Origin of the sequence: Corynebacterium epidermidicanis (genome assembly GCF_001021025.1) — a bacterium.
GTDB lineage: Bacteria > Actinomycetota > Actinomycetes > Mycobacteriales > Mycobacteriaceae > Corynebacterium > Corynebacterium epidermidicanis.
On the sequence record NZ_CP011541.1, the window covers coordinates 632083 to 747425 of the forward strand.

Annotated in this window: 100 protein-coding genes, 2 tRNA genes, 3 rRNA genes, 1 other RNA gene, 1 pseudogene and 1 riboswitch (2 of these 108 only partly in view); of the genes and pseudogenes, 71 read left to right on the forward strand and 36 right to left on the reverse strand. The window is 58.0% G+C overall.

Going from position 1 to position 115343, the window contains the following annotated elements:
* Together cybH and CEPID_RS02995 are read left to right on the forward strand one after the other, a co-directional pair.
* Positions 1-168, forward strand: the 3' portion of a protein-coding gene (gene cybH, locus CEPID_RS02990) for a Ni/Fe-hydrogenase, b-type cytochrome subunit (protein ID WP_047239702.1). Its footprint begins 1011 nt before the window's first position; the window shows 168 of its 1179 coding nt (coding positions 1012-1179); the start codon falls outside the window, past its left edge; it ends in the stop codon at positions 166-168.
* A 32-nt stretch (positions 169-200) separates the two neighbouring features.
* The gene (locus tag CEPID_RS02995) at positions 201-635 is read left to right on the forward strand and encodes a hydrogenase maturation protease (protein ID WP_047239703.1); all 435 of its coding nucleotides are present in this window, start codon (positions 201-203) and stop codon (positions 633-635) included.
* Here CEPID_RS02995 and CEPID_RS03000 read toward each other — a convergent pair.
* Complete coding sequence (locus tag CEPID_RS03000; protein ID WP_047239704.1) at positions 608-952, reverse strand: hydrogenase maturation nickel metallochaperone HypA/HybF; 345 nt, start codon at positions 950-952, stop codon at positions 608-610. The two genes, CEPID_RS02995 and CEPID_RS03000, sit on opposite strands and share 28 nt — an antisense overlap.
* Here CEPID_RS03000 and CEPID_RS03005 point away from each other — a divergent pair.
* Both CEPID_RS03005 and CEPID_RS03010 read left to right on the forward strand, forming a co-directional pair.
* Complete coding sequence (locus CEPID_RS03005; protein WP_236684281.1) at positions 947-2092, forward strand: nickel-dependent hydrogenase large subunit; 1146 nt, start codon at positions 947-949, stop codon at positions 2090-2092. The two genes, CEPID_RS03000 and CEPID_RS03005, sit on opposite strands and share 6 nt — an antisense overlap.
* A 2-nt stretch (positions 2093-2094) precedes the next feature.
* Positions 2095-2346 carry a HypC/HybG/HupF family hydrogenase formation chaperone gene (locus CEPID_RS03010; protein WP_047239705.1) on the forward strand — a complete coding sequence of 84 codons (252 nt, stop codon included), beginning with the start codon at positions 2095-2097 and terminating at the stop codon, positions 2344-2346.
* Here the strand turns inward: CEPID_RS03010 and CEPID_RS03015 are convergent.
* From CEPID_RS03015 to CEPID_RS03040, 6 genes are all read right to left on the reverse strand, one after another.
* Positions 2312-2491, reverse strand: a complete 180-nt coding sequence (locus CEPID_RS03015) for a hypothetical protein (RefSeq protein ID WP_047239706.1) — start codon at positions 2489-2491, stop codon at positions 2312-2314. The two genes, CEPID_RS03010 and CEPID_RS03015, sit on opposite strands and share 35 nt — an antisense overlap.
* A gap of 13 nt (positions 2492-2504) precedes the next feature.
* Entirely contained in the window at positions 2505-3326 is an 822-nt protein-coding gene (locus CEPID_RS03020; RefSeq protein WP_047239707.1) for a carbohydrate ABC transporter permease, read from the reverse strand.
* The gene (locus tag CEPID_RS03025) at positions 3323-4252 is read right to left on the reverse strand and encodes a carbohydrate ABC transporter permease (protein WP_083984354.1); all 930 of its coding nucleotides are present in this window, start codon (positions 4250-4252) and stop codon (positions 3323-3325) included. The genes CEPID_RS03020 and CEPID_RS03025 overlap by 4 nt, the downstream gene beginning before the upstream one ends.
* A gap of 107 nt (positions 4253-4359) precedes the next feature.
* Positions 4360-5619, reverse strand: coding sequence for an ABC transporter substrate-binding protein (locus tag CEPID_RS03030; protein WP_047239708.1), 1260 nt, complete (start codon positions 5617-5619; stop codon positions 4360-4362).
* A gap of 517 nt (positions 5620-6136) precedes the next feature.
* A complete protein-coding gene (locus CEPID_RS03035) occupies positions 6137-6781 on the reverse strand; it encodes a TIGR03089 family protein (protein ID WP_047239709.1) in 645 nt (214 codons plus the stop codon).
* A 13-nt stretch (positions 6782-6794) separates the two neighbouring features.
* Entirely contained in the window at positions 6795-8372 is a 1578-nt protein-coding gene (locus CEPID_RS03040) for an LCP family protein (RefSeq protein ID WP_047239710.1), read from the reverse strand.
* Positions 8373-8562: 190 nt separating this feature from the next.
* Between CEPID_RS03040 and CEPID_RS03045 the strand changes: the two genes are divergently transcribed.
* From CEPID_RS03045 to CEPID_RS03055, 3 genes are all read left to right on the forward strand, one after another.
* Positions 8563-9447 carry a glycosyltransferase family 2 protein gene (locus tag CEPID_RS03045; protein WP_158408016.1) on the forward strand — a complete coding sequence of 295 codons (885 nt, stop codon included), beginning with the start codon at positions 8563-8565 and terminating at the stop codon, positions 9445-9447.
* Between the two features lie 63 nt (positions 9448-9510).
* The gene (manB, locus tag CEPID_RS03050) at positions 9511-10602 is read left to right on the forward strand and encodes a mannose-1-phosphate guanylyltransferase (RefSeq protein ID WP_047239712.1); all 1092 of its coding nucleotides are present in this window, start codon (positions 9511-9513) and stop codon (positions 10600-10602) included.
* Positions 10603-10855: 253 nt separating this feature from the next.
* A complete protein-coding gene (locus CEPID_RS03055) occupies positions 10856-11170 on the forward strand; it encodes a WhiB family transcriptional regulator (RefSeq protein ID WP_047239713.1) in 315 nt (104 codons plus the stop codon).
* Between the two features lie 9 nt (positions 11171-11179).
* Here CEPID_RS03055 and CEPID_RS03060 read toward each other — a convergent pair whose 3' ends face one another.
* Positions 11180-11635 (reverse strand): metallopeptidase family protein, encoded by a 456-nt coding sequence (locus tag CEPID_RS03060; protein ID WP_047239714.1) that lies wholly within the window; start codon positions 11633-11635, stop codon positions 11180-11182.
* A gap of 98 nt (positions 11636-11733) precedes the next feature.
* On the opposite strand from CEPID_RS03060, the gene CEPID_RS03065 reads away from it, so the two are divergent.
* From CEPID_RS03065 to secA, 13 genes are all read left to right on the forward strand, one after another.
* Complete coding sequence (locus CEPID_RS03065) at positions 11734-12165, forward strand: DUF3499 domain-containing protein (RefSeq protein WP_047239715.1); 432 nt, start codon at positions 11734-11736, stop codon at positions 12163-12165.
* 57 nt (positions 12166-12222) lie between these two features.
* Positions 12223-13614 carry a phosphomannomutase/phosphoglucomutase gene (locus CEPID_RS03070; RefSeq protein ID WP_047239716.1) on the forward strand — a complete coding sequence of 464 codons (1392 nt, stop codon included), beginning with the start codon at positions 12223-12225 and terminating at the stop codon, positions 13612-13614.
* Between the two features lie 8 nt (positions 13615-13622).
* A complete protein-coding gene (locus CEPID_RS03075) occupies positions 13623-14558 on the forward strand; it encodes a hypothetical protein (RefSeq protein WP_052843334.1) in 936 nt (311 codons plus the stop codon).
* A 15-nt stretch (positions 14559-14573) separates the two neighbouring features.
* Positions 14574-15770, forward strand: a complete 1197-nt coding sequence (gene manA, locus CEPID_RS03080) for a mannose-6-phosphate isomerase, class I (protein ID WP_047239717.1) — start codon at positions 14574-14576, stop codon at positions 15768-15770.
* Positions 15771-16302: 532 nt separating this feature from the next.
* Entirely contained in the window at positions 16303-16638 is a 336-nt protein-coding gene (locus CEPID_RS03090) for a hypothetical protein (RefSeq protein WP_047239719.1), read from the forward strand.
* 244 nt (positions 16639-16882) lie between these two features.
* On the forward strand, positions 16883-17236 hold the full coding sequence (locus CEPID_RS03095; protein WP_047239720.1) for a DUF4259 domain-containing protein: 354 nt from the start codon (positions 16883-16885) through the stop codon (positions 17234-17236).
* Between the two features lie 3 nt (positions 17237-17239).
* Positions 17240-17869 (forward strand): dTMP kinase, encoded by a 630-nt coding sequence (locus CEPID_RS03100; RefSeq protein ID WP_047239721.1) that lies wholly within the window; start codon positions 17240-17242, stop codon positions 17867-17869.
* Between the two features lie 110 nt (positions 17870-17979).
* Positions 17980-18663 (forward strand): MtrAB system response regulator MtrA, encoded by a 684-nt coding sequence (gene mtrA / locus CEPID_RS03105; RefSeq protein WP_047239722.1) that lies wholly within the window; start codon positions 17980-17982, stop codon positions 18661-18663.
* A 12-nt stretch (positions 18664-18675) separates the two neighbouring features.
* Positions 18676-20304: an MtrAB system histidine kinase MtrB gene (mtrB, locus tag CEPID_RS03110; protein ID WP_052843336.1), complete on the forward strand. Its 1629-nt coding sequence runs from the start codon at positions 18676-18678 to the stop codon at positions 20302-20304.
* Positions 20305-22029 (forward strand): MtrAB system accessory lipoprotein LpqB, encoded by a 1725-nt coding sequence (gene lpqB, locus CEPID_RS03115; RefSeq protein WP_236684282.1) that lies wholly within the window; start codon positions 20305-20307, stop codon positions 22027-22029. It abuts the gene before it with no gap.
* On the forward strand, positions 22029-22637 hold the full coding sequence (locus CEPID_RS03120; RefSeq protein ID WP_083984488.1) for a ComF family protein: 609 nt from the start codon (positions 22029-22031) through the stop codon (positions 22635-22637). Before lpqB ends, CEPID_RS03120 begins: the two co-directional genes overlap by 1 nt.
* A 145-nt stretch (positions 22638-22782) precedes the next feature.
* Positions 22783-23448, forward strand: coding sequence for a ribosome hibernation-promoting factor, HPF/YfiA family (gene hpf / locus CEPID_RS03125; RefSeq protein WP_047239724.1), 666 nt, complete (start codon positions 22783-22785; stop codon positions 23446-23448).
* A gap of 511 nt (positions 23449-23959) precedes the next feature.
* The gene (gene secA, locus CEPID_RS03130) at positions 23960-26596 is read left to right on the forward strand and encodes a preprotein translocase subunit SecA (RefSeq protein WP_047239725.1); all 2637 of its coding nucleotides are present in this window, start codon (positions 23960-23962) and stop codon (positions 26594-26596) included.
* Here the strand turns inward: secA and CEPID_RS03135 are convergent.
* Entirely contained in the window at positions 26593-27036 is a 444-nt protein-coding gene (locus tag CEPID_RS03135) for a hypothetical protein (RefSeq protein ID WP_144413430.1), read from the reverse strand. The genes secA and CEPID_RS03135 overlap by 4 nt on opposite strands.
* 177 nt (positions 27037-27213) lie before the next feature.
* Between CEPID_RS03135 and CEPID_RS03140 the strand changes: the two genes are divergently transcribed.
* The 4 genes from CEPID_RS03140 (at position 27214) to CEPID_RS03155 (ending at position 31292) form a co-directional block, all read left to right on the forward strand.
* The gene (locus CEPID_RS03140; RefSeq protein ID WP_047241307.1) at positions 27214-27624 is read left to right on the forward strand and encodes an HAD-IA family hydrolase; all 411 of its coding nucleotides are present in this window, start codon (positions 27214-27216) and stop codon (positions 27622-27624) included.
* Positions 27625-28128, forward strand: coding sequence for a DUF6912 family protein (locus CEPID_RS03145; RefSeq protein ID WP_047239727.1), 504 nt, complete (start codon positions 27625-27627; stop codon positions 28126-28128).
* A gap of 796 nt (positions 28129-28924) precedes the next feature.
* Positions 28925-29965 carry a ferredoxin reductase gene (locus CEPID_RS03150; protein ID WP_236684283.1) on the forward strand — a complete coding sequence of 347 codons (1041 nt, stop codon included), beginning with the start codon at positions 28925-28927 and terminating at the stop codon, positions 29963-29965.
* A gap of 10 nt (positions 29966-29975) precedes the next feature.
* On the forward strand, positions 29976-31292 hold the full coding sequence (locus CEPID_RS03155; protein ID WP_047239729.1) for a fatty acid desaturase family protein: 1317 nt from the start codon (positions 29976-29978) through the stop codon (positions 31290-31292).
* Here CEPID_RS03155 and CEPID_RS03160 read toward each other — a convergent pair.
* From CEPID_RS03160 to aroA, 3 genes are read right to left on the reverse strand one after another with little or no spacing between them, the layout of a single operon-like run.
* Complete coding sequence (locus CEPID_RS03160; RefSeq protein ID WP_047241308.1) at positions 31247-32542, reverse strand: chloride channel protein; 1296 nt, start codon at positions 32540-32542, stop codon at positions 31247-31249. The genes CEPID_RS03155 and CEPID_RS03160 overlap by 46 nt on opposite strands.
* Before the next feature lie 8 nt (positions 32543-32550).
* Positions 32551-33558 carry a ribosome small subunit-dependent GTPase A gene (gene rsgA, locus CEPID_RS03165; protein WP_083984356.1) on the reverse strand — a complete coding sequence of 336 codons (1008 nt, stop codon included), beginning with the start codon at positions 33556-33558 and terminating at the stop codon, positions 32551-32553.
* Positions 33551-34891, reverse strand: coding sequence for a 3-phosphoshikimate 1-carboxyvinyltransferase (gene aroA / locus CEPID_RS03170; RefSeq protein WP_083984489.1), 1341 nt, complete (start codon positions 34889-34891; stop codon positions 33551-33553). Before aroA ends, rsgA begins: the two co-directional genes overlap by 8 nt.
* A 19-nt stretch (positions 34892-34910) precedes the next feature.
* Here aroA and CEPID_RS03175 point away from each other — a divergent pair, with 19 nt between their 5' ends.
* Positions 34911-35573 carry an SOS response-associated peptidase gene (locus CEPID_RS03175; protein WP_047239731.1) on the forward strand — a complete coding sequence of 221 codons (663 nt, stop codon included), beginning with the start codon at positions 34911-34913 and terminating at the stop codon, positions 35571-35573.
* Here the strand turns inward: CEPID_RS03175 and ybaK are convergent.
* The gene (ybaK, locus tag CEPID_RS03180) at positions 35559-36071 is read right to left on the reverse strand and encodes a Cys-tRNA(Pro) deacylase (RefSeq protein WP_047239732.1); all 513 of its coding nucleotides are present in this window, start codon (positions 36069-36071) and stop codon (positions 35559-35561) included. The two genes, CEPID_RS03175 and ybaK, sit on opposite strands and share 15 nt — an antisense overlap.
* Positions 36072-36096: 25 nt before the next feature.
* Between ybaK and CEPID_RS03185 the strand changes: the two genes are divergently transcribed.
* Both CEPID_RS03185 and CEPID_RS03190 read left to right on the forward strand, forming a co-directional pair.
* On the forward strand, positions 36097-36705 hold the full coding sequence (locus tag CEPID_RS03185; RefSeq protein ID WP_407921613.1) for a sigma-70 family RNA polymerase sigma factor: 609 nt from the start codon (positions 36097-36099) through the stop codon (positions 36703-36705).
* Between the two features lie 17 nt (positions 36706-36722).
* Entirely contained in the window at positions 36723-36977 is a 255-nt protein-coding gene (locus CEPID_RS03190; RefSeq protein WP_047239734.1) for a hypothetical protein, read from the forward strand.
* Between the two features lie 647 nt (positions 36978-37624).
* On the opposite strand, the gene CEPID_RS13715 is transcribed toward CEPID_RS03190, so the two are convergent.
* The 3 genes from CEPID_RS13715 to CEPID_RS03200 all read right to left on the reverse strand — a co-directional run bounded on the left by CEPID_RS13715 (position 37625) and on the right by CEPID_RS03200 (position 39346).
* Positions 37625-37699 (reverse strand): 50S ribosomal protein bL37, encoded by a 75-nt coding sequence (locus CEPID_RS13715; RefSeq protein ID WP_407921614.1) that lies wholly within the window; start codon positions 37697-37699, stop codon positions 37625-37627.
* 77 nt (positions 37700-37776) lie between these two features.
* A complete protein-coding gene (locus CEPID_RS03195; RefSeq protein WP_047239735.1) occupies positions 37777-38037 on the reverse strand; it encodes a WhiB family transcriptional regulator in 261 nt (86 codons plus the stop codon).
* Between the two features lie 313 nt (positions 38038-38350).
* Positions 38351-39346: a diacylglycerol/lipid kinase family protein gene (locus tag CEPID_RS03200; RefSeq protein ID WP_052843338.1), complete on the reverse strand. Its 996-nt coding sequence runs from the start codon at positions 39344-39346 to the stop codon at positions 38351-38353.
* Positions 39347-39394: 48 nt separating this feature from the next.
* Here CEPID_RS03200 and CEPID_RS03205 point away from each other — a divergent pair, with 48 nt between their 5' ends.
* Positions 39395-39835 (forward strand): hypothetical protein, encoded by a 441-nt coding sequence (locus tag CEPID_RS03205; protein WP_052843340.1) that lies wholly within the window; start codon positions 39395-39397, stop codon positions 39833-39835.
* Between the two features lie 73 nt (positions 39836-39908).
* Here CEPID_RS03205 and CEPID_RS03210 read toward each other — a convergent pair whose 3' ends face one another.
* Both CEPID_RS03210 and CEPID_RS03215 read right to left on the reverse strand, forming a co-directional pair.
* Entirely contained in the window at positions 39909-41177 is a 1269-nt protein-coding gene (locus CEPID_RS03210) for an Rv3212 family protein (RefSeq protein WP_047239736.1), read from the reverse strand.
* Entirely contained in the window at positions 41177-42493 is a 1317-nt protein-coding gene (locus CEPID_RS03215; RefSeq protein ID WP_236684285.1) for a DEAD/DEAH box helicase, read from the reverse strand. Before CEPID_RS03215 ends, CEPID_RS03210 begins: the two co-directional genes overlap by 1 nt.
* 174 nt (positions 42494-42667) lie before the next feature.
* Here CEPID_RS03215 and CEPID_RS03220 point away from each other — a divergent pair, with 174 nt between their 5' ends.
* The 8 genes from CEPID_RS03220 to CEPID_RS03255 all read left to right on the forward strand — a co-directional run bounded on the left by CEPID_RS03220 (position 42668) and on the right by CEPID_RS03255 (position 55229).
* Positions 42668-42892 (forward strand): DUF3107 domain-containing protein, encoded by a 225-nt coding sequence (locus tag CEPID_RS03220; protein WP_047239738.1) that lies wholly within the window; start codon positions 42668-42670, stop codon positions 42890-42892.
* Between the two features lie 39 nt (positions 42893-42931).
* On the forward strand, positions 42932-43819 hold the full coding sequence (locus CEPID_RS03225) for a DUF3152 domain-containing protein (protein WP_047239739.1): 888 nt from the start codon (positions 42932-42934) through the stop codon (positions 43817-43819).
* Between the two features lie 14 nt (positions 43820-43833).
* Positions 43834-44685, forward strand: coding sequence for a TIGR02569 family protein (locus tag CEPID_RS03230; protein ID WP_047239740.1), 852 nt, complete (start codon positions 43834-43836; stop codon positions 44683-44685).
* A gap of 70 nt (positions 44686-44755) precedes the next feature.
* Positions 44756-47968, forward strand: a complete 3213-nt coding sequence (locus CEPID_RS03235; RefSeq protein WP_047241312.1) for an ATP-dependent DNA helicase — start codon at positions 44756-44758, stop codon at positions 47966-47968.
* Position 47969: 1 nt separating this feature from the next.
* The gene (locus CEPID_RS03240; RefSeq protein WP_047241313.1) at positions 47970-51338 is read left to right on the forward strand and encodes a UvrD-helicase domain-containing protein; all 3369 of its coding nucleotides are present in this window, start codon (positions 47970-47972) and stop codon (positions 51336-51338) included.
* 44 nt (positions 51339-51382) lie between these two features.
* Positions 51383-52441, forward strand: a complete 1059-nt coding sequence (locus CEPID_RS03245; RefSeq protein ID WP_047239741.1) for a potassium channel family protein — start codon at positions 51383-51385, stop codon at positions 52439-52441.
* A 3-nt stretch (positions 52442-52444) separates the two neighbouring features.
* Positions 52445-53182 (forward strand): NAD(+) diphosphatase, encoded by a 738-nt coding sequence (locus tag CEPID_RS03250; RefSeq protein WP_052843342.1) that lies wholly within the window; start codon positions 52445-52447, stop codon positions 53180-53182.
* Positions 53175-55229 (forward strand): ATP-dependent DNA helicase UvrD2, encoded by a 2055-nt coding sequence (locus tag CEPID_RS03255; protein ID WP_047239742.1) that lies wholly within the window; start codon positions 53175-53177, stop codon positions 55227-55229. The genes CEPID_RS03250 and CEPID_RS03255 overlap by 8 nt, the downstream gene beginning before the upstream one ends.
* Here the strand turns inward: CEPID_RS03255 and CEPID_RS13090 are convergent.
* A complete protein-coding gene (locus CEPID_RS13090) occupies positions 55146-56060 on the reverse strand; it encodes a hypothetical protein (RefSeq protein WP_144413432.1) in 915 nt (304 codons plus the stop codon). The two genes, CEPID_RS03255 and CEPID_RS13090, sit on opposite strands and share 84 nt — an antisense overlap.
* Positions 56061-56080: 20 nt before the next feature.
* Between CEPID_RS13090 and CEPID_RS03265 the strand changes: the two genes are divergently transcribed.
* On the forward strand, positions 56081-56596 hold the full coding sequence (locus CEPID_RS03265) for a M48 metallopeptidase family protein (protein WP_047239744.1): 516 nt from the start codon (positions 56081-56083) through the stop codon (positions 56594-56596).
* Here CEPID_RS03265 and CEPID_RS03270 read toward each other — a convergent pair.
* Entirely contained in the window at positions 56593-57945 is a 1353-nt protein-coding gene (locus CEPID_RS03270) for a zinc-dependent metalloprotease (RefSeq protein ID WP_047239745.1), read from the reverse strand. The genes CEPID_RS03265 and CEPID_RS03270 overlap by 4 nt on opposite strands.
* A 152-nt stretch (positions 57946-58097) precedes the next feature.
* On the opposite strand from CEPID_RS03270, the gene CEPID_RS03275 reads away from it, so the two are divergent.
* Positions 58098-59114, forward strand: coding sequence for a YlbL family protein (locus CEPID_RS03275; RefSeq protein WP_047241315.1), 1017 nt, complete (start codon positions 58098-58100; stop codon positions 59112-59114).
* 18 nt (positions 59115-59132) lie between these two features.
* On the opposite strand, the gene CEPID_RS03280 is transcribed toward CEPID_RS03275, so the two are convergent.
* Together CEPID_RS03280 and CEPID_RS03290 are read right to left on the reverse strand one after the other, a co-directional pair.
* Positions 59133-59765, reverse strand: a complete 633-nt coding sequence (locus CEPID_RS03280; protein WP_236684286.1) for a hypothetical protein — start codon at positions 59763-59765, stop codon at positions 59133-59135.
* A 452-nt stretch (positions 59766-60217) separates the two neighbouring features.
* A complete protein-coding gene (locus CEPID_RS03290; RefSeq protein WP_047239747.1) occupies positions 60218-60706 on the reverse strand; it encodes a PPA1309 family protein in 489 nt (162 codons plus the stop codon).
* Positions 60707-60835: 129 nt separating this feature from the next.
* Here CEPID_RS03290 and CEPID_RS03295 point away from each other — a divergent pair, with 129 nt between their 5' ends.
* From CEPID_RS03295 to CEPID_RS03345, 12 genes are all read left to right on the forward strand, one after another.
* Positions 60836-63799 (forward strand): UPF0182 family protein, encoded by a 2964-nt coding sequence (locus tag CEPID_RS03295; protein WP_144413434.1) that lies wholly within the window; start codon positions 60836-60838, stop codon positions 63797-63799.
* 375 nt (positions 63800-64174) lie between these two features.
* On the forward strand, positions 64175-64702 hold the full coding sequence (locus CEPID_RS12840; RefSeq protein ID WP_236684287.1) for a DUF3558 family protein: 528 nt from the start codon (positions 64175-64177) through the stop codon (positions 64700-64702).
* Positions 64683-66422, forward strand: coding sequence for a hypothetical protein (locus tag CEPID_RS03305; protein WP_047239750.1), 1740 nt, complete (start codon positions 64683-64685; stop codon positions 66420-66422). The genes CEPID_RS12840 and CEPID_RS03305 overlap by 20 nt, the downstream gene beginning before the upstream one ends.
* 125 nt (positions 66423-66547) lie before the next feature.
* Positions 66548-66621: transfer RNA gene (locus CEPID_RS03310), tRNA-Met, on the forward strand.
* Positions 66622-67196: 575 nt separating this feature from the next.
* Positions 67197-67469: a FeoA family protein gene (locus tag CEPID_RS03315; RefSeq protein WP_083984490.1), complete on the forward strand. Its 273-nt coding sequence runs from the start codon at positions 67197-67199 to the stop codon at positions 67467-67469.
* 74 nt (positions 67470-67543) lie between these two features.
* Entirely contained in the window at positions 67544-69406 is a 1863-nt protein-coding gene (feoB, locus tag CEPID_RS03320) for a ferrous iron transport protein B (protein ID WP_083984358.1), read from the forward strand.
* Positions 69407-69495: 89 nt separating this feature from the next.
* Entirely contained in the window at positions 69496-69666 is a 171-nt protein-coding gene (locus CEPID_RS13720; protein WP_407921615.1) for a hypothetical protein, read from the forward strand.
* Positions 69667-69932: 266 nt separating this feature from the next.
* Positions 69933-71429, forward strand: a complete 1497-nt coding sequence (locus CEPID_RS03325; protein ID WP_047239752.1) for a methylmalonyl-CoA carboxytransferase subunit 5S — start codon at positions 69933-69935, stop codon at positions 71427-71429.
* A 17-nt stretch (positions 71430-71446) separates the two neighbouring features.
* Positions 71447-73006 carry an acyl-CoA carboxylase subunit beta gene (locus tag CEPID_RS03330; protein ID WP_047239753.1) on the forward strand — a complete coding sequence of 520 codons (1560 nt, stop codon included), beginning with the start codon at positions 71447-71449 and terminating at the stop codon, positions 73004-73006.
* Between the two features lie 16 nt (positions 73007-73022).
* On the forward strand, positions 73023-73286 hold the full coding sequence (locus tag CEPID_RS03335; RefSeq protein ID WP_047239754.1) for a hypothetical protein: 264 nt from the start codon (positions 73023-73025) through the stop codon (positions 73284-73286).
* 26 nt (positions 73287-73312) lie between these two features.
* Positions 73313-73672, forward strand: coding sequence for a biotin/lipoyl-containing protein (locus CEPID_RS03340; RefSeq protein ID WP_047239755.1), 360 nt, complete (start codon positions 73313-73315; stop codon positions 73670-73672).
* A gap of 195 nt (positions 73673-73867) precedes the next feature.
* Positions 73868-74737: a S1 family peptidase gene (locus CEPID_RS03345; RefSeq protein ID WP_236684288.1), complete on the forward strand. Its 870-nt coding sequence runs from the start codon at positions 73868-73870 to the stop codon at positions 74735-74737.
* A 67-nt stretch (positions 74738-74804) separates the two neighbouring features.
* On the opposite strand, the gene hisN is transcribed toward CEPID_RS03345, so the two are convergent.
* Positions 74805-75581: a histidinol-phosphatase gene (gene hisN / locus CEPID_RS03350; RefSeq protein ID WP_144413435.1), complete on the reverse strand. Its 777-nt coding sequence runs from the start codon at positions 75579-75581 to the stop codon at positions 74805-74807.
* Between the two features lie 10 nt (positions 75582-75591).
* Positions 75592-76422: an inositol monophosphatase family protein gene (locus CEPID_RS03355; protein ID WP_047239758.1), complete on the reverse strand. Its 831-nt coding sequence runs from the start codon at positions 76420-76422 to the stop codon at positions 75592-75594.
* A 236-nt stretch (positions 76423-76658) separates the two neighbouring features.
* Here CEPID_RS03355 and prfB point away from each other — a divergent pair, with 236 nt between their 5' ends.
* The 5 genes from prfB (at position 76659) to ssrA (ending at position 80406) form a co-directional block, all read left to right on the forward strand.
* Complete coding sequence (prfB, locus tag CEPID_RS03360; protein WP_047239759.1) at positions 76659-77765, forward strand: peptide chain release factor 2; 1107 nt, start codon at positions 76659-76661, stop codon at positions 77763-77765.
* A gap of 70 nt (positions 77766-77835) precedes the next feature.
* Positions 77836-78525, forward strand: a complete 690-nt coding sequence (ftsE, locus tag CEPID_RS03365) for a cell division ATP-binding protein FtsE (RefSeq protein WP_047239760.1) — start codon at positions 77836-77838, stop codon at positions 78523-78525.
* A gap of 2 nt (positions 78526-78527) precedes the next feature.
* A complete protein-coding gene (gene ftsX / locus CEPID_RS03370) occupies positions 78528-79430 on the forward strand; it encodes a permease-like cell division protein FtsX (protein ID WP_047239761.1) in 903 nt (300 codons plus the stop codon).
* Between the two features lie 23 nt (positions 79431-79453).
* Complete coding sequence (gene smpB / locus CEPID_RS03375; RefSeq protein WP_047239762.1) at positions 79454-79942, forward strand: SsrA-binding protein SmpB; 489 nt, start codon at positions 79454-79456, stop codon at positions 79940-79942.
* Positions 79943-80029: 87 nt separating this feature from the next.
* Positions 80030-80406: a transfer-messenger RNA gene (gene ssrA / locus CEPID_RS12625) on the forward strand.
* 48 nt (positions 80407-80454) lie between these two features.
* On the opposite strand, the gene CEPID_RS03380 is transcribed toward ssrA, so the two are convergent.
* Together CEPID_RS03380 and relB are read right to left on the reverse strand one after the other, a co-directional pair.
* On the reverse strand, positions 80455-80730 hold the full coding sequence (locus CEPID_RS03380; protein ID WP_083984360.1) for a type II toxin-antitoxin system RelE family toxin: 276 nt from the start codon (positions 80728-80730) through the stop codon (positions 80455-80457).
* A gap of 7 nt (positions 80731-80737) precedes the next feature.
* Positions 80738-80947, reverse strand: coding sequence for a type II toxin-antitoxin system RelB family antitoxin (gene relB / locus CEPID_RS03385; protein WP_047239764.1), 210 nt, complete (start codon positions 80945-80947; stop codon positions 80738-80740).
* Between the two features lie 432 nt (positions 80948-81379).
* Here relB and CEPID_RS03390 point away from each other — a divergent pair, with 432 nt between their 5' ends.
* The 11 genes and pseudogenes from CEPID_RS03390 (at position 81380) to CEPID_RS03445 (ending at position 99244) form a co-directional block, all read left to right on the forward strand.
* Complete coding sequence (locus CEPID_RS03390) at positions 81380-85042, forward strand: phosphoribosylformylglycinamidine synthase (RefSeq protein WP_047239765.1); 3663 nt, start codon at positions 81380-81382, stop codon at positions 85040-85042.
* 199 nt (positions 85043-85241) lie between these two features.
* Positions 85242-86475: pseudogene (locus tag CEPID_RS12850) on the forward strand (IS3 family transposase); the annotation flags it as partial.
* Positions 86476-86623: 148 nt separating this feature from the next.
* On the forward strand, positions 86624-89332 hold the full coding sequence (locus CEPID_RS12410; RefSeq protein WP_083984361.1) for an exo-alpha-sialidase: 2709 nt from the start codon (positions 86624-86626) through the stop codon (positions 89330-89332).
* Positions 89333-89619: 287 nt separating this feature from the next.
* Positions 89620-90621, forward strand: coding sequence for a siderophore ABC transporter substrate-binding protein (locus CEPID_RS03410; RefSeq protein ID WP_047239766.1), 1002 nt, complete (start codon positions 89620-89622; stop codon positions 90619-90621).
* Between the two features lie 128 nt (positions 90622-90749).
* Positions 90750-91766 carry an ABC transporter permease gene (locus CEPID_RS03415; protein WP_047239767.1) on the forward strand — a complete coding sequence of 339 codons (1017 nt, stop codon included), beginning with the start codon at positions 90750-90752 and terminating at the stop codon, positions 91764-91766.
* Positions 91767-91779: 13 nt separating this feature from the next.
* The gene (locus CEPID_RS03420) at positions 91780-92790 is read left to right on the forward strand and encodes an iron chelate uptake ABC transporter family permease subunit (RefSeq protein ID WP_047239768.1); all 1011 of its coding nucleotides are present in this window, start codon (positions 91780-91782) and stop codon (positions 92788-92790) included.
* The gene (locus CEPID_RS03425) at positions 92787-93542 is read left to right on the forward strand and encodes an iron ABC transporter ATP-binding protein (protein ID WP_047239769.1); all 756 of its coding nucleotides are present in this window, start codon (positions 92787-92789) and stop codon (positions 93540-93542) included. Before CEPID_RS03420 ends, CEPID_RS03425 begins: the two co-directional genes overlap by 4 nt.
* 422 nt (positions 93543-93964) lie before the next feature.
* Positions 93965-95485: ribosomal RNA gene (locus CEPID_RS03430) — 16S ribosomal RNA — on the forward strand.
* 325 nt (positions 95486-95810) lie between these two features.
* A 23S ribosomal RNA gene (locus CEPID_RS03435) occupies positions 95811-98887 on the forward strand.
* Positions 98888-98977: 90 nt separating this feature from the next.
* A 5S ribosomal RNA gene (gene rrf, locus CEPID_RS03440) occupies positions 98978-99094 on the forward strand.
* Together the 16S, 23S and 5S rRNA genes with 1 tRNA gene alongside form the textbook arrangement of a ribosomal RNA operon.
* 77 nt (positions 99095-99171) lie before the next feature.
* Positions 99172-99244: transfer RNA gene (locus CEPID_RS03445), tRNA-Ala, on the forward strand.
* Between the two features lie 555 nt (positions 99245-99799).
* Here CEPID_RS03445 and CEPID_RS03450 read toward each other — a convergent pair.
* The 3 genes from CEPID_RS03450 to CEPID_RS03460 all read right to left on the reverse strand — a co-directional run bounded on the left by CEPID_RS03450 (position 99800) and on the right by CEPID_RS03460 (position 104370).
* Complete coding sequence (locus CEPID_RS03450) at positions 99800-100438, reverse strand: DUF3239 domain-containing protein (protein ID WP_047239770.1); 639 nt, start codon at positions 100436-100438, stop codon at positions 99800-99802.
* A 9-nt stretch (positions 100439-100447) separates the two neighbouring features.
* Positions 100448-102088 carry a DNA repair helicase XPB gene (locus tag CEPID_RS03455; RefSeq protein WP_047239771.1) on the reverse strand — a complete coding sequence of 547 codons (1641 nt, stop codon included), beginning with the start codon at positions 102086-102088 and terminating at the stop codon, positions 100448-100450.
* 62 nt (positions 102089-102150) lie between these two features.
* The gene (locus CEPID_RS03460; protein WP_047239772.1) at positions 102151-104370 is read right to left on the reverse strand and encodes a helicase-associated domain-containing protein; all 2220 of its coding nucleotides are present in this window, start codon (positions 104368-104370) and stop codon (positions 102151-102153) included.
* Positions 104371-104434: 64 nt separating this feature from the next.
* Here CEPID_RS03460 and CEPID_RS03465 point away from each other — a divergent pair, with 64 nt between their 5' ends.
* Positions 104435-104626, forward strand: a complete 192-nt coding sequence (locus tag CEPID_RS03465) for a hypothetical protein (RefSeq protein WP_047239773.1) — start codon at positions 104435-104437, stop codon at positions 104624-104626.
* A 344-nt stretch (positions 104627-104970) separates the two neighbouring features.
* Here the strand turns inward: CEPID_RS03465 and CEPID_RS03470 are convergent, their stop codons facing one another.
* Together CEPID_RS03470 and CEPID_RS03475 are read right to left on the reverse strand one after the other, a co-directional pair.
* A complete protein-coding gene (locus tag CEPID_RS03470) occupies positions 104971-106587 on the reverse strand; it encodes a solute symporter family protein (RefSeq protein ID WP_047239774.1) in 1617 nt (538 codons plus the stop codon).
* Between the two features lie 3 nt (positions 106588-106590).
* Positions 106591-106953 carry a DUF485 domain-containing protein gene (locus CEPID_RS03475; protein ID WP_047239775.1) on the reverse strand — a complete coding sequence of 121 codons (363 nt, stop codon included), beginning with the start codon at positions 106951-106953 and terminating at the stop codon, positions 106591-106593.
* Positions 106954-107340: 387 nt separating this feature from the next.
* Between CEPID_RS03475 and CEPID_RS13105 the strand changes: the two genes are divergently transcribed.
* Positions 107341-107625, forward strand: a complete 285-nt coding sequence (locus tag CEPID_RS13105; RefSeq protein WP_144413437.1) for a hypothetical protein — start codon at positions 107341-107343, stop codon at positions 107623-107625.
* A gap of 823 nt (positions 107626-108448) precedes the next feature.
* Here the strand turns inward: CEPID_RS13105 and CEPID_RS03480 are convergent.
* Positions 108449-109057: a transglycosylase family protein gene (locus tag CEPID_RS03480; RefSeq protein ID WP_047239776.1), complete on the reverse strand. Its 609-nt coding sequence runs from the start codon at positions 109055-109057 to the stop codon at positions 108449-108451.
* A gap of 11 nt (positions 109058-109068) precedes the next feature.
* Positions 109069-109224, reverse strand: a riboswitch (cyclic di-AMP (ydaO/yuaA leader).
* A 480-nt stretch (positions 109225-109704) separates the two neighbouring features.
* On the opposite strand from CEPID_RS03480, the gene CEPID_RS03485 reads away from it, so the two are divergent.
* Complete coding sequence (locus CEPID_RS03485) at positions 109705-110088, forward strand: cold-shock protein (protein ID WP_047239777.1); 384 nt, start codon at positions 109705-109707, stop codon at positions 110086-110088.
* A 23-nt stretch (positions 110089-110111) separates the two neighbouring features.
* Here the strand turns inward: CEPID_RS03485 and CEPID_RS03490 are convergent, their stop codons facing one another.
* Complete coding sequence (locus tag CEPID_RS03490; RefSeq protein WP_047239778.1) at positions 110112-110612, reverse strand: DUF2771 domain-containing protein; 501 nt, start codon at positions 110610-110612, stop codon at positions 110112-110114.
* Positions 110613-110631: 19 nt separating this feature from the next.
* On the reverse strand, positions 110632-111447 hold the full coding sequence (locus CEPID_RS03495; protein WP_047239779.1) for a glutaminyl-peptide cyclotransferase: 816 nt from the start codon (positions 111445-111447) through the stop codon (positions 110632-110634).
* 37 nt (positions 111448-111484) lie between these two features.
* On the opposite strand from CEPID_RS03495, the gene CEPID_RS03500 reads away from it, so the two are divergent.
* Positions 111485-112162, forward strand: a complete 678-nt coding sequence (locus CEPID_RS03500; RefSeq protein ID WP_047239780.1) for a DUF3027 domain-containing protein — start codon at positions 111485-111487, stop codon at positions 112160-112162.
* Between the two features lie 13 nt (positions 112163-112175).
* Here the strand turns inward: CEPID_RS03500 and CEPID_RS03505 are convergent, their stop codons facing one another.
* Positions 112176-112760 carry an aminotransferase class IV gene (locus tag CEPID_RS03505; protein ID WP_047239781.1) on the reverse strand — a complete coding sequence of 195 codons (585 nt, stop codon included), beginning with the start codon at positions 112758-112760 and terminating at the stop codon, positions 112176-112178.
* A gap of 7 nt (positions 112761-112767) precedes the next feature.
* Entirely contained in the window at positions 112768-114567 is a 1800-nt protein-coding gene (locus tag CEPID_RS03510) for a chorismate-binding protein (RefSeq protein WP_052843347.1), read from the reverse strand.
* Positions 114568-114748: 181 nt separating this feature from the next.
* Here CEPID_RS03510 and CEPID_RS03515 point away from each other — a divergent pair, with 181 nt between their 5' ends.
* Positions 114749-115343, forward strand: the 5' end (the start) of a protein-coding gene (locus tag CEPID_RS03515; protein ID WP_047239782.1) for an NCS2 family permease. Its footprint extends 860 nt past the window's final position; 595 of the gene's 1455 nt are visible here — the first part of the coding sequence; its start codon is at positions 114749-114751; the stop codon falls past the right edge of the window.

The window sequence follows — 115343 nt, forward strand, 5'->3', positions numbered from 1 at the left end:
TTCATCTTGTGGGCGTTTGTAGTGATCCACGTCTATCTGGCCGTGCGTGCCGACACTCAGGAAACCCACGGTGGCGTCTCCGCCATGATCAACGGCGGGGTCTGGGTCAAACGCGACTCACAGCCTCTCGACGCACACCGCATCGGCACCCGGGGACTGCGACTGTGAAAGTTACCGTCCTAGGCGTAGGTAACCCAATCATGGGCGACGATGCCGTCGGCTTGGAACTACTAGCCCGGGTACACAAAGAGTTCGGGGCCGCCGAAGGCATTAAATTTGTCGACGGTGGCACCGCCGGACTCGAAAACCTCACCGTGGTTCAGGACGCCGAAGGCCTGTTGCTTCTCGACGCCCTAGCGGGTCCCGGAGCACCCGGTTCCGTGGTGACACTCGAAGGAGACCAAATCCCGAGGCTGTTGCAATCGAAACTATCGCCCCACCAAGTGGGGTTGTTGGATTTGCTTTCCGCGGCACGCTTACTCGGCACGGAACCTGCCCGAGTCGGGGTTGTGGGCGTTGTGGTCGCAGACACGCAGCTTCACGTTGGTATGACAGAGGTAGTCACTAATGCGCTGCCCGCGGCCACCGCTGCAGCTGTTACGCTTATTCAGTCTTGGGTGTCCACGTCCACATAAGCAATCTCAAATTCTTTACCATGGCGCAAGTCCGCGGTCGGGGTGTCGCAGACCGGGCAGGTCAAGGCGAAGAACTCATCGATGGGCTGCTCCTGTTCGCAAGACGGGCACCACACCGCTGCGGGGACTTCGGTGATCACGAGGTTGGCCTCCTGGCAGGCAGTCTCTGCCCGAGCGATCGGCCAGGAAGCCTCCAAAGCTTCCGCAACCACGCCAGACCGGGCGCCTACCCGCAACCCCACCTCTTTGATCTTTCTGCCGGCGGCCGCTGCTACTACGGTGGAAACTACAGAGGTCAACATCCCTAACTCATGCACAAACTCGATTATGGACCCGGAGCACCAACGATGGCGAAAATCACCCTCAACCTAGACCAATTGGTGGAACCTTTCGAAGCCAGGGTGGTGGTGCGCAAGAACGCTTCCGGGGAGATCATCGACGCCCACTTTGACCTTTCAGGGCTGCCCAGGCTCGATCCAGTTCTCGTGGGCAAACCGGTGGCTGAGGTGCCGGACATCGTCAAACGGCTCTGTGGCCTTTGCCCGGTGGCCCATCACCTGGCGGGCATACGAGCGCTTGACTCCTACTATGGCATCGCCGAGATTCCCGAAACAGCCCAATTAGTGCGGGCCCTGCTGTTACATGGCGCGATCATCGAGCAAGTCGCTTGGAAGTTTGTGGATATCGATAGGGATACCGCCATCGCTACGCGTCGATACGGCAAGGCTGTATTAGCGATGGCCGGCTGCCCAGGGCACTTCCCCGATGTCGCCATCCCCGGCGGGGTTCGCAATGCGGCTGAGATGGCAGAGCTCGACGATGTCGCTAAGCGGGTGGCAGCATTGCCGGTACAGACCCACACCGAGGACGACTTCGCCGGGCTAGACGTGGCCGTCTGCACTAGAGACGGAAACCTCAACCCATTGGGGGACTTCATTCGTGCCGGGGAAAAGATCGTCCCTGCACAGGAGTTTTATGACCACGTTATCGAGACCCGCCCCGGTGATCCCGCACCGCGCCCGACTTTCGACGGCCAAAAGTTCCGGGTCGGCCCCGTGGCACAGGCCCGCCTGTTGGGTGAATCGACCTCGCCGTTGGCCGCGCAAAAGGCGCTTTTGCAGCGCAGCCTCACAGCAGTAGCGGAGATCCTCACCCAACAGGCTGTTCATGGGGGACTATTGCATGCTGAGAAGCAATCGCCACGCACCGGTGGGGTAGGCGTGGTGGACGGGCCACGAGGCTTGCTCATCCACCGCTACGACAGCGATGGGGAAGGCAACCTGGTCAGCTGCAACATCCTCACGCCCACTGCCCAAAATGAGTGGTGGCTTTCAGACATGCTGGCGAGTTCCCTAGCCGCAGAGCGGATTGAAGCTGCCATCCGTGCCGCCGACCCCTGCTTGCCGATTAGTTCAGCACCAGCAGGAGCAGTCAATGTGAAAGTGGAGGAAGCCTAAAAATGTGCATTGGAATTCCCGCGCGGATCACCGACATCGTGCCCGGATTTTTGCCCATCGCCACCGTTGATGTGGCGGGACAGATCCGTCAGTGCAGCCTCGCCTACGTTCCCGACGCCACACTGGGGGACTATGTGCTGATCCAGAACGGGTACGCGATGGATGTGCTCAGCGAAGCAGACGCTCGGCAATCACTCGAAGTCATTGCCGAGCACAACATTATTTCCGAGGGGCTTTCCAGGCCAGGACAGTAGCCACTACCAGCACCAGCGCCAACACGGCCGGCCAGATTTCAGGCTCAGGCCGCATCACGTTGATTGCTGCTTGAATCACCGATAACGCTGCGAAGAATCCCAAGAACCCCACCAGCGAATCATTGCGCAGCTGCTTGCGGGACATCTTTAGCCTTCGCTTAAGCCTTCACGCCGCCGGCGGTCAGGCCGGCAACAATACGACGCTGGAAAATCAGCACCATGATGACCAAAGGCACCGTCACGAGCGCGCCAGCGGCCATCACCGAGGCATACGGATACTCGAAGGAGTTTGGCCCGGAAAACCGAGCGATAGCCACGGTCACAGGTTCGGTGGCGTTGGTGGAGAGCTGCTGCGCCAGCATGAATTCGTTCCAGGTAGCGATAAACGCCAAGATCGCGGTGGTAAACAGCGCCGGGGCGGCCAGCGGTAGAAGTACGAGGCGGAAGGCTTGGCCGCGGGTGGCGCCGTCGATAAGCGCAGCTTCCTCGAGCTCCCACGGTAGCTGCCGGAAGAACGACACCAGGGTGTAGATGGTTAGCGGGAGTGCGAAGGAGATATTTGGGATGATCAACGCTCGGTAGGTGCCGATCCACTCGAGGTCACCAAAGAGCTGGAACAGTGGCGTGACCAGCGCAATACCAGGGAACATCGATGCGGCGAGGATGATGCCGGTGACGATCCCTTTGCCGGGGAATTCGAGGCGCGCGAGCGCATAGGCTGTAAACACGCCCACGGTCACTGCCAGGATGGTAGTCACCGCGCCTACGAGTAGAGAATTGCCAATAGCCCCCAGGAAATCATTGCCTTTGTCGGTAGCAAGCGCCTCTCGGAAATTTTCGAGGGTTACATGTGTTGGCCACGGCGTGGTGTCAAAGGTATGCGACTTATCGCGAAAGGCGGTGACGAGCATCCAATAAAACGGGGCCAGACCCCAAATCAAAATGAGCACTACGCCCAGGTAGTTACGGAAAGCCTTCACTTTTTTCCCCTTCCAGAAATGTCAGCGCCGAGGAAGCGAATCATCACAAAAGCGACGAAGAAAATCAGCAAGAATACCAAGGTGGATAGCGCGGAGGCCGAATTGAAGTGCCCTTGGCGCATGTCTTCGACCACCAGTTGAGAAATGGTGGCGGTGGGAGAGTTGGAAGAGGAGCTGATCAAGATCACCGGCAGGTCGTACATACGCAAGGCATCAAGGGTGCGGAACAGTATCGCAACCATCAGTGCTGGTTTGACCAGCGGAAGGGTGATTTTGGTGAAGATCTGCCACTTCGACGCGCCGTCGACGCGCGCGGCTTCGTAGACATCCTGGGGGATCATCTGCAGGCCCGCGAGGATGAGCAGTGCCATGAATGGGGTGGTCTTCCAGACGTCGGCGATGATCACGGCAGTGCGGGCAGCCCATGGGTCGGTGGTCCATCCGATGTTCGTGCCCAAAAGCGAGTTAATGATGCCATGGTCGGCGAAAATGAACTGCCAGAGCTTCGCTGTGACAGCTGTGGGAATCGCCCACGGCACGAGGACTGCGGCACGCAGTAGGCCACGTCCTTTGAAGTCGCGGTTCATCACCGTGGCCATCCACATGCCAAGAACCGTTTCAACCGCCACGGTGACCAAGGCGAAGAAGATGGTAATCCGCAGTGAGGGCCAAAAATCGGTGGCGATGACCCCGGGCGGGCAGGTCATGTCCCCACATTGCTGAGTCAACCAGTACAGGTAGTGCTGCACTCCGGCGAAGCCACCCTCAACGAACACGCCGGTGGCGGGATCTAAGTGTTTATCCGATTGAAACGACAACCAGATAGCCCGAACGATCGGGTAGCCGATGACCACCGCTAATACCGCAAGCGAAGGTGCAATAAGCACCAGCGCGCTTGTCGACGTCTTCCTCTTCCTCGCACTCAAGGTGGTGAGGTCCTTCCCACTTTTTAGCCAGCTTGTGACTTAGAGTATTGCAGAATAGCGAAAGAAGGGAAGCACAAAGGCTTCCCTTCCTGAGACAAATTCGCGATTTACTTGGCGGCGTTTTGGATAGCAGCCTTCATGTCGCGCGTGGCGTCGTCAACGCTCTTGCCCGCAGTCAGAGCTGCGTAGGAGTTGTCCTGAACCGCCTTAGAGATGGCTGGGTAGAACGGCGAAACTGGGCGTGGGGATGCAGCCTCAAGTGACTTCTTCAAAGCTGGCAGGTAAGGGTATTTCTCCACCAATTGCTGGTCATCGTAGATGGATGCCAGCACTGGTGGGAAGGAGTTATCAGCGAAAGACTTTTGGTTCTCCTCGCTAATGATGAATTCGATGAAGTCGCGGGCCGTGGCCTTGTGCTTGGAGTTGATGTTGATGCCGTTGTTGTAGCCACCCAGGGTGGACACGCCGACACCGTCCTTACCGACGAGTGGCTGCACCTCGAACTTGCCCTTCAGCGCACCCTTTTCAGCATTGGAATACATGTATGGCCAGTTGATTGCATAGGCCGTCTTGCCTTCAGTGAAGGCCAGGTTGGTTTCTTCCTCAGTTGCGGAGATGGAGGACTTGGCAATCGTGCCGTCCTTGTAGGCATCTACCAGCGCCTGCAGACCGGCCTTAGATTGCTCGGAATCAACCTTTGGCGTCTTCCCGTCGGTGTCAACAACCTTGCCACCCCAGCCTTCCATGAAGCCAACAGTGTTCACCGTCAAGCCCTCGTACTGCTTGAGCTGCAGGGTGAGGCAGTCTTGGCCGGAGAGCTGGGCGCATGAGGCTTTGATGTCATCGAATTTTTGTGGGGCCTGTGTTGCGAGCTCGGTATTACGGTACAGCAGCTGGCCATTGGTGTTTTGTGGCACCGCGTAGAGCTTGCCGTTGTACGTTGCAGATTCGACGGTGGATTTGAGCAGCTTGGAGGTGTCAACCTTGAGGTCGCCTTCCAGTGGAGCTAGCCACTGGTGAGCTGCGAAGTCGGCGGTCCAGATGACATCGAGAGCCATCACATCGTAGTCGGACTTCTTGGCCTGGAGCGACTGAACAAGGGTGTCGCGCTGCGCGTCAGCCTCGCCGGCGAGTTCTTTTAGCTCGACCTTTTCGTTGGGATGCGCGGCGTTCCACTTCTCGATGATCGGCTTAACTTTGTCCGTATCATTCTTGCCCATGGCAAAAGTGATGTTGCCACGAGCGGAGTTGCTGGCCGAGTCAGTCTTGCTTTCGGATTTTCCAGAATCGGATGAGCAGCCAGTGAGGGCAGCAGCGATCAGGCCGGTGGCTGCCAGGACGCCTACTGAGCGACGTGCAAAATTCATGAGTAAGTTACCTTCCGTTTCAGGGGACTACACCTGAACTTAGCGACGCAGAACGCATTCATGGGCGGTTTGTGATGTTTCGCCGTATTTCGGGGGTAGATGCGGGGGCGCTCTCAGTGTACGGACCGGAGCGTGGCGTTGGTGGGTGCTGTTGGTTATGGGCTATTTGAGGGGGGCATCGGGATGCTCCGGTGGCTGGAGGTATGGGGCATTGGGGTGCTCCGGTGGCTGGAGGTGTGGGGCATTGGGGTGCTCTGGTAGCTGCAAGCAGATTAGGCTGCACACCTGCTATGTCGTCCCCTCGCGGTAGTCGGACTACGCAGATGTCCCATTTTTCGACGTTTTTGGCCGTTTTAGATAGTCTGACGACCACGAGGGGACGATGTAGCGCTTTTGAAGCCTCCTGGCTAGCCACGCCAGCTAGCCACGCCAGCCGGCCGGCCCCTTCGTTAGCCACGCCAGCCGGCCACGCCAGCCGGCCGGCCCCTTCGCTAGCCACGCCAGCCGGCCACGCCAGCTAGAGGATAACGTCGACTTTTTCAACGTCCGCGATGTGACTCAGCCGGTTGACGTCGCTCATTCCCACGACGACGACTGCGGAGCCACCGGCAGCGAGCGGGCTGAGTACGGAGGAAACGAGTTTGGGCCAGGTCGAGATGGACGTCGACAGTACTCGGGCTGCGGTTTCTGCCGGGGGGATAACCTCGGGGAGGGCAGGAGAGTCGCCGATGTATTGGTCGCCATAGAAGCGGACCGTTGGTCCGAAATCTACGGATCCAGCGGGAAGTTCAAGGCCGAGCTCGGCTACTCCGCGTCCGAAGGGATCGTCCGTGACCACTACAGTATCTGCCGGGGCGTCCTCGGCAATTGCGTCTACGCCGCAAAATAGGATGTCAACTGCGGTGGAATCCACATGGATGTTCATTCGGGCGGCGAGTGCTCCCAAGATGATGGCTACTGACTGCCAGGACGTCGGCAAGCTTACGCCGATGTCGGCACCGGCCTGCAGGTCAAACTCCTGCTCAAGCATGTTGGCGACTTTCGCGGCCCAGTTGTCGAGGGTTGTAGCTGAAAAGTCCAACCGGGACCCAGTGCTTTCGTTGTAAAACGTCAACCGGGGTCGGGAGGGGTCTTCGTTAAGGAGATGGCGCAGCAGTTCCATGCGAACCAGGGTACTAGTTCACACAGCGCGGGCCGTCGCCACCGGCATCGAGCTTGGGGGAGACGTCGATTTGCTGGCCGAAGTCCCCGCCGGGCTGCCCCACTACCTTAGCTTCGGGAGCTTGGGTGGCTTGGGGCTCAGTGGAGCGTGGGCCGGCGTAGTCCTCCGCCACCACGACGACCAGCGAATCGCTATCCAAAGACTGTGAGGCGGTCACCGGCACGCCACCCAACTTCGTGGCGAGTTCAATAGCCTTAGGGTTGTTCGGGTCAGCGGCCACCACTTGGGACTGGGAATACAATCCCTGTGGCGCATTACCAACTTCCGCGACGCGGTAACCTGCGTCCTTGAGTGGTGCGGCCACGGAAGCGCCGAAACCGGTGGTGGGAGTCGCGTTGAGGATGTGCAGGCTGACACCAGCAACGTTGCTCGGCGAGGCCGACGTTCCGGCTGACACCGTTGGGCTAGCCGATGCCGTGGATTTCGACCCCAGCAAAGTGTCAAAGAATGCTCGAACTTGGACCGGGTCCACGGTGACAACCGATTCGCCGTAATCTCCTGTGCCATCGATCGAGGTCACCGGGATGGTGTCGAACTTGACGTTGCCACCAGCCAGGTTTTGCAATTGGGTAGCGAAACCCATGACGTCCCAATCCTGGTCGATCACCACGGATCGTCGCACTGCATTGGCCAAGCTGTTGAGCTTCGCAGGATTCGTGAGCGTACCGGTTGCCAGGACTCTATTGACTAGCGAAGCCATAAAGGCCTGCTGTCGCACGATGCGGTCCAGGTCTCCGCGTGGCAGCCCGTGACGTTGGCGCACGAAGGAAAGTGCATCGGGGCCCTCGAGCGTTTGTCGACCCTTCTTGAAGTTCGCCCCGGAGTATTCATCCTGGGTGTCTTCGTTGAGACAGACTTCCACGCCACCAACTGCATTGGTAAATAGCACAAATCCCAGCAAACCGATTTCGGCGTAGTGGTCAACGGTGATCCCCGTGAGTTTGGCGACCGCATCAAGCAGAGCCTTTCGCCCGGCCTCGGTAGCCTGCTGATCCAATTTCTGGGTGTTGGTCAGCCCACCCTGAGAAAGCTCAGTTCGACGGGCATCCTTGTACGCGCGGTAGACACCGTTGATCTTCATGTTACCCATGGTGTCGTCGTGGATGTAAGTGTCTCGCGGGATGGAAATGGCGGTAGCTGAGGAACCGTCATTGGGGATGCGGATCACCATAATGGTGTCGGTATTGTCGTTTTCTTCGTCACCGGCACGAAGCATTCCGATTTCTTCTGGAGAGAGGGGGTTGCCCTGTGCATCGGAACGCGAATCCGAACCCACTAGCAATATGTCGGTGGCGCCATCTTTGGCATCTTTGGTGCCTTTGCTTCCTCCGCCCAATGACAGCCCGCCGGCAGATGCGACATCGTTACCCAATCGTCCAACCGAGGCGTAGCCTGCGCCGGAAATAATCAGGACGAGCGCAGACAGCAGTGCGAGGACGACCCGGGCCGGCGTAGATCCAGCTTGAGTAACCGTAGTGTTCAAGAGCGGGGCTGCCTGCAGTTTGCGGGCTTGTCGACGCTTATCAGTCATGGGGAACAACAGCACTTTTCTTTATAACGACTTTAAGGGAATGCAGCTTTACTTCTATTGACTTTAGGTTAGTGGTGAGTCAGATCAGTAACTATGGCAGCGGGTCTTGTGATTTTCGGAGCAAAATACCTACACATTAACGGTGGGGCAGCAAAACATTGTCACTTTGAGTCGGTAGACTCTGGCAGTTGTGAATGCCCCCATCGCAGTTGTTACCGTGACCTATTCTCCGGGTAAGTATCTCACTGACTTTCTTGAGTCGGTGCAGGCTGCCACCGCGGATTCTGCCATCGTAATTATGGCCGATAATGGCTCAACCGATGGCGCCCCGGAGGCGGCGGCGGAGCGGTATCCATGGGCGGATTTTCTGCCTACCGGCGGCAATCTTGGCTATGGCACCGCGGTCAACGTGGCGGTTCGGGAGCTCATCGCGCGTCGAGAAGCGGGCGAAATCAACGATGAGTTCTTTGTGGTCTCCAACCCAGATGTCGTATTTGAGCCTGGGTCCATTGATGCGATGCTCGCTTGCGCACGTCGCTGGCCACGCGCGGGGGCGATTGGGCCTTTTATTCGGGAATCGGACGGTTCTCCTTACCCTTCGGCCCGGGCGGTTCCGACCTTGGCGAATGGTATCGGACATGCGATCTTTTCGGCCGTGTGGCCACAAAATCCGTGGTCCAAAGCCTATCGTCACAGTGCGGACATGGATGTGGAACGTCCCGCTGGTTGGCTGAGTGGATCGTGTATTCTGCTTCGCTGGGATGCATTCTTGCAAGTTGACGGGTTTGACGAGAACTACTTCATGTACATGGAAGACGTTGACTTAGGCGACCGGCTGGGTAAAGCAGGTTGGCTGAATGTGTTTTGTCCTTCGTCAGTAATCACCCATGCCCAAGGGCACGTCGCTGGGGAAGTCCCGGAGCTGATGCTGCCGGTACATCATCAAAGCGCCTATCGATTCCAAGCTGATCGGCATGCCGACTGGTGGCAGGCCCCGATTAGAGCACTGCTGTGGTTGGGGTTGAAGGCTCGTTCCGAATTAGTGGTCGCCTGCGCTCGTCGTCGACGTCGGTAAATGATTCAAGTTTTCGGGTGTCGTGAGCGGGGAAACATGTCGAACAACCGTAAATTTGGGACTATGACTGAAGAGAATTCCCTCGGGCAGCACACTGATGCTGTGATCCTCGTGGGCGGCAAGGGAACGCGCTTGCGGCCGTTGACGCTTGCTACTCCAAAGCCGATGTTGCCGACGGCCGGCGTGCCGTTCCTGCAACACCTCTTGGCCCGGATCAAGGCAGCTGGTATTACCCATGTGGTCATGGGAACGTCCTACAAGGCCGAAGTGTTCGAAGACTACTTTGGCAACGGTGCTGACCTCGGGCTGGAAATTGAGTATGTGGTGGAGGAAACCGCGCTGGGCACCGGTGGTGGGATCCGAAACGTGTACGACAGACTCCGCAATGACACTGTGATGGTGTTTAACGGAGACGTATTGGGTGGCACTGACCTTTCTCAGGTACTGCATACGCATCATTCCAAAGATGCGGACCTCACCATGCACCTGGTTCGGGTGGCTGACCCGCGCGCTTTCGGCTGTGTGCCAACCGACGCTGATGGTCGTGTTCTCGAATTTTTGGAAAAGACGGAAGATCCTCCTACGGATCAGATCAACGCCGGCATTTACGTGTTCAAGCGTGAGTTGATTGAGACGATTCCTGCCGGGCGCCCAGTTTCCGTGGAGAGGGAGACGTTCCCGCGCTTGCTTGAAGATGGTCTGCGCGTCTTTGGTCACGTGGATCAATCGTATTGGCGCGATATGGGCACCCCGAATGATTTCGTGCGCGGTTCCTCAGACCTCGTTCGTGGCATCGCTCCGTCTCCGGTGATTGCTGGACGAACGGGCGAGAGCCTTGTTGACGAGTCTGCCGGCGTTCATGATGGTGCCTTGCTGCTCGGTGGCACGGTGATCGGTCGAGGCTCGGAGATTGGCGCCGGGGCGCGTCTGGATGCAACCGTGGTCTTTGACGGGGTGCGGATTGAGCCCGGAGTGATTATTGAAAACTCGATCATTGGCGCCGGTGTGACCATCGGTGCGAACGCGCGAATTAGCGACTGTGTCATTGGCGACGGTGCGCGAATCGGTGCGCGTTGTGAGCTTAAAGGTGGCATGCGCGTGTGGCCGGGTGTCGAGATCCCGGACAATGGCGTTCGTTTCTCGCCGGACGCTTAATTCCTTGTCTTGCTGCACAGGTAGAGCCACTACATGTAGTACCCCTGCACGATACCCCCTCCCCGCGCCCGATGTTTCATATGTTACTGATGTGAAAACTGACGTGGGGAAAGGTGGGTTCGGCTGTAAAAACTTGGCGATCGGGTTGACGATATCTAGTGATGCGTGTGTAATCACAAATGTGTAAGTCAAGGCCCAACAGCCTATAAATTAGTTTTCTGTAACCACTACCGACGGTGAAGGAGGAGCGTCCATGGAATTTGTTGCGAACGACGCTACTTCCCGTGGCGTGAGCACAGGCCTAGATTTAGGCGCGGATCTTCCCTTTGACGCTCTCTTTGGCGCGGTTGAACAAGAATGGCAAGATCAAGCGCTTTGCGCACAGACAGACCCGGAAGCTTTCTTCCCGGAAAAAGGTGGTTCCACTCGGGAAGCCAAGCGGATCTGTCAGGCGTGTTCTGTGCGCGATGAGTGCCTGGAATTTGCTCTTGAGCACGATGAACGATTCGGAATCTGGGGTGGACTTTCTGAACGTGAGCGCCGACGCCTAAAGAAGCAGATCGGCTAGTTAGTTCATTTACCACTGGAAATCTGGGTCGATGTCCAGTGGATCAATATTGAGGTGGTTAGCCACCAGCGCAGTGAGCACCGTTTTGAGGATCTCAGTACGCTCGCTCACGCTGACGTATCGCTGTTCGATGGGTTTGCGGAAAATCACAATCCGTGGCCGCGTAGGGCGTCCGCGACGATCCACTCCAGCCGGGATTACTCTTCCCAGTGGAACTGGTCCGTCGGCGACAATCTCATCTGGAAGCACCGTGGTGTCGGCGCTCAATCGCATGCGGGGAACGGTGTCTACCGCAACGTCTAAGTTGTGGAGCTGTTGCTGAAACCTCGCGGCGAGAGGGGCGTAGGCGTCGAGAACCGCCGCGTCAAATTTCTGGCTGCGAGTGCGGTACCGGGGAGTGGCTTGGGGTACAAAAGGTCCACGCATGCCTCTGCCATGACGATCCCGGGTTACGCTAAGTTCCATAGTTTCTTACCTTAAGCTGCGGGAAGAGCATTGCTTGGCAAGGCACGCCGAGGCGAGATCGCTTCCAAAGTTTCAATGTAAGGTCTAGACTTGTCCGGGTGAGCAATTTTCGACGATGCAGCCGCCCGGGTTGTGGCAAACCCGCTGTCGCTACCTTGACGTATGCCTACGCCGAGTCCACCGCAGTCATCGGCCCGCTTGCTCCAAATAGCGAACCGCACAGCTGGGATCTTTGTCTCGAGCACGCAGAGAAAATTACCGCCCCTTTGGGCTGGGAGCTAGTCCGCGTTGGGTCTGACCTGGACGACGCCGACTGGGACGACGATGACCTGACTGCGCTTGCAGAAGCGGTCCGCGAGGCGGGCACCAAGACTTCCGGACTGATCATGGATCCGCCGCCGCCAGGGACCGCTCAACCTCATCACATCGATAATCGCAACCACCCCGTTAATCGGGTGCAACACAAAGCAGCCGAACGGGGACGTCGGCGTGCGCACTTGTACGTGGTCACAGATGAGTCTAAAGACTAACACCAGTACAATCGGACAGGTATTTTCTTCCACTCCCTAAGGAGAGCTAGCTAACCCATGCCCACAGCACAACCTCGTTCCCGTGAATCCGTCGAAGCGGTCATCAAAGCCTACGACGTGCGTGGCATCGTCGGAGACGGCATAGACGCCGATTTCATGTACGACATTGGTGCAGCATTTGGACGTCTGATGCGCGAGGACGGCAGCACCGTCGTGGCCGTTGGTCACGACATGCGTGATTCGTCTCCCGAGCTTTCCACGGCGTTTGCCAAGGGCGTGAACTCCCAGGGGGTCAACGTTACCTACCTTGGCCTGACCTCCACGGATGAGCTTTACTATGCCTCTGGAGTCCTGGAATGCCCAGGAGCGATGTTTACGGCCTCGCACAATCCCGCGGCCTACAACGGCATCAAGCTATGTCGCTCGGGTGCTCGCCCGGTCGGCCAGGATTCAGGCTTGGCTCGCATTATCGACGAGCTCGTGGCCGGAATCGAGCCTTTCGACGGACCGGCTGGCACGATCGAGCAGAAAGATGTGCTCGAAGGCTACGGCCAGTACCTGCGCGAATTAGTGGATTTGCGTGGAATTCGACCGCTGAAGGTGGCCGTCGATGCCGCGAACGGCATGGGTGGACATACCGTTCCTGCGGTCCTTGCTGGCTTGCCGCTGGAGATCTTCCCACTCTATTTCGAGCTCGATGGTAGCTTCCCTAATCACGAGGCTAACCCGTTGGATCCCAAGAACTTGGTGGATTTGCAGAAATTTGTCGTCGAAACCGGCGCCGATATCGGCCTGGCTTTCGATGGTGACGCAGACCGTTGTTTTGTGGTCGATGAGAAGGGCCAGCCGGTAAGCCCGTCGGCAATTTGCGCGATCGTCGCAGAGCGCTACCTGGCGCAGAAGCCGGGAGCCACCATCATTCATAACCTGATTACTTCGAAGTCTGTGCCCGAGATCATTGCGGAAAATGGTGGTCGTGCGGTGCGGACTCGAGTTGGACACTCGTTCATTAAGAAGACAATGGCCGATGAGGGAGCCGTGTTCGGCGGTGAGCATTCCGCGCATTACTACTTCACGGAGTTCTTTAATGCGGACTCGGGGATGCTGGCCGCGATGCATGTGCTGGCGGCCCTGGGCGGGCAAGAAAAGCCACTCAGCGAGATGATGGCGGAATACAATCGCTACGAAGCCTCCGGCGAGATCAACTCGACGCTTGCTTCCAAACAGGCCCAAGAAGACCGAACTGAAGCAGTGCTGGCGCACTTCGCTGACCGTATTGAATCGGTGGATCGGCTGGATGGAGTCACCGTTGAGCTTCGGGGTACTAAGGCGTGGTTTAATGTTCGGGCCTCTAATACCGAGCCTCTGCTGCGCCTTAATGTCGAGGCGCCGACCGCAGCAGAAGTAGACGATCTGACAGCAGAAATTCTCGCCGTAATCCGAGCTTAGGAGCAGCGATGTATGATCCAGCCGCAGTTCAGTTCTATGACATCGCACATTCTGGGGCGCATCTGCGCAGCATCGCTAACTTTCTGCGCTCTGCTGACTGTGCTGAGCTGGAACATTTTCAACTAAGAAGCTTCGTTGTTCTTGCCCCCGATGACGAAGCGCGCAGCGCGGCTGAGCTGGCGCTGGCTGAGCTCGGGGTTCTCGATTTCCCGATTGTGGTGGCGACACAGCTGCCGACCTACGTGGGTCCGCTCGACGTCGTCCTCGTCGTGTCGCAGCGGGGTACAGACTTAGAACTTGAGCACGCCTTGTCGTCGGCAAGCGGGCGGGGCGCGACGACTTTGCTCATCGCGCCTTCTGGCGCCCCGCTCATCGATGATGCCTCAGACCGGGTAACAATCATCCCTGGTCTGCCGAACTCGCCGGAGGTCGCAATCTCGCAGGTGTGTGCGGCGGTGCTTGGGGTGAGCTGGCTGGTCCAGCTGGGGGTGCGGTGCGCTAGTGAGCAGCTCGACGAGCTTGCCGACGCGGTCGATGACGAACTTACTCGAGTAGCTCCCGACCGTGATCCTTCAGTGAATCTGGCCCAGCAACTGCGGGAGTCACTCGACGGGCACCGAATCCTCCACACCGGACACGGTGCTTTAGCGCGGCTCTTGGCTACGTATTGGACCGCGCATGGTTTGTTGAGCGCGGCACTGTCTATCTCGGATTTGCCCCAGGCCCTACCGCGCCTGCAGCAGGCTGCGCCAGACGTTTTCTATGACCCGTTCGAGGACGGACCAGCAGAAGTGTTACCCTTGAGAGTCGTTGTTTGGGGAGCGCATGCCCAAGCCTCGTCTCAGGCTATTGTGCAGGAATGCACCCCACCGGCAGCTAGCCGCCACGAAGAAGTGTTTCGACTCTTGGTCCGAGGCCTGGCGGTCACTGCTTTGACTGATTGACCAGAAAGGTACGACATGGAGCTGCTTACGGGTAGCGTTCGTCATTACTCTTGGGGTTCAAGGGAACTGATTGCGACGCTTCGAGGTGAAGCAGTCCCGACACAACGCCCTGAAGCTGAGGTGTGGTTCGGGGCGCACCCTGCCGGTTCTGCTCTGATTGGGGAGCAGCCGTTGGTGGATATCATCGCAGCTGACCCTGAAAGCCAGCTCGGTGCGGATGTCCGCGCCCGTTTCGGTGATCGACTGCCATTCCTGCTGAAACTACTTGCCGCGGCGGAACCGCTCTCACTCCAAGCCCATCCCTCACTTGAGCAGGCCCGCGAAGGATTCGCCCGGGAAGATGCCGAAGGCATTGCTATCGGCGCTGATCAACGCAACTACAAGGACGACAACCACAAGCCCGAACTGATCGTCGCTTTGACTGAGTTCGAAGCGATGGCGGGCTTTCGGCCACTTGCCAAGACGTTGGAACTGCTGCACCTGCTGAACTGTGCTGAGCTGGAACGCTACTTGTCCATGCTCGGTGGCGAAGGCAGCCGAGAAGAAGATGACCTCCGGGCGCTTTTTACCACCTGGATCACCATCCCTACGATGGCTCGTGAGCAGCTCATTTCCGAAATTTTGGTAGCAATCAATGCTGCACTTTCTCGGAAATTGGAGCCCTGGCAAACGGAAGCCCTCGAAAATATCGTTCAGCTTCACGAGCGTTACCCCTTTGACGTTGGCGTTCTCGGCGCGCTGTTGTTGAACAAATTCACCCTGCAGCCTGGTGAGGCCATATTCTTGGATGCGGGGCAGTTGCATGCGTATGTGAATGGACTCGGTGTGGAAATCATGGCCAATTCTGACAATGTCCTTCGTGGCGGTTTGACCCCGAAGCATGTCGACGTACCAGAACTAGTGCGCATCCTGAAATTTAGTTCCCTGGAATCTCCCCAGGTCGAAGCAGATAAAGTCGCGGGTTGGTCACGGTATGCCACCCCGGTGGACGAGTTTCAGCTAAGGTCCGCGACGAACACTGAATCTTTCCTCGTCGACGCGCACGGCCCAGCAATCCTCTTGGTGGTTGCCGGGAAAGTGGAGGCCAAATGTGGCGACGCCACGGTTGTGCTGTCGCCTGGGGATGCAGCGTGGATTGCAGCCCAAGATCCGGAGGTCACGGCCACTCCGCTTGGCGGACAAGCCACCGTTTTCCTCGCTGAAGTGGGGTAAGAAAGCGCGTTAAGAAAGCGGAGTAGGTTCAGCGGGCACTCTCGCCGCGGTGGTTGGTGTGGTCGTAGCAACGCTGGTCGATGGTGTGGCAGGCATCGGCTCTTGGACAGTTGTTGGAACTTCTGCGCTGGTTTGCGGTTGCGCCAACGTAGGAGCCAGAACTGTTGGAGTTGGTGCTATCGGGCTTGGCTCAACTGAGGTAACCACTGTAGTTGGATCATTGTTGTCAGTGGTGCTGCCTGGGAGCGCTGAGGTCGTCTCCGTCGGCGGTTCCAAGCTTGGTGGCTGCGGTTGAGTCGACGGGCGCGATGTGTTCGGCTCGGTGAGCGCTTCTGGCGCGGTGGCGAACGGAGACGTAGTAGTCGTTGGCCGTGGTGAAGTGCTGGCAGGCACGCTAGTGGTCGGGGATTGTGATGGTACCGCTCCCGCTGTCGTCGACGTGCGCGGGGTGAACACACGGGTTGGAGTGGCACGCTGAGAAAGCCCCGAAGGCGGCAGGTATGCGTTGGGGGCGAGCAGGGGATCATTAGCTATGAGATCCAAGCTCTGGGATCCCGGCTCCGAAGGTTCTGAAGGCGTGGTAGTTGTGGACTGGTCGACTGCGCTGGTTGCATCAGCTTGTCTGATGCTTGAGCTCTGGTTCGATGTAGCGGTGCTCGCAGATGGTTCGATGTGCTCGGGTGCGGAGGCTTTCCACACTCCCCACCCGATTGCGCCCGCGGCGAGGCAGCCAGTAGCAACAAAGGCTACGAAACTGCGGGCGTTAGTGCTCACTGATGAGGCTCCTCAAGTGATTTATTCGACAAATAATTGTTACATCGTCTGCGGGTTCAATGAAGTTACTAGCACATTTGCGCTCATTGGGTAACAACTCTATAACGAACTCGACGATAGCACGGCCCCAACAATTAGAAAAGACATGTTTCAAAGGTTTTTGCAAATTTTTTGATTGCTTTCTGCTAAGCATTGCAATCAGTGCCGAGGTGGGATTGCACACTGTAATCTGATGTCCCTCGCAACGTCGTGGGAAAACACGCTAATATCGCGGGCGAAGGAATAGCGCGCTAAGAAATCTCTAGTGGGCGCACAACTCAAGTTGAGGCAGGAGAACAATGGGAGCCTGGGACGTCGCCATTTTTACCGACGAACTTAATTCCGATTTCTTGGACGATCTCACCGCGCTGGATGCGGAGGATATCGTCGAGGCAGTTGAAGACGCGGTTAACCTCGTCGCCAAGCAAGATCATGTGAGCGACGAAGAAAAGGCCAATGGCCTCTTGGCTGCGACGATCGCAGCGATTTGGGCGGGGGCTCCGTTTACGGCTGGGGAGATTGCGGAAAATTATCCTTTTGTTCGCGAACTCATCGGGGAGGGCTCCGCGGGGCTGCGGGAGACCGCTGCTACTGTGCTTGAGGATGCCGATACCGAAGAAGACCTTGAGGTTTACCTCGAAGCGTTGGCATAGTCGATGATCATCGCTATTGAAGGGATCGACGGAGCCGGAAAGAACACCTTGACCACCGCCGTCGTCGAGGTGCTGCGAAAATCTGGCCAAGAGGTGCAAACCCTTGCCTTTCCGCAGTATGAATCGTCGATTCCTGCGCAGCTAGCCTCCCGAGCGCTTTACGGTCAGATGGGGGATCTCACTGACAGTGCGTATGCCATGGCCACACTGTTCGCTTTAGATCGCCACGCTGCGTTGGAGAAATTGCAGCGCGCTGCCACGAGCTCCGAGGTGTTGCTCCTCGACCGCTATGTGGCATCCAATGCTGCGTACTCGGTAGCCCGTACCCAGGAACCGGACATGGCCGATTGGATCGCCGAGCTGGAATTTTCCTTGCTTGGCCTGCCACGGCCGGATTTGCAGGTCCTATTAGATACTCCCGTGGAGGTAGCTGCTGACCGGGCCCAGCGTCGAGAAGCGCTAGATAGTAGCCGCACCCGGGATGTCTACGAAAGTGACGCTGACTTGCAGGCGCGCACGGCTGAGGCTTATCGACGCCTGGCGCAATCCCACTGGCAGGGGCGATGGTTCTCCGTGGTGCCGGGACAACAACCCGACGCCGTAGCCGCTGATATCTTGCGTGTGCTGAGTTAAAAGAGTTATCAAGTCTGAAACGCAAGACACTCGTGCCTTTATACGGCATAGTGAAAATGTAGAACGAGTTTTAGTTAGCTTTCCACTTATTTAGGAATTGGTTGATCAGCATGACGAACGCGAAGATTTTGGTGGTTGATGACGACCCGGCTATCTCAGAGATGCTCACCATCGTCTTGCAAGCAGAGGGATTTGACACTGTTGCGGTGATGGACGGTGGCGAGGCGGTCGCTACGTTTGAACGCGAACAGCCTGATCTTGTACTGCTTGACTTGATGCTGCCGGGGATGAACGGCGTGGACATTTGCAAAGCTATCCGCCAGGAATCAATGGTGCCGATAGTGATGTTGACTGCCAAGACCGACACAGTGGATGTGGTCCTTGGCCTGGAATCTGGCGCAGATGATTACGTCAACAAGCCTTTTAAGCCTAAGGAGCTCGTCGCGCGGATCCGGGCCCGCCTGCGCCGTACCGACGACGAACCGAGCGAGTACTTGGAAGTGGGCGACCTTTCTATCGACGTCCCTGGTCATCTGGTGCGTCGCAATGGCGAAGAGATCCCATTGACGCCACTGGAGTTTGATCTGCTGTTGGAGATGGCGCGCAAGCCACGCCAGGTCTTTTCTCGTGAAGAGTTGCTAGAAAAGGTCTGGGGCTACCGGCATGCCTCGGATACTCGCCTGGTGAACGTGCACGTGCAGCGGCTGCGCGCCAAGATCGAGAAGGATCCCGAAAATCCGCAGATCGTGCTGACGGTCCGTGGTGTCGGCTACAAAACTGGCTTTGGAGAATAAGCCTCCATAGATATGGATTTCGTCCAGAAGACAGCCCAACAACTAGCCGAAAAATGGCGGACTTCGCTGCAGGTCCGCGTGATCGGCTCTATCTTGGTGTCTTCCACACTTGTGGTGCTTATCCTCGGGTTGACACTCATCAGTATCGTGGCTCAGCGGCTGGTGGACAGCAAGCTGGAAACCGCGAGCAATGAGATTGATCGGGCGCGGGCGGTCGTCGAGAGGCAAATCGCGACCTCCGCGCCGTCGAACTCCCTGCAGTCGCGACTGAACTCTGCGCGAGCCTCGTTGACGAATTACACCACCTCGGGAAATACTGAGACGATTTACGAACCGGTGCTCGTGGTGGAGAACCCAGATGGGCAAGTCACCAGTTCACCCGAAGGGTACGAGATCCCAGCGCGGCTCCGATTCTTCGTTTCCCAAGGGCAAGTTTCTTATCAGTTTGCCACGTTTAATAAGCCAGACGGTGGGGCGTACAAAGCGCTGGTCATTGGTAGTCCCACCAACGCTGACATCTCCGGGCTGCAAATCTATCTGGTGATGCCCCTGGTGAGCGAAGAATCCACCCTAGCGCTGATCCGAGGACTTTTCGCCGCTGGTGGCGTGGTGTTGTTGGTCCTCATCGTAGGCATTGCTTGGTTGTTGACTCAGCAGGTCACGGCCCCTGTGCGTTCCGCGAGCCGCATTGCAGAGCGGTTTGCTGCTGGACACCGGCGCGAACGAATGGTGGTGGAAGGCTCAGACGAAATGGCGCGTCTGGCCTTAAGTTTTAACGCCATGGCGGAATCGCTCTCCAAGCAGATTGATCAACTTGAGGAATACGGCGACCTGCAGCGCCAGTTCACCTCGGATGTCTCGCATGAGCTGCGCACCCCACTGACCACGGTCCGGATGGCTGCAGATATGATCGCCGACAATGCGGACGAACTCGACCCTTACACCAAGCGTGCTTCCGAATTGATGGTGCGCGAGCTCGATCGATTCGAGGCTCTCTTGGCGGACTTGCTGGAAATCTCGCGCCACGATGCCGGGGTGGCCGACCTTTCCGAAGAGCAAGTCGACATTCGAGCGTGTATCACCGCTGCGTGGCAGCAAGTCCAGCACCTCGCCGAAAAACTCAATGTGGACGTCAAGTTCGAGCTGCCAGAGCAGCCGGTCAACGTGGTTATTGATTCCCGCAGGATCGAGCGCATTCTGCGTAACCTCATTGCCAACGCCATTGACCACTCTGAGGGAAAGCCAATTAACGTGCAGCTGGCAACTAGTGATGATGCCGTCGCGATTGCCGTCACCGACCATGGTGTTGGATTGAAGCCTGGTCAGGAAGAATTGGTGTTCAACCGCTTCTGGCGCGCCGATCCTTCCCGCAAGCGCCATTCGGGCGGTACAGGGCTTGGGTTGGCAATTAGTTCCGAGGACGCAAGCTTGCACGGTGGCGCACTAGAAGCCTCAGGTGAGCTGGGAATTGGGTCTCGATTCCGGCTAACTTTGCCAGTTCGTCCAGGTCAGCCATATCAGGAAAGCCCAATTCCGTTGATTCATCCCGATGTGGTCGCCATCGAAACCGCGGAGGACGAAGGCATGATCCTCATCCCGGTTTCGCACCATCACGACGTCGATAAGGCGAAGGAGGACTAAGTGGCACCCCGAATTTGGCAACGGCTTTGTGCGCCTGCATGTGTGGCCAGCCTCGTGCTCGCAAGTTGCACCTCCTTGCCGTCCGACTCCGCGCCACAGGCATTGCGAACCTATGTGCCCGCGAGCCCGACAGAAGACAACATCAAGCCAGCAGCGGGCCAGGAACCAGATCTGTTGCTGCGAGACTTCTTCACCGCGTCGGTAAAACCCACCCAACGACACCAACAAGCACGAACCTTTCTCACGGCTGAGATGGCCAAAAATTGGGATTCGCAGGCCAACACGCTGATTCTGGATCGCATCGACATCAATTCTGCCGGGGTTGCCGAAAAGGACAAACGCAGCTTTAATGTGCGCGGAACCGTGGTGGGCTCCCTTGGTCCCGGTGGGGTGTACTCGCCGGAAAATGGAGCCTACGAAGCGACAATAACCATGGAGCGTATCGACGGCGAGTGGCGCATCAGCGGCCTTCCCCCGGGAGTAGCGATTGAGCGTTCCGAGCTGCGCAACAACTACCAGCCGTACAACCTCTATTTCCTCGATAGTCTGGACAAGACCCTAGTAGGGGACCGCCGATGGGTATACAACGGCAACGTCTCCGTCGATACTGCGCTGCTGTCGTTGTTGCTCGAAGGACCGCAAAAGCAACTCGCTGGCGGTGTCAAGACCTACCTGCCCGCCGGGGCAACGTTCTCCGGAGTCCGTCAAGGGGTCTATAGCTTTTCAGGATTCGGTGACCTTGGTGAGGAAGGTCGTTACCGCTTCGCTGCCCAAGTGGCGTGGACCTTGGCCCGCGCGGGCGTTCCTGGTCCTTACAACGTTCAGGTGGATGGCACTCCCATTCTTGAAAATACGCGGCGCCTAGACCTTGAAGATGTGGCAGAGTTCAACCCCGGGGCTTCCGCGGGCGCCGGTTCGCCACTGCATGGCCTGGGCAATGGTGCGATGGTCAAAGTGGACGCGAGTGGCACAGTTCCCGTCGCCGGTGAACTGGGGCTCGCCCGTGACATCGAATCCGCGGATCTGGAAGCCCGTTCGAATTTGGTTGCTGCAGTGCGCACTACGGGGGAAAACGACGAAAAGCGCTCAAAGTTGCTCGTTGGCGAGTTGGGCGGAGCGATGAAGGAGTCAGTAGAAGCGAAAACGCTCAGCCGCCCATCCTTCGAGCCAGCCGGGGCTGGTGTCTGGACAGTACTGGATGGTCGAAAAATTGCCCGCATTGCGAGGTCTTCCTCGACCGGTGAGTTGTCGCAGACTGAGGTGGATTCCAACGGATTCGCAGGGATCGAAGGACTGATCTCCGTTTTGCGACTGTCCTACACCGGCGTTCGCGTGGCGGTGATCATCAACGGTCGCGTGTATCTGGGTGTCGTCGAGCATCCGTCACCCGGCCAATACAAGGTGGCTAATGTTCGTGAGCTCGCACCGACGATTGGCGGCACCGCCCTCACCTTGGACTGGCAGATCGATGGGTCCTTGGTTGTCGGGACCTCGGATCGCGAGACTCCGGTCTGGCACCTACAGTCCGACGGCTCTGCACTCACGGCCCTCCCATCAAGCAATATCGCAGCTCCGGTCGTTGCAATCTCCGCTAGCTCTACGGCGATATATGCCACCGACTCTCGATCGGTGCTGCAACTTCCCGTCAATGCCACGAGCAATGCTTTCTGGCGAGAAGTCCCTGGCCTGCAAGGGCAACGACTAGCCCCCGTGGTAGCCAAGTGATCGAGCTGCTTCTGCCCAAGCATTGCGCCGGCTGCCGCGCGCCGGGCGAAGCATTATGCCCCGCTTGTCGACGCCACCTGGCAAGGCCCCCGCAACGTATTTTCACCCGCGTGGACCCACACATTCCAGTGTGGTCATTTGGCCCCTATGCCGGTGTTCATCGAGCGCTGGTATTGGGAATGAAAGAGCGGGGACGTCGCGACGTACCAGCTTTCCTCGGCCCTGTGTTGGCGGCAGGGGTGGAATTCTTAGCGGCCCGGGGAGAGTTGCCAGAGCCAGCAGAATTAGATCTGGTGCCGGCGCCGACGCGACGTCGATCGGCGCGCCTGCGGGGCGGAGACCCGGTGACTTTAGTGGCGAGGGCATCGGGCCTTGCTGTGTGTGCCGCGGTAGTGCACGGAAGTCAGGTTCGCGATTCGGTCGGATTGGATGCGACGGCTCGTCGAAAAAACTTGAGTGGTGGGGTCAAGTTGGAGCGGATCCCGGTGCGAAAGGTGCTCATCGTGGATGATGTTGTGACCACTGGCGCCACCATTGCTGCGACGGCCGCGGTGCTTATGGCGGCGAATGTGCAGGTGGTTGGTGCTTTAGCGATTTCGCATGCTTAGCGTGCCTAACGGATAAGCGGGGGCTTATGGCGCAAAGGTTATGACCAGGAGTATTCTTAGAGATGTAGTTGATGAACGTCATCGTGGACGCTGTGAGTAATCCCGCTCACAATGTGCGATGACTCAATACCCCGGGAGGTACACCGTGACTACCCCTGCTGACAACAACATCCTGAGCCCTGACGCCCAGGTCAGCATCACCGGACGTAACGTCGAAGTGCCGGAGCATTTTGCTGAGCGAGTAAAGTCCAAGCTGGCAAAGATCGAGCGCCTCGACCCAACTCTCACGTTCTTCCACGTCGAACTGCAGCATGAGCCAAACCCTCGTCGAGAAGCTCATGCAGATCGTATCCAGATCACTGCCACCGGTAAGGGCCACATTGCCCGCGCCGAGGCGAAGGAAGATAGCTTCTACGCTGCGCTGGAAACCGCTTTGGGCAAGATGGAGCGTTCCCTGCGCAAGGTGAAGGAACGTCGCAGCATTTCCCGCTCCGGCCACCGTGCACCGCTGGGCGCTGGTGAGGTAGCAGCGGAAATGGTCGCGGAAGCCAACAAGGCGCAGGATCAGGTTGGCGAATTTGATGTGGATCCATACGAGAACCTCGTTAAGGATGTCACCCCTGGTCAGATCGTCCGCACTAAGGAGCACGCTGCTGTTCCAATGACTGTTGACGATGCGTTGTCTGAGATGGAGCTGGTCGGACACGATTTCTACCTCTTTATTAATGAGGAGAATGGACGACCATCCGTGGTGTACCGCCGTCACGCTTTCGACTACGGTCTGATCTCCTTGACTGAAGAAAAGAAGTAGCCCCTAACAGGTGAAAACCGAAGCCACTGTCGTTGACGACGGTGGCTTTTTCGGGGTTAAGTAAAGAAATGAGTGTCTCGGTTGGTGTGTCGTCGGCTGTCGGGATCTGCTGCACGAATGTTATGGAGTACTTCCGTGATAGTACTCCTAAGTAGATGAGCGTTTTTTGATGAATAAGAGCCGACAGAGGTAGTACTCCTACTTCGGAGGCACTAGCTATCACCTGTGTAGCTCCAGGAAGATCCATCCGCAAGAACCTAAAAGGCCCGGCCCGCGACACATCGACCGAGAGACGGTTTTCTCTAGTTAACCCTTCTTCCCATGACGGGACGAGTGGAGCCCGTGTGGCTCAATCGAGATGGTTGGTTGCAAGCGGTGCGTTTGTAGTCGCAAAAATCCCAGGAGAACCCCGGTTGAGTTGATCAATTGACTCGCCCCGGTAGCCGTGCGCGTAGAATAGGCAGAGATTAACTGTAAGTCACCCCAAAGTACCTGTAAGGACTACGTGCCCGTGTTCGGATTTTCAAAGATTCTTCGCCTCGGTGAAGGCCGTGCTATTAAAAACCTCCAAAGTATTGCAGATAAGGTCATCGCCTTGGAGGACGAGTACGCCGCATTGAGCGATGAGCAGCTCAAGGGCAAGACCACGGAGTTTAAGGAGCGCATTGAAAACGGCGCCAAGCTCGACGATTTGCTGCTGGAGGCCTTCGCCACAGCTCGCGAAGCTTCGTGGCGTGTCTTGGGGCAGAAGCACTACCAGGTTCAGATTATGGGCGGTGCTGCCTTGCACTTCGGTAACGTCGCTGAGATGCGCACCGGTGAAGGCAAAACCCTGACCTGTGTGCTTCCGGCCTACCTCAATGCCTTGGAAGGTAAGGGCGTGCACGTGGTCACGGTCAACGATTACCTGGCTAAGCGCGACGCTGAGTGGATGGGGCGTGTGCACCGATTCCTCGGCCTCAAGACGGATGTGATTCTGTCGAATATGACTCCGCCACAGCGTCGAGAAGCTTACAGCGCGGACATCACGTACGGTACGAACAACGAGCTGGGCTTCGACTACTTGCGTGACAACATGGCGCACTCCCTCGATGAGTTGGTGCAGCGGGGCCACCATTACGCCATCGTCGACGAGGTCGACTCGATTCTCATCGATGAAGCGCGTACTCCGCTGATTATCTCCGGCCCAGCCGGTGGTTCCACCGAGTGGTACAACGCCTTCTCGACGATTGTGCCGCGCATGTCGCGCGACATCCACTACGAAGTGGATGAGCGCAAGCGCACCGTCGGCATCCGGGAAGAGGGTGTCGAGTTCGTCGAAGATCAGCTTGGCATTTCTAACCTGTATGCCCCGGAGCACTCTCAGCTGGTGTCCTTCCTGACCAACGCCATCAAGGCGAAAGAGCTGTTCACCCGCGATAAGGACTACATCGTCCGCAACGGCGAAGTTTTGATCGTGGATGAATTCACCGGCCGCGTGCTCGATGGTCGACGCTACAACGAAGGCATGCACCAGGCGATCGAAGCGAAGGAAGGGGTGGAGATCAAGAATGAGAATCAGACCCTAGCGACGATCACCCTGCAAAACTATTTCCGTCTGTACGACAAGCTCGCTGGCATGACGGGTACTGCGGAGACGGAAGCCTCCGAGCTGCACCAGATCTACAAGCTCAACGTGATGCCGATTCCAACCAATCGCCCTAACCAGCGCGAGGACCTAAATGACCTGATCTACAAGACTCAGGAAGCCAAGTTCGCTGCCGTGGTTGATGACATCGCGGAGCGGGTCGAAAAAGGCCAGCCAGTGCTGGTCGGTACCGCATCTGTCGAGCGTTCGGAGTACCTCTCCCAGCTGCTGCAGCGCCGAGGTATCAAGCACAATGTGCTCAACGCGAAGCACCATGAAAAGGAAGCGGAGATCGTCGCACAGGCTGGTCTGCCGGGTGCCGTGACCGTTGCCACCAACATGGCCGGTCGTGGTACCGACATCGTGCTCGGCGGTAACCCAGATATTTTGGCTGATATCTACCTGCGCGAACGCGGCCTGGACCCAGTGGAGACCCCGGAAGAATACGAGGCTGCCTGGGATGGCGAGATCGAGCGCGTCAAGAAGCGATCCACCGAACTCGCAGAGCAGGTACGTGAGGCTGGTGGCCTTTACGTTCTGGGTACCGAGCGCCACGATTCGCGTCGTATCGACAACCAGCTGCGCGGCCGTTCCGGCCGTCAGGGCGACCCTGGTACGACGCGTTTCTACCTCTCGATGCGCGACGACCTGATGCTGCGCTTCGTGGGCCCGATGCTGGAAAACATGATGAACCGCCTGGACATCCCAGACAATCAGCCCATCGACGCGAAGATGGTCACCAACTCCGTGCGCTCCGCGCAAACCCAGGTGGAGTCCCAGAACTTCGAGATGCGCAAGAACGTGCTCAAGTACGACGAAGTCATGAACGAGCAGCGCAAGGTTATCTACGCTGAGCGTCGCTCTGTGCTCGAAGGCGCAGACGTCTCGGCACAGGTGCAGTCCATGATCGAAGACACGATCACCGACTACGTCAACGGTGCCACGGCAACCGGCTACGTTGAGGACTGGGATCTGGATAAGCTCTGGAACGCACTGGAGGCGCTCTACGGCCCGTCGATGTCGGCTAAGTCGCTTATCGACGGCACCCAGTACGGAGCTGCCGGTGAGCTTTCCGCGAAGGACCTCCGTACCGCACTCATCGAGGACGCAAAGGCGATCTACGCCAACATTGAGTCCAAGGTGGCGGAAGTTGCTGGCGACGAACAAATGCGCAACATCGAACGCGTTGCCATCATGAACGTCGTGGACCAGAAGTGGCGCGAGCACCTCTACGAGATGGACTACCTCAAGGAGGGCATCGGCCTGCGTGCCATGGCACAGCGCGATCCGCTGGTCGAGTACCAGCGCGAGGGTGGCGACATGTTCAACGCCATGAAAGACGGCATTAAGGAAGAAACCGTCCGCCAGCTGTTCTTGCTGCGCCAACAGTTCCTGCCAAAGGTTGAGGAAGCCGGATCTGTAGACATCAACGGCGATGGCAAGTTGGACGCAGCTGACTTGGGTGCGCCAACTGGCCCACGCCCAGACCAACTGCGTACCTCTGGACCAGAAGAAGCCTAAAAAACTCGTAGGCTGACCAACACCCACTGACGTTTGCCCTCCGACATCTCGAGTCGGCCGGCAAACGTCTTTTGGTTTTTCTCGCCCACGATAGCGGCACCGTGCACTTCCATTGCCGCAATCACGCGGATAGCGAGCGGATCGGCGAACCGGGGCTTGGGGCACTGCGCACCTTGGTGGGCGATCCGCTGCAGCCGAACCGGGCCGCGCGGGGCGCCCGAGCGCAGGAAGGCGGTGATTTGGGTACGCAATCTCTGTGCGAAACGGTTCTTGGGCAAACTAGTGACATCTCGCATCCCAAAGGCAGCCTCGAGTGCCACCTGGACGATTCCTAGGATAGTTCGGGTCAGTTCGGGGGGCGCCTCCGGGGCGAGTGGTGGCTCCGGGGGCGGGGTTAAGGTCATTAATAGGGTGTAGCCCGGAATTGGTGAATAAGACATTTGCTACATTCTTGGTTCACAAGCCATACCTAACGAGCAATTTGTCTGTCTGTCACACCCGCCCCAAGGAAGAATTGTGGAAGAATGTGGAAGCGAGTATGCATGCAGCGCAGTTAATTGTGTCATGGATGTGAGAAGAATGCCTGAGAAAATGTGCAAAAGTGGGAGTTTAAGAGCGTGCGTGGATTAATCGTTGATTATGTCGGAGTTCTGGACGGCACCGATGAGGACCGGCGCAGGTGGCGCAACCTTTTGGCGGCCGCCAAAAGCAATGGGGTAGCAACTGCCGTCCTCTCCAATGATCCGGGTGGTCCCGGAGCTGAGCACATCCGTGAACTGGAATACCGGGGCATTGTCGACGCCGTCTTGCTGTCGGGCGAGATTGGCGCAGAAAAGCCTGCTGAGGCCGCGTTTCAGGCAGCGGCTGACGCGATCGAGTTGCCGATGCGCGACTGTGTCATGGTCGATGATTCAATCTTGAATGTTCGTGGCGCAGTGGAGGCTGGACTCGTCGGAGTGTTCTACCAGCAGTTCGATCGTGCAGTGGTGGAAATTACCGGGCTATTCGGGATTGAAGGCGAGTTCTAGATGCGCGTCTATGTGCCGGCAACCTTTGAGATCTTGAGAGAGCTCAATGAAAATGGGGTCTTTACTGCGCGTTCCGGGTGGGGTTTTGCGGTAACTCCTACGTTGATCGAGTCTTTCGAATCAGGAGACGAAGAAGAAATCGCCCACTTTGCCTTTATTGATGCAGCCCGGGCGTCTTTGAGATTGCTGGGAATGGGAGTGTCACAGCATCCGCATCGACGCGTGGTAATTACTGCCGATCTTCCCGATGAGCAGGTCACTCTTGCTGATGACCAGGGGGATACCGTGGTGAAGATCCAGCCTGCCCACATCGCTCTTTCTGAAGTTGCGGCGCTCCACGTGGATATTGAGTCCTCGGAAGAGGCCACTGCGAAGGCTATTGACGCGATCCATGCTGCGGATCTGGGGGACGAAGACGCGGAACTGGCAGTTGGAGACGCCGATGACAACTTCATGGCCTGGTATGACCCAGTTGAGCTGCCATTCTTGATTGAACTGAGCTAAATCTTTAGGTTCTCTATGAGTGAAGCGACCCGCGTTGGTGGGTCGTTTTTTTCGGGGTTGAGTGAAGAGGTATATCCGGTCGGCGCATCGCCGGCGGCGCGATTTTGCTGCACGAGTGCTAGGTTGTACCTCCGCGGTAGTACTCCTACCTAGATCAACGATTTTTAACGAAAAAACGCCCACCGGGGTAGTACTCCTACTTCGGAAGTACTGACTAGCACTTGTGCAGCCTCCAGGAAGAGTCAGGAAAATCTGTAAGAATCATCCGGAACCTGGGATACCTAAAGAAACCTGCGCCTGGTCGGAAGAGTGCAGCTACAAGCGAGCTGGTCGGCCAGTATCTTGGCCGGACCTGTTTCCTGCGGTTGAGTTAAACGGCTTCTTATGTGAGTGCGTCGCGGACACAGCCTTTGACTGGTGACGTTTGTACTTGCTTCAATCGACGCGAGTCTCATTGCTACGCCGCACTTCTTCCAGTGTCTGCCCAGCGCGTACTGGGCAAGAGGGACGGTTTTCTGCACCGACCCACCCCGCCACGAGCAGCGACCGCAAAACACGCGATAGTACATTTGTCGGGGTCGGTTAGAGCACTAGAGGAACGGTAGAACCCGGATTTAGTGTGCTTGAACTGGGGGGAATCACGACACCGGTACACACTTTTCTATATCAAACCTCTTTTTCGGCGCCCTTGCAATCTAACCTACGCTACCGTAAGCTACGGAAGCGTACCAATTTTGATAGCAAAAGGATCGAAGGTGTGATGGTGGTAAGAACCACGAGCGACAGCCTCAAACACGTGCGAAGAATTCTCAAGAATTGGACCACGCCACTACTGCCCGATGATTATTCGGCGCTGATCAACCCATTGTGGAGCACCCGGGAACTGCGTGGAGTCATCCGTCAGATCACTCCGGCGGCCGAAGGAAGCATCCTGATCGACATCGAACCAGGCTGGGGAGTGCCGGTCCACTTTGAAGCCGGTCAGTACATCGGCATTGGGGTCTCAGTGGAGGGGCGCTATGTGTGGCGGAGCTATTCGATAGTCACAGCACCCACCCGAAGGGCGAAGAACTTTCAGATTTGCGTCCGCGCCGTCGCAGATGGGCAACTTTCCAACCACCTGCAAGACAACGCTCGCCCAGGGGAAGCAATCCGGCTTGCCGCGCCCGCCGGTGACTTTTACCTCACTGATCCGATTCCCCACAAACTGCTGTTTGTTACTGCCGGTTCTGGATTGACCCCAGTGATCTCGATGCTGCGCATGCTCGACGATCGCCGCCAGCTTAGCGACGCCGTCCTGATCCACTCCGTGCGCGCGAAGGAAGAACTGATTTTCGCGGAAGAACTTGACCGCCTACAAGAAGCCAATCCTGGGCTACGGGTGGACATCCGTGTCACCTCGGTGGACGGTCGGATAACGATCCCTCAGCTGGAGGAGATGGTTCCAGACTTCGCCGATCGGGCACCATATGCCTGCGGTCCTGCGCAGCTACTTAATGAGCTCAGCGCATGGTGGGCGACGGGCGTCGATAAGCCTTATGCGCTGCGTACGGAACACTTCACCCTGGATCGAGCAAGTGATGCGCGGGGTGGCACGGTGACTTTTGGCAACCGAGGCAGCGTTATCGCGGATGGCGCTACCACGATTCTGGAGGCAGCCGAGTCGGCCGGAATTCGTTTGCCGAGCGGATGCCGGATGGGTATCTGCCAGACCTGCGTGCAGTCTCTCAAAGAAGGCCACGCGCACAACCTTCGCACCGGGGAAACCCATGAACCAGGCAGTCGCGTTCGCGTGTGCTGCACCGTTGCCAACGGCGACGTGACCCTCGACATTTAGGAGCATCGACATGGCAATCGCAAACATCAAGGCTTATTCGCACCTCACGGACGCAGATATTGAAGAAATTGGGCGTCGGCTGGACGCCATCAAAGCCGACGTGGAAAGCACCCTCGGCGAACGCGACGTTCGTTATATCAAATCGATGATTCGCACGCAACGAATCCTGGAACTCAGCGGCCGGGCCACATTGCTGCTCTCGCACCGCAAGCCAGCATTCTGGGCGGGAACTGGCATGCTGGCATTGGCGAAAATCCTAGAGAATATGGAGATCGGCCACAACGTCATCCACGGCCAGTGGGACTGGATGAACGACCCGACGATCCACTCCACCACCTGGGAATGGGACATGAACTGCCCATCTAAGCAGTGGATGCACACCCACAATCACGTCCACCACACGTACACCAACATCCTCGGGATGGATCACGACGTCGGATACGGCGTCCTGAGGGTAACCCGCGATAGGAAATGGGCGCCTCAGCACGCATTCCAGCCGGTGACCAACGCAGTGTTGGCATCCTTCTTTCAATGGGCCATCGCGTTTTACGACGTTGAGCTGGGGCGACTGTTCGCAGGAAAACAGACCTGGGAGGAAACCGCACCGAAGTTCTGGGAAACTGTGGCGAAGGTTCGCAACCAGGTGCTCAAGGACTACCTGCTCTACCCACTGCTCACCGGCCCCAACTTCAAGCACACCGTCCGGGCCAACCTGATTGCCAACCTGGTGCGTAACTGGTGGTCGTACGCAGTGATCTTCTGTGGGCACTTCCCGGACGAGGCGGAAACCTTCACCAAAGAACAATGGGAAAACGAAACCAAGGGTGAGTGGTACCTGCGCCAGATGCTGGGTAGCGCGAACTTCAAGGGCGGCGCAGCGTTGACCATCTTGTCCGGAAATCTCAATTATCAGATCGAACATCACCTGTTCCCGGACATGCCGTCTAATCGGTTGGCGGCCGTCGGTAAGCAAGTGCAGGCTTTGGCTGAAGAGTTTGATCTGCCGTACCACACCGGGTCTTTCCCGGCGCAGTTCGGCAAGGTGCAGCGCACCCTGCTCAAGCTTTCTTTGCCGAATAGCTTCCTGGCTGCCTCCCCGGACAATGCCCCGGAAGTACGCTCGAACCAGGCGTTTACCCCAGACATCGAAGCAAACCTGCAGGTTGGTGCCGATGAAGCTGGCCGACGTCGTGGCCTCAAGCCAGGATTGCAGCTGCTAGCTAAGGCTCGCCCGAGTGCTAAAGAAGCTCTGCGTTACGCCCTGATGCGGCCGGTACGACGTCAGTCGCGAGTCCACAAGGCCGAAGTAAATGGCACCATCGGCTGATCCCGATGGACAGCCACCGACCACAGGCGCACACCGATCGCAGCGCTAGCTACTGCGACAAAGACGGGTAGGTAACCCTCCGCTGCGAGATCGGTAAATTCTACCGCTGCGATCAGTCCGAAAAGCGGGGCTGCCATCGCAGTGGATAGAAAAGCGGCCGCCCCAAGCAGAGCGAAAACGCCTACCGGTACCCCGGGGAATAGTGGTGCTAAGGCCACGCCGAGCAAAGCCCCTACGATTGCTCCCAAACCAAACGCCGGGGTCAAGGTGCCTCCCACCACACCAACGCGTAGGCACAACAGGGTCGCGCCGAAGCGCAGCAACGCAACCGCGAGCAAGGCAGCCGCGGGCATGCCGTTGGTGAGCATCGTATCGGCCATAGAACGGGCGTTGGAGCTGGTGCCAGGAACAAAGTAAGCCACAGCACCGATCACCACGAACGCAGCCGGCAATTGCCACAAAATGCGCCCATCTTGCGGGCTGGCAGCAACAGCCTTGCGGGCCAGCACTCCGAACCAGTGGCCGATCACACCAGCTACCAGCCCCACGAGGATGGCGACACCAAGGGTGGGCCAATCCTCGCTGGCAGGCACCGAGGAATAGACCGGGTGCGGCTTCACGAAGACCCCAGTGACGGCTACTGCTGTGGCTGAGGCGAGCATAGTGACCACCACCGAGCGCGTGCTCATTTCCACCAGCAGCAGCTCCAGGGCAAACAGGGCGCCGGCCAGGGGGAGATGAAAGGTGGCACCCAAGCCAGCACCCGCGGCCGCTGCCACCAAGAGCCGGCGGGCATGAATATCGAGGCCGAGCTTGGTGGAAATCCACGAGCCAGCGAGTCCACCGGCGAGACGCGGGGCGTTTTCCCGGCCCACCGGGGCACCCGCGGCGACCGAAGCGACCTGCAGGAACGCGGAAAGGAGCGTTTCAAGCACCGGCATCGGACGGCCGTTCATGGCGTTTGGCACGCCCACCTGTTTGCGTCCGAGCCGTCGTAAGCCGTACCACGCCCAACTCAGCACCACGCCCAAGCAAACGAGAGTGAGACTGACTCGTAACCTACTAACCTGCGAAGTGGGATCCGGGTTGTGGAGATGATCCACGTCATAGACCAGCCGCTCCACGCCGATGACCGTCCAGTTGAGCCCGGCCACCAGCAAGCCGGTCACCGCGCCCGTGAGGACAGCCAAGCCTGCCAGCCGGTTGAGCGGAGTGGCATCGATTGGGGTGCGCTCGATGGGGGAGGGCAGCTGCACGGTTAGTCCCTTTCGATGCCGAGTTCCCAGTCTTCGTTGCTGCGTAGAGCAACCAACAGCTTGCGCACGGCCAGCGCCCGTCGCAAAGAGCTTCCGGTGAGCTGATCGAGGGCGCATTCTGGGTCGGCAGGTGGGCCCATATGAGTACACCCACGCGGGCAGTTTTCCGCTGCTAACGCGAGATCTTCGAAGACGCCCACGACTGTGTCCGCGTCCACATGCGCAAGCCCGAACGAGCGAATTCCCGGGGTATCTATAATCCACCCGCCGTCCGGCAGCCGCAGCGCAACCGATTGCGTGGAAGTGTGCCGTCCTTTACCGACGCCCGATACCGCACCTGTGGCGCGATCAGCTTCCGGAACTAAGCGGTTGACCAGCGTGGACTTACCGACGCCCGAATGGCCGATCAGCGCGGTGACGTGATCGGTCACGATGTGTTGCACCTCGGCGAGGTCGTCGTTAATGCCTGCGGTGACCACGGGAACGTTGAGATCTGCGAACTGGGAGGCGAACTCTTCTGGGTCAGCAAGATCCGATTTAGTCAGGCAGAGAATAGGTGAGAGATTACCCACGAACGCGGCCACCAGGGCGCGCTCGACGAAACCGGCCCGGGGAGGTGGGTCGGCTACCGCGGAGACGATAAGCAGTTGGTCGGCGTTACCCACCACGATCCGTTCGTAGGGGTCGGTGTCATCGGCGGTGCGACGCAGCACCGAGGTGCGATCTTCAAGTCGGACGATGCGGGCGAGTGTGCCGGGTTGGCCGCTGGTGTCGCCCACCACGGCCACGCGATCACCCACGACGATGTTGGTTCGGCCGAGCTCTCGGGCGCGCATGCAGGCGACGGCCTGGTCGCTGCCGTCGAGAACTACGCCCCAACGGCCACGATCTTTCGACACCACCATGCCGAATTGCGCATCGTCGTGCTTGGGGCGATCTTTGGTGCGGGGTCGTGAACCGCGGCCGGGACGGATACGGACGTCAGACTCGTCGAATTGTCTTCTAGCCACTCGTTACACCCGATTCTGGTTCGGCGGCGTGGTGGACCATGTCTTCCCACATCGTCGCAAAGCCGGGCAGCGTCTTTGCGGTGGTGGCGATGTTTTCCACTTTGATGGGAGTGAGCAGACCAAGGATCGCTCCGGCGGTCGCCATGCGGTGGTCGGCGTAGCTGCGCCACTTTCCGGCTCGCAAGGGGCGGGGCCGGATGGCGAGCCCGTCGGGAAGTTCACGACAATCGACTCCGACATTGTTGAGTTCGGCCGTCAATGCTGCCAGGCGGTCGGTTTCGTGGCCTCTAAGGTGCGCGATGCCGTGCAATTCGGATGGGGAGTTTGCCACGGCGGCTAGGGCCGCAAGGGTGGGCGTGAGTTCACCGATATCGGAGAGATCCAGATCGAGTCCGCGCAGCTCACCGGGGTGCGGGCCGTGAATTTCCAAGGCGTGACCATCGCCGACGGCGATGAATTCCACCTCGCACCCCATGTCCATAAGAATGTCGCGGATGGCATCACCCGGTTGGGCAGTTTTCATTGGCCAATCGTGAATGCGTACCCGGCCGCCCGTGACGGCGGCAGCAGCTAAGAACGGGGTGGCATTGGACAGGTCCGGTTCGATTCGCCAGATGCAGGCGCGGGGCACACCAGGTGCGACGTGCCATTGGTTGGGGGCCGTCCGAGTCACGCTGATTCCCGCATGCTGCAACATGTCCACGGTGAGTTCGATGTGGGGAAGGCTAGGCAGCTTGTTGCCGGTGTGCGTAATGGTCAGACCGTCGCGGAACCGGCAACCGGCGAGCATCAGCCCGGAGACAAACTGGGAGGAGGCACTCGCGTCGATGCTGACTTCGCCTCCTGTGACTGCTCCGGTTCCGACGATCGTAAACGGCAAGCTGTCGCCGGTGACCGCCACGCCGAGATCGCGCAGAGCCTCCAGGGTGGTGCTCATCGGGCGTACGCGGGCTTCTGGGTCACCGTCGAAGAACACGGTGCCGTCGGCAAGCGCCGCCACAGGTGGGAGGAAGCGCATGATGGTGCCCGCAAGGCCCGTGTGGACCGATCCGCCCGTGAACCGGCCCGGCTCAACCTTGATGGTGGTTGACGGGGTGCCATGGGAGGTGGCGGTTCGGGTGATTTTCGTGCCGAGCTGTTCCAGGGCTTGCATCATCAGTTCGGTGTCTCGGCTGATGAGGGCATCGTGGATGACCGATGGCCCGTCGGCCAGCGCTGCGAGTACGAGCGCCCGGTTCGTCATCGATTTCGAGCCCGGTATCCGCAACTCCCAATCGATCGGACCCGCTGCCGGCGGGGCTTGCCACCATTGATCCTGCACTTTTTCTGCCATGACGTCCATAATAGATGGCATGTGCGGACGCTTTGTGCTCTTTACCACCGAGGAGAAGCTGCTTGCAGCGGCCACCTCGCTTATCGACGCCCCCGAGGCCACCATTCAGGCACCCGAAGGCACACCCCCGCCGCGGTACAACGTCGCACCGACTCAGATGATCGCCATGATGCGACTAGCCTCCCCGAGCGAAGCTCTCCTCGAACCTGCGCGGTGGGGGCTGCTTCCGCATTGGAAGAAAGACATCAGTGGTCCGCCGTTGTTCAATGCGCGGGCGGAGACCGTGCAAGAAAAGCCATCTTTCCGTGACGCATTCAAGACCCAGCGCTGCGTCATCCCGCTAGATGGATACTACGAATGGAAAGACAAAAAGCCGTACTTCGTGCGTCGCGTAGATGGCGAACTGCTCTGGGCTGCTGGGCTGTGGTCGACCGGGCTAGGCCAGCTTTCCGCCACGATGATTACCACCGATGCCCCGGAACCGATGCAGGATCTTCACCACCGCCTACCTCGGTTCCTACAGGCCGAGGAGGCGCGACAATGGCTTATCGACGACACCACGACCGCAGCACAGCTGTTGCACCCATCTGGGCAAGAGTTGGTGGCGCAGTTGCGGATTTCCCCTGCCGACCCCGCGGTAGGGGCAGTGAAAAACGACTACCCCGAGTTAATCGGCCACTAAGTCAGCGAAGCTCGCCCCGGTTACCTCACGGAGAGTGTCCGGGGATAATTCGATGTCCAGGCCCCGCTTCCCGCCGGAGACAAAGATAACGTCGAAGAGCTGGGCAGTTTCATCAATAACCGTAGGAAGCGGGTGCTTTTGGCCGATGGGAGAGATCCCGCCGACGACGTAGCCCGAACTACGCTCGGCATCTTTGGGGTCCGCCATGGTAGCCTTGCTCGCGCCGTGAGCTGTGGCCGCCTTCTTCAAGCCGAGTTGCTCGGTAACGGGGATGCAGCAAACGGCCAGTTGGCGCTTGGGGCCTTTGCCTGCGCTTAAATCCACTAGGAGCGTTTTGAAGACCTGCTCGGCGGCGATTCCGAGCCGAGTGCTGAGCTCCGCCGCGGCTTCGGCGCCGTAGTGGTGGGACTGGGTGTCGAATTGGTGGACGGTGTGGGGGAGGGCGGCGTCGACAAGCGCTTGGAGTGCTGCAGTACCGGTGGAATTCTTCTTGGCCATAACATCGCAGATTCTACGCCGTATGATGAAGGGATACGTCGAACAGACGAGGATAGACAGGAGAGGCATGGCCCCGACCGCGACACTTGCGCAACGCTTTGAGACTGAAGCGTTGCCATTGCTCGACCAACTTTATGGCGGTGCGCTGCGCATGACGCGCAACCCAGCCGATGCTGAAGACTTGGTGCAAGAAACGTATATGAAGGCGTTCCAGGCTTTCGAGAGCTTCAAGCCGGGAACGAACCTCAAGGCATGGCTGTATCGCATCATGACGAACCTGTACATCAACAGTTATCGCAAGGCGCAGCGGCAACCATCACAACTACCCACCGAAGAAATTACGGACTATCAGATCTATTCCAGCGCCTCTCACCACTTCACCGGCTTGGAATCAGCGGAGGTGGAAGCACTGAAAACGATCCCTGATGACGAAGTGTCGGCAGCGTTGAATGGTTTGTCCGAGGAGTACCGAATGGTGGTGTACTACGCCGATGTGGAGGGCCTCGCGTACAAGGAAATCGCCGAAATCCTCGACATTCCGTTGGGAACGGTGATGTCCAGGCTTCACCGGGGAAGAAAACAGCTCCGCGGTGCGTTAAAAGAAGTGGCAGCCGGATATGGGATCGGAACGTAAAGGAAGCGAAAAGCATCATGAGCAATAACAACTGCGAGTGCAACTGCACCGACGCCTATGACATGCTGCGTCGAATCCTCGACGACGACACCTGCTGCGAACGAACGCGAGCCCAACTTCGCCGACAAATCCAAAGCTGCCCAGAGTGCTTTGCTGCCCTCGGCGTCGAAGAAGAAGTGAGGGCACTCCTCAAGCGGTGCTGCGAAACTACCGCGCCGACGACTCTCTATGAACGCATCTCCATTTCGATCCAGGTGCAGCGAGGACGCTAGTCCGCACGGAGTAGGTTGTGCGACTAAAAAGGTAGTTGGATCCAGTGTTTCCGGCGAAACTCCTAGATCTGATATACCCCGAAAACAATGCCGACGACGCAACCTCGTCGGTGGCTCTTATGAATTTTCGGCATTCGGGCTTCACAGGTGCTAGTCAGTGCTCCCGAGGTAGTACTCCTACCTAGAAGGCGGAAAATTGGTCGAAAAACGAGCTGCTGCGTAGGAGTGCTACTTCGGAAGTACGACCTAGCAGGTGTGCAGCCGCACTCCTAGTGAAAGAAAGCCAGCTGGCGAAACGTCGGCCAGACACACTTTTCAGGTTTAGTAAAAGAGTGTTTCTCCGATTCGTGATTTCCGCAACGTTGTGGCCCTCAAGCCAGTATTTATTGTTGTCTGTGTGCTTTCGACCGCTCTATGTCGTCCCTTCGGTGTAGTCGGACTACCGCTGTGGGATTTTATTCATTAAAAAAACGCTGTTCTACGTAGTCGGACTACGCCGAAGCGACGACATAGCACTTGTGCAGCAAGTCCGCACGGTTGGCGACACGTCGGCCCGATATACATTTCATTACTTAACCCAGAAAAAGGTCGTCTTCCCCTCGGTGAGAGGAAGACGACCTAATTTATGATTGGCGCAGAAACTCTTCTTAAGAGTTTGGACGACGGCCGTGGTTAGCCTTGTTCTTGCGACGGTCCTTGCGCTTGCGGCCACGCTTGCTCATGGCTGCCTCCTTGAGATTGTAATTAGGCGATTGATAGACGCACTTATGTTAAACGAGTGTGCTGTCGAATGGTTAATTTAGACGGTTGCGCGGGTACGGCCGCGACCACGGTTCTTGCGACGCTTCAGGGCGCGACGCTCGTCTTCGCTCATGCCGCCCCAGACGCCGGCATCCTGGCCGGATTCCAATGCCCAAGCGAGGCATTGGGAGGTGACTGGGCAGCGGTTGCAAACAACCTTTGCTGCAGCGATCTGTGCGAGGGCAGGTCCGGAATTGCCGACTGGGAAGAAGAGCTCTGGGTCTTCGTCGCGGCAAACAGCTTCGTGGCGCCAATCCATGATGGAATCTCCTAGTAATTCAAAGTGTGTGTGGTGGCTAGGTTCCTTCCGTCGGCACAAGGCCAGTGGCACCTTAAGTTATCGAACTGGTTGGGATATCAGATGGACGGCATGCGAAATGCAGCCGGATATCTAAACCGGTTGGCGATAATGGTGAGGTTTTGGGTGAGTAGTTAACCCGTACTTAACCTGAAGTACTGCTAGTGTTCGACTTTGGTTTTACAACCTGTCGTTTTCGCTACCGGAGAATCATGACACGTCAGCACAATTTTGGCTAGGGATAACGGGCAAAAAGTAACGAAGCTCACAAAAATCAGGCGGTTTTGGGGCTGATAACGTCGATGGCTTGCGGGGAAAAGGAGATGCTCACTTCGGTGTTTTCGCCGACGTATTCCCCGTCTACCTGCCACTTTAGTGGATGTGGGTTGGTGAGTGTGATCTGTTCGATGCCGTCAATTCGCGTTTCACGAAAATCAATCAAGTCACGCGCCACATTGCGGACGGGCAAACCCAACATTCGAGAAAGCGTCAAGAAGCCCACCGGGCCCGTCATGTCGTTGACTGCGTACAAGGCTAGGCCGTTGTCAAAGTCATGATCTGGGTTGGGCGCAAGCGGGATTGGGCCGGCATAACTCCACGGATTGGTATTGGACACGATCACGAAGGCTGCGGTGCCACGATAGTTTTCGCCGTCGGTGCATCGCGCGTGAAATCGGATCTCCAGTGTGGCTTTGCGCAGCTTGCGCCACACATTGAGTGCGACCACAGAGTATCGCCACGGGGTGGCCAAGCCTCCGCTGGCACGAATCTTTTCCATTCGGCCAATCACTTCGGCATCCAGGCCGAACCCGGCGTTGACGCAAAACCACCGGCCATTGATGAGGCCGACCGGAAGGCGTCGATAAGCCTGCGCATGCAGTAGTTCCGCCAACACGACGGCTGTCCGACCTGGATCATTGGGGAAACCCAGCGCACGGGCGAAAACATTCGCCGAACCAGTCGGAATGATGCCCAAGGCGGGCAACTCCGCGGCCGAGGGACGTACGGCCGGGTCATCGCCCAATAGTCCGGCCAGCACTTCGTTCACGGTGCCGTCGCCACCAATAGCAATAATGGCGTCGTAATCTGTACGGCGCAGCCCGGCACAGAGCTCGCGCGCGTGCCCGGGATACTCGGTGTAGACCGCTCGCAGCTCAGACACCTGAGCCAGGGGCGGAATAATCGCCTGGAATAGCTCATGAGTGTGACTGGTCGAGTTCGGATTCGAAAGCACGAGGCATCGCATAGAAGACGAGACTACGTTGATCATGTACACCCTGCACAATGAAAACGCCTGGCTCTAGTAGGCTAATAAGCCGTGACTGCAACCTCGAAAGACCCAACTCTCAAAGTCCCCGCAACGGTTCGCTACGCTGGCTGGCTGGCGATGGCTCAATCGGCCCTGGGGTTGGGGTATGCCGCGTTGCTGATCTACCGCGAATTCACGGGCCACGGTGCCGACGGCGTAGTGAAGGCCGATGGTGGTTCCGTGGGACTCGTGGGGATGGGAACAGCGGTGTATTTCATCATTATTTTCGGCGTTGTCTTGGCGGCTGCGATCAGCATGAACAAGGGGCACCGATGGGGACGAGGGCCAGTTGCCATGCTGGAAATGTTCCTGCTGGCAATGGCCTACTACATGTGGTCCGCTGACCAAATGGTGTGGGCCGCGCTCGCAGCAGCCTCTGGCGTGCTTGGCCTAGGTCTGCTGTTCAACTCGGCTGCACTGAGCTGGGCAACCGCGCGCCACAATTCCTAAGTTGCGCTGCTTGGCGGAGCCCAGCTGCGCTCAAAACTGCGCCGAGGAATTTGGGGGCCGTTAGCCAGCTAACCTAGCCCCGCAGCGCGACGATGCTGTCACCGCGCTTTTCCACCAATGCGGAGCCCGCGACTGCTACCGACACAGGGCCGGTGTATCCGCCCCGGTCGACGGGGACAGTTCGCTCAATCTGTCCGGTTTCCCAGTTGCCAACAGCAAGCCCGCCGACCACGGGGAACACCACGCGTTGCCCGACGGCAACACCAGTGCCGAGTGCGCCTTCAAAAATTGCTTCAGCCGCCAAGTTTGCGGGGTTGAGGAGGTACAAACGCTCGCCGTCGAACCACGACATGTGGTGTGGCAGATCGGCGGTCTGCGGGTAGAAAGCCTTGTTCGTTTCCGTCATGGCCCGGTCGATTTCTGAGCTGGGCTTGACGTCATTGCGGGCGACTTCTTTGCCCTTGTCGTCATAGGCGATCAGCCGTGGCACTGCGCCGGGAACATAGACAGATGCCGTGGTTTGCCCGATTGCCACCAGCTGCGCGCCTGTCCCTGGGACGGCGACATCGGCCTTTATCTTGGGCTTTCGGGAGTCCTCGGGGGTGGCTGCTTGAAGTCGAAGCATGGTGTTGTTCGGCTGGTCGGGGCACGTTTCGGCGACAGCGAACAGCTCTTTTCGGGTCAGTGCAGAATTGATAGTGCAGTCTTCATGTGGCTGTTGATCCGGTTCCTGCCGGGCATCTTTATCGCCGTATTCGACGGTCCGCACCAGGTCGCTGCGCCACAGCTCCGCGCGTTCCGGGGACACCGTGCCTACCCGGTCGTTGGAGGAAATCGGTACTACATCGTCAGGGGCGGTGGCGCTGCGGGTCGCGCGGTAGGTGCCGGTCTTGGTGGCGATCTGCGTGACATCGCCACAGCCTGCCGACGTCCGATAGGTGGCCACCACACTGCTAAAACCAACGCTCAGTGAGCACAGTTGTTTATCGCGCTCATATTTCCACACTGTCTGTCCGTTGTCGGGGTTGAGTGCGGTGACGGTGGTGTCGTTACCGGTGATGACCAAGCCATCTGCCACGAGGGGTTTGGTCATACTTGGCGTGGACTTGGAGGTGCTTTCCCAGGCTGGTTTAAGCGTGGCCGGCAGGTCGGCCAAGTTTGCCGTGCTTGCAAATTCTGCCGCAGCTGGGGTTAAGTCGGAGTGGCGGACTGGAGCGTTGGCGTAGACAACGCCGATGGCCAGCGCGCTTACAGCAGTGATGGTTCCCACCGCGATGAAGTCCTTCTTCGTGCGTCGCAGAACCGCTGCACCGCGCTTGGGGGACTGTGATGGTGAATTCACTAGCTGTTGGCCTTTCGGGACGGACGTGTGGTGGCACCTTTGTGGCCACGGAGACGCTCGGTAGAGCTGAATCCGCCGAAGACTCGCTTTGCAGGGCCAACGCTGTCTTGGGCGTCTGGTGGGATATTCAACGCCGTGAACAGCTCTGGTGAGGTTGAGAACCACCGGGGAGGTTCTGGGGTAGCGAGGCCGAGTTCGGAATTGATGCTCTGCCATTTGTGTAGTTCATCGTATCCTACGAGCGTGATGGCTACTCCAGTATTGCCGGCTCGCCCGGTGCGGCCGATGCGGTGCACGTACGTCATCGGGTCTTCTGGGGTTTGGAAGTTGATGACGTGGGTGACGTCGTCGATGTCGATACCGCGGGCGGCTACGTCGGTGGCTACCAAAATGTCGATGGTGCCGTTGCGGAATGCGGTGAGGGATTTCTCGCGTGCATCCTGGTTGAGGTTGCCATGCACTGCGCCGACGGTAAAGCCAGCCTGGGCTAGATCCTGTGCGGTTTCTGCGGCTGAGCGTTTGGTGCGGGTGAAGATGATCGTTCGCCCACGTCCGTGAGCTTGTAGCGCTCGGACCATGATCGCGACCTTGTCCATCCGGTGTGCCTGGAGCACGACTTGTTTCGTGGTGGCATGCGTCTGGGACTCAGTTTCCGTCTCGGCCCGGATATGGATGGGTTTGTGTAGGAATGAACGCGCCATCGTGATGATCGGGCCGGGCATAGTGGCTGAAAACAGCATGGTTTGGTGCTTGTGCGTTAACGCCTGGAGAATCTTCTCGATAGCTGGGAGGAACCCGAGGTCAAGCATTTCGTCGGCTTCGTCGAGGACGAGGATGGCTACTTGATCAAGTTGAAGGGCGTGTTTTTGGTAAAGATCCAAGATTCGTCCCGGCGTCCCGACGACGACATCCACGCCGTCGCTAAGCGTGGCTATTTGCTCTTCGTAGGGGCGTCCGCCATAGACCGTCGTCACTCGCACGGGGGTGTGCTTGGCTGCCTGAGTGAGGTCCGCGGATACCTGAACTGCCAACTCGCGGGTCGGCGTGATCACGAGTGCGCGGGGTGTGCCGTCGAGTTCTGCGACGTCCGCGGAATCAAAAACCCGGTCGATCAGGGGCACCCCGAAACCCAGGGTTTTCCCCATGCCGGTGCGCGCTTGACCGATGATGTCGGAACCGTCGAGTGCGATCGGAAGGGTGAGCTCCTGGATAGCGAAGGTATTGACGATTCCCCGTTCCGCAAGCGCGGTACAGATTTCGTGGGCAACGCCCAATTTGGCAAACGTGGGGCTGGGGGCAGGACCTGTGGAAGACACGCCTAACATATTAACGTTCCTTCCGGCTGGTTGGATAAGTCTAAACGTAATTTCGGGGTGGGGCAGCGCTATGCTAGATGACACGCCGCGGGCTCGTCCTGCGCGTAAATTGTTATGGTCAAATCAGGGCTTTGCAAGTTCCTGTCCCGAATATGAGCGCAAAGGAAGTTTTTGATGGACATCAAGATTGGCTTTACTGACAGCCCCCGAGAGTTGACCATCGCCACCGACGCCTCCCAGGATGAGGTGCGGGCAAAGGTTGCTGCCGCACTCGAGGCCGAATCCGGCGTGCTGGAGCTTTCCGACGACCGTGGCCGCCAGTACCTAGTGCGCAACAGCCGGATCGCTTACGTAGAAATCGGCGCAGCCAACGCACGTACTGTTGGCTTCATTGGTTAGCAGACTCGCTATCGTTTTATCTGCGGTTTTAAGGCAAGCATGAAGAAATCATCTGATCCAATGCTGGTGCGCTTCGCACGGGAATACGGCTGGCGCGCATACGCCATCCCAGTCCTAGCAGTGATAACTGTCTGGATCCTGGTCGATGTTTTCTTCGGCGGCCCAGTTACCCATAATTCCGATCCTGCAGGGCAGGCAAACTCTACTGCGGGCCAAACAGCAGAGCAGGGTGCTCGCTCCGCTGGTCCGCAACCTGCTGCTCAAGAGCAGCTGCGGTTGCCGACGGGCGAATTGCCACCTGGTGGAGCTTTCACCGCCAAAGGCGATGGGACCTTCCGGGTGGTTGGTTCCCCAGGGCCCAAGGTTGGGCAAGGACAAGAAAAGGTGTTTAACTACGTCATTGAGATTGAAAATGGCGTCAATACCGCGCTTTACGGTGGCGATGATGCCGTGGCTGCGATGGTAGATGCGACGTTAAACAACCCCAAGGGCTGGACAGTGGACCCAAAGTTCGCTTTTCAGCATGTCGCGCCCGATCAGAACCCGGAATACCGCATTCAACTCACCTCGCTGGATACCACCCACGAACACTGTGGCCATGACCTGGCTATGGAGACAAGCTGTTTCACCCCGGTGGGTAACCGCGTCATTCTTAACGAGTCCAGGTGGGTCCGGGGCGCCACTACCGCGCAGGGGGACCTCGGGCTGTATCGCCAATATCTGATTAACCATGAGGTTGGCCATGGCCTGGGATTTGCCGCGCATCAAGCGTGTGGCGAGGGCGGTGCGCTGGCGCCGATCATGATGCAGCAAACACTCAGCCTGAATAACTCGGAGCTGTTTCGGATCGACCCGAACGAGGTGTATCAAGACGATAACAAGACGTGCTCTTTTAACCCCTGGCCTTACCCGTATGGCCGACTGTAGCAGGGGGGAGGCAAATGGATACCCTTCCTGATCATGTTCGGGCCGCTTTCCATGTCCCGACAGGTGAAGTGGTAAATCTCGGGCGGGCCTGGGACAACGGCTGGCGCGTGGGCAATACTGTTTTGATGCCTGCTCAGCAGCCGGACGTCGCTAGCTTTGCTGCCAAGTTGCGGGAGCAGCTTAAACCTTCCCATGTCCGTTTGGCGCGCCCGGTCCGCGCAACAGACGGTCGCTACGTGGTTTCAGGCTGGCGCGCGAGCATCTTCGAGCCCGGCCAGCTGCAAGCTGGGCGTGTCGACGAAACCGTAGTGGCAGCCCTCCGTCTGGCAGATGCTTTGGCGGGGGAGAAGATCCCTTCTTTTGTACAGTCGGCAATTTCAAAAGCCTGGGAGGAACATCAGGTTTTCGCCGTGGCCGACCGCGCAGCCTGGTCGAATGACCCGGAGCAGATCCTTTCTCTGGGACTAGACGGAACCCAGGTGGCGTCGCCCGCGGTGGAAAGCGCGTTGAAACTGGCTGCGCGCTTGTTGCCTTTGGTTCCCCCGATTTCGGCGCCGGATCAATTAAGTCATGCGGACATGTTGGCGACGACGATCTATGTTGGCTCGCAAGATCCGGTAGTTACGGAATTGGCGCCAGTCGCTCATCCGCATGGTTATACGGCCGCGTTAACGATGGTGGACGGGTTGCTTGCCGACGCCGTAGATGGTGGAATCATCAATCGATTTGGACACATCCCAGACTTGATGGGATTGCTGCTCCGCGCCCTGCTTTATCGAACATTTGTTCACTGCTTGCTTAAGGAAGCAAACCCGGAAATGAGCTCTCGCTTACAGTCTGTTTCCGATTTGATCATCCGCGGTTAGCATTGGATTATTTGTTCGAAAATGGAGGCGATAGGCCTAGGTGTCGCCAGGAGATGTCACAATGGTTGACATGACTGACTTGGATCCCCAACGCGATACCGGTTTTGCGCCGCATGCTCGGTTCGCTCCGAAAGAAAAACTCCAAGTTTCTTTGGTTTCCACCGATTCCCGGTGGCGGCCGCGCAACTGGAGCGGTGTGGCTGCTGAGTTCTTGGACCAGCTAGCCGACCCTTCGCGCAAACCAGGTAAGTTTCGCATCATTGGCAGCGCTGGGACGGGGGTGTCCTCTCTGGTAGTGGATGCAGTTCTCGCACGTTTGCGAGCGGGGGTAGATCCTGCTTCCATCGTTGTGCTTGCCGCGTCCAAAGAATCCGGATCCCTATTACGCCGGGAGATCACCGCAGCGCTGCCCAGCTTGGGATACGTCTCGGATGGACCCATGGTGCGCTCAGTGCATTCTTTTGCCTTCGCACTCGTTCGGCTAGCTGAATTGCAGGATAGCGCTCCGAGGCTTATTACTGGCGCCGAACATGACTTGGTGGTGCGCGAGCTGCTGCACATCCACAGTGAAATTGGTGCCCCGATCTGGCCGGATAATGTTAAAGCCGCCTTGCCAATGGTAGGGTTTGCCCGCCAGCTCCGCGACTTCATTTTGCGCGCACAGGAGCGCGGACTCGGTTCGACGGACCTCATCAAGCTTGGCACTGAGCATGGTCGACCAATGTGGGTGGCTGCGGGGGAATTCCTTGCGGAATACCAAGAACTCCAAGCCCTTTCGGGGGCACAGCTATACAACGCCTCGGAATTGGTCACATCCGCACTCAAAATATTGGGCACGGATACCGATTTTCTCGTTAGCCAGCAACGCCGTATTAATACCATTGTGGTCGACGATGCACAGCACCTGGATCCGCAGGCTGCACGGCTAGTCGAGTTGTTTGCAGACAGCGCGGAGTGTGCCGTGGTCGCAGGAAACCCGCACCAGTCTGTCTTTCATTTCCGTGGCGCCACTCCAGCTTCGCTGCTCAATTTCGCGGCGACAACCACTTTGGAGCTACGGGAACGGCTACGGGCCAACCCCCAGATTGATGTCGTCTGTTGTGATACGCCGGCCGTCGAGATGCTGCAGGTAGCAGATGTTTTGCGTCGCAAGAATCTCCTGGAGGGGATTCCGTGGAAGGACATGGCCGTCATCGTGAGATCTAGCGCTGCCGTGGCACATGTGCGTCGCTCGATGTTGAGCGCAGGGGTCCCGGTGCGCATCCAGCCTACGGATGTGGTGCTCTCGCAACAGCGTCTGGTGGCGAATATCTTGTTGGCTTGTCGGGCTATTACTGAACCGCTGGCCAGCTACGAGTTTGAGGACCTGATCCTCGGTCCCGTCGGTGGAGCTGACACCGTCACCTTGCGACGACTGCTGCGTGGGCTGCGACGAGCCGAACTTCAGCGGGGTGGCTCTCGACGCGCGATGGAGGCCTTCCGGGAACTTGCGTGCGCCGAGCAAGCGCCGACAGAGTCAGACCTGGAGTTTCTGACTGAACGTGAGCGTGACATCCTCACCAGGATTCGCACTGTACTCAGGGCAGGAATTGACTCCTACCGGGCCGGTAATTCCGTGGAACTGATTTTGTGGGATATTTGGCATGCCACCGGGCTTTCGGATCGGCTGATGAACGCCTCTTTGCGCGGAGGGGCGCTGGGGTCCAGCGCAGACCTTGACTTGGATGCCATGATGACGCTTTTCGACGCCGCCGGCGACTTCGTCGAACGCCAACCCACCGCAAACATTGCCCGTTTTGTCGACCACATCATTCAGCAAGAATTGCCGTCGGGGGCCCGCGATCGGCGCGGGGTTACTCGTGATGCTGTCAGCATTCTCACCGCCCACGCCACCGCTGGTCAAGAGTGGAAGGTAGTCGCCGTCGCTGGGGTACAAGAAGGACAGTGGCCTTCCCTTGGCATTACCGGCAGCCTGTTCGGGCAAGAGGAGCTGGTTGACCTCATTGATCACGGCATCGACCCAAACATCATTATCGCGCGCACGGGTGAGCGGGTGGCGGAAGAACGCCGACTTTTTAATCTGGCCGTTAGTCGGGCGAGTCAGTATTTGCACGTCAGCGCGGTTTTTGATGCCGAATCGGATGAGGTTGATGAGCCGTCGCGTTTTCTGAAAGACTTCGCCCAGGAGCAGCACTGCCAGATCAGGATCGTGGGGCAGGATGAAATGGCACAGGATTCCGCCTTGTCCGCGGAATCACTTGGATATGCTCCGCAACAGGAGGAATACCCACGCCTTCTGTCCGCACCGAGCATCATTGCCGAATTGCGACGCGTGGTGGAAAACCCTAATGCGGTATCAAAGCAGAAAGAACTAGCTGCCTTTGAACTCGGCCGACTTAGCGACGCCGGGATCTATGGGGCCCACCCCGATCAGTGGTGGGGATTGCAGTCGCCATCAACCATGTCGCCCGTGGTTTCCGCCGAGGCGTCAGGAAGGGTCTCGCCGTCGAAAATTGAAGCTGGGCTCGCCTGCCCGCTGCGTGCCGTGCTGGCTGGGGTGGCGGAAAAAGATGAGACTCAGATTCACCTCGTGAAGGGGACGTTGGTGCATGCGGCTGCGGAAGCTCGGGCGCATAAAGTGCCTCGCGCTACCATCGAGAAGCTGGTCGGGGAGGCGTTTGCGGCGGTGTCGGACGTGCCTAAGTGGCGTCAGGAGTCTTACCTCGCTGAGTGGGACGAATTGATCGCTCGCACCCTTAACTACGTTGAAGCTCATGATGCCGTCGGGGTAGAAGTTCCAGTGCGAGTGCAGGTGGGTGCGCGGGCAGATGGCACCCCCATCGTCATTGCCGGCCGAATGGATCGCTTGGAGAAGAACGCCGACGGCGAGTATGTGATCGTCGATCTAAAGACAGGTTCCTCAGCTGCTACCGTCAAGGAGACTCAGGATCATCCGCAGCTGCTGGCCTACCAACTCGCACTTCATCACGGCACCTTGCACGAAGGTCACGTGAATACAGCGCACCCGAACGAAGAAACTCTAGCCGTGGGCAGTGCCCACCTGGTGTATCCCGGGGTAAAAACCACCAAGCTCACGATCCGCCAACAGGCACCCAAAACAGCGGAGCAGCTTGAAGAATTTGCCGCGAAACTACCTCCGCTACTCGACGCGCTCGCGGGCCCCATTCTAGAAGCGCGCGTAAACGAAAGCTGTGATTCCTGCCCGCTGCTGACCATGTGCCCTGCCCATCAGGAAGGACGGCCGCTAACCGATGTTCAATGAGATCATTAGTCCCACAAAGCTCTCGGCAATCTTGGGACAAAAACACGCTCCTACCTCCCAACAAGCTGAGGTTATCGGCGCGGCACCTGGTCCGTTGTTGGTGGTTGCTGGGGCAGGGGCGGGGAAAACCGAAACCATGGCCAATCGCGTTGTGTGGCTTGTGGCCAATGGATATGCCGCCCCCGACCAAGTACTAGGGCTGACTTTTACTCGTAAGGCCGCTCAGCAGCTAGCGCAGCGGATCCGAGCCCGCCTATCGACGTTTGCTGCTACCCCGGTAGCGCGCCGGCAGGATCCCAGCGGTGAGCTGGAAAAACAATTAGAGTCGATAAACCCCACGGTGTCCACGTATGACTCTTATGCCGGTCGCCTTGTGCAGGAGTATGGGCTGCTGCTTCCGGTGGAACCCACGGCCAGGCTGATTACTGATACTGAGTTGTTTCATATTGCTCGGCAGGTCGTGGCGGAGTACCCACACAAACTTAGCGCCACGCAATCTGTAGCAACAGTGGTGAAAAACCTGCTTGCGCTATCTGCCGAACTGGATAACCATATGGTTAGCCACGATGACGTGCTGGGAGAAAGCACGTCGTTTGTGCAGCGTTTCGAAGAAATTGATCGGGGCAGGAGCTCCGAGAATTTCAACACAACGATCTCCGGTTGGATCGACACCCAGCAACTACGGCTGGAATATCTGCCGTTGGTGACAGCGCTCAAGGCGGAACTCAGCAAGCGTCAAGTGATCACGTTCGGGGAACAAATGACGCTGGCGGCACGCCTCGCTGAGAGCTTTCCGGAAGTAGGGGAGAAAGAGCGCCGAAAGTTCCGCGTTGTCATGCTGGACGAATACCAAGACACCTCCCACTCACAACGGGTCCTGTTGCGCTCTCTGTTCGGTAGCAAGGACCCCGACCTAACAGTGACCGCGGTCGGGGACCCGATGCAATCCATCTATGGTTGGCGCGGTGCAACGGCCGCGAATCTCGAACGCTTCACCACTGATTTCGCCACAGCTAGCGGACCCGACGGAGAGCGCACACCTGCCGAAAAGAAGCAGCTGACGGTCTCTTTCCGAAACCCCAGCCAGGTACTTTCCGGTGCCAATGCCGTATCTGGAGCCGTGTTTGACCGCTACAACCAAGGAAAAAGAACGGTAGAAGCTCTCACCGCCCTACCGGGCAAAGACAACGGTGCCGTACAACTCGGCTGGTTTCAGACCCCGGAGCAAGAACAAAACTGGGTGGCTGACTATTTCACGCAGACCTATCATAGCCTCGAACCGGGGGAACCATTCACTGCTGCCATTTTGGTGCGCAAGAAGTCTCATATTGAGGGCTATGCCTCCGCATTAGCCGAGCGAGGTGTGCCGTACGAGGTGGTTGGACTCTCCGGCCTGCTCCTCATCCCGGAAGTAGCTGACCTCGTCGCCATTGCTACCATGCTCATTGACCCCACCGATAACGCAGCAGCCTTAAGGGTCCTCACCGGACCCTTGGTGCAGCTGGGAGCTAGTGACCTGCTTGGTCTCCAGCAACGAGCAGCTAACCTGGCAGGTAGAGCACGCCGAAAGCCCACTCAGCCTGCTGACGAAGACTCTCCCAATCCGCTGGAAAAACTGGAAGTCATTATCGCGGAGAATGTCGCTACCGATGAAGACACTTCCATCGGGCTGGTCGATGCCGTAGCTGACCTTGGGGAACCGGATTTCTACACTGAGGTTGGCTACTACCGTTTGCGCGAACTCGCAGCGATGTTGAGGCACCTGCGCACCTACAGTCTCGGGCGAAACCTTACCGATCTGTTCGCTGATATCGAGGAGGTCTTCGGCATCCGCACCGAAGTACTTTCCCGGCAAGACCCGCATGCCGATGGTGCCTCCGGCACAATCCACCTGGATAGCTTCGCCGCGGAGGTAGCGTCGTTCGAAGCTATCCCAGGGGCAAGTTTGCGCAGCTTGTTGGACTACTTTGCCCTTGCTTTGGAACATGAAGACGGGCTGGAGCCAGGAGAAGTGAAAGTACGGAGCAACCGCGTGCAGATCCTTACCGTACATAAATCCAAAGGTTTGGAATGGCAGCATGTCGCCGTTGTACGAGCGGATAACAGTACCTATCTGGACGAACATTCCAACCTCCAGGGCCAGAAATTAAGCACCTGGGTCACCGACGTCACCAAAGTACCCTCCACGCTGCGGGGAGACGTTGCCGAAGGAGAGGAGCTAAGTGGTATTCCAGAATTTGAAGCCGCCGAAGCAGAGGTCCGCAGCGATCTAGAAAAGGCAGTGAAGGCGCATATCGAGGAGTTCCGCGACACCTTTCGCCAAGAAGCCGCTCGATTGTTCTACGTGGCAATTACTCGGAGCGAGCACAATGTGCTGGTCACCGGTTCTGCGAACACCGGCGGCTCCAAAGTTCGAAAACCCTACGTCTATTTCGACCTGTTGCGAAGTACTCAGCCCGAAAATGTCGTGCACTGGGAAGACGGCGCCTCCGCAGAAGAGGAAAACCCTGCACAGACAGAAACACTTAGCGCAGTGTTCCCGACCGACCCGTTAGGAAAGCGTCGTCCCCACGTGGAGGCCGCGGCCGAAAGGGTACGCCACATGTTAGCAAACGTGCTGCACACCGACGAAGAACCAGAGCTCACCCAACTTGGCGAGCAGGGGCAACAATGGCACCGCGATGTCACTGCCCTCATCGAGGAACATCGCCGACTCTCATCGACAAAAATTGAAGTACCTCTTGGCCAAGAACTCACCGCTACCGACCTCGTCGCCCTCGAACGAGATCCCGTCTTCTTTGCCCAACGCACCTTACGGCCGGTTCCATTCAAACCGAACGCATATGCCAAACGTGGCACAGCATTCCACGAATGGCTGGAACGTCGCTTTGGGTCTGCTACCTTGCTCGACGACGAAGAACTGATGCTCGACGCTCAAGACACAACTGAAGTCATGGACAACGCGGATCAACTCGCTGAGCTGCAGGAGAAGTTCCTGGCCTCGGAATGGGCGGAGCGACAGCCCGCTCAGGTCGAAGCGCCATTCGAAGTGGCTATTGGCAATACGATTGTTCGCGGTCGGATCGATGCCATTTTCCACGAAGGCGAAGATCCCGCCAACGGCTGGCTCGTGGTTGACTGGAAGACCGGCCGCAAACCACGGGGGTCGGAACTTGCGGCCGCTGCCATCCAGCTCGCGGTTTATCGATATGCCTGGGCGCAGCTTGTGAGCAAACAACATGGCATCGAAGTTGACCCCGAGAGCATTAAGGCTGCCTTCTACTACGTTGCCGAGGGAGAGACTTATGCGCCGGGTAAACTACCAACCGCAGCTAACTTGGCAAAACTAGTCGGAAGCGACGAGGCCTAGGCCACACAATCAGTGGTCGCGACCTTGAGGAGAATGAACAGCGAATGCGAAATCGGATCGGAGACCGCCTCCGTGGCGATACCGAACTCAATGACTTGCCGGCACATGCCCTGCTCAATATCATCAACGTGCCAGGTAAGGCATTTGCATCGCCATGGCAGCTGATTCTCCGTCGTTTCTTGTACGCGATGATCCTGCTGGCCATCGTGTCCGTGCTGGCGTACGTCGATAAGGACGGATACACCGAGCATCTGACCTTTATCGACGCCGTCTACTACGCCGCGGTGTCGATGTCGACAACCGGTTACGGCGATATCACCCCGGTCACGCAGCAAGCCCGGCTAATTAATATCATTATCATCACACCGCTGCGAATCGCCTTCCTGATCCTTCTGGTCGGCACCACTTTGTCCGTTCTCACCGAAGAATCCCGCCGAACCCTTCAAATCCAACGATGGAGGAAGTCCTTGCGTAACCACACTGTTGTCATCGGATATGGCACCAAGGGACGCTCCGCCGTCGCGGCGCTGCTTGCCGACGGCACCCCGGCCAGCCAAATCGTCGTCGTAGACTCGGACCCACGCGCCCTGGAGATGGCCTCCAACCAAGGGTTGGCGACAGTCCACGGCACCGCCACCAAGTCCGATGTCCTCAAGCTCGCAGGTGTGACTCGCGCCCGTGCCGTGGTCGTCGCCCCCAACCTCGATGACACTGCCGTTCTGGTGACGCTTTCCGTGCGCGAAATTGCGCCGAGCGCGATGATCGTGGCGAGTGTGCGCGAGTCGGAAAATATGCACTTGCTGCGCCAATCCGGGGCCGACTCAGTGGTGATCTCCTCGGAGACCGCAGGGCGACTGCTTGGGCTTGCCACCGTCACCCCATCGGTGGTGGAAATGATGGAAGATCTGCTGTCCCCGGACGAAGGCTTCTCCATTGCGGAGCGCATCGTTGGAGAAGACGAAGTCGGAGCCAACCCCCGCCACCTCGCCGACATTGTCCTCGGAGTGGTGCGGTCTGGAGAGCTCTACCGCATCGATGCCCCAGAGGCAGAAATCGTCGAGCCCGGAGACCGGTTGCTGTATGTCCGACGGGTATTCGGCTAACCCGTGCAAGTACTAGTTATTACTCCGGATAACCGCACGCTGGTGACCGACAAGGGCGCCCCGCTGTGGTTTGATGGGGCGGCTATCGACGTCGCGAAGCAGGAATGCCCCGACGGGCTTGAAGGCGCAGTGCGTCGTGACGTTACAACAGCACAGCAGCTAGCCACGCGGTTTGGCGCGCAACTTAAATCTATCCGTGCGTTGAGCGATGACCCACGTGTTGCCCGGGCCGCCCACCTGCTTCGGTTTCGGGAATCTCACCGCTTTCACCCCCACAGCGGTAAGCTACTCACCCACCAGGCTGACCAAGCACGAGATCCTCATGGTGTTGCAGTTTTCCCACGCATCGACCCCTGCGTCATCGGGATAGTGGAGCTGGAAGGCCACGATCGCATTTTGCTCGGTCGAAATGCCCAGAGGCCACAGTTCTTTTCCCTGGTCGCGGGATACGTGTGCCCCGGCGAAACCCTCGAGCAGTGCTTTGCCCGGGAGGTGTTGGAAGAAACCGGTCGCAGCGTCCACCAAATGACATACCAGGGTTCGCAGCCGTGGCCGATGTCCGGATCGTTGATGATGGCGTTTCACGCTTTCACCACCGATGTGCATCCTCGACAAACACCCGACGGGGAGCTCATTGAAATTCGCTGGGCCAGCCGAGAACAGTTGGCAACACTGCCGCTGGCCGCGCCGGGATCGATAGCCCGAAAACTCATCGATGACTGGAGCCATACTTGTGATTAACCTCGATGAACTTGACGATGACCAACGAATCGCAGCCACCGCACCCCGCGGACCGGTGTGTATTTTGGCCGGTGCTGGGACCGGTAAGACCCGAACGATCACTTACCGGATTGCGCACCTGATTGACCAAGGAATGGTCAGCCAAAACCGCGTCCTCGCTGTGACTTTCACCAATCGGGCTGCTAGCGAAATGCGACATCGTCTGCAGCTGATGGGGATCGGGGGAGTGCAAGCCCGGACGTTTCACGCTGCTGCGATGCGCCAACTCAGGTACTTTTGGCCCCAGGTCGCAGGAGATTTGAAGTGGAAACTGCACCAAAACAAGTTTCCGCTAGTGGGAGCCGCGGCGCGAAGCGTTGGGCTAGATACCAACAAGGACACCGTACGTGACTTGCTTAGCGAGATCGAATGGGCGAAGGCCTCGCTCGTCTCTGCTGAGCAGTACGCGGAGGCCGTCGATAAGGCGCGCCGGACGCCCCCTGCGGATGCGGCGAAAGTGGCCGAGGTGTATCGGCGCTACGAGCAGTCGAAAATTACTGATGCCGGGTTGCTGCTGGATTTCGACGATTTGCTGCTGCACACCGCCGGGGCGCTTGAGAATTCGCCAGCGGTCGCGGAGGAATTTCGCGAACAGTACCGCAGCTTCGTCGTCGATGAATACCAGGACGTCACTCCGCTGCAGCAGCGGGTCCTTAATGCTTGGTTGGGTGATCGCGATGACCTCACGGTCGTTGGGGACGCCAACCAGACCATTTATTCCTTCACGGGTGCCACCCCAGATTATTTGTTGAACTTTTCGCGAACCTATCCGCACGCTACCGTCGCCCGGCTGCAACGCGACTACCGCTCGACTCCGCAGATCACCACGCTCGCCAACCACATCATCGGCGAGGCGAAAGGACGCGTGGCCGGTACCCGTCTTGAGTTGATCGGCATGCGACCCAAAGGCCCGGAACCCACCTTTAGCTGCTACGACGACGAAGTGACCGAAGCACGCGAGGTAGCTCGGAAAATCGCCAAGCTTATCGACGACGGCGTCGCGCCCGCAGAGATCGCCGTGCTCTATCGCATCAACGCCCAGTCGGCGGTGTTCGAACAGGAACTTGCCGACGCCGGGATCGTCTACCAAGTGCGAGGCGGCGAAGGATTCTTCCAACGGCCCGAGATCACCCAGGCCATCAGCCAACTCGTGCGCACCGCGCAACGCGATGACCTCCCTGAACAAGCAGTTGGCCCGCAACTTCACCGCTTGGTGCGGGCTGCGCTGGCACCGCTTGGGCTTACTCCCACAGAGCCGGAAGGCGCTCAGGCCCGGGAACGGTGGCAGTCGCTGAACGCGCTCGTCGAACTCATCGAGGAGCTCGGGAATGCGACCCCGGACCTTGACCTGATCGGCGCCCTGCACGAGCTCAAGAACCGTGCCGATGCTAAGAACCCGCCCAACATGCAAGGGGTAACCTTAGCTTCCCTGCACGCGGCCAAGGGTCTCGAATGGGATGCGGTGTTTTTGGTCGGTTTGGTGGAAAACACCCTGCCGATTTCTTATGCCATCAAGGCCGGGGACGCGCAGATCGAAGAGGAACGTCGCTTGTTTTACGTCGGTATCACCCGTGCGCGCGAGCACCTGCACTGCTCCTGGGCGTTGGCCAGGCAGGAAGGGGGCAGGAAGTCTCGCAAACGTACCCGTTTCCTGGATGGGGCAGTGGCGGACACACCAGATGTACCAGCGCGGAAAGTCCGCCCCAAACGGTGCTCGGTGTGTGGTGCGACGCTTTCCACTCCGCAAGCGAAAGTGCTTGGCCGCTGTGAAAGCTGCCCGTCGGATGTTGACGATTCCCTGTGGTCCGCCTTGCGCCAGTGGCGAGCAAGTGTCGCTAAGGAATGGAAAGTCCCCGCATTCGTCGTCTTTTCTGATGCCACTTTGTTGGCGGTCGCCGAGGCACAACCGACAAACGAGGAGGAGCTACTCGACATCTCCGGCGTGGGCCCAGTCAAGATCGAAAGATATGGAGCTTCGCTGCTGGAGGTTCTGCGCGCTGAAGCATAACGGGCAGCGCGGATGAGAAGGCAGCACGGAGTGCTCCGCGACCCCAAACGGGTCTTGCCGCCACAGCCATCCCGGAATAACCTCCAGCCCGGAAGTCTGTGGCGCAGGCTCCGCCAGACCCAATAGTGACAGCACTACCGCGGTGGCTTGGACGCTACATAACGCTACCGACAACGGATCCACAGCGGAGGAAGCCGGCAGCTGGGCGGCCACCTGGCTGAAATCCGGGTCATGGCGCACCCGGTACAGGTCAACACACATCGGACATGCGCCGAACCCTTGAACGACAACCGGCCCCACCACCGCGGTGCCATCGACGACGGAGATAGGCACATAGTCTGCAAAACCACGCCGATGTACAAGGGGCGCAATCATACGGCCAGCGGCATAGCGATCCGATACCACCAGCGGAATCCGCGGGTCGGTATGCCGGAGGAAACTCTTATCGGTTTCGCCCCGCAATGGTCGACGCACCGCGCAGCCCGACTTCAGCAACAGATCTTCGGTAGCAGCTGCCAGGGCATTGCGGCCAACAATGGCCACCTCAGGTGCGACGGCGGGCTGGTGCACCAGGATTCGGTAATCTATGAGCTCCTCGATGAGGAGGTTCGCGGCGTCGTCGACAAGCCCTGCTTTGTTGAGCACCCGGGTGATGTCGGCACGCGGGCGTGCGGTGCGCAGTGAAGAAAACGCACTGGCCAGGGCGCCGATCGTTGGCGGTGGCAGCTGGGCGATGACGCCGCACGTGCGTCCGTCGATACCGAATTGCAGCGCAGGTCCCGGGCGCACCACAATGCGAGCCGCCCGTGAAAGACGAAGTAATCCCCCCATGTGGCATAGAATAGCCCGTCGTGACGCATGAGGTAGAGGTTGTAAGGTCCGCTCGACGCAAGAAGACCGTAAATGCACAGCTTGTCGACGGAAAAATCCGTGTCCTCATCCCCGCCCGGCTCAGCAAGAAAGAGGAGGAGAGGATTGTTGCCGAGCTGGTCGCCAAGATGGAGGCGAAGCTGAGTGTCAGTGCGAAAAGTGATGAGCAATTAGCTGCGCGCGCCGAGCAGCTCAATAAGAGAGTGTTGGATTCTCGAGCCACCATTGGAAGTATCCGGTGGGTTACCAATCAGCGGCGGCGCTGGGGGTCCTGTTCGCCGTTAACCAACGACATCCGGATTTCTCATCTGTTGCAGCAAGTTCCTGATTATGTGCTTGATGCCGTTATCGTGCATGAACTCACCCACACGTTCATCCACTCCGGGCACTCCGCTGAATTTTGGCAGTGGGCTGACCGGGTGCCGCAGGCCGAGCGGGCAAAAGGATATTTGGAAGCCTACTCCCGCTTTGTGGGCGGGAGTTTCGACGAAGCCTAGTACTCAGTGCCGTCCTGGTCACCAGGATCTTTGCCGTCGTCTTCCCGGCGCTGTGGTGGGTTCTTCTTGAGTTCCTCCTCCAGCGCGTTAATCTCCGCGATCGGGTCGAAGTCGGCGGAATCGGCATCATCAAGCAAGGTGTCGATGAATCCAGCGGAATTGCCCAAATCCTCCGCAGAAGGGAGGAAATCTGGGTGATCCCACACGGCATCTCGACGCTCTACCCCGACGGCGTTTTCCACTCGACGCCATAGTTCCTGCGCCTCGGCAACCTTCGGCGCCGCGAATTCAATGCCCACGACCTTGGCAAATGCCTTTTCTGCGGAACCGCCCGTTGCCCGGCGACGTCGCCATGCTTCATTCATTTGGGCGGTCGACGGGATGCGCTCTCCCATTGCTTGGGTTACCACCAATTCCACCCAGCCTTCGACAAGGGCGAGTAGCGTCTCCAAGCGAGCGACGGCACCGGCGTTGCGCGAGGTGATGCGAGGGGATAGGTCCATGCCTTGAAGTCGTTGCATCGCTTCCTGAATCTGGGCCGGGTCGCCCGACTCGAGGCCGAGCTCGCGGGTGGCCTCCTCGATATGGGAAGTATCGATCACCAGCCCGGCCGCGTATTCCTCCACGGAAGAAACCAGGCGCTCCACCAGCCATGGAACATGCTTGAATAGGCGCTGACGAGCTACTTCTCGTGCACAGACATATACCAGCGCTTCTTGCTCGGCCACGCTTAAATCCTTAGACATGGCGCGCAAATGCTGTGGTAGGACAGCCGTGATACCCGAGGGAGCGATGGGGAGGCCAAAATCCGAACCGGTAAGAGTTTGCTTGGCGAGGTCTCCTAGGGCATGTCCGAGCTGCATGCCGAAATTCATCCCAGACATGGAATTCATGATCTGAAGCATCGGGCCAACCATCTCGCGGGCTTCCTCTGGGAGCTGCTCTAGCTGCGCTTCATTCATGCGCTCAGCAACCGGGGTAACGAAGCGCTTCCATGTCGGCAGGGTTGCGCTAAGCCACTGTTCTGCGCTCCAAGCTTCTACCTTGCCACTGGCGGTGGGTAACACGGTGGCGTCGTCAAGCCACATGTCTGCTAAGCGAGTTGCTTCCTGCACCGCTGTTTGATCGGAGTCCGTCACTTTGGTGTCAGACCCGATCTGCTGGCGGGCGATACGCTCGGCTAATTCATAGTTGACGGGCCCGCTATTTTGCTGGGCGCCGCCACCGAACATAGCGCTGAGCTGGTTAAAGATCTCGCCAAAACCGCCGGGGCCATTATTGTCACCGCCACCGGGGTTGCTGCCGAAGCCGAAGTTGCCGCCGAAGAAGAAGTTGTTGTTGTTGTTCATGTCTCCAAACTACCGCAGCACCACGGCAAAACTTCCCGAGCGCCCTACGCTGTTAGCGAACACAAAGGGAGCAGGTAAGGTATCAAAGCGTGAAACTTCGCTCGCAAGCCCGTTCCCGGACCATTCTGTGGGGAGCTATCCCCGTCTTGGCAATGACGTACCTGGCGACAGCCCCGACGGTTCCCTTCACGTCCATTCCCCTCACGGTTCCGTACGCTGCGGAAAGCCCAGGCCCTACCTTTAATACCCTGGCGGAATTCGAGGGAAAACCAATCGTTGCAGTAACGGGGACCGAAACGGACCCTACCAGTGGCAACCTCAACATGACCACGGTCTCGGTGTATTCGCAGCTGACATTCGCGCAGGCATTGAGCCGGTGGCTCGTGCATGATGACACCCTGGTGCCCATCGAGCAGATCTTCCCACCGAACTTGAGTCAGACCGAAGTTGATCATCAAAACAAGGTGCAGTTTTCGCAATCAGAATCAGCTGCCACCTTGGCTGCTCTGGAGTATTTGGAGCGTCCGACCGCGGTCGAGGTTGTGGACATTGTGCCCGATTCCGCCGCCCAGTCAATTCTCATGCCTGGCGACCGCATCGTTGCCTTCGCAGGCCAACCCATTACCGAACCGAGCCAGGTACGCGAGAAAGTTCTGGCAGGGCAACCTGGAGACACCGTGGAGCTTTCCGTCGTGGGTGCGCAGGCCACACCGGAGACGCAGCCAGAGACGAAGACACTCACCTTGGGGAAGAACCCGGACACCGGCAATGCGTTCTTGGGAATCACCATGGGGGCGGTGGCTGCGGATGGCACGAAGGTTGAGTACAACCTCAAAGACATTGGTGGGCCTAGTGCCGGCATGATGTTTAGCCTTGCGGTCGTCGACAAGCTCAGCCCTGGTGAGCTGACCGGTGGGAAGTTCGTGGCAGGAACCGGAACGATCGAGGAAAACGGCACCGTGGGCCCCATCGGTGGCATCAAGCATAAGGTGCAAGCGGCTGCCGACGCCGGCGCGGAAGTATTCTTAGCGCCCAGCGCAAACTGCGCGGAGGCGATGAGCAAGACGCATGAGGGATTGACGGTATTGAAGGTCGACACGTTAGCGCAGGCGATTGACCAGCTCAATGCCTACAATTCGGGCGGTGAGGTCGTGCGCTGCGAGAAGTAGCCGTCTGCGGAGATGGTACTAGCTGGAGCTGGATGGCGTGGTGGCCGTTGGGGTAGCTTCGGGAGTTTCGGAAGGCGCGGTAGTGCTGCGCTTTTCGGTAGCTAACCCGAGTTCTTCGATCCGCTTGCGTGGATCTTGTTTGTCCGAGGATACCATCTGTTGCATGGTCAAGCCCCTCTTATTATCGACCACTGTGATGACCGCGGTGGTCCCCAAAGTCGACCAACCGACGATGCGATCACCAGAATCCTCTACCACGCGGGAACTGCGAAGCTCGGTGAGCAGCTGGGTAGTGGAAGCCGCTTTGGCATCACCGCTAAAGAACTGAAATTGCCCCACCTCGGGGCCGGTGCACGCGTAGGAATCGGGGATCCCGTTGGAATCACAGCTGGTAAACAGCTCAAAGAACTCTGACGGAGCCAAGGACCCGAAGTTCTCCCGCACCTTCGCCAGCTCCCGCGAACCTGGGTCCAGCGAAAACGTGGAGAAAGTCTCCACGGTTCGAGCCGTGGTGGCCGTCGCGCTGCCAGGGCTTGTCGACGTCTCTGTGGCAGTTGCGACCGTGTTGTCCGGGTTGGGTTCGTCTTTTTTTGCCCCTCCGCACGCGACCAAAAGTACTGCCGCGAGCGGTACAGCCAGGGCAGTTGTCAATGTTTTGCAGCGCGATAGCACGAGTTCCACCTTAACCTATCGATGGATGTCCAGGGGACTTGGCTAATCGGTTTTATCAAGATTGAGCTTGGGTGGGGTGGGCTTGGGTTGTTTGGGCAGTTTGGGCTTGGGTTGTTTGGGCTGTTTGGGCTTGGGTTGTTTGGGCTTGGGTTGTTTGGGCTGTTTGGGCTGCAAACTTCCTATGTCGTCCCTTCGCGGTAGTCGGACTACACAGACGCCCTAATTTCGGGGATTTTTCGATGCTTTAGGTAGTCGGACTACCGCGAAGGGACGACATAGCGCTTCTGAAGCCCCGGCTAGACACCCGACCCAAGCCACGAGCCCGCCACCAGCTACGGGCGTCTAACCGAGTTCCGGGCTGTGAGTATTCGACTCAGCTACAAAAGCCCACCCCACCGTGAACCGTGAAATGCACCACCAGGATTGCCGGGCTATTCCTCATCCATTTCTTGGGCATCTAAAGTAAACCGCAGTGCTTCGATCACTTCGGGTGCGATGTTGGTGCCCCCGCGGAGCTCGACCTTGTCGTCTGCGAAGGGAGCTGCGAGTTCTTCTTCGGTGGGGCGTAGTTGTAGCAAGGTGAGCTGAGAATTGTCGCGAAGCACACCGGAGTAGAGGCGGGCTGGGCGGGCATCAGTTTCGCCCTGCTCGCGGAACATGATTTCTTGGGCCAGAATTACGCCTTCGACTTCTGCGGGCCACGCCAACTGGGGGAGTAGATCCTCCACGGCACCTTGTAGTTCGTCTTGGACAACTAGGGCAAGCGGGCCTTCCTCCTCCGGTAGTCCCAGAAGCTCAACCGGAACTAGCGCGAACAGGGTGGGGTTGGCATCCCAGCCTTCAGCATGGATGAAATCCACCGCTTCCAGCATTGCTTTGTTCAATGATGGGTTGGAGCTGGCCTGTTCTGGGGTTGTCATGGGGGTGAATTTTCCTTGTTGCTACGAATTGAGGTGGAACTTTTGTGGCTAGCGGTGAGTTTGCCTAGAGAGGAAAACCCGTAAAGTGTAGGGGACTGCCAAAGCTAGATAGTGAAAAGGAGTTGGGAATTGGCCACGAGCCTTGGATCCCGATCAAAACGACCACCGCGGACACTGTCGATTGTCTTGACGATACTCACCTTGTTCATAGTACTGGCACCAGTAGCGGTGAGATATTTCACGGACTGGATGTGGTTCGGTGAGGTCGACTTCCGTGGTGTGTTCACCCAGGTCCTTTTCACCCGGATCGCCCTGTTCGCTATTTTCGGCGCAGTTGCGGCATTCATCGTTTGGTTGGCCGGGTTCATGGCGTTTCGCTATCGGCCTGACACCTTGGATGTCTTGGAACTGGATAGCCCGGTACACGGCTACCGGCGTCTGATTGAGCAAAGCCTGCGCAAACTTCTCCTAGGAATCCCGCTCTTCGTGGGCGTTATCGCAGGTATTGCTGGCCAAAGCGCCTGGCGAACGGTGTCGCTGTTCCTAAATCGGGAGAGCTTCGGCAAGCAGGATCCGCAGTTCGGCATGGACTACGGTTTCTATGCCTTCTCACTCCCGATGTTTCACCTCGTGGTGGATTCGCTGTCGGTGTTGCTGGCGCTGGCTTTCTTCGTTGCTGTGATTGGCCATTACTTGCTTGGCAGCATTCGTGCTGGTAGCCCAACGCGAAAGGGCTTTGTTTCGAGCGCGGCTCGGGTGCAGCTCGCGATCACGGCGGGTCTGTGGATGTTGGTTAAGGTCGCAGATTACTGGTTGGAGCGTTATGACCTCCTGGGCGTCCAGCACACCACCTTCACTGGTGGCTCCTACACAGATTTGCATGCTTACCTTCCAGCGAAAATCGTGCTTATGGTTATTGCGGCGTTGGTAGCAGTGGCTTTCTTCTCGACGATCGTGTTGCACGACATGCGCATCCCCGCGCTGGCCACGGTGCTCATGCTGTTGTCCGCGGGCGTTATCGGCGTGGCTTGGCCTCTCATGATGGAACAGTTCTCGGTAGCGCCGAACCGCGCGCAAAAGGAAGCGGAATCCATCCGTCGAAACATCGAGGCCACCCGATTTGCCTACGGCCTTACCGACGACAAGGTGACCTACCAGCGCGACTGGGGCTCAAAGTCCGCAGACAAGAAGTCTGCGGAAGCAGTGGCGGCGGATGAAGCGACCGTTTCTAACATCCGATTGCTGGATCCGGAGGTCCTCTCCGATACGTTCACGCAGCAACAGCAGCTGAAGAACTTCTATGGTTTCCCAGAGACTCTGTCCATTGACCGCTATGAAACCGACGGCCAGCTGCGGGACTATGTGGTGGCAGCTCGCGAGATGGATCCGAACGCGTTGTCCGGCAACCAGAACGACTGGATCAATAAGCACACGGTATACACGCACGGCAATGGCTTCATTGCGGCTCCCGCTAATCAGGTCGATGAAGTTGCCCGGGATGTTGGCTCCACCCGCGGTGGCTATCCGATGTACTCGGTTGCAGACCTGCAAGCTCAGGAGCGCAATGCAAAGAATCCGATGGGGTTGGAAGTTGTCCAGCCGCGGTTGTACTACGGCCCGGTAATTTCGGATACGCCACGAAATGTGGACTACGCGATCGTCGGCACGCAAGGCACCCCGGTGGAATACGACGCTGACGGGGTGAACTTCACCTACGACGGCAAGGGCGGCGTGGACATTTCGAACATGTTTAACCGCACGATGTTTGCTGCTCGCTACCAGGAGCTGAACCTGTTGCTGTCGGACCGAATCGGTGAGGGGTCAAAGATCATCTACGAGCGTGACCCTCGCGGTCGCGTGCAGAAGGTCGCACCGTGGCTGACCACTGACTCCGCCACGTACCCTGCAATTATCGACGGCCGGGTGAAGTGGATTGTCGATGGTTACACCACTTTGAATAATCTGCCTTACTCGCAGCGCACTTCGCTGACCGAAGCTACGGAAGATGCCCTCAACCCGGACGGCACGAATCAGGCGTTGATTAACGAGCGGACCAGCTACATTCGTAACTCGGTAAAAGCCACCGTGGATGCTTACGACGGCACGGTGGAGCTGTACGAATTCGATACGGAAGACCCCGTGCTGAAGGCGTGGAAGGGCGTGTTCCCGAACACGGTGAAGCCGAAGTCGTCGATTTCTGACGAGCTGAATAAGCACCTGCGCTACCCGGAAGACATGTTCAAGGTGCAGCGTGAGCTGATCGCGAAGTACCACGTTGACGACCCAGGCGTGTTCTTCACCAACGACGCGTTCTGGTCGGTGCCGAGTGATCCGACTGCGGTTGAGCAAAACCGTAAGGATAAGGCACAGCCTCCATACCACGTCGTGGCGGCAGATCCGGAGACCGGAAAACCATCCTTCCAGCTCATCACCCCGTTCCGTGGCTTGAACCGTGACTTCCTGGCGGCGCACATGACGGCGTCTTCGGACCCCGAAAACTACGGCAAGATCACTGTGCGCGTGTTGCCAACGAACACTCAGACCCAGGGGCCGAAGCAGGCGCAGGACACGATGATGTCCTCTGACCAGATCGCTCGGGACCGTGCGCTGTGGGAGCAGACCAACAAGCTTTCCAACGGTAATCTGCTGACGCTGCCGGTCGGCGACGGGGAGATCCTCTACGTCGAACCGATTTACACTCAGCGCAAGGATCAAAAGTCCGCGTTCCCGAAGCTGCTGCGTGTCTTGGTTTCCTATGACGGCAAAGTCGGCTACGCCCCGACGATCGCCGAAGCGCTGTCGCAGGTTGGCATTGACCCGCGAGCCGCCAACGACTTGAAGGACGCCAAGGATGTGCCGAAGGCTCCTGAGGCGACTGGAGACACGGCGTCGCCAAGCCAAGAGAACAAGGCCGGTGACGTGCCGGTTTCCGCGCCCGCAAATGCGACGGAGGCCCTGGCGAAGGTGAACGAGGCGATGGACAAGCTCAACAAGGCTAAGAGTTCTTCCCATGAGGAGTACGGCAAGGCTCTCGACGAGCTCGACCGCGCTATGGCGGAATTCCGCCGGGCGCAGGAAGCACCGCAGCCGTAAGCCGAGGCCCGCACTGGGCGGTCGATTTCGACTGACTATTCCGCTAACCCCCGACACTCCTGAAACCGCAGGTGGTGTCGGGGGTTAGCTTTTGGCTATGCTGCGCAGTCGCCCGCCATACCCCCATAAAGGGGGAATTTGTGGGCAGGATGGATCGGTTCGGGGCGTCGGGAAGTCTAATGCAAGTGAGGGGGTATGCACTTAGAATGAAGCCCGACGTATCTAGGTGAGCTATTTCCATGAGGGGGGAATGTGCGTCGTCGGTATTCATTGAGAGTTCAGAACGCCTCAGGTGCCATTGCGGTCACAAGTTGTTTGCTTGCTTTAACTGGCTGTAGCGCAGGGGACCCGCCCGCACCGCCGTCACCTACATCGGTGGCTGTGGACGCTGCGGAAAGCCCAGGCTTACCGACGGTTGACTTATCGACGCCCGCCTCCTTCGACCCGAAAGCCCCCGGCTTTCGTATCGTCGACCCTTGCTCGGAAATCCCGGACGAGGTGCTGCGGGAGGTTGGGTTGGGGGAGAGGTCGCGGATAACTCATGAACCAGGAGCACAATTTAGGTTTTGTGGGTTTTCAGTGGAATCGGGGGAAAGATTTCCCAATCGCGTGCGTCTAGCGGTGAATACGGGTACGCAGGCAAAGGCAGAGTCAGTTGGTGAGGCAGTGAATCTGCCACTACGCACCTCGATTCCGAATGTGTATCAGTATCGTCTCGCGGTGGGTGATAAATTCACCTGTGCTTCGGTTGCCCAGACCTCAGGTGGACAATTTGATGTCGACTTCGAAGACCGGAATAAGAAGATGACAGAGCAAGAAGTTTGTGATCGTTCCTTGGCACTTTTGGAAAAGCTGTATCCGATTGTGGAAGGAATTGCTCGGAATGGATCGTCTAGAAATTAACCAAAAGGTTCTTCGTAACCAAGTTTCTGAAATTGAAGACCTTTCGTCTCAAGCGAACGAGTTTCATAGGTTAGGTGGTCAAGGCACCATCTCCGCCTCGTACTCGGAAGTGTCCGGTTTGGACCAGATGGGGCAGTTTCATGGTGCCGTTGTCGATGGTGGGGTGGGGTCTGCCGTCGCTACGCTGCAGAAGTATGCACAGCAAGTGTCGTGGTTGCGGGATGGATTGTTGGCGACAGAGCGGGCGCTGGTTGACCAGGAGGGGCTGGTTGATCGGGCGGTACAGATTGCTGACGCTGGTGGTTCGGTGGGCGGGTGGGAGTCGCTCTTCCCAGAGCGCCCGGATGTTGTTTTCGAGGATTTCGAGTTCCCCACGCCCGTGGTAAGCGTCCCGTCGAGTTTGGCTGAGTTGAGCGCTGCGTTTTCTGGAACGGATTCTTCAGCTGTTTCGGCGACGGCTGATGTTTGGCGAGGACTTTCGCAGAATGCGTCACGTCTAGCTGAGGGGATTCGTCTGACTGCTTGGGATATGGACGAGATCAATAAGGCGCGGGCGATAGAGCAGGCCGTCGACCGAGCGCTGGAGATTGCCGACGCTGCAGACCGCTTTTCAGTAAATGCGCAGGTGATGGCAACTTCTGTCGAGTCGATGGGGGCGGTAGCGCAGGCCGGCGCGTTTCATGTCGCCCTCGCGGAGCTAGCGATTGCCTTCATTGAAGACCCGGTGGAGCGAGCCGCAGCCGAACAAGAATTCCTATCGAGCTTCATGGGATCAACTTTTCCAGCCGCCGTCGAATCCGTGGTGCCGTCGCTGCGCAACCTCATGGACATGGACGCCGGCGGGCGTACCGGCGGCGCGCTGCACCTGTCGATGAATGACATCGCCGGTGGTGGCGGCCTGCCCGGGGTCGAAATGATTCAAGCCGGCTCCCGACAGCTGCAGAGCCTTATCGACGACCCCCGAGGGCTGACCGCTAGCTCTTTCGGACACATCAATCAACAAGCCACGGAACTCGCCGCGGTGGGGTCGCCAAGCATAGACCCACGTCATATCTCCACCACTGCGGCTGGTGGCGCGGGCCTGCTCGGGAACAACATTGGTTTTGAGAGTCCACGCATTGGTGCCTTCGGGCCAACTTCTGGTGCGCAGAGCGCCGCTGTCCCGTTCAGTGGGAGCACGCCTGGCAATGTGGCAGCCTCAATGGTTACAGCGCCTGGGTTCGCCGGCGCTGGAGGTACGCAACCCGGTCGGGTTCGTCCAAGTTCCGCGCTGCGTGGGTCCGGGACTGCCCCGCACGTTGGTACGGTTAGCGCGACTGCTCCAAACTCAGGCCTTCCGATTTACCAGCGGCCACAACACGGACAACTCGGAGTAAATCCCGAAACTTTCCGACGCCCTATCGACCCAAACATTGCTACGAACGCGAGATCGGCCGGCCCGACAGGTGTAGGAGCTCGGGCAGTACCCCCTAGTTCATTCGGCGTGGCAAACCCGATGAACTCACCGGTGACGACTGCTGGCGGGGGATCTTCAACTGGCACTGGACGGGGAGCGGTGCCTTTCGGCGGGATGCCATTGGCGGCGAATTCGCAGGATTCCAAAAAGTCCAAGGTTAAGACAGTGACAAGCCCGATCGAGGAGGAAGGGAACATGAAAGCCCTGCTGGGCGATCTCCCTGCCGTGCTGCCAGGAGCCATCGGAGCGTGGGCTCGCGGATAAATTCCATGCGAGAAACCCTTTTGACCTGCAGATTGGCGTGGCGGGCGGGTGATGTGTATAGTTGTTCCATGTCGCTGCGATTGCTTGTTTAACAAGTGGTTGCAGCGAGGTGAATTATCACCCGTCGCGGGGTGGAGCAGCTCGGTAGCTCGCTGGGCTCATAACCCAGAGGTCGTAGGTTCGAATCCTGCCCCCGCTACTAATAAGAACCCCTTGCTGGAAGTTTCCGGTAAGGGGTTTTCTGTATCGCTGGCTGTTGGCGGGTTAAGTAAAGAAAAGTGTGTCTCGTCGGGGTGTCGTCGGCGGTGCGGGTGTGCTGCAAAAGTGCTATGTCGTCGCTTCGGCGTAGTCCGACTACGTAGAACAGCGTTTTTTCATGAAATAAATCCCACAGCGGTAGTCCGACTACACCGAAGGAACGACATCGAGCGGGCTACGGCCCCCCAGACAACAGTAAACACTGGCTTCAGGCCCACTACGCTGCGGAAAACACGCAGCAGAGACACACTTTTCTTTACTTAACCCCAATCGGATGTCCGGATCCTTCAAAGGGCTAGCCAGCGCCGAACCGCGCTCCGTCGAAACACCCCAAAAAACTATCCCCACCCAATTCCGCAATAAGCATGTGTTGTAAATGAAAACTGGCTATTGCTCTGATTGTCCGAAAGCTGTTAAGGTTAGCCTTACCAAGATTTTCTAAGGTGAAGCTTGCCTAGTTTGATGCCGGGCAAGCATCGCATAATCCGAGTTCAAAGGAAGTTTGCTGTGTTCACTATGGCCACTGCTCCTCAGTGCGTCCGCAAGGACTGCATTTCCGCCGACGCTGCTCCTATCGGCTGTGTCGCTAGCTTGCCGGAATGCTGTCTGGAACGAGCGACCGCGGCCAACCCTGCGCTGGCTTTGCGCCTCCGCGAACTTGGGATTCGCCCAGGCATCCAGGTGAAGCTCGGTCAAAAGGTCGCCGGTGGTGGCCGGATCGTGACGGTTGGGTCCGCACGCTATGCCATTGACCGCAAGACCCTGCAGCAACTGGATATCAAGCTGTGAGCGGCGGGGTTAACCTAGCCCCAAGTTGTCACGCCGCTTCCTCCACATCGGTAGCTCCCGAGGGGACCCCTATTGTGGCGCTCGTTGGCGCCCCCAATTCGGGCAAATCTACGGTCTTTAACGCGTTGACCGGTGCGAAGGTAAAGACGGGCAACTGGCCTGGCACTTCCGTTGAAGTCAGCCGTGGACTGTGGCGAGATAAAACCAGGGGCGACCTGGATCTTATCGACTTCCCGGGCACCTATTCGTTGGACCCGTTGAGCCCGGATGAGGAATTGACGCGCGAGATGCTCGTCGAGAAGCCTGTCGAGGAACGTCCACACGCTGTTGTGGTGCTTGTAGATTCTTCGGCGCCAGCGCGAGGCCTGAACCTGGCGATGCAGATTGCGGAGGAGCCGTATCGCATCGTCGTGGCCCTCACCAAAATGGATGTCGCCGAGAACCAGGGCATCAGCATTGACGCCGCCGCACTGGCTGCCAGCATCGGGATGCCGGTGGTGGAAGTCAACGCGCGCCGCAATCAGGGTGTGGAAGAGTTGCGGGAGGCCGTCGATAAGGCGCTGGCAGGGCCCGCGACCCAGGTCCGTGTCAACCATGACATCGACGCGCGCTTCGCGGACATCGACGCCGCGATGAAGGCCTCGGTGACTGAGCGGGAGGCAGGGGAGACCTTTTCGCAGCGTCTGGACCGCGTCGCGCTGCACCCGTTCTTCGGACCGCTGCTGTTTTTGGCCGTGATGTGGGCCGTGTTCATGATCACCACGAAGATCGCCAGCCCGCTGCAGGACGGCCTCGAAGCGCTCATCACGGGCCCGTTTTCCGACGCCGCGCGCGCCGGACTCACCGCCATCCATGGTGATCATCCGCTGGTCACCGGCCTGCTAGTCGACGGCCTCATCGGCGGAGTCGGCATGGTGCTCACCTTCGCGCCGTTGTTGGCGCTGATGTTCCTATGTCTGGCCGTCCTGGAAGACTCCGGCTACATGGCCCGAGCTGCCGTGGTAACTGATCGGGCAATGCGTGCGATTGGCCTGCCAGGAAAGGCATTTATTCCAATCGTGGTCGGCTTTGGTTGTAATGTGCCGGCGATTTCCGCGACCCGCGTGCTGGGCAACGCCCGCCACCGGATTCTGACCTCCCTGCTGATTCCGTTCACCTCGTGTTCCGCGCGCCTCATCGTGTTCTTGATGCTATCGACGATCTTCTTCCCGGAGCACGCAGGGAACGCGGTGTTCGCCATGTACGTGCTCTCGATCGCATTGGTTATCGGCGCAGGTTTCCTGCTGCGTTCCACGTTGTGGCGCGCGATGCCGAGCGAACCGCTAGTCATTGACCTCCCGACCTACCAGCTTCCTACCGTGAAACTTGCGCTGAGCGTGATGTGGCAGCGCCTTAAGGCCTTCTTGAACACCGCAGGCGGGATCATCGTGGTGACCGTGGTAGCGATCTGGCTGATGATGTCCATCCCGGTGGTAGGCGGACACAGCATCGCCGACGAAGACCTAGACCCGCAAGATTCGGTGTATGGAGTGGTTTCCGAGGCGATGGCCCCGGCCTTTGCACCAGCTGGTTTCGGATCCTGGTCTCTGACCGGGCCGTTGATCACGGGATTCGTGGCGAAGGAAGCCCTAATCTCCACTTGGGCCCAAACCTATGCCGTGGAAGATGTCACCGACGCAGCACCCGAGGAACAAGCCGAATCACCACTGGCAGCAAATATCCGTCAGGACTTTGACAACGCCTCAGGTGGCCACGCGTCTGCGGCCGTGTGGGCCTACATGATCTTCCTCCTCGCATACACCCCATGTGTGGCCACTATGGCTGCTCAGCGCAAAGAAATTGGGTGGAAGTGGACCATGTTCGGTTTCGCGATTCAGCTTGTTGGGGCGTGGGTCCTCGCGGTGGCGGCATTCCAAATCCTCAAGGTCTTCCTGTGACACCTAGCGAACAAATCAAGTCAGCGATCCGGTCGGGCTGTACCTCCCGCCCGGAAATTGCCCGGAAGACTGGCCTATCGCCCAGCACGGTGGAACTCGTTATGGAGCACCTGGAGCGCAGCGGGGAACTCGTGCGGGAATCCCTAAGCTCCTGCCCATCCTCCGGTTGCGGGTCCTGCACTGCGAACACCGGGTGTAGTGGGGCAGCAAACCCCCAGGGCCGGGGACCGGTGTTATTGCAGCTGCGTAAGCGTCGATAACGCGACCTGCGGGGGAGCGAGTTTGAAATCACATGTCCGATCGGACAGGAACTTTTGGGGGTTCGTGCCCCTGAAAACGGGCAGTTTTTGCTCCGAAGGTGCCCTGGCCAGAGCCAAATAGCGTTTCAGCTACACCCAGATTGGAAACTTGAGGTTACCTCGGTGTATTCTTCTCCGAATTGCTGGCGGAGAAGCAGATTTGTGACCTGCTTCTTGTGAGCTAGATCGAACTGCGGGACAAGCGTAATTCGCATAACCTAGGGTGCATGAGCCCTCGTAAAATTGGTGTTACTGAAGTTGCCCTGCGCGATGCCCACCAATCACTCATGGCTACCCGTATGGCCATGGAGGACATGGTGGGGATCTGCGAAGAAATTGATCAAGCCGGATTCTGGTCAGTGGAATGTTGGGGAGGTGCTACCTTCGACTCCTGCATCCGATTCCTCAACGAAGACCCGTGGGAGCGGCTCCGGACTTTCCGCAAACTCATGCCAAACTCCCGGCTGCAGATGCTGCTGCGTGGTCAGAACCTGCTTGGCTACCGCCACTACGAAGACATGGTCGTCGATAAGTTCGTCGAGAAGTCGGCGGAAAACGGCATGGACGTCTTCCGCGTATTCGATGCCCTTAACGACCCCCGCAACTTAGAGCGTGCGATGCGCGCCGTGACCAAGGTCGGCAAGCATGCCCAAGGCACGATTTGCTACACGGTTTCCCCACTGCACACCGTCGAGGGCTACATCGAGCAGGCTGGTCGCTTGCTCGACATGGGTGCGGAATCGATCTGCATCAAGGACATGGCTGCGCTACTGAAGCCGCAGCCCGCCTATGACATTGTGAAGGGCATCAAGGACACCTATGGTGCCGATACTCAGATCAACGTTCACTGCCACTCCACCACCGGAGTCACCCTGGTCACGCTGATGAAAGCGATCGAAGCTGGCGCAGATGTGGTGGACACGGCCATCTCTTCCATGTCGCTTGGCCCGGGCCACAACCCCACCGAGTCTTTGGTCGAAATGCTCGAAGGCACCGAGTATGACACCGACCTGGACATGGACCGCCTGATCAAGATCCGCGACCACTTCAAGGCTGTCCGCCCGAAGTACGCGGAATTCGAGTCCAAGACCTTGGTTGATACGAATATCTTCCTCTCCCAAATCCCAGGTGGCATGCTCTCCAACATGGAATCCCAGCTGCGTGCACAGGGGGCAGGCGACCGTATCGACGAAGTGATGCGCGAAGTTCCTGTCGTCCGCAAAGACGCTGGCTATCCGCCGCTGGTCACGCCATCTTCGCAGATCGTTGGCACCCAGGCTGTGTTCAACGTACTGATGGGTCGTTACAAAGTCATGACGGCCGAGTTCGCAGACTTGATGCTCGGCTACTACGGCGAATGCATCGGTGAGCGTAACCCTGAACTGATTGAGCAAGCTGCAGCTCAGACTAAGAAGGAAGCCATTACCGGCCGCCCAGCTGACCTGCTCGAACCTGAGTGGGACAAGCTCGTCGAGCAGGCTCAGGGGCTCGAAGGCTTTGATGGCAGCGACGAAGATGTCCTCACCAATGCGCTGTTCCCAGGGGTAGCGCCGGGCTTCTTCAAGACGCGGAAAGATGGCCCGAAGAACGTCGGTAAGACTGCTGAGCAGTTGGCCAAAGAAAAAGAGCAGGCATCCGGGGCTGCGCAGGCAGTGCGTGAGCCAATCCAGTACAAGGTCACGGTCGGTGGCCGCAGCCAGACTGTCAAGGTCGAACCAGCCTAGAAGGAGCTATCGAAACCATGACGATTCAAGAACCAACGATGCAGGAGCGCCTCGACAAGCTGGCTGAGGCCAAGCGCGAAGTTTCCCTTGGCGGTGGCGCAGAGAAACTCGAAAAGCAACATGAGCGGGGTAAGCTCACCGCACGGGAGCGCGTCGATTTGCTACTCGACGAAGACACCTTCCACGAGACCGGGATGTTCGCCAAGCACCGGACGACGCACTTCGGTATGGACAAGGCGACGGCTCCTGCAGACGGCGTCGTCACCGGCGTGGGTGCCATCCTTGGTCGGCCAGTGCACGTAGCTTCCCAGGACTTCACCGTTATGGGCGGCTCGGCTGGTGAAACACAGTCCAACAAAGTGGCAGCGATGATGGAAGCCTCTGCTACTACCGGTACGCCGTTTGTTTTCATCAATGACTCCGGTGGAGCTCGCGTCCAGGAAGGCATTGATTCGCTCTCCGGCTACGGCAAGGTGTTCTACCAGAACGTGTTGCTTTCCGGTTTGGTGCCACAGATCTCCATCATTGCAGGTCCTTGCGCTGGTGGTGCTGCGTACTCACCGGCTTTGACTGACTTCATCATCCAGACCCGCAAGGCCAACATGTTCATCACCGGCCCGGGCGTGATTAAGTCGGTGACCGGCGAGGACGTGACAGCTGAACAGCTCGGCGGTCCAGACGCTCACATGGCTAAGGCAGGGAATATCCACTTCATTGCCGAGGACGATGAGCAGGCCATCCTCATCGCGCAGAAGCTGCTGAGCTTCCTGCCACAAAACAACACCGAGGAGCCGCCGCTGGTGGACCCAGATTTCGTGGTGGAACCCGATGAGTCTCTCCGCGACATCGTCCCAGTCGAGGGCAAGAAAGGCTACGACGTCCGCGAGATCATCGCCCGCATCGTCGACCGTGGCGACTTCCTGGAGTCCCAAGCCGGCTTCGCGCCCAATATTGTGGTCGGCTTCGGCCGAGTGGTGGGCCGTACCGTGGGTATCATCGCCAACCAGCCAAACGTCATGTCTGGTGTTTTGGATATCGATTCCTCCGACAAGGGCTCTCAGTTCATCCGCTTCTGCAACGCCTTCAACATCCCTCTCGTCACCCTGGTGGACGTTCCAGGCTTCATGCCGGGCGTGGCCCAGGAGCACGGTGGCATCATCCGGCACGGGGCAAAAATGCTATACGCATATTCGTCCGCAACCGTGCCAAAGATCACCGTTGTCCTGCGCAAATCTTACGGTGGCGCTCACCTAGCGATGTGTTCCAAGGACCTTGGCGCCGACCGGGTATTTGCCTGGCCAACTGCTGAAATCGCCGTGATGGGTGCCGAAGGCGCGGTGAATGTAGTCTTCCGCAAGGAAATCGAAGCCGCAGAGGACCCAGCAGCCAAGCGTGAGGAACTGATCCAGTTGTACAAGGACACGTTCTCCACCCCGTTCATGGCCGCTTCCCGCGGGCTTGTCGACGACATCATCGACCCAGCCAACACCCGGGCAGAGATTGCCATGGCGCTCGAAGTACTGGCCAACAAGCGTGTTACTCGCCCGGCGAAGAAACACGGCTTGGGTCCGTCCTAAGGAGTCGAGAACAGTAATGACTGAACCAACGAATGTTGAGCTCCAGGAGCTCGTCGAGAAGCTGGCCCGGCGTTTGGACGAAGTCGAATCCGAACTGGCGGAACTGAAGAAGCGCTCGGACCAAGAGGTTTCGGAGGATGTGCTGCTCGCGATCAGCGCTGCGGTATCGGCCTACCTGGGTAACCGGGGCAAGGTTAAGGCTGTGAAGCTCGCGCGTCATTCCACGTGGGCGGCGCAGGGGCGTCAACAAGTCCAGACTCGTCACACACCTCACTTCTAATCGGTAGCACTAAGGGAACAACAGCCATGAAACTGAAAGTAACCGTCAACGGTATTGCCTACAGCGTCGAAGTTGAGGTGGAAGAAGAGCAGCGCACGCTCGCTCCCATCGTTTTCGGCGGCGGCACTGGGGTGCACACCGAACCATCGAACGCGAAGGTATCGGGTACCTCATTGAACGCGATCGTCGCGCCCCTTGCGGGATCGGTGTTCAAGGTACTGGTCGAGGAAGGCGATGAAATTGAAGCCGGCCAGGTCGTGCTCATCCTCGAAGCGATGAAGATGGAGACTGAAATTACGGCACCGAATGCGGGTACAGTTACCCGCCTGCACGTCGCCCCTGGCGACGCGGTTCAAGGTGGCCAAGCGCTTCTCGAAATCACCTAGCCATCTGCTAGATACCCCCAATCTGCCCACTTGAGAATCATTTTCTTCAGCGGGCGGTCCAATTGGGGGTAAAGGGTGTTCGGCGCGCGCAAACCGTGGCAGTATTATCGAGAACGTTATGCACATCCGTCACACTCGCCTCAAGAGTGTCTGTGGCAGCATTTTGTTGCCTATTCGAAATATGATCGGACTATCTTGATTAACACCCGCCGAATCCGCACCTTATTCGTCTCTGCTCTCCTCGCCACGGGCGTAAGTATTTGCGCTCCCACCGGTGCATTTGCCCAAGAGATGCCTCAAGGGTCTTCGGTTGGCGAGGCGGGATTGGCTGCACCGAAAGCGGACTGGAACTATCAGTGGCGTAACGATGTCCAAGCCCAAGTCATGGCACAGCATCTCGGGCCGGTGCTGCATCGCGTGGAAGGCTCTTGGTTTAACGCGCCGGACATTCCGCAAGAATCGCGCGAGTCCGAGAATTCAGGCACCGCGCTGCTCGGACCAGGAACGCCCATCTTTGTTGGGAACAAGATCTGCACGCTTGCCGTAGCTGGCTTCGATGCCGCTGGCCGCAAGGTAGGCATCACCGCCGGACACTGCGGTGGAACGGGGGAGAAGGTCTACAGCGCGGATGCTCCCGGTGTGGGCGAGGTTGGGGTAGTCACCCAATCCGTACCTGAACTGGATTACGCGGCGGTGGTGTTCAACAACAAAGCCACGGTGACCCGCTCTTATGCAGGTGTCACGGTGAATGCCCTCGGAGGGGTTACGACGCTGGGGCAGCAGCTGTGTAAGAAGGGAGTCGCCACCGGGTTGACCTGCGGGATTGCCTGGGATCAGTACCAGTCGCAGGTCTGCGCCATGCAGGGTGATTCTGGCGGCCCGATGCTTGCCGGTGATCGACTGGTCGGTATCGTCTCCGGCGGAAGTCGCCTCATCCCCAACGGGGCCTGCCGGACTCCTTGGCAAGGACCGCTGCACACTCCTACGGTGAGCGCGCCTATCGACGCCGTGTTGGCCCACCTCGACACTGTGGGTGGCCCGGGGGCGGGCTTTAGACTCCCTTAAATAAAAAGAGACGAAGACCGGTTCGCACTGCGGTGCTAGCCGGTCTTCGTCACGAAAGCGTTTTTGGCTATTTCAGCAGGTTGAGCACGTAATCGTGCAAGAGACCATTAGTTGCTACCGCGGATCCGCCGTGTGGCCCTGCAGTGCCGTCGAGGGAGGTGAAGCTACCACCCGCCTCGCTGACAAGGATGGCGAGCGGGGCGAGGTCCCAGAGGCTGACCTCGGGTTCCGCTGCGATGTCTACTGCGCCCTCGGCAAGCAGGCAGTAGGAGAAGAAATCGCCGAAGCCTCGGAGCCGCCAGGTGTCGTCGCTAAGTTTGAGGAAACCGTCGAGGGTCCCTCGGTCGCGCCAACCGTCGAGGCTGGAAAAGGACACGGAGGCGTCGGCAGGGTTTGCTACCGCGGATACCGTGAGCTTTCGAGGGGAGCCGCCATTGAAGCTGCGCCATGCGCCTGAGTCGAGGGAAGCCCACCAACGTCGACAAAGCGCGGGTGCTGAGATGACGCCGACGACGGGTTGGCCGTCGACAAGCAGGGCGATGAGGGTGGCGTAGACGGGCACGCCGCGGACGAAGTTCTTGGTGCCGTCGATCGGGTCGATGACCCACTGCCGGCCGGAGAAGGTGGTTTCGCCGCCGAATTCTTCCCCGATGATGGCGTCGGCGGGACGGTCGGTGGCGAGTCGGGCGCGGATTGCCTCCTCGACGGCGAGGTCAGCGTCGGTGACGGGGGTGAGGTCGGGTTTGGCTTCGACACGCAGGTTGGTGGCCTCGAAACGGTCGAGCGTGATGGCGTCGGCTAGTTCGGCGAGTTCGAGGGCGAGGGCGAGGTCGTCAGCATACATAGAGTTCACCTTAGAACAGTGCGCGGATTTCGGAGACGCTTTGCGCATTCCCGGCCAGGCGCCAGGTAACGCCACCTGCCTCAAACGTGGCGGTCGTACCGCCTGCGCCCTCCACGAGTGCACGGCCAGGCAGCCAATCCCAGGCGGCTACCGAGTGTTGCAGCCAGGCGCCGAGGGAGCCGTCGGCGACGCCACCGAGATCGACGGAACCGGCACCTAGCATGCGCAAGGAAGCGAACTCCTGGGCGACCGTCTGCCACGCGGTCCGGACCTCGTCCTGACGGAAGTAGGTCGGGTGCAGATACGTGCCCAGGCTGATGTCCGCTGGAGACTTGTCAGCCAAGGGTGCGACAGCCTTCCCATCGCGCGTGGTGGGTATTTTCGGTCCGCCGAACCAGGTGTAGCCCATCGCAGGCCGGTGTACTGCGCCGAAGTGCAGCTCGTCCGGATTGCCTGGATCGCCAGTGACCAGCGCCAGCGCGGAGCACCAGTAATCGGAGCCGGCAGTGAAATTGTAGGTGCCGTCAACAGGGTCGATCACCCACGTTTTGCCGGACTTTGCTTCGCGAGAGGCTCCTTCTTCGCCGAGCACGCCGTCTTCGGGCCGCAGCTGTGCGAGGACGGTTCCCACGAAATTCTCGGCGGCACGATCTGCCTCCGTGACGACGTCGGAAATGCTCGTCTTCTGCTCCGTTGTCACTCCGGTTTCGCGCATGCGCCACGCGAGGCGTCCAGCATTGAACACCAGCGCCTGGGCGAGGTGTTCGTCGGAGTCCTCCGTGTGGGCGATGACGAAAGTCTTAGCTAGGGCGTCCAACATGTCCGAAGTTATTGCACTCATGGGTTCTATTGTGCCTTGTGTAGTGTTTTGCGAGGTTTGAGGGCTTTCGTTTTTGCGGCTGCGTTGGGTTGCACACCTGCTAGTTAGTGCTAACGCGAAAGTATGGCCTAGCACATCTGGCGCCCCAGCTAACCAAAGTGCACACCAGATAGTGACTCGGCCAGCACGCGGTGTAAACAGGCCGAATGTCGGGCGGACGTGGGAAGCCAGGCAGGGCTGCAGTAAACTGAGTGCTTATGCGACCGGACATATCTGCTGAAATTTCGACCCTCGACGCGACCCTGACCAGCATCGAAAAGGTGATGGATCCAGCTGAGATGTCGGACCGGGTGCGCGAGCTTGAGGCAAAGGCCTCGGACCCTTCGCTGTGGGACGATCCAGACAATGCACAGCAGGTCACGTCGTCGCTGTCCGCGGTTCAGGCGTCCCTGCGCAAGGTCACCGATCTGCGCCAGCGTCTCGACGACCTGCCGATCATGTACGACCTTGCCGAAGAGGAGGGCGAGGGCACGGAGCTTGCCGACGAAGAATTGGCGGAGCTTCGTGCCGAGATTGCTTCGCTCGAAGTGAAGACGATGCTATCCGGTGAGTACGATGCTCGCGAGGCCGTCATCAATATTCGCTCCGGTGCTGGCGGAGTTGATGCTGCTGACTGGGCCGAAATGCTCATGCGCATGTACGTTCGCTGGGCGGAAAAGAACGACCACAAAGTCGATATTTACGACATTTCCTACGCCGAAGAAGCAGGCATCAAGTCCGCAACCTTCGTAGTACACGGCGAGTACATGTACGGCACGTTGTCGGTCGAACAGGGGGCGCACCGCTTGGTTCGCATCTCGCCATTTGATAATCAGGGGCGTCGCCAGACTTCATTCGCTGAAGTCGAGGTGCTTCCGGTCGTCGAGCAGACCGACTCGATCGACGTGCCGGACTCTGAAATCCGCGTCGACGTCTATCGTTCCTCTGGCCCGGGTGGCCAGTCGGTGAACACTACCGACTCTGCGGTGCGTATTACGCACATCCCGACGGGCATTGTGGTGACCTGTCAGAATGAGAAGTCGCAGATCCAGAACCGGGCGTCGGCAATGCGGGTGCTGCAGGCGAAGCTGCTGGAACGCAAGCGGCAGGAGGAACGCGCGGAAATGGACGCGCTGGGTGCCGGTGGTAATGCGTCGTGGGGCAACCAGATGCGTTCCTACGTGCTGCACCCGTACCAGATGGTCAAAGACCTGCGGATGAATTACGAGGTCAATGATCCGTCTAAGGTACTCGATGGCGAAATCGACGGGTTCTTGGAGGCCGGGATTCGTTGGCGGATGGCGCAGCAAGGAGCGGCGGAATAGTCCGCGAAAGTTAGTCCGCATGGCGAAACTAGAGTTTCGTTTGGGGTAAAAGTCAACTACTGTTACTTGGGTGATCACCTTCGACCGAGTAACAAAGTCCTACAAGACCTCGACACGGCCGGCGCTTGACAATATCTCCGTTGATATTGAAAAGGGAGAATTTGTCTTCCTCATCGGCCCGTCCGGATCGGGCAAGTCCACCTTCTTGCAGCTCATGCTGCGCGAGGAGACCCCGACCACGGGCGATATTCACGTCGCTGACTTTCACGTGAACAAGTTGCGTGGCGGACAGGTGAATAAGCTGCGGCAGAAAATCGGCTACGTCTTCCAAGACTTCCGCCTGTTGCAGAAGAAGAATGTCTACGAAAACGTGGCTTTCGCACTCGAAGTGATTGGGAAGCCAAAAGCGCAGATCGAAAAGCAAGTCATGGAAACCCTGGAAATGGTTGGCCTGGACGCTAAAGCGAACCGCATGCCTAACGAGCTGTCCGGCGGTGAGCAGCAGCGCGTCGCCATTGCCCGCGCCTTCGTGAACCGACCGCTGGTGCTACTTGCCGACGAACCAACCGGAAACCTGGACCCGGACACGGCGCAAGACATCATGGTGCTGCTCAATCGTATTAACAAGCTCGGCACCACCGTCGTGATGTCCACGCACAACGCGCAGGCGGTGAACAACATGCGTCGACGTGTGATCGAACTACACATGGGCAAGTTGGTCCGCGATGACGCGCACGGCGTTTATGGAGAGGGGCGCTAATCATGCGACTGGGATTTGTTTTCCGCGAGGCCTTCGCCGGCCTTGGCAAGAACTTGACCATGACGATCGCGCTGATCATCACCACTGCCATCTCGCTGGCGCTGCTCGCCACCGGATTCCTGGTCACCGGCATGACCGAACGGACCAAGGAAATCTACTTGGACCGGGTGGAAGTCATGATCCAGCTGGATGAGGACATCTCCGCCAAGGACCCCGACTGCACCAGCAGTGCATGTAAGGAAGTCCGCACCAAGCTGGAAAGCGCGAACGGGGTGGAATCGATCACCTTCCGCAACCGTGAGCAGTCCTATCAGCGCTTCGTGGAAATCTTCGAACACACTGATCCGCAGTTGGTCAAGGAGACTTCGCCCGATGCCCTCCCGGCAGCGTTTCACGTGCGGCTGAAGGACCCGCTGGATGCCTCACCACTGGACCCTATCCGTGGCTTGCCGCAGGTGGTCGAGGTCGCCGACCAGGTCGATGATCTTAGGGGAGCGACCGACAACCTCGATGCGATCAGAAACGCCACCTTCCTCGTTGCAGCGATCCAGGCGATCGCGGCCATCTTCCTGATCGCCAACATGGTGCAGATTGCGGCGTTCTCGCGTCGCGACGAAATCTCCATCATGCGCATGGTCGGCGCCTCCCGCTGGTTCACCCAGGCGCCATTCGTGCTGGAGGCCATCATAGCTACGGCAATCGGCGCGGTGGGTGCTGTTGCTGGACTGTTCTTGGGCAAGCAGTTTGTGATCGACAAGGCCCTGGCGGGTATCTATTCGAAGCAGCTCATCGCGCCCGTGACCAACAACGACATTTGGGTTATTGCCCCGGTCGTGGCCGTCATTGGCCTGATTTTCGCGGCGATTACCGCTCAAGTCACGCTACGGATGTATGTCCGGAAGTAGTGTCCATGTAGGCTAAAGGCGTTATGGCCAAGAAGAAAAAGACGTCGGCAAGCAATGTGGTGGCAACGAACCGCAAGGCTCGCCATGATTACCACATCTTGGAGACCCATGAAGCCGGAATCGTGCTCGTGGGCACCGAGATCAAGTCGTTGCGGGAAGGCAAGGCATCGCTTGTCGACGCCTTCGCCACCATCGACGACGGCGAAGTCTGGCTGCGCGCCCTCTACATCCCCGAATACTCGATGGGGCACTGGACGAACCACACGCCGCGTCGCAATCGGAAGCTGCTGTTGCATCGCCGCGAGATCGATTCGCTGATGGGCAAGGTTCGCGACGGCAACAAGACGCTGGTCCCGCTGTCGCTGTACTTCAAGGAAGGCCGCCTCAAAGTCGAGCTTGGTCTGGCTGCCGGTAAGCAGGATTACGACAAACGTCAGGCGATTAAGAAGCGCACCGAAGAACGTGAAATCACTCGTGAGCTGGGCCGTCGCGTCAAGGGCATTCACGCTTGATCACGCCCTTGCTTGCGGTCCTCGTTGCGTGCTAGTCTAAGGTACTCATTTGCAGCTGATCGCAATTCCCGCTGCGGGTGAGAAAATGGGGTCGATTTTGGTTTCGACTGCGTTTATTGAGCCAGGGGAAGCGTGCCGGTGCAGGCTAGAGACCACCGTAAGCGTCGTAGCAAAATGATAAGCGCCGAGAATACTCAGCGCGACTACGCTCTCGCTGCCTAAACAGCGACTAGCGTGTCTGTCGGCCCAGGTTTGCCTCTGACCTGGTAGCCGGCACCGACTAAGAGGCTTGCTCATCCGCTGCGTTGGCAGGGCGGATGGGGACGTTTACTGGCAACTGGGCTCATCATCCGGACGTGTTCGACCGAGCCGGAGAGCCGAGCAGAGATGATGCGCGAACTGCGCACGGAGAAGCCCTGGCGAGGTGACGTAGGACCCGGGTTCAATTCCCGGCGGCTCCACAAAATAAGCCCCTGACCTGGTAAAACAGGTTGGGGGCCTTGTGTTGTGGGCTAGTTGTAGATTGATCTGCGATGGCCAATGGAAAATACTTTGATGGTGATGATGTCGTCGTGAATCACGGCCAAGATCCGATAGGTGCCCACTCGGTATCGCCATTCACCAGATCGATTGCCGGTGAGTGCCTTGCCGAACGCCCGCGGATCTGCGCAGCCATCGAGATTGTTCTTTATCCAATTTGCGAGAATCTTTGCGTCGAATCGGTCCATTTTGTGGAGCTGTTTTCGCGCTCCACCAGTGAGTTGGACTCGATACATACGGTCGCTCATCGGCTAATTACAATTCGTCTAAGATTTCGTCAATGCTGTAGCGTTCGCCATCGTCTGTTGCGATAGCGTGGCGCAATGCCTCGAGGTCGTAGGCCTCTTCGATCTTTTCCATTATCGCGCTGCGGGCAAAATCGGAAATAGTCATGCCTTCAAAAGCGGCGAACTTTCGCACCAACTCGGCGTCTTCAGGACTCATTCGGACCGTCATCGTTGCCATTGGGTAACCTCCTTCTCCATCGGCTGAATACATTGTATTCAGGTTGAGGGGTTATGTTCAAATTGTTGAATCAATGACTTAAAGGGGTTCGCCACAACTTGTGCAGTAGCTTTCGCCTTCTTCGTAGATCATGCCGCAACAATAATCAGGGCATCCGCTCACTTCGAAACATGAATTGTGCCAATTCTCGCCGTTGAAATCGATGAGATCAGAGGTGATTCGCTCGCCACAGTCCTCGCATACTGGCGCATTTTGCAATGATCGGGAATTGTGGGCGGGTTCGCTGCAAATCGAGAATGCTCTATCCCATCTATCCTAAAGGTATTATGGTTGCAATTGTCCGCTGACCCGCTCGCAACAGCCCTCTAGAATTGTCATCGAGCACCCCGAACCAATACTCTGGTGGGGACAAATATCCTAGAAGGAGGCACGATGGTTCAGCGTGTGTACGTGGAAAATCGCGAGGGTGGGCACGCAGCGGCCCTGTCGAAGGAGTATGGCGTCACTGTACGCGTGCTCAATCGCTACGACGTTGAGGGCACCAGCAACGAAGAGTTCGCAAAGGCGGTCCAACTCGTACTTTCCGAGCCTCAGGTGGATAACACGTACTCGTCCCTCGAAGAAGCCGGCATCACCGGCAATGTTCTGGCTGTCGAACCATTGCCAGGCCAATTCGATCAACGTGCCGACTCCGCTGCTCAGTGCATCCAGTTCCTCTTTGAAAAGGAACGACCGGTAGTCCGCACCGCCGTGCTTTACGCTGTCGAGGGCGAAATCCCAGAGGCGATGCGCAAGGGCCTGATCAACCCTGTTGAAGCGCGAGAGGCGAATCTCGAGCTTCCGGAGACGCTGACCATGACTGTCAATCAGCCTGCGGATGTCGAGAAGCTCACCGGCTTCACCGCGCTTTCCGACGCCGACCTGCCCGCCTTCGTGGCGGGTCACGGCCTCGCAATGGATGCCGATGACGCGATGCTGATCCGCGACTACTTTGCCTCCGAGGATCGCGATCCGACGATCACCGAGCTGAAGGTCATCGATACGTACTGGTCCGATCACTGCCGCCACACCACCTTCGAGACAGTGCTGGACGAGATCACTTTCCACGAACCAGCCGCCGAAGCTGCCTACCAGGACTACTTGGCGGCTCGTGAGTCCATCAACCGCACCAAGCCAGTGACCCTCATGGACATGGGAACCATCGCAGCGAAGGTGCTGCGCGCCACCGGCAAGCTGGACGCCTTGGACGTTTCCGAAGAGATCAACGCCTGCACCGTGCACGTCAACATCACAGTCGACGGCAAGCAAGAGCCATGGTTGCTGCTGTTTAAGAACGAAACGCACAACCATCCAACCGAAATCGAGCCATTCGGTGGCGCTGCCACCTGCGTCGGCGGTGCGATCCGAGACCCACTTTCCGGACGTGGCTATGTCTACGGGGCGATGCGCATCTCCGGATCTGGCAACCCGCTGGAAACCACGACTCGTGCGGGCAAGCTACCGCAGAAAACCATCGCGCAGGTCGCTGCTGCGGGCAACTCCTCCTACGGCAACCAGATCGGCCTGGCCACCGGCATTGTCGACGAGCTGTACCACCCAGGTTATGTAGCCAAGCACTTTGAAATGGGTGCTGTTGTGGCGGGTGCTCCGGCGGCAAATGTGCGTCGGGAAGCGCCAGCCGCGGGCGATCTCGTGGTGTTCGTCGGTGGTGCTACCGGCCGCGACGGTATTGGTGGTGCAACCGGTTCCTCGAAGAAGCACACCGTGGAGTCGCTATCCACCGCGGGCGCCGAGGTCCAAAAGGGCAACGCGCCTGAGGAACGCAAGCTGCAGCGCCTGTTCCGCAACCCTGAGTTCACGAAGCTCATCAAGCGTTGTAACGACTTCGGCGCTGGTGGCGTGTCCGTGGCAGTCGGCGAGCTCGCTGATTCCCTGGAGATCAACCTGGATGAGGTGCCAAAGAAGTACGAGGGCTTGGACGGCACCGAACTGGCGCTGTCCGAGTCCCAGGAACGCATGGCGATCGTCGTGGAAGCCAAGGACGCCGATAAGTTGATCGAGCTGGCCAACGAGGAAAACTTGGGTGCCGTGATCATCGCGGAAGTAACTGATTCCGGCCGGATGCGCATGCACTGGCGAGGCACCACCATCGTCGACCTTTCCCGCGATTTCCTGAACACGAATGGCGCCAAGAAGCACGCCCGCGCAGAGGTCAGCTCTGCCGGAGACTGGCGTGGCGCTGCCCGCGATTGGGCTCGCTCCGCGGACTTCAAGCAGTCCTTCCTCGGTATGGCTTCCGACCTGAATGTTGCCTCCAAGCAGGGGCTTTCTGAGCGTTTCGACTCTACCGTCGGCGCCGGCACCGTCCTCATGCCATTTGGCGGTTCTCGCCAGGCCACCCCAATCCAGGCGATGGCCAACACCCTGCCGGTGCTGGGGGAGACCACCAACTGCTCCGTCATGTCTTGGGGCTACAACCCATACATCACCGAGGCCAGCCCGTACCACGGCGCGTACCTCGCGGTGGTCGAGTCGGTAGCCAAGCTGATCGCGACGGGTGCTTCCTTTGACGAAACCTACCTGTCCTTCCAGGAGTACTTCGAGCGCATGTCCTCCGCCGAAGCCTGGGGCAAGCCAGCGGCCGCTCTACTCGGCACGATCAAAGCCCAGCTTGGCCTGGGTGTCGCCGCCATCGGTGGCAAGGACTCCATGTCCGGCACCTTCGAGGAGATCCACGTACCGCCGACGGTCGTTTCTGTCGCCGTCAGCCACGACGACGCCCGCAACATGGTGCCAAACCACTTCAAGGCTGCAGGCAACAAGGTCACCGTGCTGACTCCTGAGCTGGGACCTGAAACTGACACCGCACTCGCAGGCTTACCCACCCCAGAGTCGCTGCTCGCAAACTTCCGGACCGTCACGGAGCTGCTGCGCTCCGGCAAGGTGATCTCCGCCTACACCCCAGGTTTCGGTGGCGTGGCAGAAGCCGTGCTCAAGATGGGCATGGGTGAGGCCATCGGCTTCAGCTTCGAAGACGACGCCTCGCTCTACGATTACGCCTACGGTGCCTTCGTTCTCGAATGGGCAGGCGAACCAGAAGCTGGCGAGCTGCTGGGCGCCACCGCCGAAGGTGGCTTCACCTACCGTGGGGAAACGGTGACCTTCGAGGAGGCTGAAGCAGCATACGTCGGCACCCTCGAGCCGATCTACCCGAACTTCATTGAACAGGCCGGTACGACGGAGCTGGAGGGCGTCGATAAGGCTGCGCAGCCAGCGCTGACTCCAACCTTCGGTGGCGCGACTCCTAAGGCCCTGATCCCGGTTTTCCCAGGTACCAACTGCGAATACGATTCCGCCCGCGCCCTCCAGCGCGCCGGGATCGAGCCGGAGATCTTCGTGGTCCGCAACCGCACACCAGAAGACATCGCCGAGTCGGTCGACCGGATGTCCGCCGCCCTCGACCGCTCCCAAATGCTGTTCCTGCCAGGTGGTTTTTCGGGTGGCGACGAGCCGGACGGATCGGCAAAGTTCATCACCTCCTTCCTGCGCAACCCAGCCCTTACCGCAGGGGTGCAGGGGCTTCTCGACGACCGCGGTGGCCTGATTCTCGGTATCTGCAACGGCTTCCAGGCGCTGATCAAGCTCGGCCTCGTGCCATTCGGCCAGATTTCCGCACCGGGTGCCGAAACACCGACGTTGACATTCAACCGGATTGGCCGGCACCAATCCCGGATCTCGCGGGTGCGGGTGGTGAACAACAATTCGCCGTGGCTGTCGAAGATCAACGTAGGCGATGTGTTTGCCGTGCCAATCTCGCACGGCGAAGGCCGCATCACAGCTGGGGAGTCCCAGTGGGAGCGCTTGAAGAGTGCTGCCGTTACACAATATGTGGACGCAGCCGGAAAACCATCTATGGGCATTGAGGCGAACCCGAACGGCGCGCTCTTCGCGCTGGAGGGCATCATGTCTGAAGATGGTCGCGTCCTCGGCAAGATGGGGCACTCCGAACGCATTTCTGCCTCCACGTACAAGAACGTGCCCGGCGAATACGACATGAAGCTCTTCGAATCTGCGGCGGAGTTCTTCGCCAAGTAATTCGGCAGTTGAAGAGGTCTCGGACGATGTTGAACTGCTCCCCATTAGTTGGACTGAGAAATCAGTTTCTAACTAGTGGGGAGTATTTCTTTGAGGGCACGAAGTTCTCTGAGCAAGCTGCAGCGAGAGCAGCTCGTTGACTTGTTTGAACAAGGCTTGGGTTATAAAGCAGCGGCACGCCGGCTTGGTGTCGCTCGTGATCCGGTGCGAAAGCTTGAACGCCGGTTCAAGCTTCATGGCAAGCTGTGTCTTGTGGAAAAACCAACCAAGCAGCAGTTTTCCTTCGAGGTGAAGAAGGAAGTCGTCGATCGCTTCATTGCTGGTGAGTCGAAGATGGATCTTGCCCGCGAGTTCGGGTTGTCCTCCGACCAGCTTGTCTCGAGTTGGGTCCGTGCCTGGCGTGCAGGTGGTGACGAAGCCTTGCGACCGAAGCCAAAAGGACGACCCAAGGGCAGTTCACCTACGAAGACAGTGACCGAGGAGGATCGGCTGCGCCGCGAGGTAGAGAAACTGCGGGCGGAAAACGCATACCTAAAAAAATTGCGGGACTTGAGGAACCAGCGACGAGGTTAAAAGTCGAGGCTATCGTCATCCTCAAGTCAGACCACCGGCTGGATGATCTGCTTGCTGCGGCAGGTCTTGCCCGGTCGACGTTTTACTATCACCAACAACGCCTCACTGCAGCTGATAAGCATGCCCAGCTTAAGCAGGCAATCCGTGACATCTTTCAGCGGATGAACCGTCGTTATGGTTACCGGCGGGTGCATGCTCAACTCCAACGGCAAGGGTGGGCGGTTAACCACAAGCTGGTCTACAAGCTTATGGATGAGTTAGGGCTGAAATCCAAGGTCAGGGTGAAAAAGAAGTACAACTCGTACAAAGGCACTGTCAGCCACATCGCCAAGAACGTGCTGGATCGATGCTTCACACCGGATACACCAAATACGGTGTGGGTAAGTGATGTCACGGAGTTTCGGGTCGCTGGCACCAAGGTTTACTTGTCGCCGATCATGGACCTATATGATCGGGCGATCGTGTCGTATAGCGTGTCTACCTCACCGAATACCGCATTGACGTCACAGTCTTTGCGTGATGCCATCGCACAAGAATCACCAGGAAAAGGTTTACTGGTGCATACGGATCAAGGGTTCCAGTACCAGCATTCCAGCTGGCGCGACCTCATTGACAGCATTGGTGGTGTGCAGTCAATGTCAAGGAAAGGTAACTGCTACGACAACGCGGTGATGGAGAACTTCTTCGGGCACCTCAAGACAGAGATGTACCACGGTGAAACATTTACCAGCCTGGACGAGTTCTACCACGCACTCGATGACTACATCTACTGGTACAACCACGAACGCATCCAACAACGACTTAAGGGCCTGACTCCGATGCACTATCGGAACCAGACCCTTGAAACCCAAACCGCCTAGAATTAAACCAGTCCAACTTTCGGGGGCCAGTTCATGTCCGGGGCCTCTTTTGTGTTCCTGGATATATTTTCTTGAAAGTGACATCAGACGTCTGATGTGGTGATTATGCTTTGAATAACTCGTCACCTAGTTAGGAGTTTGATGTCACATGGTGCATTTTCCTGGAAGGAAGAAGCTCGGGAGTGTTCTGGCATCCCTGAGCGTGGCCGCCGCGAGCATTGCGGCGCCCGTGTATGCGGCTGCACAAGAAAGTGGTGATCAGCCCTCGGTAAATCCGGCGTTGCAAGAAATGTCGGATCCGACCGCACTGGTGGAGAAGATCCCCGGAGTGGTCAACTATCGTATCCCCGCGATTACGGCGACACCCGGGGGTGACCTGATCGCCGCATTCGATGAACGTCCCATCAGTGCCAACGACCCGAATCTAGGGTCAACAACCGGCTGGAACGGGCAAGACTGGTACCGAGATTTGCAGAGCAAGTGGAAAGACGGTGGAGATGCCCCGAACCCGAATTCCATCGCCCAGTATCGGTCGAAAGACAATGGAACTACCTGGGAAAAGGATGGCTACGTCTGCCAAGGAAACCCGGTGGGGGATTGGACCAAGATCAACGGCTGTTCGGATCCTTCCTATGTGGTGGACTGGGTGACCGGCGAGATCTTCAACTTCCACGTCTTGTCCTATCAGGCAGGTATTCAGGAAGCACACGTGGGCAACGATCATGAGGACCGGTTCGTGATCCAGGTGGAAGTCTCGCGTTCGAAGGACGATGGTAAATCCTGGGAGAGCGAAACAATTACCAAGACAGTCACGCCTGATCCAAAAGTACGGTGGCGGTTCGCAGCTTCTGGACAAGGCATCCAGATCCGCAACGGAAAACACGCTGGACGCCTCGTACAACAGTTCACGCAGGCCAAGGAAGGTTCGACTGCTCAAGAAGCCTTCTCCCTCTACTCCGATGACCATGGCGCAACCTGGCATGCAGGACAACCCGTGGGCACTGAGATGGACGAGAACAAAGTCGTCGAAAGGGCTGACGGTTCGCTGCTGCTTAACTCTCGCGAGCGCACCGGGGCCAATCGTTCGCGCTGGCAAGCGGAATCTTTCGACGGCGGCGCTACCTGGTCTAAGCCGTGGCTTGCGACCGACATTGTCGACGCGATGACGAATGGCCAGCCGATTCGGGCGTTTCCGCAAGCGACTCCAGAAGACCCACGCTCGAGTATTCTGCTGTTTGCCAACGCGCAGATCTTCCAGTCTTACAACCGTAAGAAGGGGACAATCTGGATGTCATGCGATGGGGGTAGCACCTGGCCGATCTCCAAAGTTTTCAATGAAGGATCAACCGGGTATGCCACGATCACGGTGCAAAACGACGGTCGAATCGGGATGCTCACCGAGGACGGACTCGGGGATAGTAAGGAAAGCGGCATCTTCTACCGAAGCTTTGGTCTTGGATGGTTGGAGCAATCCTGTGCAAGCATGACGGCTTCGGACGTTGAGGGCTCAGCGGCCGGCGAATCAGTCACTATCCCAGCAAAAATCGCCTCCACGACGGGAACGGTGGCGGGTGAATTGACCGCTGTCGGGTTGCCCGCCGGATGGACCGCAGACCCGGTGCACGTGAGTGGGGAGGACGGAGAAATCCAGCTGAATATTCCCGAGTCCGCGATCGAAGGGACCTATCACATCTCATTGCGTTACGTCGGAGATGACGGTGCGGTAGCCGCCAAGGCAGTGCAGGTGTCCGTAGTTGACGACACACGAGTACCGCGCGATCACCTGGTGGCAGTGTGGGCCAATTCGAACGACGGGAACCCAATCGGATTGGCGTTTGATGACAATCCAGCCACCTTCTGGCATTCACAATGGCAAAACAAGCCTGCTGAGCTCAACAACAATCACGATATTGTGGTGTCGCTGGCCGACGAACATGACCTGACGAAGATCGGCTACCTGCCACCACAGCGCGATCAGAAGAACGGGGCGTTCAAGAACTACGAAGTCTTTGTGGGACAACGTGGCGCCAATGCTTCATGCGCTGACATTGGCGGTTGGGCATCCGTCGCTAGCGGAGAATTGGCGTATGAGCGGAGATACTTCTCGGGTATTTCTCTCGACCAGGAAGCTGCACGCCAAGTCGACTGCCTCAAGATTCACGTCTCTGGAGAACATACTGGTCCTAGCGGTACGAACGCCTCTGCGGCGGAGATTAGGCTCTACGGCACAAAGAACGCAATTGTTTCGCCGACGCCAACGGTAAGCACCACGACGGTTACTGCAACTACTACGGAGACGACGACGCAGCAGGAGACCGTGATTTCGACGATATATGAGACCGAAACGCAGGAGCCGGTGACTATCACCGAGCCAACGACGGTGACCGAGCCAACGACGGTCACCGTGACGACGACGGTCGCCGAGCCCTCCAGGGTTACCGAGCCAACGACGGTCACTCAGCCAACAACCGTTACAGCAACGCATACCGAGCCCACCACTGTTACCATGACAATCACGGTGCCTACTACGTCTACGGAACGCTCTACGGTCACGGAATCGACGACCATAACGGTCCCTACTACGGTAAATGCGACGGTGGCTGAACCGACGGTCCTCACTACAACAACGACAGTGCCTACCACCGTCACGGCAGCGACAACCGTGACCACGACGGTGACTGTCCTCCCGCAGGTAACTACCTCCACGACAAGCCCGGCACCTACACTCGAACTCGACCACAATCAAAGTGGATACAAGTGGGGCAGAGTCATCGCCTGGCTCGTGGCGATAGGGGGCGGGCTGTTGGCAATGGTGCCACCGCTGCTTAACTATCTACGAACCCAGGGATTCATCTAGGTCTGTCTGCATACCAGTCCCTGCTTGCCAGCCGGCGAGCAGGGATTTGTTCTTTGCCTAGGCTGCTTAGCGACGCGCGCCTTTCCAACACCTCAGTCTGAGAAGTGGGGGCACCCGAGACATTAATTTCGCTACAAAACGCTTGCCAAAATCGAGCCTCGTTATGTTACCCTAACTTTACTTAGGTTTGACTAACCTGCATTGCGGGGGTCAGGCGTAGCCGATCGTTGTGGACTCAATGTTGACATTAGGTTCGCAGCCCGACTTTGTAAAGGTGCTTCATAGCAATGAAATTCCAGCGTTTCCGCGTGCTTTCCGCAGCCACAGCTGTCGCTCTTACTGTTGGCCTGGTGGGGTGTAGCTCCCAGACCACTGCAGATAACTCAGCCGACAAGGCGTCGACAAGCGCGGCCACCAGCGAGGTGAAAATTCAGGACAAGCGTGGCGAAGTCACCGTCAAAACGCCAGTGAAGTCCGCAGTGGTCACCGACAACCGAGCATTCGAGACGCTATCGGCATGGGGCGTGGAACTGAAAGCTGCACCGAAGCCGATCATCCCGGAAACTGTGTCGTACCGGACGGATGACAAGGTCGTCGACCTCGGCATGCACACCGAGCCAAACCTGGAGGCTGTGGTGGCTGCCAATCCGGACGTTGTAGTCAACGGTCAGCGTTTCACGAAGTTCTACGATGAGATGAAGAAGCTCGCGCCGAATGCGACCGTCGTTGACTCCGACCCGAAAGACAATGAGCCCCTCGACGCCTACCTCAAACGATTCACCACTAATCTGGGCTTGATTTTCGGCAAGGAAAAGGAAGCCGAACAGCTCAATGGTGAATTTGATCAGGCAATCAAGGAGGCGAAAGCTGCTTACAAGCCAGGCGACAAAGTGCTCGCAGTCAACGTTTCCGGCGGCAAGATCGGCTACATTGCACCAAGCAAGGGCCGCGTCCTCGGACCGATCTACGACATGCTTGGCCTGACCCCAGCCCTCGAAGTCAAGGATGCCTCCGACAATCACAAGGGCGACGAGATTTCCGTGGAAGCGATCGCTGATTCCAATCCGGACTGGATCCTGGTGATGGACCGCGATGCTGGCACCTCGGCACGCACGAAGCCGGAATTCAAGCCGGCGGAAACCGTCATCAAGGAATCCGAAGCGTTGAAGAACGTCAAGGCTGTGCAGGAAGGCCATGTGTTGTACATGCCAGCTGACACCTACACCAACGACGGCATCCAGACCTACACCGAGTTCCTGAAGGAACTTGCTCAGGCGTTCAAGAAGTAAATCTCGGCCTTCCTAGACGACTGACCTGCGTAAATGCAGGTTGGTCGTTTTGGTGGTTGCTGACCTACACCGCTGTGGCAGGGACCCGAGGCTAAAACATACTAACCCCTACGAACACGAGGAACACTATGACGACTGCAACTTTGTCGCCAACCACCGCCCCTGGAGAAACCCAGGACCGCCCGCGACGAACCCGCAGCAAGACTTTCGATTGGAAACTGCTGCTCGGTGTCCTGGCTGTCTTGGTATTGGTGACCACCAGCTTGTTCGTAGGAGTCTACGACATCTTTAGTAACCCTGATGGGGCGCGCATCTTCGCAATCACGCGCGTACCCCGCACCATCGCCCTGGTACTAGCCGGGGCAGCGATGGCGATGTGTGGCCTGGTGATGCAGTTGCTCACCCAAAACCGCTTCGTAGAACCCACCACCACCGGCACCACTGAATGGGCTGGGCTCGGCCTGCTCTTTGTCCTGCTTGCATTCCCAGGTGCTGGACTCATGCCCCGCATGATCGGTGCGATCACCTTTGCCTTTGTGGGGACAATGGTGTTCTTCGCCTTCTTGCGCAAAGTGGCGCTACGATCCTCGCTTATCGTGCCGATCGTCGGCATCATGCTGGGCGCGGTCGTGAGCTCCATCTCGACGTTTATTGCGCTGAAGTTCAACATGTTGCAGTCGCTCAGCTCGTGGTTCGCCGGAAGTTTCACAGCAGTTCTCAAGGGACAATATGAGGTGCTGTGGCTCGTCGCCCTGGTAGTGGTTGCCGTGTTTGTGCTGGCAGATCGCCTCACAGCCGCCGGCCTAGGCCAAGACATCGCCACCAATATCGGCGTCAACTACAACCAGATCATCTTGATCGGCACAATGCTGGTCGCAATCGCGGCAGGTGTGGTTACCGTGGTGGTCGGTAACCTGCCGTTCCTTGGCCTCATCGTGCCCAACCTGGTCAGCATGCTGCGTGGCGACGACCTTCGCTCCAACCTTCCGTGGGTTTGTCTCTTGGGAATCGGCCTGATCACGTTGTGCGACATCGTCGGCCGCGTCCTCATCATGCCCTTCGAAGTTCCGGTGTCTCTGGTACTCGGTGTGGTCGGCGCCGCTGTGTTCATCTTCCTCGTTGTGAAGCAACAGCGCCGTGGGTAGCGGGGTGAAGGCGATGGCGCAGCGGCGGGCGTCGACAAGCTTTGGCTCTCAAGAAAAGCACCGGCGGTTTTGGCTGATTTTTACGGTCCTCATTGTGATTGCCGCGGTGAGCGCATTCGGTCTATTGGCCTGGAAGAACCCGCTGCCCATGGACTCGCCGGGTTTTTGGCTGATCGCTGAACGACGAGCCACGGCGGTTATTGTGATGGCAATTGTGGCAATTGCCCAGGCGTGCGCCACGGTGACATTCCAAACGGTGACGAATAACCGGATCATCACGCCGTCAATCATGGGATTTGAAGCGCTCTACATGGTGATTCAAACCTCCACCGTCTACTTCTTCGGGGTCACCGGACTGCTGAACTTCACAGGCAGGCCGCAGTTTCTCATGCAGGTGGCGCTCATGGTGGGCTTTTCCCTCGTCCTGTACGGTTGGTTACTCACTGGCAGGAACGCAAACATGCAGGTCATGTTGCTGGTCGGAATTATCTTGGGCGGAGGCATGGCAAGCTTATCGACGTTCATGCGTCGCCTACTTTCCCCAAGCGAATTTGACCTGCTAGCGGCTAAAATGTTTGGCTCGGTCAACAATGCGAATAAAGACCTCATCGTGCCGGCGCTGATCCTGGTGGGGGTCACCGTGCTGCTTCTTTTGCTGCGAAGCCGGGCGCTCAACATCGTGGCCTTGGGGCCCGACGTAGCAACCAACCTAGGGCTCAACTACCGCGCAAACACTATCTTCTTCCTGGTGCTGGTCTCGGTGCTTATCTCTACCTCCACGGCGCTGGTGGGGCCGATGACCTTCCTAGGTTTCCTGGTAGCAACACTGGCATATCAATGCGCGGACACTTACGACCACCGATACGTCCTGCCACTGGCCAGCTTGATCGCCTTCGCGGTGCTCACGGCTGCTTACTTCACGATGACTCACATCTTCTACGCGCAAGGCGTGGTTTCCATCATCATCGAGCTCGTTGGCGGTTCGGTGTTCCTGCTCGTACTGATGAAGAAAGGGCGACTATGATTTCGCTTTCCGATGTCCGCAAGGCCTACACCAGTGAGGTCACCATCGGACCCGTCTCGCTCACGATTCCCGCAGGCGGCGTCACCGCCCTGGTAGGGCCTAACGGCGCAGGCAAATCCACCCTTTTGACGATGATTGGTCGACTCCTTGGCGTTGACGAAGGGACAATCGAGATCGCTGGCTACGACGTCACGACCACAAAATCCAAGGACCTTGCCCGGATCGTGTCGATCCTGCGCCAAGAAAATCACTTCATCACCCGACTCACAGTGCGCCAGCTGGTGGGCTTCGGTCGCTTCCCACACAGTGGGGGACGCCTCACCCGCGACGATGAAGCCATCATCTCGCGCTACATCGACTTCCTTGACCTTGGCGAGCTCCAAGACCGCTACCTCGACGAGCTCTCTGGAGGACAACGCCAACGTGCCTACGTGGCGATGGTACTCGCCCAGGAAACCGATTACGTGCTTCTCGACGAGCCGCTGAACAACCTCGACATGGCCCATTCCGCGCAGATGATGCGCCACTTGCGGCGCGCTGCCGATGAATTCCACCGCACCATCGTGGTGGTCTTGCACGACATCAACTTCGCCGCGCGCTATTCAGACTTCATCTGTGCCGTCAAACACGGGGAGGTTGTGAAGTTCGGGTCAGCGGATGACATCATGCAATCCGATGTGCTCTCCGAGATCTTTGGCACGGACATCGACGTGATCGAAACGCCGCGCGGTAAGTTAGCTTGCTACTACTAAAACATAGCGTTTGACCTGGGGATTTGTGTTGTTGGTTGTGTTTGCGTAGTTTTATCTGGGTCAGCGAGACGCCTTGTGTTGCAGGGTGGTGGTTGACAAAGTTTGTTTTGGGCGGTAGCTTGAAACGAGTCGCTTCGGGAAAGTTAATTTTTGGTTAATTTTTTTGGGGTGTGCGTGTGTTGTTTGAGAACTCAATAGTGTGCCAAGTACTTTTTTTGTTTTTGGTTGTGTGTTGGTGCCGGCAGGCCAGGAGTGGTCTGTGTAAGCATTAGTACTCAATTTTTTTGTGGTGGCGGGTTTTTCCTCGTCGGATCTGTTTGTCATCACGTTTTTTTGGACAATTTAGTGAATTTTTTTTGCTGGTTGTTTGTTTTTGTCAGGTAGTTGGGCTTTTCTTGAGTTCTGATTATTGTGATCGTTCTTTTATGGAGAGTTTGATCCTGGCTCAGGATGAACGCTGGCGGCGTGCTTAACACATGCAAGTCGAACGGAAAGGCCCTGCTTGCGGGGTACTCGAGTGGCGAACGGGTGAGTAACACGTGGGTGATCTGCCCTGCACTTTGGGATAAGCCTGGGAAACTGGGTCTAATACTGAATATTCACCATGCTTTAGTGTGTGTGGTGGAAAGCTTTTGCGGTGTGGGATGAGCTCGCGGCCTATCAGCTTGTTGGTGGGGTAATGGCCTACCAAGGCGTCGACGGGTAGCCGGCCTGAGAGGGTGTACGGCCACATTGGGACTGAGATACGGCCCAGACTCCTACGGGAGGCAGCAGTGGGGAATATTGCACAATGGGCGCAAGCCTGATGCAGCGACGCCGCGTGGGGGATGACGGCCTTCGGGTTGTAAACCTCTTTCGACAGGGACGAAGCGTTATGTGACGGTACCTGTATAAGAAGCACCGGCTAACTACGTGCCAGCAGCCGCGGTAATACGTAGGGTGCGAGCGTTGTCCGGAATTACTGGGCGTAAAGAGCTCGTAGGTGGTTTGTCGCGTCGTCTGTGAAATCCCGGGGCTTAACTTCGGGCGTGCAGGCGATACGGGCATAACTTGAGTGCTGTAGGGGAGACTGGAATTCCTGGTGTAGCGGTGAAATGCGCAGATATCAGGAGGAACACCGATGGCGAAGGCAGGTCTCTGGGCAGTAACTGACGCTGAGGAGCGAAAGCATGGGTAGCGAACAGGATTAGATACCCTGGTAGTCCATGCTGTAAACGGTGGGCGCTAGGTGTAGGGGTCTTCCACGACTTCTGTGCCGTAGCTAACGCATTAAGCGCCCCGCCTGGGGAGTACGGCCGCAAGGCTAAAACTCAAAGGAATTGACGGGGGCCCGCACAAGCGGCGGAGCATGTGGATTAATTCGATGCAACGCGAAGAACCTTACCTGGGCTTGACATACATCAGATAGGCGTAGAGATACGTCCTCCCTTGTGGTTGGTGTACAGGTGGTGCATGGTTGTCGTCAGCTCGTGTCGTGAGATGTTGGGTTAAGTCCCGCAACGAGCGCAACCCTTGTCTTATGTTGCCAGCACGTGATGGTGGGGACTCATGAGAGACTGCCGGGGTTAACTCGGAGGAAGGTGGGGATGACGTCAAATCATCATGCCCCTTATGTCCAGGGCTTCACACATGCTACAATGGTCGGTACAACGCGTTGCGAGCCTGTGAGGGTGAGCTAATCGCTGAAAGCCGGCCTCAGTTCGGATTGGGGTCTGCAACTCGACCCCATGAAGTCGGAGTCGCTAGTAATCGCAGATCAGCAACGCTGCGGTGAATACGTTCCCGGGCCTTGTACACACCGCCCGTCACGTCATGAAAGTCGGTAACACCCGAAGCCAGTGGCCTAACCCTTGTGGGGGGAGCTGTCGAAGGTGGGATCGGTGATTGGGACGAAGTCGTAACAAGGTAGCCGTACCGGAAGGTGCGGCTGGATCACCTCCTTTCTATGGAGTTTTATTTTTATGGGCCTGTGGTTGCAGGCTTGTTTTTCGCTGCTTGAGTAAACGAGTGTTTTACTGGTGGTGTTGTAATCGGGTGGAGGCCAGCCCCGCGCCGTGGTGGTGTGGGTTGTCATGATCAAAAATTGTGTGTGCTTGGTGCGCTGTTGGGTGTCTGGGGCATGCATTCGTGTGTTTCCTGTGTGTGGCTGTCTGTGCTGTGCTGCTGTGTGGGTGGTGTGGTGTGGGTGGTTGTGCGTGTTGTGTGAGAACTGTATAGTGGACGCGAGCATTTTTCTTTATTTTTTGTGTTTTAGTGTTTTTTGTGTGTTGGTTTTTTAGTAAGAGCACATGGTGGATGCCTTGGCATACTGAGCCGATGAAGGACGTGTAAGGCTGCGATAAGCCTCGGGGAGTTGCCAATAGAGCGTTGATCCGAGGGTGTCCGAATGGGGAAACCCAGCCACGGTTGTGTGTGGTTACCTGCCCATGAATCTATAGTGGGTGTGGGGGTTGACGCGGGGAAGTGAAACATCTCAGTACCCGTAGGAGAAGAAAACAAGTGTGATTCCGTTAGTAGTGGCGAGCGAACGCGGATGGTGGCTAAACTGCATGCGTGTGATACCCGGCAGGGGTTGCGTGTGTGGGGTTGTGGGGAGTGATTGTTGTGGTGCTGCCGTGCCACTCATGATGTCAATGTGTGTTAGGGGAAGTGGTGTGGAAACGCCTGCCGTAGACGGTGAGAGCCCGGTACCTGAAAATGCGTGTTGGTTGTGTGATTGCTTTCCCGAGTAGCAGCGGGCCCGTGAAATCTGCTGTGAATCTGCCGGGACCACCCGGTAAGCCTGAATACTCAGTGTGACCGATAGCGGATTAGTACCGTGAGGGAATGGTGAAAAGTACCCCGGGAGGGGAGTGAAATAGTACCTGAAACCATGTGCTTACAATCCGTCAGAGCCTCTTTGTGGGGTGATGGCGTGCCTTTTGAAGAATGAGCCTGCGAGTCAGCGGCATGTCGCGAGGTTAACCCGTTGTGGGGGAGTCGTAGCGAAAGCGAATACTAACTAGTGTGTTTGTAGTGGCATGTCTTGGACCCGAAGCGGGGTGATCTACCCATGGCCAGTGTGAAGCAGCTGTAAGAGGTTGTGGAGGCGCGAACCCACTTAGGTTGAAAACTGAGGGGATGAGTTGTGGGTAGGGGTGAAAGGCCAATCAAACTCCGTGATAGCTGGTTCTCCCCGAAATGCATTTAGGTGCAGCGTTGTGTGTTCCTTTGTGGAGGTAGAGCTACTGGTTGGTTTAGCGGGACTATCATCTTAGCGACGTCAGCCAAACTCCGAATGCCATAAAGAGCAGCATGGCAGTGAGACTGCGGGGGATAAGCTTCGTAGTCGAGAGGGAAACAGCCCAGATCGCCGGTTAAGGTCCCTAAGGGTGTACTAAGTGGAAAAGGATGTGGGATCGCGAAGACAACCAGGAGGTTGGCTTAGAAGCAGCCATCCTTGAAAGAGTGCGTAATAGCTCACTGGTCGAGTGGTTCTGCGCCGACAATGTAGTGGGGCTCAAGTACACCACCGAAACCGCGGCGACCATCTTGTGGTGGTTGGGTAGGGGAGCGTCGTGCACGTGGTGAAGCAGTAGGGTGACCTGATTGTGGAGTGTGTGCGAGTGAGAATGCAGGCATGAGTAACGAATGATAAGTGAGAAACTTATCCGCTGGATGACTAAGGGTTCCTGGGTCAAGCTAATCTTCCCAGGGTGAGTCGGGGCCTAAGGCGAGGCCGACAGGCGTAGTCGATGGATAACGGGTTGATATTCCCGTACCCGAGTGTGCGCGCCAAAGGTGAATCAGTGATACTAACCACCCAAAGCCGTGGCTATAAGTGTCTTTGACATTGTGGTTGTGGTGATGCGTGGGGCCTGATCTGGTAGTAGCTTAGTGATGGGGTGACGCAGTGAGGTAGCCGAGCCACTTATTGGATTGTGGTGTAAGCGTGTAGCCTGCAGCCTAGGTAAATCCGGGACTGCATGTAAAGGGTGAGGCGTGATGCGTAGACCGTTTGGTTGATGTTGGTGATCCTGTACTGTCGAGAAAAGCCTCTAGCGATGTGCATATTCGGCCCGTACCCCAAACCGACACAGGTAGTCAGGTAGAGAATACTAAGGCGTTCGGGTGAACTGTGGTTAAGGAACTCGGCAAAATGCCCCCGTAACTTCGGGAGAAGGGGGACCACGACTGGTGACAAACTGGTTTCGAGCTGGTTGTGGTCGCAGAGAATAGAGGGAAGCGACTGTTTATTAAAAACACAGGTCCGTGCGAAGACGATAAGTCGATGTATACGGACTGACGCCTGCCCGGTGCTGGAAGGTTAAGAGGACCTGTTAGGTGGTAACACCGAAGCGGAGAATTTAAGCCCCAGTAAACGGCGGTGGTAACTATAACCATCCTAAGGTAGCGAAATTCCTTGTCGGGTAAGTTCCGACCTGCACGAATGGCGTAACGACTTCCCTGCTGTCTCAACCACAGGCCCGGTGAAATTGCAGTACGAGTAAAGATGCTCGTTACGCGCGGCAGGACGAAAAGACCCCGGGACCTTCACTATAGCTTGGTATTGGTGTTCGGTACGGTTTGTGTAGGATAGGTGGGAGACTGTGATCACATGACGCTAGTTGTGTGTGAGTCGTTGTTGAAATACCACTCTGATCGTATTGGACATCTCAACCTCGGCCCATGATCTGGGTTAGGGACAGTGCCTGGTGGGTAGTTTAACTGGGGCGGTTGCCTCCCAAAGAGTAACGGAGGCGCCCAAAGGTTCCCTCAGCCTGGTTGGCAATCAGGTGGTGAGTGTAAGTGCACAAGGGAGCTTGACTGTGAGACTGACAGGTCGAGCAGGGACGAAAGTCGGGACTAGTGATCCGGCACTGGCTTGTGGAAGCGGTGTCGCTCAACGGATAAAAGGTACCCCGGGGATAACAGGCTGATCTTCCCCAAGAGTCCATATCGACGGGATGGTTTGGCACCTCGATGTCGGCTCGTCGCATCCTGGGGCTGGAGTAGGTCCCAAGGGTTGGGCTGTTCGCCCATTAAAGCGGCACGCGAGCTGGGTTTAGAACGTCGTGAGACAGTTCGGTCTCTATCCGCCGCGCGCGTTGAAACTTGAGAAAGGCTGTCCCTAGTACGAGAGGACCGGGACGGACGTACCTCTGGTGTGCCAGTTGTACCGCCAGGTGCATGGCTGGTTGGCTACGTACGGAAGGGATAACCGCTGAAAGCATCTAAGCGGGAAGCCTGTTTCAAGATAAGGTTTCTTTCGAGGTTCCCCATAGACTATGGGGTTGATAGGCCAGATCTGGAAGCACAGCAATGTGTGCAGGTGACTGGTACTAATACACCAACAAAAAACCAACAACACCCAACAACAAACACAAAACAAGAACAAAAAGCACGCGTCCACTATGCAGTAACTGACACAACACCACACACACAAACAAAGATGTGTCGGTGGCAACAGCGGTGGGGTAACGCCCGGTCCCATTCCGAACCCGGAAGCTAAGCCCACCAGCGCCGATGGTACTGCACCCGGGAGGGTGTGGGAGAGTAGGTCACCGCCGACCAAAAAACTTAAAAACCACGTGCAAGGCCCGAAACAAATACACCATTTGTTCTCGGGCCTTGCACACCCTTACAACACGGGGCATTAGCTCAATTGGTAGAGCATCTGCTTTGCAAGCAGAAGGTCAGGAGTTCGATTCTCCTATGCTCCACAAAACACAAACAATCCGGTAGCAACCACAACCTGTGGCCCGCTACCGGATTCCTTGCATCCCTACCGCACCCTACGCCAGTAGCTGGTTAAGTAAAGGAAAGTCTGGCTGGCCCATGTGTCGCCGACCGTGCAGACTTGTCGTACAAGTGCTATGTCGTCGCTTCGGCCAAGTCCGCACACGAAGTGCAGCGCTTTTTGATGACTAAATTCCCTCAGCGGTAGTCCGACGACTCCTAAGTGACGACATAGAGTGGTCTAAGGCCCCGACTACAACAAACGCTGGTTTCAAATACCACGACGTTGCGGAAACCACGAATTGGGTACACTACTTAACCCCTTTAGCCATCTTCAGTCCAGAGCATTGCGTCGTCACAAGGCTGATGAATTACGCCATCCCGATTGGGATTAGTTATTCACTCACGCCTTCCGACACCCTCAGAGCAAAGTCGTTCGGTACCGTACTCCACTATCACTGTGTTTCCAAGAGCACTTACACTTAACCAACATGAAAACGCCCCAGCAGTAGGACCTGCTGGGGCGCGTCGAGAAGTTCTTAGAGAACGAGGAGGTTGTACGTGGTTGTCTGCACGTCTTTGAGTCTTGGCAGTAGTTTGTCTAGCCGGCGCCATTCGGCTTCCGGAATTGCGCGTTCGGCGTCGACGAGTACGGAACGGTCGGGAGTAGCCCAAGCTATAGGCATGGGGCTGATTTCGTCCCACTGGGCGTCCTTGCCAATCGAACGTCGACCAGATACGGCCACGGAAGGTACTCGCACGCCAACCTTGGTGGGATGACCTTCGAGCTTCGTCACCGTGCGCAGCGCGAGCGCGGGGCGTCGCTGAGCAGCTGGGTCCGCGGAAGCATTCACCAAAGCCATGAGCACCAAATCGCGAGGATTGACCTCGGCGACGATGGCCGGTACGAGTTCATAAGAGTCGTAAAGCCGCTGTGCACCTCCGATCTGGCGGGGGAGGATGAAAATGAGAGAAAAACAAAAGATCGCGAAGGTGCCGAGCGCTACGAGGGCGACAAGTCGCCAACCGACGGTCGTCAGGAAAAAGATACCCAGTGCGACCGCCAAAAGAAGCGCGCCTAGTACACCTGCGGATAACTGCAGACGCGTGACGTCCTTGCTGTATTCATTGTGGGCCTTGTTGTAGTTCTCGTCGACCGTGAAGTGGAAAGTGCGCACGGAATGTCCTTAGATGTCGTCGGCGTCGATAATGCGGTACGCGTAGCCCTGCTCTGCGAGAAAACGCTGGCGGTGGGCTGCATATTCCGCATCTAGCGTATCGCGCGCCACCACCGTATAGAAATGCGCCTCGCGCCCATCGGCCTTCGGCCGCAGCAGACGTCCAAGTCGTTGGGCCTCTTCCTGCCGAGATCCGAATGTGCCGGAAATCTGGATCGCGACCGCCGCTTCCGGAAGGTCAATTGAGAAGTTTGCCACCTTAGACACGACAAGCGTGTTCAGTTCGCCGATGCGGAACTGCTCAAACAGCTTCTCGCGCTTCCTGTTCGACGTCTTCCCCTCAATCACCGGTACCTCCAGCTTCGCCGCAATCTCCTCCAATTGGTCAATGTATGCACCGATAATGAGCGTCGGCTGGCCCTTGTGCTGCTCGAGCAGTCGCTTCACGACGCGTGTCTTGGCTGGTGAACAGGCTGCCAGGCGATACCGTTCGGCAGGCTCCGCGACGGCGTACGCCATGCGTTCGTCGTCGGCAAGCGTGACGCGAACCTCGACGCAATCGGCCGTGGCGATGAAGCCTTGGGCTTCGATGTCTTTCCACGGGGCGTCGTAGCGCTTGGGGCCGATGAGGGAGAATACGTCGCCTTCGCGACCGTCCTCACGCACAAGGGTAGCGGTGAGCCCGAGGCGACGACGGGACTGCAGGTCCGAGGTCATGCGGAAGACAGGGGCGGGGAGAAGGTGGACTTCGTCGTAGACGATGAGTCCCCAGTCTCGGGAGTCGAAAAGTTCGAGGGCGCGGTATTCGCCCTTGGTTTTGCGCGTAACTACCTGGTACGTGGCAATGGTTACCGGGCGAATCTCTTTCTTCTCACCGGAGTATTCGCCGATCTCATCTTCGGTGAGTGAGGTGCGCCGCAGAAGTTCGTCGCGCCATTGCCGGCCTGCAACGGTGTTGGTTACCAGGATCAGCGTCGTGGCTTGAGCCTTAGCCATCGCGGCCGCGCCGACCATGGTCTTTCCTGCACCACACGGCAATACCACCACGCCAGAGCCACCTTCCCAAAATGCATCGGCGGCATAAGACTGGTAGTCGCGCAGCTGCCAGCCGTCTTCCACCAACGCAATCGGGTGAGATTCGCCGTCGACGTAGCCAGCGAGATCTTCTGCCGGCCAGCCGACTTTGAGCAGCTCTTGCTTGAGACGGCCACGCTCAGACGGATGGACGGCGATGTTTTCGGCATCGATGGCTGCGCCCAGCATCGGTTTGATCTTCTTGTGTCGCTGGAGCTCAGCCAGGATTGCTGCTTCTTGCGACTCAAGGACGAGGCCGTGCGCTGGGTGTTTATGCAGACGGACGCGTCCATAGCGGGACATGGTCTCAGCGACGTCGATAAGCAACGGCTGCGGGACCGGGAAGCGCGAGTACTTTTCCAACATGTCCACCACCTGTTCGGCATCGTGTCCGGCGGCGCGCGCGTTCCAGAGTGCGAGTGGAGTGATCCGGTACGTGTGGATATGTTCGGGGGCGCGCTCTAACTCAGCAAATGGTGCGAGTGCCGCGCGGGCTTCTCCGGCCAGCGGGTGATCGATTTCCAACAAGACTGACTTATCGGACTGAACGATGAGGGGGCCGTCGCCGAGTGCCATGCTCGCTCCTAACGTGTGCAATTGTGCAGGGGCAAACCTCCATTATGGCACGTATGAGCTAATCAGGGGTTAAGGCGGACCTCGGTGATCCGGTGCAGCCGGAAACGGTGCGCAGTGCCGGTGCTGGGGTCGATGGTATCAACGAGGCCAGCCGAAACAGTGACAGGCTTCACGACTCGGTGGACAGCTATGCCGTGCTTGTCGACAAATCCCAACGTGACAATCTGCCCGGCACTTGCGGCCTGTTGCAGGGTTGCCAACAACTCGCTGGGGTCCACAGCCTGCCCTGGTGCTTTGCCTGGACGGATGCCCGATTGGTCGTTGCGACGAATCGCGTCGACGGCAGCAGCGATTCGGCTAGCGTCCAGAGATGCTGACGCCTCGGTCGCTTCGGGAGTGGCCACACGCGCCGGAACATCAACCAAATCCAGTCGCATGCCGGCGGCATCTTCGGCGACAGGTTGGAGGCCAACCGCACGCAGCGCGCGAATGACGTCGATAAGCGGTGCCTGGGAGATCGCCACGGTGGGTGCGATCACGCGCATCGCCAGGCTCTCGCCGACGACAGAAACCGCATGGACCAGCACGCTCGGGTCATCGCAACGCACGTAGCTCATTGCCGGACCGCCGCGTACGCTGCCGTGCCTGCGCGCCACGTCGTTGATGAGGAACTCCACCGACTGAGGCAGTTCGGTGAGTGAATAAGACGCCAAAGCATCCAAAATTTCCTGCGCATTGAGGCCCAGGTCGAGCCCGTGCCTAATCGACGACTCAGTGAGGCGATAGACACTGGCCAGGCCTGCAGATTCCAACTCTCCGATGCTGTCCAGTAGCGACTGCACCTTCGGTACCAACGGACCTTGAGACATCAGGGTCATATCCGCTTGAATGATGAGCTTCTCCGAAGCCTCAGGCAGCAGATCTTGGGCGGCCTTACCTGTCAACATGGATGTCAAAGCGCCGACCCAACGCGCTTCCTCATGCAAGTCGCTGACCAATTCAAGCGATACCGGTAGCAGGGGAGTGGTAAAACGTAACAACCGATAAGATTGCTCAGCGGTGAGGTTGCCGTAGCGAGCCCATTGGTCGATCAGTTTGTTCCGGACTTCCACCACCTGCGGATCGTGGGACTCTGGGGTGAAAATATGCGAGACTCGCTGTGACTCTGCTGCGCTGGGGATTCGCCAAGGACTTCGGCGCCAACCCTGAAGGACCATCTCCCACCGTTGGGGCAAGGGGGAGGCTAGGAATTCATCAGCCAGTGGGGTGGGCGCGTAGTAGTCCCCGCCGTCGTCGTCAGCGGGCAGAGGATCGGGGACGCCCCTGGAAATAAGGCGCGTAGATTCGGCCACAGTGAGCACCCGGAACAGTTCCACTTCGGTGATGCCGAGCGCTTTGGTCAGCCGATTAATGACCCGCACCCCAACCGCGCCACCTTTCAGCGTTGATGCCGGTGCACTACCCAATTCCGCCAGCAGCAGGCGGAGAAGACGCAATACTTCCAGCCCCGAGGCGGCACCCGCCTCATCGTCGGCACGCGCAAATGCCTGTTCGGGAACCTCGGGGCGTCGCAACGGCATAAGGGGTTGGTCTTGGAGTATTGCGCGCACCTGCCGGGGTAGTCGCACTGTTTGGGCATCAACGCGAAGTAGCAACCCTTCGGCGATTAACTGGGGAATCGGTCGATTAGGATCCGCATCGATAGCCGCATCCTTAGTGATCCCTAGGCCACCCGATTGACTCAGCGTGTCCAAAATCTTGCGTTTACGGGCACCCAGCTTAGCGACGACCGCAGCCAGCTCCTCCTGATCCATCACCAGCTGGGTGCTAGCTTCCTCGGGCAGTAAGCGCATGCCCGACGGCAACGCGTGCAACACCTCGCCCGGAACCATAAAGCTTGTTCCATCCGCGGGATAAATGAGGGCAAGATTTTGCAAAGTCGCCCAGGCCGAATTGAGATCTTCGGCCAACGGCTGGTCGTCTGCTTGGCAGCGTTGGCTGATGATGCTCACCACTTCGGGGGCAGCAACAGGGGTATTGTGTGCGCCGAGTTCCGCGAGTGCTTCGAGCACGAGAATTTCGGTCACTCCTAGCTGGGCGATGGCGCGTCGAACCGACGCTCGGATCTGTAAACGCGCAGCTAATGGGGCAATACCTGGGGGTAATGGGAGCACAGTGTCCGGCCGCAACGTGAGGAGTTGGGTCAGCTGGGCGTCGTTAAGCGTGGCTAACCATTCACGGAAACTGGGAACTTTTTGGGACTCGCTGTTGCTCTTTTTCATGATCCTTCCAAGTTTAGTGGGACTTGAGGTGACTTTTTGCGGGAGAGTTTGAGACAATAGCGGTATGTCGAAAATGGAGAAGAAGAGCTACGTCGATCCGGCATGGCCAGAGCACATCCCGGGTACCGGTCACCCTGTCACTGAGGCACTTTCCCGTTTGGCTGGCGCGTCTAGCCCATACGGCGACGAAATGCCTTTCCCACTTCCAGCCGACCAAATCGGCTACGTGCACCCACACACTGTGATTAACAAGTAAGTGGTGTAAATAACAAAGATCTCCATCCCTGATTACCTCGGGGGGTGGAGATCTTTTTGGGGTTAGGTAAAGAAGAGTGTGTCCGGTCGCCGTGTCGTCGGCCGTGCGGGTTTGCTGCACAAGTGCTATGTCGTCGCTTCGGCGTAGTCCGACTACGTAGAGCAGCGTTTTTTCATGAAATAAATCCCACAGCGGTAGTCCGACTACACCGAAGGGACGACATCGAGCGGGCTAACGCTCCCAGACAACCGTAAATACTAGCTTCAGGCCCACAACGCTGCGGAAAACACGCAGCAGAGACACACTTTTATTTACTTGACCCTCTTTTTGCGCGCTCTGCCTGATTAGTGAGCGACGGCCTTTTCTACGCCAATGCCGGTGAGCGAACGAACTTCCATCTCGGCAGCCTTCTTAGGGAAGTTGTCAGGCTTGCCGACGTACGTCCCGATGATTCCCAAGATGAAGCCCGCAGGGATCGCAATGATCGATGGGTTGGTCAGTGGGAAGATCGCGAAGTCAGCGTTCGGCAACATGGCCGAGGGAGCGCCCGAAACGGCTGGGGAGAAGATGATTAGCACGATCGAGGTCAACAACCCACCGTAGATCGAGAAGAGTGCCCCGGTGGTGTTGAATTTTCGCCAGTAGAGGGAGTAGAGGATGGTGGGCAGGTTGGCAGCGGCTGCGATGCCGAAAGCCAGAGCCACCAGAAAGGCGATGTTTTGTCCCATCGCGCCAATGCCCAGCACGATTGCCAGCACGCCGATGACAACCACGGTGATGCGAGAAACTCGGACCTGCTCCTCTTCCGTCGCCTGGCCATCGCGCAGGATTGAATTGTAGATGTCATGGGCGACCGAGGCGGATGCGGTGATCGCCAAGCCAGCTACAACAGCGAGAATGGTGGCAAAGGCAACTGCCGAGATGCAAGCCATGAAGATCGTTCCGCCCACCTTCGCGGAAAGCAGCAGCACGGCTGAGTTCGCGCCACCCGGAGCCTTCGCGATCTGCTCCGGCCCCACCAGAGCGGCCGCGCCGTAGCCCATAACGACGGTGAGCAAGAAGAACAGGGCAACGATCGCGATGGTCCAGGTGATGGAACGTCGAGCTTCTTTAGCGGTAGGAACGGTGTAGAAACGCATCAGCACGTGTGGCAAACCGGAGGTGCCGAAGACCAGGGCGAGGCCGAGAGAGACGAAATCAAGCTTGGTCAGGGTGTCCTTGCCGTACTTGAGGCCGGAGTTCAAAATCGCGTCGCCCTTGGGATGATTGGCAATGGCCGACTCCAACACCGCGTTGAAACCGCCCTTGATGGCGACAAAGGTCAGCAGGGTAATGATGATCGATCCACCCACCAACAACACAGCCTTAATCATCTGCACATAGGTCGTGCCCTTCATACCACCTACCAGCACGTACACAATCATCAGCACGCCAACGATTCCCACGACAGCCGATTGGGCGGCTTTGCCGTCGATACCCAGCAGCAGCGCCACCAGGCCACCGGCACCGGCCATTTGTGCGATCAGGTAAAACAGCGAGATGGTGAGCGTGGAGATGGCAGCAGCCATACGGACCGGCTTCTGCTTGAGGCGGAATGACAACACGTCGGCCATGGTGAACTTGCCGGTGTTGCGCAGCGGTTCAGCAACCAACACGAGTGCAACGAGCAAAGCGATGAGGAAGCCAACGGAATAGAGGAAGCCATCGTAGCCGCTGAGCGCGATAGCGCCCGTAACACCGAGGAATGCGGCTGCAGAAAGGTAATCGCCGGAGATTGCGAGGCCGTTTTGCCAGCCGTTAAACGAAGCACCACCGGTGTAGAAGTCGGAGCCTTTCTGGGAGGTTTGTCGAGTAGCTCGGACAACAATCGCCATCGTTACCACGATGAAGCCCACGAAAATCGAAATATTGAGCAGCGGGTTACCCGTTGAAATCTGCTCAGCAGCTAGTACAGAGTGCATGGGTTAGACCTTTCCGATCGGGGTAGGCTGTTGCAGCATCGAATTGCGTATCGACGCCGTGGCGGGGTCCAAGGTGTTGTCGGCAAAGCGAACATATAGCCAAGTGACGATGCCTGCTGTCGCGAACTGGGCGAGTCCCAGAACCATGCCGATGTTGATAGCGCCATAGACTCGGATTGACGTGAAATCGGTGGCGAATGTGGCAACGACGATGTAGAACACAAACCACAGCAGAAACACTGCAGAAATCGGGAAGGCGAAGGACCGGAAGGTGTGCCGGAGTGCACCGAACTCTTCCGATTGACTGACAGCAAGGAACTCGTCCGCTGTCGGCGGTTGGGGATGCACGGGGTGCTGTTGTTGCATAGCGACCTCTCTAGTTAAGGCGATCTGAGTCACGACAAATTGACTGTGTGACACGCTACACAACTAGGTTTGCTTCCATGACGCTTTTTCCAGCTAGGGGGTACTTTTCCTTGCGATAAGTGAGATTTCCAAACTTGTGAAGATGTTGAGATAAGTGGTTTTGTTAAGTCTGCGAAGGGGAACTTGTGTTGGTGGGGGTGAATTTTGCGTGGTTACCGTCAAGAACTGGAGTCCGAGGTGAAAAGGGAGTGGGCGAGTGGCGCACTGGCTTAATTTGAGCGCTTTGGCGCGGGCGGGGGTAGTAGGGAGGCGGGTATTTGCGGTTGCGGTGCTCGGGTCGCGCCGGTGTACAAAAACCGATCCTCTCGCTCAGTGTGTGCTGGGTCAATGAAGAAAAACGGCACCACCAGATGGCGATGTAACAATAAGTCCTGCGGTGCTTCCACCGCCCGAAGCTCGCAAACAGCTTCAAAGAATGCGGCGGCTTTCCGCTTGTTCTATGACTGGATCACCGCCGCCACATCACTTGTTGCAATTGCCGCAAAAGCAGGTGTCGCCCGTCTAACTCTGCGTCAATGCTTCTGGTGGTGCTGGTTGATTCATCCTCAACCGTATATCGGTTCTTTTCCGTATCTTCGATTAAGTCTTGATCGGCGGCATCTACTTCAATGAGCAGTGTTTGCTGATCCTGTCTTCCAACGGCGATGTCATCGCTTGGCACTGGTGCAAAACCGGAAACGGTTGAGGCCTATACACACGTGTGCTGTGCACCATCCGGTCACCGCTCATGGTCATGTTGGACGGTGGACAAGGGGCACGCAGTGCGATCACTACGTGCTGGCCCACGATCAAGGTTCAATGCGGCATTGTCCATGCTTAACGACGGTTCAGACTGCTCACCAGGTCACGCCCGTGCACTGATGCGGGCGAAGCGATCTACGGGCTTGCCTTAGCGCTCGCCAAAGTCACCGTCTTGACCCAACCAAACGACAACCAAGCAAACCAAGAAACAGGTTGACCAACCCTCTATGACAACGCTATTTCAACCGAATACAACCACGACACCGGAATACGCAAAGGAACCATCCCCTAAAACCACAAATGTGTCCGGTCGGCGACTCGCCGACCGGACACACTGTTCTTTACTTAACCCTCTCTCATTCTTGTTTTCCGCAGTGTTGTGGGCCTGAGGCCAGTATTTGTTGTTGTCTGGGGGCCGTAGCTCGCTCGATGTCGTCCCTTCGGTGTAGTCGGACTACCGCTGTGGGATTTTATTCATTAAAAAACGCTGTTCTACGTAGTCGGACTACGCCGAAGCGACGACATAGCACTTGTGCAGCACACCCGCGCGGCCGGCGACACGCCGACCGGACACACTTTTCTTTACTTACCCCCCGTGCGCCGTGCCGGGGTCGCAGCGAACACAGCAAAAATCCGCTCCTTCAACCATATGATGGGCTGAAGAAGCGGATTGAAGCTTCAGGCTGGGCCTAGCTTAGAGCTTTGCCAGCTGGCCGGAGGAGAGGAGGGCGTCGATCTGGCCTGTATTAGCTGCGTAGTAATCCAGTGCCTGCTGTGGCAGGACGATGCCGTACTGCGCGAAGAAGGCCTTAATCTTTTCCAGCGCGGCCTCAGCAGCGGTTGGAGCTGCGATTGGTGCTGCCGGGGCATCGTATGCAACAGCAGCAGGTGTAGCCGGGGCAGGCGCTGGTGCCGGAGCCGGAGCGGAGACGTTGCGTTGAGTTGGACCCGCGTTCAGTCCAAGGCTTGCAGAACATGCAGGCCATGCGCCCCAGCCCTGACCGGCGAGAACGCGCTCGCCAACGGCGATCTGCTGTTCACGGGTTGCCTGGTAAGCGTAAGGGGCGAATTCCTGGCCGCCGTAGGCATTCCAGGTGGAAGGGGAGAACTGGAGTCCGCCGTGGAAGCCGTTGCCGGTGTTGATGGACCAGTTGCCACCTGCTTCGCATCCTGCGAGACGATCCCAGTCGGAATCTGGAGCTGCGCTAGCGGTTGGGGCAAGCAGAGTTGCTGCGGTGCCGAATGCGACGGTGGATGCGGCGAACTTGGCCTTCAGGGAAGAGCCGGCTGCATGACGTGCCATAAAAAATGTGTTCCTCTCATATTAAACGCCTGCGAGGTTAGCTGTCGGGTTCGGGCGGAGGATCACAGTGCCCGGCCAGTAGCTTCCTTGTGAGAAATCTACGTGGCTTCACCCCAAGGGAATGGTTCCCAAAGTGGGTTCCCCGCCCCAGTCTGCACATGAATGAAAAATTTTTGTATTTAATGGCCAGCAGTTTCGGCATCTCTCGCAGACTGGGTTAGGCGTAAAGAAAGATGCTTGCTCTGTGGCGCTTGCTAGATAACGGTAGCGGTATGTAACGAAAGTGTCACGCTCATTTGGCGGAAAAGTTACGAAATTCTCTCGAAGGCAAGAAATCCGCAGGTGAACTCGACCAAGAAATCTGTGTGATGATAGTCACAATTATTGTGGTAACTGCTTGAAGTATCGCTTTGGAAACCTTGGCCATTGTGAGGTTTGTGCAGGTAATGGTGGAATTTGATCGGTGACGGATCAATAAAACGTGCTCACTCGCGCAGATTTGATAATTGTGGAACAAGGGTTTAGGGGAAAGGTGCGGATGTGTGGCGAGAGAGAGGTGTCGATAAGGCTGGGTGGGGTGGAAAATACCGCGCCTAAACACGGTATAGTTAAACTTTTACGAACGCGAAGTGAAAGGACTGATGACTATGCCCATCGGCAAGGTGAAGTGGTACGACGTCGAGCGTGGCTTCGGCTTTGTTTCGAACCCGGGCGATGAGGACGTTTATGTCAACAAGGCAGTGTTGCCTAAGGGAGTCACCGAGCTGCACCCTGGGCAGCGCATTGAGTTTGATTTCGCGGCCGGGCGGCGTGGCCCGCAGGCATTGCGAGTGAAGGTTTTGGAAGAGGCGACTCGCAAGCCGATCCACAAATACAAGCCGGAAGAACTGAACTCTATGATTTCCGATCTCATGACTGTGCTGGAATCTGCGGTGCAGCCGCAGCTCGCGCAGGGTCGGTACCCGGACCGCAAGGAAGGTCGACAGGTAGCCGAGATTCTGCGAGCAGTGGCTAAGGAACTTGACGCCTAAATGCCCCCATACGCCAAGCAGCCCTACTGCTTGGCGTTGACGGACCACACCACGGTGTATGGGGTTTCTACTCCTTGGGCATCTTCGCCAATCATCAAGGAAGAAACTTCCACGACGACGAGTCGAGACCCGGATTCGGATTGAGCCGGGATCTCGACTTCTTTCTTTTCATTACCCTTGAAGAACATCTGATCGTTGGCCGCCGGGTCGTCGTAAATCTTCAGCAGGGACCAGTCATGGTCATAGACGTCGCTGGGTAGGGAGATTTTCATTGGGTTATCGCCCACCTTGAGCTCTGCGACCTGTCCTTGCGGACACTCGACTCCTGCCTCGCAGACCGTATATGGATGGACATCCATCTTCTCATTGCCAGCGGAAACCTGCAGAGTGACGGTCTTTGGGTCTGGGCCCGGCCGATCATTCCACCACTTTTGAAAAGCGATACTTCCTGCCACGATCACCACTACGGCGACGATGAGGATCACGAACTGCGTCAGATTGCGTTTCCGGGTGCTGCTGGCCATAGCTACCAATGCTAGCTAGTTATCCAGCTGGAACAAATCGCACCTCGTACATCTGGGGCCATCGCTTGCCAGCAAGAAGGAAAGAATCTGAGCCTGGGAGGGCCGCGATTCCGTTGAGGACGTTGTTTGGATCGGCGGCCGCATTGCTGGGCAAGGCGCTGGCGTCGATAGTAGCGTTGACTTTCCCATCCGGGCTGATCCGCACAATCTCGCTGGTCAGGAAGCGATTGGCGTAGATTTGGTCGTCAACGCACTCCAGTTCGTTGAGCTGAGTCACGGGCTGGCCTCCGTTGGTGACGGTGATGCGCCGCTGTTCGCTGAAGGTTTGTGGGTCGAGGATCCGCAGCTGGGCGGTGCCGTCGGACATCACTAGGTGATCCTTGGTGGCGCACAGTCCCCAGCCTTGACCTGGGTAGCGGACCTGGGTCTTTTCGGCGAGTGTGCGGGCGTCACGTCGGTAGGCGATGCCGTCTTGCCAGGTCAACTGCCATATATCGTCGCCAAATTTGGTGATGCCTTCCCCAAATTGTCGTGGCGGAAGGCTCTTTTGGGCCAACGGAGAGGCCGTCGGGGTGGAAAGGGGAACGCGCATGATCTGGCTTTCGCCGTACTGGCCAGTGCCGATCAGCAAGTCCGAGCCGTCCACTTCGAGCCCTTGGGTAAACCACGCCGGATTCATCTGGTGGGTCGCCACGATCTCTGGGCGTAGCCGAACTGACTGGTCGACGGCACTATTGGTTGCCTGCGGCGGTGCCGGAATACTCGACGAACAACCGACGACCCCGCCGGTTAGCGCAAGCGCTACCACCATTTGCCACACCTGTTTTAGACCCATAACTAATCATTGTGCCTTAATCGGCAATAATGGAGAGGTGGCACCTGGAAAACGACGCAAGCGAAACAACAAGGGTCAGCTGTTCGACGCCCAAGCCATCGACCTCGCACGGTCTGCCTTGGAGGAGCTCGACGAGGGGGAAGTAGGCGTACACACTGGGGTATCGGTACTAGGCGACAACGTGGTAATCCACCACTTCGAAGCTCATGTGCCGGGCTACCGAGGTTGGGAATGGACCGCCGTCCTGGCCTGCGCTGACGGCTCGCATTACGTCACCGTCAATGAACTTGCGCTCATGCCAGGGCGTGATGCGCTGCGCGCCCCAAGCTGGATTCCTTACGAGGATCGTGTCCGCCCTGGAGACCTGAAACCGGGTGACCAATTTCCGCCGCGTGCCGACGACGATCGCCTCGATACCCTTCCCGACGGCACCCATACCCTCACTAAGAAGGGCTTTGAAGACTCGTTGGCGAGGTGGCGAGAAAACTACGGACCCACCACAGAATACGCCGAGAAGGCTCACCTCAAGTGCTCTAGCTGCGCGTTCTTTCACCCCATCGCAGACTTCCGGACTTTTGGCGCCTGCCTCAACATCTACGCAGCCGATGGGCGTGTCGTCCACGTGGCGTACGGGTGCGGAGCACACTCCGAAACCCCACCGGCGGATAACCTCGCAGCCAAGGAACACGAGGCGTTCGACGACGGGCACCTTTAACTCTCCAACACTGCTAAACGACGTCCGCGTGGTCCCACAGCCAACGGTTGACCGAGGTAGGGTCAGGTCCACCCGCGCTGCGCACGCCGGAAAACGCGTTGAGCAGCCACAACCGTTTCGGGGATCGCCAACCCGAGCACGGCCTAACCACAAGTCCTGAGCTACGCAAGAACTCAAGAACCGGGGGCAAAGTAGTTGAGTTAAGGGTGCGCGGGTGAGTACAAAACTCAGCCACCCCAGAATCAAAACAAATCAGGGCCGAAAAGATGCCTTCGACGACGAGGCCATCCTGGCTCAACAGCCCTTCTGCGAAACCACGCCGTTCGGATTGGCGCAACCTGGTGGTCAACCACACTAGATCGGGACCTTTCCGGGTAGGTTGGGTGCGAAGATCCAAGTGCGGGATCGGATCAACACCGATCAGCGCGCTAAATGGACGATCTGGACGGTGTTGCACCTGACCGTCGGCGCGCACGAGAGGGTTCGAAGCACCAGTGGCTGCTTCGCGCAGTTGGGTGCGCACCATCTGTTGTTGCTCCAGGTCTAGCCCAAGGCGCTCAAAGTGCGCGCCCAGGTTGCGGACCTTGCCGTCGACCATACGAAAACTAGTGCAGATCATCGTTGCCCAACACCGCCAAAAAGGGCCGCAGTTTTACCAGGACTTCGTCATATTCTTCGTCCGCGTCACTTAGCCGGGTGATCGCTCCACCAGCGCCGTAGGTGGCACGGCCGTCGGCAAGCACGAGGGTACGGATCAAAATGGAGAAGTCAGCATCACCATCAGCGGAGATATAGCCCATGATCCCGGAGTAGTCGCCACGAGGCTGGCCTTCGAGCCGCGCAAGAATATCCATGGAGGATTGCTTGGGCGCGCCCGTCATCGATCCACCCGGAAACGCCAGCCTGACGACGTCCGCCGTGCGACGCCCAGGGGCGATGCGCCCCGTGATCGTCGAAATCATCTGATGGGCGTGCGTAAACGAATGCACCGCGCACAATTCCGGCACGGCGATGTCGGTGCAGGTCCGCGCTAAATCGTTGCGCAGCAGATCGACGATCATGAGATTTTCCGCCCGGTCCTTGCGCGACGTGGCCAAATCCTCCGCCAACTGACGGTCGCTTTCAGGGGTTTGCCCACGCGGCCGAGTGCCCTTAATTGGACTGGCAGCAGCAACACTCTGCCGAACCGACAAGAACCGCTCGGGCGAAGCGGATAGCACCGCACGCTGCGGTGAGAGGTAGCAACCAGCCATAGGCGACGGTGAGACCTGCCGCAACTGCAGGTAGAGCGCTAGGGGATCGACATCAACCTCGGCGTGCGCCGACGTGGTCAAACACAGCTCGTAGCTGTTTCCCGCCGCGATTTCCGCCTGGCATTGCTCCACCAATTCCCGGTAGTTCTGCCTACTGTGACGGATGCGCACCGGCGCCTGGATGCGGGCCGGTGCAACAACAGCTAGGGGGACTTCTGTTAAGCGGGCATCGTCTGGAGACAAAAGGAATGCCTGTCCGTCCACGATTTGGTAGACCACCTCAGGCTGGAGCAGCTGTTCAGTGAAAGTACCGCCATCCGTGCCATCGCTGGCCTCGTAGCTAAGCACGCCGAGCGCGCCGGGGACGAAAGTGTGACCGGAGCTGGAATCGGGGCTCAAGCGGGCGGGTGGGATGCTGTCGACGTCGATAAGCTTCTGCCCTGCTGCAACCAAATGCATGCCGGAGGTGGCGGTGTCCGCGGTGGCGGTGTCAAACCAGCACACATAGGGGAAGTGTTCACGTAGGCCGGCCGCGACCTCAGCAGGGGCGTGAAGCGGGGCGGTGCTCCGGTGCCATTGGCGCATGATCCCGGTGGCAGCCAGTAGGTTTTGCATGAGTTGGACACCCGAGTGGGTCCCGATGGATTCCGGGTGAAACTGCACGCCCCACTGTGGCTTGTGGCGATGTTTCAGCGCCATGATGGTGCCGTCTTCGGCGGTGGCCAGGACCTCAATATCGGGGTGGGGTGCGACATCCAGAGAGTGGTATCGGATCACCGGAAGCGGTTGCGGAAGACCAGCGAAAATGCCCTCGCTTGAGTGCTGGACCAGGCTTTCCAGACCATGCATGGGAAACGGTGCCCGTCGTAATCCTGCTCCCGCTAGGAAGGCGATGGCTTGGTGGCCGAGACAGACACCAATCACCGGGGTGTGGTCTTGGTCGAGGGCCACCGCAGAAGCTTTGAGGTTCGCCCGGGTGGGTTCGCCCGGGCCGGGGGAGATGATTATGAGGTCGGCGTCGTCGAGACGCAACTGGGTTGCGGGGGCGTCATTGGCGACAATGCGCGGGGTGATGCCACTGGCCCGCTGGACGAGGTCTGCTAGCAGGTGGGTGAATGAATCGTGATTATCAATCAGTAGGATATCGGTCACAGTGGTACTCGTCTCACCGGCATTGTTCCTGGGAAATGCGCATTTATTCAGTGTAAACCCTGTGGTAGATGGGTGCAGCGTTTGCAGGTGGGTGGGCATTAATGCGATTGTTGACGGGGCAGCCATAGCGGAAAAGCTCGCCGGGTGCCAGCACAATTTCAAAAGTTCATTGGGAGCATTTATGACTACTCCGACCGCCTCACGTAGCGCGCTCGATAGGTACTTTTCCATTTCGGCCCGGGGGTCATCGGTTGGGACGGAGATCCGTGCCGGTGTTGTGACCTTCTTCGCGATGGCCTACATCATCATCTTGAACCCGCTCATCATCGGCACCACCGCCGATCGTACTGGCCATGCGCTGGGAATCCCGCAGGTTGCAGCGGCCACTGCCCTCGCAGCTGGCGTCATGACGATCGCCTTCGGACTGTTCGCCCGCTATCCTTTCGGTATCGCTACTGGCCTGGGCATTAACACCCTGGTTGCTGTGACCCTGGTCGCTGGGGAGGGCCTTACCTGGCCGGAAGCTATGGGCTTGGTAATTATTGACGGCATCATCATCGTTATCCTGGCGGTTTCAGGTTTCCGTGTCGCAGTATTCAACGCGATCCCGCATTCGTTGAAAGCTGCAATGGGTGTTGGCATCGGCATGTTCATCGCGATGATCGGCCTGGTCGACTCCGGATTTGTACGTCGTATTCCAGACGCCGCTCACACGACAGTGCCGGTCGGCCTGGGTATTAACGGCTCGATCGCTTCCTGGCCAACCTTCGTGTTCG

What these genes read in the sequence shown, in the direction of transcription:
- CEPID_RS02995 (WP_047239703.1), top strand. Translation starts at nt 201, where the DNA reads ATGGGCGACGATGCCGTCGGCTTGGAACTACTAGCCCGGGTACACAAA.
- CEPID_RS03005 (WP_236684281.1), top strand. Translation starts at nt 947, where the DNA reads ATGCACAAACTCGATTATGGACCCGGAGCACCAACGATGGCGAAAATC.
- CEPID_RS03010 (WP_047239705.1), top strand. Translation starts at nt 2,095, where the DNA reads ATGTGCATTGGAATTCCCGCGCGGATCACCGACATCGTGCCCGGATTT.
- CEPID_RS03015 (WP_047239706.1), bottom strand. Translation starts at nt 2,491, where the DNA reads ATGTCCCGCAAGCAGCTGCGCAATGATTCGCTGGTGGGGTTCTTGGGA.
- CEPID_RS03030 (WP_047239708.1), bottom strand. Translation starts at nt 5,619, where the DNA reads ATGAATTTTGCACGTCGCTCAGTAGGCGTCCTGGCAGCCACCGGCCTG.
- CEPID_RS03035 (WP_047239709.1), bottom strand. Translation starts at nt 6,781, where the DNA reads ATGGAACTGCTGCGCCATCTCCTTAACGAAGACCCCTCCCGACCCCGG.
- CEPID_RS03040 (WP_047239710.1), bottom strand. Translation starts at nt 8,372, where the DNA reads ATGACTGATAAGCGTCGACAAGCCCGCAAACTGCAGGCAGCCCCGCTC.
- manB (WP_047239712.1), top strand. Translation starts at nt 9,511, where the DNA reads ATGACTGAAGAGAATTCCCTCGGGCAGCACACTGATGCTGTGATCCTC.
- CEPID_RS03055 (WP_047239713.1), top strand. Translation starts at nt 10,856, where the DNA reads ATGGAATTTGTTGCGAACGACGCTACTTCCCGTGGCGTGAGCACAGGC.
- CEPID_RS03060 (WP_047239714.1), bottom strand. Translation starts at nt 11,635, where the DNA reads ATGGAACTTAGCGTAACCCGGGATCGTCATGGCAGAGGCATGCGTGGA.
- CEPID_RS03070 (WP_047239716.1), top strand. Translation starts at nt 12,223, where the DNA reads ATGCCCACAGCACAACCTCGTTCCCGTGAATCCGTCGAAGCGGTCATC.
- CEPID_RS03075 (WP_052843334.1), top strand. Translation starts at nt 13,623, where the DNA reads ATGTATGATCCAGCCGCAGTTCAGTTCTATGACATCGCACATTCTGGG.
- manA (WP_047239717.1), top strand. Translation starts at nt 14,574, where the DNA reads ATGGAGCTGCTTACGGGTAGCGTTCGTCATTACTCTTGGGGTTCAAGG.
- CEPID_RS03090 (WP_047239719.1), top strand. Translation starts at nt 16,303, where the DNA reads ATGAGATCCAAGCTCTGGGATCCCGGCTCCGAAGGTTCTGAAGGCGTG.
- CEPID_RS03095 (WP_047239720.1), top strand. Translation starts at nt 16,883, where the DNA reads ATGGGAGCCTGGGACGTCGCCATTTTTACCGACGAACTTAATTCCGAT.
- CEPID_RS03100 (WP_047239721.1), top strand. Translation starts at nt 17,240, where the DNA reads ATGATCATCGCTATTGAAGGGATCGACGGAGCCGGAAAGAACACCTTG.
- mtrA (WP_047239722.1), top strand. Translation starts at nt 17,980, where the DNA reads ATGACGAACGCGAAGATTTTGGTGGTTGATGACGACCCGGCTATCTCA.
- mtrB (WP_052843336.1), top strand. Translation starts at nt 18,676, where the DNA reads ATGGATTTCGTCCAGAAGACAGCCCAACAACTAGCCGAAAAATGGCGG.
- CEPID_RS03135 (WP_144413430.1), bottom strand. Translation starts at nt 27,036, where the DNA reads ATGTCTTATTCACCAATTCCGGGCTACACCCTATTAATGACCTTAACC.
- CEPID_RS03145 (WP_047239727.1), top strand. Translation starts at nt 27,625, where the DNA reads ATGCGCGTCTATGTGCCGGCAACCTTTGAGATCTTGAGAGAGCTCAAT.
- CEPID_RS03155 (WP_047239729.1), top strand. Translation starts at nt 29,976, where the DNA reads ATGGCAATCGCAAACATCAAGGCTTATTCGCACCTCACGGACGCAGAT.
- aroA (WP_083984489.1), bottom strand. Translation starts at nt 34,891, where the DNA reads ATGGCAGAAAAAGTGCAGGATCAATGGTGGCAAGCCCCGCCGGCAGCG.
- CEPID_RS03175 (WP_047239731.1), top strand. Translation starts at nt 34,911, where the DNA reads ATGTGCGGACGCTTTGTGCTCTTTACCACCGAGGAGAAGCTGCTTGCA.
- ybaK (WP_047239732.1), bottom strand. Translation starts at nt 36,071, where the DNA reads ATGGCCAAGAAGAATTCCACCGGTACTGCAGCACTCCAAGCGCTTGTC.
- CEPID_RS03185 (WP_407921613.1), top strand. Translation starts at nt 36,097, where the DNA reads ATGAAGGGATACGTCGAACAGACGAGGATAGACAGGAGAGGCATGGCC.
- CEPID_RS03190 (WP_047239734.1), top strand. Translation starts at nt 36,723, where the DNA reads ATGAGCAATAACAACTGCGAGTGCAACTGCACCGACGCCTATGACATG.
- CEPID_RS03195 (WP_047239735.1), bottom strand. Translation starts at nt 38,037, where the DNA reads ATGGATTGGCGCCACGAAGCTGTTTGCCGCGACGAAGACCCAGAGCTC.
- CEPID_RS03200 (WP_052843338.1), bottom strand. Translation starts at nt 39,346, where the DNA reads ATGATCAACGTAGTCTCGTCTTCTATGCGATGCCTCGTGCTTTCGAAT.
- CEPID_RS03220 (WP_047239738.1), top strand. Translation starts at nt 42,668, where the DNA reads ATGGACATCAAGATTGGCTTTACTGACAGCCCCCGAGAGTTGACCATC.
- CEPID_RS03225 (WP_047239739.1), top strand. Translation starts at nt 42,932, where the DNA reads ATGAAGAAATCATCTGATCCAATGCTGGTGCGCTTCGCACGGGAATAC.
- CEPID_RS03230 (WP_047239740.1), top strand. Translation starts at nt 43,834, where the DNA reads ATGGATACCCTTCCTGATCATGTTCGGGCCGCTTTCCATGTCCCGACA.
- CEPID_RS03235 (WP_047241312.1), top strand. Translation starts at nt 44,756, where the DNA reads ATGACTGACTTGGATCCCCAACGCGATACCGGTTTTGCGCCGCATGCT.
- CEPID_RS03245 (WP_047239741.1), top strand. Translation starts at nt 51,383, where the DNA reads ATGCGAAATCGGATCGGAGACCGCCTCCGTGGCGATACCGAACTCAAT.
- CEPID_RS13090 (WP_144413432.1), bottom strand. Translation starts at nt 56,060, where the DNA reads ATGGGGGGATTACTTCGTCTTTCACGGGCGGCTCGCATTGTGGTGCGC.
- CEPID_RS03270 (WP_047239745.1), bottom strand. Translation starts at nt 57,945, where the DNA reads ATGAACAACAACAACAACTTCTTCTTCGGCGGCAACTTCGGCTTCGGC.
- CEPID_RS03275 (WP_047241315.1), top strand. Translation starts at nt 58,098, where the DNA reads ATGACGTACCTGGCGACAGCCCCGACGGTTCCCTTCACGTCCATTCCC.
- CEPID_RS03290 (WP_047239747.1), bottom strand. Translation starts at nt 60,706, where the DNA reads ATGACAACCCCAGAACAGGCCAGCTCCAACCCATCATTGAACAAAGCA.
- CEPID_RS03305 (WP_047239750.1), top strand. Translation starts at nt 64,683, where the DNA reads ATGGATCGTCTAGAAATTAACCAAAAGGTTCTTCGTAACCAAGTTTCT.
- CEPID_RS03315 (WP_083984490.1), top strand. Translation starts at nt 67,197, where the DNA reads ATGGCCACTGCTCCTCAGTGCGTCCGCAAGGACTGCATTTCCGCCGAC.
- CEPID_RS03325 (WP_047239752.1), top strand. Translation starts at nt 69,933, where the DNA reads ATGAGCCCTCGTAAAATTGGTGTTACTGAAGTTGCCCTGCGCGATGCC.
- CEPID_RS03330 (WP_047239753.1), top strand. Translation starts at nt 71,447, where the DNA reads ATGACGATTCAAGAACCAACGATGCAGGAGCGCCTCGACAAGCTGGCT.
- CEPID_RS03335 (WP_047239754.1), top strand. Translation starts at nt 73,023, where the DNA reads ATGACTGAACCAACGAATGTTGAGCTCCAGGAGCTCGTCGAGAAGCTG.
- CEPID_RS03340 (WP_047239755.1), top strand. Translation starts at nt 73,313, where the DNA reads ATGAAACTGAAAGTAACCGTCAACGGTATTGCCTACAGCGTCGAAGTT.
- hisN (WP_144413435.1), bottom strand. Translation starts at nt 75,581, where the DNA reads ATGTATGCTGACGACCTCGCCCTCGCCCTCGAACTCGCCGAACTAGCC.
- CEPID_RS03355 (WP_047239758.1), bottom strand. Translation starts at nt 76,422, where the DNA reads ATGAGTGCAATAACTTCGGACATGTTGGACGCCCTAGCTAAGACTTTC.
- prfB (WP_047239759.1), top strand. Translation starts at nt 76,659, where the DNA reads ATGCGACCGGACATATCTGCTGAAATTTCGACCCTCGACGCGACCCTG.
- ftsX (WP_047239761.1), top strand. Translation starts at nt 78,528, where the DNA reads ATGCGACTGGGATTTGTTTTCCGCGAGGCCTTCGCCGGCCTTGGCAAG.
- smpB (WP_047239762.1), top strand. Translation starts at nt 79,454, where the DNA reads ATGGCCAAGAAGAAAAAGACGTCGGCAAGCAATGTGGTGGCAACGAAC.
- CEPID_RS03380 (WP_083984360.1), bottom strand. Translation starts at nt 80,730, where the DNA reads ATGAGCGACCGTATGTATCGAGTCCAACTCACTGGTGGAGCGCGAAAA.
- relB (WP_047239764.1), bottom strand. Translation starts at nt 80,947, where the DNA reads ATGGCAACGATGACGGTCCGAATGAGTCCTGAAGACGCCGAGTTGGTG.
- CEPID_RS03390 (WP_047239765.1), top strand. Translation starts at nt 81,380, where the DNA reads ATGGTTCAGCGTGTGTACGTGGAAAATCGCGAGGGTGGGCACGCAGCG.
- CEPID_RS12410 (WP_083984361.1), top strand. Translation starts at nt 86,624, where the DNA reads ATGGTGCATTTTCCTGGAAGGAAGAAGCTCGGGAGTGTTCTGGCATCC.
- CEPID_RS03410 (WP_047239766.1), top strand. Translation starts at nt 89,620, where the DNA reads ATGAAATTCCAGCGTTTCCGCGTGCTTTCCGCAGCCACAGCTGTCGCT.
- CEPID_RS03415 (WP_047239767.1), top strand. Translation starts at nt 90,750, where the DNA reads ATGACGACTGCAACTTTGTCGCCAACCACCGCCCCTGGAGAAACCCAG.
- CEPID_RS03420 (WP_047239768.1), top strand. Translation starts at nt 91,780, where the DNA reads ATGGCGCAGCGGCGGGCGTCGACAAGCTTTGGCTCTCAAGAAAAGCAC.
- CEPID_RS03425 (WP_047239769.1), top strand. Translation starts at nt 92,787, where the DNA reads ATGATTTCGCTTTCCGATGTCCGCAAGGCCTACACCAGTGAGGTCACC.
- CEPID_RS03455 (WP_047239771.1), bottom strand. Translation starts at nt 102,088, where the DNA reads ATGGCACTCGGCGACGGCCCCCTCATCGTTCAGTCCGATAAGTCAGTC.
- CEPID_RS03460 (WP_047239772.1), bottom strand. Translation starts at nt 104,370, where the DNA reads ATGAAAAAGAGCAACAGCGAGTCCCAAAAAGTTCCCAGTTTCCGTGAA.
- CEPID_RS03465 (WP_047239773.1), top strand. Translation starts at nt 104,435, where the DNA reads ATGTCGAAAATGGAGAAGAAGAGCTACGTCGATCCGGCATGGCCAGAG.
- CEPID_RS03470 (WP_047239774.1), bottom strand. Translation starts at nt 106,587, where the DNA reads ATGCACTCTGTACTAGCTGCTGAGCAGATTTCAACGGGTAACCCGCTG.
- CEPID_RS03475 (WP_047239775.1), bottom strand. Translation starts at nt 106,953, where the DNA reads ATGCAACAACAGCACCCCGTGCATCCCCAACCGCCGACAGCGGACGAG.
- CEPID_RS13105 (WP_144413437.1), top strand. Translation starts at nt 107,341, where the DNA reads ATGAAGAAAAACGGCACCACCAGATGGCGATGTAACAATAAGTCCTGC.
- CEPID_RS03480 (WP_047239776.1), bottom strand. Translation starts at nt 109,057, where the DNA reads ATGGCACGTCATGCAGCCGGCTCTTCCCTGAAGGCCAAGTTCGCCGCA.
- CEPID_RS03485 (WP_047239777.1), top strand. Translation starts at nt 109,705, where the DNA reads ATGCCCATCGGCAAGGTGAAGTGGTACGACGTCGAGCGTGGCTTCGGC.
- CEPID_RS03490 (WP_047239778.1), bottom strand. Translation starts at nt 110,612, where the DNA reads ATGGCCAGCAGCACCCGGAAACGCAATCTGACGCAGTTCGTGATCCTC.
- CEPID_RS03495 (WP_047239779.1), bottom strand. Translation starts at nt 111,447, where the DNA reads ATGGGTCTAAAACAGGTGTGGCAAATGGTGGTAGCGCTTGCGCTAACC.
- CEPID_RS03505 (WP_047239781.1), bottom strand. Translation starts at nt 112,760, where the DNA reads ATGGTCGACGGCAAGGTCCGCAACCTGGGCGCGCACTTTGAGCGCCTT.